Origin of the sequence: Enterococcus phoeniculicola ATCC BAA-412, assembly GCF_000407505.1 — a bacterium.
Classification (GTDB): domain Bacteria; phylum Bacillota; class Bacilli; order Lactobacillales; family Enterococcaceae; genus Enterococcus_K; species Enterococcus_K phoeniculicola.
This window is the reverse complement of the sequence record NZ_ASWE01000002.1, coordinates 288,358-403,700: the sequence shown is the minus strand read 5'-3', so window position 1 is coordinate 403,700 and position 115,343 is coordinate 288,358. Positions and strand designations below refer to the sequence as shown.

Sequence of the window (115,343 nt, the reverse complement as noted above, 5' to 3'; positions counted from 1 at the left end):
GTATCTATACTCCCTTTTTTCAAAATAAATTCAACGAGCTGTCTGACTGAAATTTTTGTCTGCTTCATCAAGAGCCCCCTTATCAACAAACAAGCGTTCGTGTTTAATAAATTATAATTATAGAACAATTTTCTATTATTGAAAAGAAGGAAGTATCTTTTTCTGTAGAAAAAGATACTTCCTTCTAACCATAAAAAAATTCCCTGCGGATAAACAGGGAAAAGGATAAAGAATTAGGATTTCTTTGGATAACGATACTATAACGTAGTTTTCTTAGAAAATCATGAAAACCTGATAGTCTTCTGTTTAAAATTCACTCTATCTTTTCATAGAATCTGATTATTCAGAAAGTTCTCTGCTTTTTTTGTCGGCTACCTTTTCTTGATGTATACTAAAGGAGTAACTGAGAGAACTGTATTTTTAAGGAGGATTTTTATGAATATTGAACGGATTGCAACAGGACCTATTCAGGAAAATTGCTATCTTGTGTCAAATAATGAAGCATTGCTAATTATTGATCCTGGTGAGGATGCAAAAAAATTAATTTCAGAAATCACCCGTATTGGACAAGCACCAGTAGCTATCTTATTGACACATACGCATTATGACCATATAGGTGCTGTAGAAGAACTGCGTCATTATTACCATGTTCCAGTTTATGTAAGCCCTCTAGAACAAGCTTGGCTCGGAGATCCGATACGTAACCTCTCTGGATTGGGGCGTCATGATGACATCAATAATATTATCGTTCAGCCCGCAGAATATGAATTTGAAATGAAAGATTATGTACTTGGTGATATGCGTTTTTCTGTTGTACCAACACCGGGTCACTCTATTGGAAGTGTCAGCTTCATTTTTGATGACTTTGTTGTCTGCGGTGATGCTTTGTTTAGAGGCAGTATTGGACGTACCGACCTTTATACAGGAAATCTTGAACAGCTATTAAATAGTATTCAAACGCAGCTCTTCTCTCTTGCTGGTGAGCTTCCTGTCTATCCTGGGCATGGGGAAGCAACTACCATTGAACGAGAACGAACAACAAATCCATTTTTTAACTAACAATAGCCAAATGGAATCATTCAATTATTGATAAGGAGTGGAAAAATGACAGAAACAAATTTGTACGTAGTCAGACATGGAAAAACAATGTTTAACACCATCGAACGTGTTCAGGGATGGTGTGACACCCCTCTTACAAAAGAAGGACAAGAAGGAATTCATTATTTGGGGCTAGGTCTTAGAGATGTTCCTTTTACTGAAGCATTTTCTAGCGATAGCGGTCGTGCGATTGAAACAAGTCGGATCATTCTTGGGGAACATACACATGGGCGAAAAATCCCATATTCCGTAGATAACCGAATTCGTGAATGGTGCTTTGGGTCACTTGAAGGAGGATACGATAAAGAAATGTGGGGTGTCGTCCCTCGCGTACTTAACTTTAAAAATTATGATGATATGATTGAAACAGATGTTACCTTCCAACAAATTGCTGAAGCTATTTTAGCAGCAGACACTGCAAACTGGGCTGAGCCATATGAAGTGCTACGAGACCGGGTATGGTCTGGATTCGAGGATATCGCTCATCGAAGAGAAAAAAATGGTGGTGGAAATGTTCTTGTTGTCTCTCACGGCTTAACAATTGCTTTTTTACTCAATCTTATTGATTCTAGCCAGCCGATACGTGCAGGTCTTCAAAATGGAAGCGTCACTCGCTTAACCTATAAAAATGGAAAGTTCTCCATTCAAGAAATAAATAATGTCAGCTATATTGAAAATGGAAAACAGTTATCAAAAACGCTTTTAAATTAGCTTGTTCTAAACTTGTTTAAATTGAGTAAGCCAAGGAGAACCCTTCTTTGGAAAGCCTTTTTAAACAAGTTTTTTTGTGAAAATTTGAAAGCTGGTACTTATTGAAATAGTTTTCAAGGTTTTCGTAAAGAATTAGCAGTATTTTAGAAAACATTTGGTTTTCCTCATAATAACAGGTATACTAAACTTGTATTTTTTTGTCTGAAAGGAATGAAATTATGTTTTTAGCAAATATTTGGAAAGCAATTGTATTGGGAATTGTTGAAGGTATCACTGAATGGTTACCAATAAGCAGTACCGGTCACTTAATTTTAGTTGATGAGTTTATCAAAATGGATGTAAGTGCCGACTTCACAACTATGTTTAATGTGGTCGTACAGCTAGGTGCTATTATGGCTGTTGTTGTTTTATACTTTGATAAGTTGAATCCTTTTTCAACTAAAAAAACAGCGATTGAAAAAAATGATACATGGACCTTATGGTATAAAGTTGTCGTTGCCTGTGTTCCAGCAGGAATCCTAGGAATACTTCTTGATGATTTTTTAGACGCACATTTTCATAAGTTTCTCCCCGTTTCAATCATGTTAATTGTATATGGTGTTGCGTTTATTATCGTTGAAAAAAGAAATAAAAATAAAACACCAAAGTGCACCACACTAAACGATTTCACCTATAAAGCAGCTTTAGTCGTTGGATTTTTCCAAGTGCTTTCCCTTGTCCCTGGAACTTCACGTTCAGGAGCAACTATTTTAGGTGCAATCCTTATTGGGGCTTCTCGATTTGTTGCTACTGAATTCTCCTTCTTTTTAGGGATTCCAGTAATGTTTGGTGCAAGTGCAATTAAAATATTCAAATTTATTAAAGCTGGAAACTCGTTTGACTTTCAGCAAACTTTCTTGTTACTACTTGGTATGATTGTCGCTTTTGCCGTTTCTATCATTGCAATTAAGTTCTTATTAAATTATTTGAAACGAAACGACTTTACCGTATTTGGCTGGTACCGAATTATTCTAGGAGTGATTCTTATCGGCTACTGGTTAATTACTTTATAATTTGTTTCACTTATAGTTATCCCATTGGAGACAAGATCATTACTCAAAAAGTGATGGTGTTGTCTCTTTCTTATTCTTATTATCGATATTTATTATCATTTAAATCACTAGAAAGCTCTTTATTTTCTAATTGATAACTACTATCGTTCTCAATTAGCGATTTCTATTATCATTTAGATAAATTCTGTGATATGCTTGTTTTGTAAGGAGTGATTATCTATGAGTAAAACTGAAAAACAAGCATTTTTATCGACATTACTTTGTCTTGGCTTTATGATTCTCGCATTTATTTTTGAAAAAATGGGACTACTTCTCTATCCTCTTATCTACAGCTTAGCTATTCTCTCAGGCGGCTGGAAACAAACCTATGAAGGAATATCGGAACTTTTTTCTGAGCGGACGCTAAATGTTGATTTACTTATGGCTCTTGCCGCAATTGGTGCGTGTATTATAGGTAACTGGTTTGAAGGTGCTATGTTGACCTTTATCTTCTGTTTAAGCGGTGCTCTGGAAGAATACACAACAAATAAAAGTAGAAAAGAGATTACCTCTTTAATGCAAATGAAGCCTACCGTTGCGCAAAAGATTTTACCTGATGGGCGGACGATAGAAGTTGAGGTTTCTGAATTAGCAATTGCTGACACTGTTCTCGTTCCAAAAGGCGCAACAATCCCTATTGACGGAGTGATTATAAATGGCCACAGCAGCATTGACGAAGCCGCAATCAGCGGTGAATCAATTCCTGTTGAAAAAACGATCAACGACGAGGTTTTTGGGGGAACACTAAATACTGGAAATGCACTAACGGTTGAAGTATCAAAAGACAGCGAGGACACTCTTTTTGCAAAAATTATTCAGTTAGTTGAAGAAGCACAATCAGTTCCAACAAAAACAGCCTCTTTTATTGAAAAAATTGAAAATATTTATGTGAAAATCGTTTTAATTATGGTCCCATTAATGATACTTATTCCCTTTTATTTTCTAAACTGGACTTGGGAAGAAAGCTTCTATCGAGGAATGGTCTTGCTTGTTGTCGCCTCCCCTTGTGCCCTTGTTGCCTCGGCAACGCCAGCAACTCTAGCAGCTATTTCAAATGGCGCAAGAAATGGCGTTCTATTTAAAGGGGGTGTCTTTTTAGAAAATCTCGCGCAACTAAAAGCAATTGCTTTTGACAAAACTGGTACATTGACGAGAGGAAAACCAGTCGTTACTGACAGTGTTTTCCTTCAAAAAGACGAAGACATTATTCCTATGCTGGTCGCTATGGAAACTAAAAGTACGCACCCTTTAGCTGAAGCATTCATTCAGCACTATCCAATTGACTTACCTAAAGAGCTGACCTCTTTAACGATTGAAGAAATCACAGGTTTTGGGTTACAGGCAAGTTATCAAAATCATGTATGGAAAATCGGAAAGCACGCGTATACTCCCGGTACCACTTCAGTTACTGATGAAGCAAAAAGAACGATTGAAAAATTAGAACAAGAGGGAAAAACTGTGATTTTCTTAGCCAAAGATGACCAGTTACTCGCGTTCTTTGGCTTACTTGATGTGGCTAAACCAGAAGCAGCCTCTGTTATCTCTTACTTCAACAGCAATGGTGTTCATACTACCATGATGACAGGCGACCATACTGGAACAGCTCAAGCCATTGCAAAAGAAACAGGAATCAAAACGTTTTATGCAGACTGCCTTCCTCAAGATAAAACACAACAAATAGCCAAAGAAAAAGAAACCTATCAGGTTAATGCAATGGTTGGAGATGGCATTAATGATGCCCCAGCACTTGCAACTGCCTCAATCGGAATTGCTATGGGTGGAGGAACAGATATTGCAATGGATGTAGCTGATATTGTTCTCATAAACAATGATTTATCAAAACTGCAAATGAGCCACATGCTTTCGTTGAAATTAAAACGTGTGGTTACTCAAAATATTATTTTTTCTATTAGTGTTATTGTTCTGCTAATCCTTTCAAACTTCTTCCAATTTATTAACTTGCCTATGGGTGTTGTTGGTCACGAGGGAAGCACGATCTTAGTTATTCTAAACGGATTGCGCTTATTAAGGACAATCCCTGTTGATTATGATTCTAAGAAAAAATTACCAAAAGATAATCATCACTCTGATTGTTTCGATTGTCCTCTTTATCAGGTAGCACATAATTAGGAAAAAAAGGGTTGGAGCTATTTTGCCACGAAAACCAAGTAGGTACTGTAAATCAGGAAAGTTTTACTTTCAGTGATGCACAGTACCTACTTGGTTTTTCTTCTATTTCAGGAGTATTTCTGAAACTTCTCTTTCTTAAAGCTTTTCGCTCTTAGAGATTGTTGAGAAACAAACACAGTAGAGACCTTCAACTCTAGCATGTTTCATATGTAGAAGTTGTTGAGAGCGAAACGAAGTGGAGACCTTCAATTCTTAAAGCGTCTCGCTTTTAGAGATTGTTGAGAGCGAAACGAAGTGGAGATGAGTCCCCCCTCCTTCCTTTTTCTTATATTTTTCGGGGGAATTTTGAAGTACTGTTATGAGTTATTTTTCATGGTTTAAACACTCAATTTCAGTAAATTCTTTTGCAAAAAAACCTATTAAAACGAAAACAATCACTTGTTATCCGCATTTAATAGGCGAGAAAGATTCACTAATTAAACTTACGTATTCTTAATGACTAAACCATCTATGAGGTCCACCACTTGCTCACTACGATTCATTGTAAGCTCTAACTGATCATAAACGTTTTTCCATTTAATAATTTCGATTGGATTTGTTTCATTTTTGAATAATGTTCTAAGTAGCTGGCTGTACAATTGGTCTGCATCTGCTTCAACATCATTCACTTCTTGAATCATTTTTTTAAGTGTTTTTGAATTTTTAAATTTTGCAAATTCTTTTGTTGCGGTGAGTACTCCGCTCGTTGCCTCAACAACTAAATGAGCAAACTTATCAGTTTCAGGACGCATTTCAGTAATTGCAAGGTTTCCAAAAAGATAGCACAAGCCATTAATTCCATCTAAGATATCATCGAGCTTATCTGTAATTTCTACAATGTCTTCACGATCAATAGGCGTAATAAATGCATCATATAACTCATTCATGATTTCCCTTACGAGATGGTCCCCCTCTTTTTCAAGCATATGTATTTTTTCTGCTTGTTCAATCGCATGCGCTTCTGTATAGTTTTCTACCAATTGTAATAAATAGGTTCCTGCTTTATGGGCATTTGATGCAATATGTTCCAATGCAACAAAATAATCATATTGTTTCTTTCTTGCCATCGTCTTTTCCTCCTAAAATACTGCAATAAATAGTTTTGCCATAATAAATGCAATCAAACCACATCCAGGGAATGTCATCACCCAGGCAAACAACATTTCTTTAACAATCCGCCAATCAACACTAGACAAGCGCCGTGACGCACCTACACCCATGATTGCTGTAGTTTTTGTGTGAGTAGTAGAGACAGGAATACCAAAAATTGATGATAAGAATAAACAAATTGCAGCACTCACATCCGCAGAAAACCCTTGATATTTTTCTAGCTTTACCATGTCCATCCCTACAGATTTAATGATTTTCATTCCTCCTACAGATGTGCCAAAGCCCATTGTAAGTGAACACAAAACCATTACCCAGATTGGGATAACAAAACCGTTACCTGTTTTTACTGCAAGGTCATTGTAAAATAGCCCAAGCATAAACACGCCCATGAACTTTTGTCCATCCTGTGCACCATGTAAAAAAGCATTAGCACCGGCTGCAACTGCTTGACCTACAGTAAAGAATTTATTCGCTTTTCTTCTAGGTGTCGATTGAAATAGTACAACAATTAATTTTGTAATTAAATAACCTCCACCAAAGCCCATAATCGTTGAAACAACGAGTCCTATCAAGACTTTTGTCCATTCTCCACCATTTACAGCACCGAGACCGCCTAAAGCCATAGCAGACCCTGTAAGACCTGCAATCAATGCATGGGATTCACTCGTTGGAATACCAAAATACCAGGCTGCCACAGACCACACAACAATAGAGAACAATGCAGATGCTAATGCCACTTGGGCAGAGCCTCCTTCAAAGCGTACAATATTTGAGATTGTTTCTGCTACTTGAGCGTTGAAGAATGTCATAACTAAAGCGCCTAAAAAATTCATAACTACTGCCATACCAATTGCCACATTCGGTCGTAAAACCCTTGTTGATACAGCTGTAGCGATTGCATTTGGCGCATCTGTCCAACCATTTACAAAGATTACACCCATGACAAGTGTAATTGTCACTACTAAAGCGATACTCACAAAAAAACTCCCTCCAATCTGTTTTCAAGTTTATCATATCATATTTTCAAATTTTGTGAATGCCTTTTCAATCTCTGATGAAAATAATTTTTTTTCCTTCATGTTTTTCAATTATTTCGTGTTAAGGAAAAAAACTTGTCATCTTTTATTGCAAACATGGCGCGCTTTATGTATAATAATTACTGTTGAATTATGTACTCAAGTGCATAAGAACTTAAGCTATCGGAGGTGAAACAAAATGCCAAACATTGAATCTGCAATCAAGCGTGTTCGTACTAACGAATCAGCAAATGCTAAAAATTCATCTCAAACAAGCTCTATGCGTACTGCAATCAAGAAATTTGAAGAAGCAGTTGCAGCTGGTGCTGACAACGTAGATGCGTTATATAAAGAAGCTTCTAAAGCAATCGATATGGCTGAGTCAAAAGGATTAATCCATAAAAACAAAGCTAATCGCGACAAATCTCGTCTAAGCAAAAAAATCGCTAAATAATAAAAGAGTCGGCTGTCATAGCCGATTTTTTTATACCAAAAAAGCGTAGTCTGTGAAACTTTATAGACTACGCTTTTTCCATTACAAAAATTATTTCTGAATTTTCATATGTTTTTTCGACTTACTCTCGTGCCCTTTTCTAGGTTTCAACACTCTCTGTGTTTCAATTTGTTAAGTATCAACTTCTTAAATTTTTATTTTCGCATTTGGTTAGCTGTTTTTAACACAAACAATTGGAATAAAAACTCTTTATCCATCTGCCCACTTTTTATTTGATAGTCCATTTCAACTAACTCATCCACTAAGTTTACAACTGTTTTTTCATCAAACGCACGCACCTGTTGCATCGCTAACTTTACACGATAAGGATGAATTTTTAATGTATCCGCTATGTTTGCTTGTTGATAGCCAATTCTCATTAAAATTTTCGTTTGAAGTAATAAACGTAATTGACTCAATAAAATCGCATTTATCTTGATTGTTTCTTCTCCTTGCAGATGTAGATCATCATACAAGCGAAGTGCTTGATCCGCATTACCTTTTAGTACATAGTTAGTCATATCAAAAATATTATGTTCTAAGCTTTTGGGGACTAATGAGCTAACTGTTTCTGTTGTAATACTTTTTTCTTCATTAGAAAACAATAACAGCTTTTCAAGTTCTCTCATCATCTTAGAAAGTTCCATATCTGTTAACCGTAAAAACAAATCAAAAGCATCTTTATCCATCCTCACGCCTGCTTGCTCGATCTGTTTTTGAATATATCGTCGAACTTCCTGCTCAGATAACGGTTTTACATCAATAATCTCTGCTGCTTTTTTCAGCTGTTTAGTAACTTTTTTTCGCTCATCCAGCTTTTCATAATTTGCAAAGAAAACAAGTACCGTTGATTCAACAGGATTCTTTAAATACTCCACCAATAGGTCTGTATTTTGTTCAATGCTGCTCGATTTTTTTTCACCAGTAAGAAAATATGGTGTTTCTACAAATATCAAACGGTAATCACCAAAAAAAGGCAGTGTTTCAGCTTCTGCTACAACATCCTCTAAAGCGGTAGTTTCCATGTCAAAACTCATAAAATTTAAGTCATCTTCTTCATCAACTTTAAACTTTTTTAAAAATTCTTCGCGAATCTTTCTTTGCAAATAGTCTTCAGTTCCTAAGACTAAATATATAGGTTTAAATTCCTGTTGTTTGAGGGTTTGTATAGCGGTTTGTACATCCATCGGTCTACCTCACTTTCTTCATAATCCTATCATGTGTCCTTGAGAAAATCTAGTCCTCCTTTATTAAGTAATCAAATTCTTCATTGGAACGCTTCCCCCACCACTGATAATAGATCATGCCTTGTAAATCTGTGCGAAAAATAGTTGATTTTTCGTTAGTTAAGATAGATAGGACCTCTTGATTCGGATGTCCAAACCGGTTTTCTTTGCCAGAAGAAATCACACTAATTTTAGGTTTTATTGCTTGGATGAACGATTCTCCAGATGAGTTTTTGCTTCCATGATGTCCAACCTTCAAAATGTCCGTCTGAAGATTTGGATAGTTTTCCATTAAATTTTGTTCGCCTGTTTTTCCTAAATCGCCCGTAAATAAGAAGCGGTGATTATTCTTATTTAGCCCTAGAACAAGCGAGTCTTCATTTCCTCCATCCGTAATAATTTCAGGAGATAAGACAGAAAATTGAAATTCGCCGGTAATTGTCTGTCCTTTTTTCATCTCTAATACTTTTGTTCCCTTTTCTTGTAATAGACGAATTCCCTTTTCTATTTTAGGTTTTCTTTTCATTCCAATTGGAATAATCAGTTGATCTATTTGAAAATTTTGAGCAACAGTTAGCCATTCCCCCATATGATCTTGATCTCCATGGGTTAAAATCAGCCTATCTATTTTTGTCACACCTTGACTTTTTAGAAAAGGAATGAGCTGATACTCTGAAGCATTCTTTTGTCGTCGTTTTTGCCAAGACTCTTTTTCAAAAGTCAGCTTTCCTCCTGTATCCAGCAAGATAATTTCTTGGTGAAAGGGGGACTGAAAATAAATACTATCTCCTTGTCCCACATCTACAAAAGCAATCATTCCTGTTGGATCTATATATTTAGCTACAGTAGGTATTAAGAATAAGAAAAAACAAACAGAAAATAATCTCCATCTTTTTTGGCAAAGAAATTGCCAGGTAAAAAGTCCAAGAACAAATAGCGGAATGATTTGCCAAAACTGTAACTGACCGCTACGTATGGTGAAACTTCCAGACAATTGAATGATTTTCTCCAATAAGGTTAAACTACTATCAAATAACAGCAACGGCAGATGAAACCAATTTGGTGAGAAGCTGAAAAAAAATACAATAATCACACTTGGCAACAGGAACCATTGAAATATTGGACTAATAAAATAAGTAAATATACCTGAAAATACAGGGATTTCTGAAAACGTACCTAGAATGATCGGAAAACTTAATAAACCAATCCCAATTGAAGTACAAAAATTTCTTAGTCTTTTATTCTTTATTGGTAAATCCTCCATCACTGTCATGATAAAGGTAAGTCCCATCGTCAACTGACCAGCTGTTTGGAAAAAGAGATAGGGTTGGACGAGCAGCATAAATAAACACACCAAACTCCAGCAGTCTAAGCTAGAAATGCGAACTCGTTTTTTTTTGAAGTAGAATTTCACGATGTAACTGCTTACTGCCCTTAGTACGCTCAGACCAAAACCAGATAGAATCAATAGAAATAAACTAAATACGACTAAAATCCAAAAGCTATGGTTTGGTACAAATCCATTTCTTCGAAGGAAAAAATAGAGCATCCCAAAATAGGCTTGTACATGCATACCTGATAAACTAAACAAATGAAGCAAACCACTTACAGAAAAAATTGCTTGTATATCTTGAAACTGCTCATTTTTGTAATTAAAAAGAAGAGCATTGACATAACTAGAAGACTTTTTGGAAAGATTGTTTTCTACTTGCTGGATTCCCTTTGCTCTATAATAACTAAACCAATCTGTTAAAGAGCGTTTAACAGGATGTATCTGATAATGATCCATTTGAAAATTCCCAACAATACCAGTTACTTGTTGATATCTTCTTGCATTAAACCCATTTAGATTTCTTTGTACTTCTCCTTTTGTTAGCTTTCCCGAAACATCTAGTCCTGTATTTTCTATTCCCTTTTCTAACCACGCCTCTTTTTCATTTTTTGATTGGAGAAAATAACTGATATTCATTCGCTGACTTTTATTTTTAACAATGGTTGCCTCAAAGCGAACGAGATCCCCACTAACCTTCAGTGTGTCTGGAATCAATTGAATGAGGTTCTCTTGCTCTCCATAATAAGGCGTTGGCTGCTGTATCACTTTTATACTTGCTACAGTAAACGACAAAAAGCCGCAAAAGAGGCAAGTAAACATCAGTCTTTTCTCTCTTTTACAGCTTACTATAATCAAAGACAACAAACTAAACCATCGAATGAATTCATTTGTTGTCAACACAAAAACACCAGAGAAGCTAGCCACTCCCACAGGAAATATCAAGCGATTTTGTATAGCTAAACAATAGTCTCTCCCTATTTTCAGAAAAGCGGTTCTCCAAGTTGGAGTTTAGAAAAATATTTTTCGTCTAGCGTTACTTGATGCACACTTGCACCAACTTGCTCAATGAGGCTTAGTGCGTACTCATTATTATGGTAGTCGTGAAGATAATGGATTGTTTTTACTCCTGCTTGTAAAATGGCTTTTGTGCAGGCAAGACAAGGAAAATGTGTAACATATATTTCAGAACCTTCTGTAGGAATGCCAAACTTTGCACATTGAAGTAAGGCATTCATCTCAGCATGGATAGTTCGCAGACAATGACCATCTACAATGTAACAATCCTCATCCACACAATGAACATCTCCTGATACAGAGCCATTATAGCCTCCTGCAATAATGCGCTTGTCTCTAACAAGCGTTGCTCCTACTTCTAATCTTGTACAAGTACTACGTAAAGATAACAATACAGCCTGAGCTGCGAAATACTGATCCCAAGGGATTCTTTCCATTTTAATTCTCCTTTTTTTACTTTTACTATATTGTAATCGAGTTTTTCAATTTTTCAACTGTCTTTTCACCAATTCCTGTAACTTTTGTTAAATCATTAATTGTTTTAAAGCGTCCATTTTCTTCACGATAGTTAATAATTTCTTCTGCCTTCTTCTCTCCAATTCCAGAAAGTGTTTGTAGTTGTGTTTTATCAGCTGTATTTAGATTGACTTTTTCAGATGTCTGCTCTGAATTATTTTGTTGTTGTCCTTGACTTTGTTCTGTTAACTTTTCTCCTTTCTTTGGGATATAAATGAGTTGTTGGTCAGCTACTTTTTCAGACAAATTGATTTGCCGATCGTCTGCCTCTTTTGATAACCCTCCTGCTAGTTGAATCGCATCCTGCATACGATCTCCATCTTGAATTTTATAGACGCCGGGGCTATTTACAGCACCTTTTATATCGACAAGAAGTGTGTAACTGCCGTTGGTTGGTTCAATTGTACTTTCTGAAGTACTTTCCTGTAAAAATACGTCTTCTACTCTTTTCTGCTTATTTTGTGCACCCCACCAGTATATCCCTCCTCCTAAAATAATTAGAATTGTCAGACCCATAATAAAGAACCACCGGTACTTCTCAAAAATTTCTTTTTTCATTGTTTTACTCCTCTAAAATAAGCTACGCAAAAAGATTTTTAAATCTTGTCAGGAATTTCTTTTTTTCATCGTATAATTATATGAAAGGCGGTGAGAGGATGTCAGATGAACAAATAATTGATCTCCTTCAGAAAAAAGAGTATGAGGGCTTAGAAATGTTAATTGATATTTACGGCTATTCTATAGTTACGACGATTCGAGCGATTTTAAATCAATCTGTTGAGCAAAACTATCTAAAAGATGTTGAAAATGCAGTTTTTTATAAGATATGGGAAAATGCGTCTTTATTTGATTCAACAAAGAGTTCTTTTAAAACTTGGATACTTACGATTACAAAACATTGCAGTATTGATAAGAAAAGAGAAATTATTCGCTCTTCTCGCATGGAACCTGTCGAGCTACTTCCAGAACAGGGTGAAACCTTTGATCCTTTTGAGAAGGAGCATTTTTTAGACTTGGTTTCTTCATTATCCTCAGAGGATCAACTCATTTTTTTAAAATACTACTATTACAAAGAATATCCTGAAGAAATTGCACAAGAATTTCAACTCACTAAAGAAACAATCTATGCGCGACTTTCTCGTGGAAGGAAAAAAATAAAACAAGCTTTAGAAGGGAGCCTATCATGAACTCAAATTTTAAAGAACTTTTCTATCACCTAGATGAACAATTAGATCAGACAGAGAACGATTTATCTAAAGAGTCAAAAAAAAGATTAACTGCTCAGGTAAAATTCCATATTTTTCTACAAGAGTTCTTAAAAAAAGTAGAACCCCTACTTGATGAAGGCGAAGAAATAAAAGGCTATCTCCCCTTCTCTCCAGGCCCTAACTCATCAATGGCAAACGTTGGTGTCATGGGGATGGCCTACGCCCGTACAAAGGAAGCTAGAGGGTATGTGAATACATTTAATGATGTTCGTGGGAACCGTTTGATGATTTTCACAGAAAAACGAATGATTTTCATGACTATTATAGAGTTTCTAGAAGATGAAATCTATTTCAGTTATCCTTACGAAAGCATCAAATCTATTCGTTTAAAACAACATACAGTTAGTTATTTTGATTGGGAAAAACGATTTTCACCAAAACGAGTAAAGATCCATTGGTATACTTTCGATTTCCAATCTGGTAAAAATATTTTCACAGAAATACTTGATGAAAAAGATGCGCAAGTACTAAGGGAAAAAATGGAATCTATTCCGCCATTAAAAGCGATTTTAATTACTGATAAAGTCAAACGTAGTACAACGTTCGATTTCTTATTTAGTAATGTGAGCCTTCAATTCAAGGTTGTGATTGTCTTATTCCTTCTTTTAGCGGCTATACTGCTAATTTGGGGTTATGTAGTTCCCTTATTAAAATCAGCAGCTCCTAGCTCCTTTGAGATTGGATTTTCACAGCTCTTTCGGCAACTCTTTTTAAACGTTTTGACTTTGTTGGAATAACAAAAGCTGAGCTCAACCATTTAGGGTTGGACTCAGCTTTTTTCACTTCAAAATTTTCTTTACATCCGCTTTTTATTATCATCTCTTCTATTTACCCGCTATTTCCTAATTCTTCACTTACTCTTTTACTAACCATTTTTGAGGTTCATTAAACGCTTCTTGTAGTTCATTAAAGAATTTACTGACATGATAGCCATCTGCAACCGCATGATGAATGGTAAACGAGATTGGTAAGTATCTTTTTCCGTTTTTCTCGCTCATTTTTCCACCTTGAATAACAGGGAAGAAACTACTTAACCCCTCTAATGGCAACGGTGTGTAGTTAGTAAACTCTAACCAAGGAATCATCCCAATCATATAGGTATTAGCTGGAGCAGGCTGTTTTTTTACAACTGCCCCATACTTATCTTGATAGTCCTCTTTATCATTGAGATAGCTTTGATAAAAATCCGAAAAATTTGATTGAAATGTTGTCCACATCATTGAAATAGAATGATCCTCTTCGTGAAACAAAGAATAGGAAGGATGAAGAATCTCATATTCTACAAGCTTGTCTTCCACTTTTCCCACTTTAAATTCTGGATACTCTGTTAATAATCTTGTTACAATAAAAAGATAGCTCGGGAAAAAATGCCAGTTTTGTTTTTTGATAAATGAATACAGCTTCGTAACCTCTATCTGAACTGTTACCGAATAAGCAGTGGGATTCATTTTTGTAAAATAATAAAAATACTCTCTTCGTTTCCATGTGGAGAATTCAATTTCTTTCCATTGACTCATTAATTCGTTTTGCATGGTATTTCCTACTCTCTCATGGGCTTATTGTAGCCTTTCTCTCCGTAAGGCTCTAATTTCAACAGCCACTCTTTTTTTCTTTTTTTCAACTCTTCTTTCATATTATCCACATCATCCGTCTTCTTTTTCCATAAGACTTCATAAGAAAAGCTTTCTTCTTTATATGTGAACCAGTCAGCCTGTAACAGGGAGTTTCGATAAAAATTATTATCTAAATTCAGTTTATAAAAATGCCAACGATTTTTTATATTCGGAACAGCCTCAATAAAAATTTTCCCGTTTTTTTCATTTTTAATTTGGATAATTCCGTAATAAGTAGGCATTGTTTTATATTCTTCTAATAGCTGTTTTTTTCTTTCTTGATTCATAAACATTCTCCTTAATAAATTCGATAATAATCTATTCCATCAGGGGTACGTGTAAAAAATCCATAGTCGATCAGGTATCTTTTTACCAGTAAATAATCAAAATAAATTTTTTTCAACTGCTCGTCCATTTCTTTTCCAGTGTAATGCTGATTTAATGAAAATTCTTCAACAATCCGATTTAAAATCCCAACAATCTTTTTTTGTCCTTTTGGAAAAACAGTTAAGACAATTTCTCCTGTTGAAAAATCAAAATATTTCCGAACAATCTCTGCGTACTCTCTTTCAGTGAGAACAAAGCGGTCATCAACAATCTCTGAGGCCTCTGGAATTGGCACCAATGTATCTTCTATCGGCGGATTTTCAGAAAAAATAGATTCAAACTGAGCTAGGTAAACCTTTGCCTGTTTAGCTTTTTCACGAAAAGTAAACTTTTGATGCCTTATAGTAGACGGACTTACCCCAATATGATTAGCAATCTCTTGATCTTTTTTCATTGTGCTAAAGTCGAGTAACAGCTCTTTTTGTTTATCCGTTAATGTATTGTACTTACTATCAAACATAATAAGCGCTCGCTTTTCGCCGTTATGCTTTTGTGTCAAGTGTTCCTTTAGTTGATTAATCGCAATAGTCTCATGATTTTTTTCAAATGAATAAGCTACCTGACAATAATTACAAAAAACCTTTTTGTTCTTCACTTGGTATCCTTGCTTTAGTTCATTTTGTTTAATCTGTAAAAAATCCATCGTCTCACCTCTTATACATTATAAAACGTTTATCAAAATTGTCAACAAAATAATTAAAAGTTTAGCGAATCGATAAACTAAAAAATCTCTCAAATCATATTGAGAGATTTTTTTGGACTACTTATTCAATTTTTCAAGATAATTTAAGGCATCCTGCACTGTTTTAACAGGAACAATTTTCATAGACGTTCCTAATTTTTCGGCTGCCGCTTTTGCTTCTTCATAGTTAGATAACACATTGGGATCAATTTTTTTCATCTCATCTGTAATCGCATCATCTGGAGCAAAAAATATCTCTGCACCACTTTCACTGGCACTCGCTACTTTTTTATCTATTCCGCCGATTCTTCCAACCGTTCCCTCTGAATTGATGGTACCTGTACCTGCAATAGATTTTCCATGTCGTAGATTTTTTCCAGTCACTTGTTCATATATTTCAAGAGTAAACATCAAGCCTGCTGATGGTCCTCCGATAGAACCAGAATCAATGGCTACTTTTGTCTCAGAGGAGATCTCTGTGTGATCAACTAATCCAATACCGATTCCAGCTTTCTTATCTGATTTTAACTCAATCAGTTTTCCAGTCGCTTTCTTTTCTTTTCCTTCATGTAAGTAAGTAACCGTCATTTCCTGTCCCACTTTTTGACTTTTTACATATTCCATGAACTCTTCACTGCTTTTAAAGCTTTTTCCATCTGCCTCAGTTACTGTATCCCCCACTGAAATCTTTCCATAGAAACTAGAATTTTCTTCTACAGACAGCACATAGACTCCTTTATACACCATTTCGTACGGTTTATCTGCAAGTTTTAAAGCTTGCTCTATTGCGGCATTCTGAGAGGACTGCATATAGTAAAGCTGCATTTGATTGTACTCTTCATCTGTAGAGGTTCCATAAAGCTCTTTTTTGCTCACTAAATCTTGAAATGGCGTTAGTTTAGATTTAAGTGCAGTAAAGACTGTTGCTTGTCGAATACCGACAGAGGTTAAGGAAAATGAGCCTTCTTGTGTATCCGTCTTTCCATCAACTGTAATCAGCTCTTTTAAGTTAATCGTTGAACCCGGAGCTTCAATATAGTAAGGAATCGGTACTACGATAGCAGCAGCAAGTAGAAGCATCACTAAAAATGCGATTAGTGAACGAATCGGTGCTTTTTTATCTTCTTTTATTTGTCTGTTCATCTTGCATCACGCTTTTCAAGGATTGCTTTGGCAATTGCAGGTGGCAAATACTCGGCTACATCACCGTCAAATTGAATCACTTCTTTTAAAATGCTTGAGCTGATATGGCTATATTTAGGTGAAGCAAGTAAAAAAACTGTCTCCAGTTCTGGCGAAAGATGCTGATTCATCTGAGCAATATCTTTTTCATATTCATAGTCTTTAACACTTCGAATTCCTCTTAAAAGAAATTTCGCTCCTAATGTTTTAGCTGATTCAACCGTTAATTCATGTTCCTGTAAAATAACCCGGACATTAGGTAAGTGTGCGACAGAGGTTTCAATTAATCGCACTTTTTCTTCTGGTAAAAAGAAGCTTTTTTTACTAGTATTTACGAACACACCCACAATCACCTCGTCAAAGAGTTCAGCACCGCGAGTAATCGTATCAAGATGCCCTTTCGTCAAAGGATCAAAACTCCCTGGAAATAATGCAATTTTTTTCATGCTTCATCCTCATTTCTATAAATAGTTACCGCAGTAATTCCATATGTTTGGCGACGAATCTGAACCAGCGTACCAATCGTTTCTGGCAAAACCAGTTCCTTATCTGCTTCACAAATAATTTTACAGTTTGGATTTAGTAAATTCATTTGAAGCATCATGATTAGCTGCTTTTCTATTTTTTGCTGTGCATAAGGCGGGTCTAAAAATACATAATCAAATGTATAGTTTTCTGCTTGAAGCCAGCCCAATGCCTTGTCAGCGTCCATTTTTAGAGGAAGAAAACGCTCAGCATCCTTGGTTATTTCAATATTTTCTTTAATTATTTTCATTGCTTGAAAGTTTCTTTCAACACATACAGCCAACTCAACCCCACGAGAAACAGCTTCAATTGCTAATCCGCCACTTCCTGAAAATAAATCTAGCGCTATTCCTCCATCAAAATAAGGACCAATCATATTAAACATTGATTCTTTTACCTTATCTGTTGTTGGCCGGGTATTTTCTCCCTCAAGACTTTTCAATCGTCGTCCACGATAGTCACCGGAAACTACTCGCATAAAAAAACCTTCTTTCCTTTATCGTCAGTTAAGTATACCAAAAAGCACAAAGAAAAAGATGAAAAATGTTTGAAAAAATCAGACATTTTTCATCTTTTTTAGACGTTTTCCGCCAATCGAATATCTGGCGTTAGGTCTTCTTCTTCCTCTTCGTGCACTTGATAAGCTGCTTTTGTACCAATTCTATCAGCAAAATTCATTTCAACATCTGGCCGATAGGAACGCTCTACTTTTCTTACAAAATGAAGTTTTTTGATTTTTTCTTCTGACGTATCAAATGTTTCCTCATTTAAATAAAGAACAACATATTTCATTTTACGAGAAACATAATGAACTAAACCAAAACGTTTCAGATTTTTTAACTGTTTTAGACTGTACACCCAAACAATAATTCCACGTCGCTTCTGCACTGTAAACTCATTTTCTTCAGCTTGCATGACAACTTCCTCCACAACCAGAATGTCCACCTGTTATAAAAAATGGATTTCCAGCATCTACTTTAATTTCTTCTGAGACTGTCTGTGCGACAGTCAAACTAATGCTATCTAATATATCCTGTAACTGCGTTTCCGCCACACGAAAAGCGGCTACATGTGCGTTTACATCTAACTCACGTTTACTTTTCCTCAATGTTCGTTGCGTTTCTCTATAACCAGGTGCATGAATACCATAATCAGAAATTCGCTCAAACGCTTCTTTATTCTTTAAAAAAGTCTGCTGTAGCGTCATGACTTCTGAGCAATTATACATCGATTTTTTTGCTTGAAAATAATTGATACAGGTCTGACTTTTAAGCAGCTGTTCAACTATTTCCTCACATTGATCTTCAAGCACAAATAACTGTTCATTTATAATCATTAGGAGCCACTATCCTTCGTCTCTTTTTCATCTACTCTTTTCATTAAGACTACCACATTTTCTTTTGAAAAGGAAATCCCTAAAACTTCAGGCTCTTCATGCATGAATCTTGTGTGAAGAAACGGATCACTGTACCAATAAAGCAAAGAAAATGTTGCATCAATAACTGGTTCAGATAAGATACCACTCTGAGTTTCATCTGTAGTCCGTTTGGTTAGAGCTGATAGCTCTTCACTACTAAGTAAAAATGAGGTTTCACTGTTGTCTCCCGCTCTCATTTGTTGCCAATACGTATATCTTTGTTTCTCCAGCACTTCATCTGTATGGGTCAAAAAGTCTGTTTGGATGGCTTCTGCTGTTCTCTGCTGCTGAATGGTTGATTCATAAGCAGGTAGCTGATCAATTGCTCGTAAGAAATTGATTGTTTCCGTACTTTGAATCGCCTTAAATCCATTAATTTCTTCCCATTTAACGCCTTGACTTTGTGCCTCAACTTTAGGCGGGGCATGCATATCAATTTGGTAAGGCTGAAGTGTCAACAACTCTTTTTGATTAAGGTAAGCCACACCAAATAATTCTCCATCATTTTGATCAAAAAATAAGACGGCAAATGTTTGATTATCAAAAGCAATTAATGGTCGGTAATTCATATCCTCTTCCATCAACTCAATATTTACCGGCTCTCCCTTGTAGTCAAAATTAAAATTTGGATAAATCATAGTTAGTTCTGATAGATTTCCCATTGTCATTTTAAATGAAAAAGGTGCGATTTTCTCCTTTGTATCCCCAATCGCTTTGATAGCTGAAACTTTTCCGTCTGAAACATTTGCTTCAATAATTGCCGATTGTTTTTCTGTTTTATACCTGCGAACTTCATATTGAAAGCCTGTTGAGTACATACTTACAGGACTGCCTAGCTGTTTTTCCAACTCACCGACACTTTTATTGATATACGAAGAAAAGCCCTTTGCGGGCATTTCTTCGTATTTTAATGTTGTATTGTGAAGTGTGGTTATTGGTTCACTCGCCACCTGTACAGGCTTCTCTGATTTATTAGGAAAAACCACAGGCTCAAAATAGAAAATCAACAAGACAGTTAGGAAGATACTCATAAATAATCCGACTCGTTTCATGTATCATTCTCACCTACATTGAATTCTTATTTTTCTTTCACTTCAATCAATAAATCACCCGATTGAATAGCTTCACCTTCTGTAACATAAACGTGATCAACCATCCCATCAAAACGAGCTTCCACAGAGGTTTCCATCTTCATCGCCTCTGTTACTAATAATGTATCGCCTCGTTTCACGCGATCTCCCTTATTTACCAATACTTGAAGCACTGACCCTGACATCGTTGCTCCAATTTGTTCTTTATTAGTAGGCTCCGCTTTGCGTTTTGTCTGAACAGAGCTAATAATAGAATTATCTTTAATAACGATTTCTCGTCGCTGACCATTCAAATTAAAGAACAACACTCGATTTCCTTCAATATCGGGCTCTCCGATTTCATCCAATCGTAAAATCAAGATTTTTCCACGTTCGATTTGAACATTTATAGACTCGCCTAGACGAATGCCTTGGAAGAAAGTTGGTGTATCCAATAACGTCACATCACCAAATTGATTATATGCTTTTTGATAATCCAAAAATACTTGAGGATACATCAAGTAACTTAATACCTCATCTTTTTGAGGTTCATAACCAATTTGTTCTGCTAACTCTTGTTTCACTTTTTCAAAATCAACAGGCTCAGCTAAGTCTCCTGGTCGATTCGTAAACGCAGGTCTTCCTTTTAAGATGATTCTTTGAAGGTCTTCAGGGAATCCGCCTACTGGTTGCCCTAATTCACCCTGGAAGAAGGTGACAACTGATTCTGGGAAGCTCAACGAATCTCCTTTTTCGTAGATGTCGGCTTCTGATAATTCATTTTGAACCATAAACAGAGCCATATCTCCAACGACCTTGGAAGATGGAGTTACTTTTACAATATCGCCAAACATGAGATTAACTGTGTGGTACATTTTTTTGATTTCATCCCACTTAGTCCCTAGACCAACGGCTTTTGCTTGCTGCTGTAAATTAGAATACTGTCCGCCGGGCATTTCATGCATATAAACTTCTGTTTGAGGAGCATTCAAGCCATTCTCAAACGGTTTATAGTACATACGAACATCTTCCCAGTAATGGTTGATTTTTTGAACATTGTCAATATTTATATCTGGCACACGTGCACCATTCACCAAGGCATAGTACAAGCTACTCATACTTGGCTGACTAGTGTTTCCACTCATTGCACTTGTTGCCACATCAACAATATCCACACCAGCCTTCGTTGCTGCAGAATAAGTGATAATTCCATTTCCACTCGTATCATGTGTATGCAAATGAATCGGTAAATCTGTTGTATCCTTTAATTCACTAATTAGTCGATACGCTGCTTGAGGCTTCAATAACCCTGCCATATCCTTAATCGCAATGATATGTGCACCCAGCTGCTCTAATTCTTTGGCCATCTCTTTATAATATTGAACATTATATTTCGCTCTTGTCGGATCGTTAATATCTCCTGTATAACAAATCGCAGCTTCTGCAATTTTTCCAGTATCCCGAACTGCTTGAATACTTTTTTCCATTTGAGGAATCCAGTTTAAGCTATCGAAAATACGGAACACATCAATTCCTTGTGACGCTGATTCATTAATAAATTCAACAAGTACATTATCTGGATAGTTGGAATAGCCAACTGCATTTGAGCCTCTGAAGAGCATTTGGAACAAGGTATTTGGCATCAAACGACGAAGTTTTCTTAATCGTTGCCAAGGATCTTCATTTAAGAAACGATAAGCTACATCAAATGTTGCGCCTCCCCACATTTCTGTCGAGAATAATTCAGGTAAAGCTTCTCCTGTCAAACGAGCAATTTCTTTGAAATCCTGCGTCCGTACACGAGTAGCAAGTAAGCTTTGATGTGCATCTCTAAAGGTTGTATCTGTTAATAAAAGATCCTCTTGATTTCGAATCCAATCTATAACTGCATTTGCACCTTTTGTATCCAGAATTTCTTTAGCAGTGACAAATCCTTCTCGGCGTTTTATATCCTCAGGTATTCGCGGATCTTCATAAAAGCGTTTTTGTGATTTTTCAATCCCTGGAAATCCATTAACAGTGATTTCCCCAATATATTTCATTGTTTTATTTCCGCGATCTCGAACCCTTGGAAATTCAAATAACTGAGGAGTATTGTCGATAAAAGTCGTTTTTGCTTCTCCAGACTGGAATGCAGGATGACTAATCACATTTTGCAGGAAGGGAATATTCGTTTTTACCCCACGAATTCTAAATTCCGTTAAACAACGCTGCATTTTTTGAATCGCTTTTTCAAAACTAATTCCATGCGTACAAACTTTTACAAGAAGAGAGTCAAAATATGGCGTAACAACTGCTCCTGAATAAGCATTTCCAACATCTAAACGGACACCAAACCCACCTGGCGAACGATAAGTATCAATTTTCCCAGTATCTGGCATGAAATTGTTTAAGGGATCTTCCGTAGTAATCCGGCATTGAATTGCTGCACCCTTAAGCTCTATATCTTTTTGCTGAGGTAAACCGATTTCTTTATGCAAGTCTTTTCCTTGGGCAATCAATAGCTGACTAGTCACAATATCAATATCTGTAATCATTTCTGTAATCGTATGCTCTACTTGAACACGGGGATTCACTTCAATAAAGTAAAAGTTATCGCCTTCAACTAAAAATTCAACCGTTCCTGCATTCACGTACCCAACATGTTTCATTAACTGAACAGCCGCTTGACAGATTTTTTCCCGTTGTTCATCATTCATAGAAACACAAGGTGCTACTTCTACTACTTTTTGATGTCGTCTTTGGACAGAACAATCCCGTTCAAAAAGATGAATAACGTTCCCGTGCGTATCTCCAAGTATTTGAACTTCAATATGTTTAGGATTTCCGATATATTTTTCTACATAAACTTCATCACTGCCAAATGCAGCTTTTGCTTCACTTTTGGCACGCTGATAACCTTCTCGTGCTTCTTTTTCATCATGTGCTACACGCATGCCGCGACCTCCGCCACCTAAAGCAGCTTTAATCATGATGGGATACTCATGTGAGTCTGCAAACGCCAAGACTTCATCAATTGAAGCTACAGGTCCATCTGTTCCAGGAATTGAAGCAATCCCTGCTGCAACAGCTGCTTCTTTTGCCTTAATCTTATCGCCAAAAATATCTAAATGATGCTGTGTAGGGCCAACAAAAATCAAGCCTTCTTCTTCACAACGACGTGCAAACTCAAGATTCTCAGATAAAAAACCATAACCAGGATGGATTGCATCTACTTCTGCTTTTTTCGCAATCTTAATGATTCCTTCAATATCAAGATACGCATCAATTGGTTTTTTCCCTTTTCCAACTAAATAAGCTTCGTCCGCTTTGAATCGATGCACAGAATATTCATCTTCTGCGGCATAAATTGCAACTGTTTTGATGTTTAGCTCTGTACATGCTCGAAATACTCGAATCGCAATTTCTCCGCGATTTGCTACTAACACTTTTTTCACCTAAACCACTCCTACCATTTTCTTCATTATTCGTTCATTTATCCATTATAATATGACATTAATCGTTTACGCTTTTCATTTGCACTAACATTTAAAACTAATCCGATACCAATTGATAGAACAAGTAAGCTTGACCCTCCCTGACTCAAAAACGGAAAGGTAATTCCTGTTAGTGGAATAATCCCGGTAATCCCACCTAAATTGACAAATATTTGAATTAAAAGCATACTTCCTACTCCATAACAGATAAGTGAATTGAACGGATCTCTCGACCGAACACCTACTAAAATGATTCTGGCAATCATAAAGATGAGCAAGCCTAAAATCATCATGGAAACAATTAGACCTAGTTCTTCAACAACAATAGCAAAGATATAATCTGTTTGTGCTTCTTTTAAAAATCCTTTTTTCTCAATGCTGTTTCCTAATCCTCTACCAAACAGTCCCCCATTAAACATCGCATAATAGCCATTAACCATTTGATGGCCTGTATCAAATTCGTCAATAAAGGGATTTTGATATATTGCGAATCGCTTATAAATATACTGCATACTTTTAGGTAAAACGGTCTTTCCAAAAAGATTCATCCCTTGTATTGCTAAAATACTCAAGAGAATTCCACTAGCACCAATTTTAAAGGATAATGTGTAGTCAACTCCGCTTGCCAATAATAAAATAAGTACAAGCAGAGTTAAGACAGCAGCATTTCCAAAATCCGGCATAATTGCTACAGCAACGATTAGGCCCATAACCAACCACAGGGGTCTCTTCATCGTTGGCATAAAATCAGTAGCAATTGTTTCTTGTCTTTTTGATAAGGTTAAAGCTAAATACCAGATTAAAACGATTTTCAGAAGCTCTGCTGGCTGAATAGATAAAAAGCCTAAATCAATCCACCCCTTTGCCCCATTAACAGGCTTGAAGAATAGATAAGCGATAACCAGCAATGAGGCCGTAACAACAATAGCTAGCTGAACGAGCTTCTCATTTTTAAATACATCAATCTTCATTTTGTACATAATCCCTATAACGATTAAGCTCAATATCCAGAAAACGGTTTGGTTAATCACTGACTTTGCAGGATTCAAGCCCTGTGCTAATAATAAATAGGATGTAGAACTATAAACCATAATTAATCCCACTACACATAAAATGAGGTAGGGAATAAAAATACTGTAATCCATCAAATGACGTTTTTTTATATTCTTTGGCAAGTGTTAAACCTCCTTGCCTAATTCGTTTTTTTCTTGTGTTTCTGTATAAACCTCTGTATATAAGCGATTGAGCTCTTTTTCCAAGTCGCTCATCAATTGATGGCCTTCTTCTTTTGTAATCATCCCAAGACGTACAGCAAACGTTACTTGCCTTGAAAATCCATACATTTGTGTATCAACTACCTCTTCAAATGCCTTACATTGTGAAATACATAGACTATTTTTTTGATTGCGAATCAACATTTTGATTCGATCAGCATCTTGATTTAATAAACTTAGTGCAAATTCTGGAGACATAGCTTCCATTTGCGCCTAACCCCCCATCTTAATTCTATTATTATAGCATAATTTATTGGTATATAAATAAGAAAATCACAAGTTTCTCATCGTTTATTAAAAATTTATGAAGTACAAATTTTCGTGATTTTTGACAGTTTGCTTCTCATTTATCCGTTTACTTTTCTGAATACTCTCATCATTCTCACATAATGAGCAACTCATCTTTTTCTAGTTATTCTGTTGTTTTTAAATATGTTTGCAGGCAGGTTAAAAATTGCTCCCCATACTTGTCCAATTTATTTTGACCGACTCCTTTAATTTGAAGAAGTTCTAATCGTGAGGTCGGAATTTGCGTACTCATCTCTTTTAACGTCGCATCAGAAAAAACAACGTATGGCGGTACATTCGTCTCTTCAGCAATGGTCGTTCGAATTCCCCGAAGTTGTTCAAAGAGCGCATTATTTTGTTCCAGCTTGCGCGCTTGACGCTGTTCTTTTCGATACACGGTTTGCGTTCCTTTAAGAACCTCTACTCCTTTATCAGTAATAAAAAGTGTTGGAAATTGCCCTCTCGATGGTGCTAGCAGTCCTTCAGCTGTCAAAAAATCAATTAAACTAGTGACCTCTTTTTGCGAGTAACCTTTCATTAATCCGTAGGTAGACAATTGTTCAAACCCAAACTGATCAATTTTTTGGTCTTTTGAGCCAGTTAAAACTTTTGCCACTAAGCCTTTTCCAAAGCGTTCATCCATTCTCTTTACACAAGAAAGAACCATTTGAGCTTCTTTGGTTATCTCCACTTTTGAACGGTTATCCAAGCAATTGCTGCATCGTCCGCAAGGCTGACTTTCCTGCCCAAAATAGCGTAAAATAAATTGTTGCAAACAACCTTCTGTGTTAGAATATTGACTCATTTCCCGAAGCTTGGCATATTCATTTTGTTTTAGTTCATGAGAACGTTGAGATTGTTCAATAAAATATTGATGGACTTGTAAATCCTGTGGAGCAAAGAGTAAAATCGCATCACTTGGTAGCCCATCTCGCCCAGCTCTTCCCGCTTCTTGATAATAAGCCTCCATCGTTCCTGGAATTTGTGCATGAATGACAAACCGGACATTACTCTTATTTATTCCCATACCAAAAGCATTTGTCGCCACAATAGTTTGCACGCGGTCATAAAGAAAATCCTCTTGAAATTTTGTTCGCTCACACTCTTTTAACCCAGCATGATAATAGCCCACCGACAAGCCTTCCGATTTTAAAAGATGATAAATTCGTTCAACTTCTTTTCTTGTATTCGCATAAATAATTCCAGATTGTTCTTTATTTAATTTTAAATATTCTATTAAGTACATTTCTTTTTTTTGATCGGTAATGACTTGAAAATGAATATTTTCACGTGCAAATCCTGTCGCCACTTGATTGGTTGCTGGGATGCAGAGCAACTGTTTGATATCCTCTGCAACCATCGGCGTTGCTGTGGCAGTTAAAGCAACCACAGTCGGTCGATTCGGCAGACTGTTTAGATAGTTCGCCATTTCGAGATAGCTTGGTCGAAAATCGTGTCCCCAGTGAGAAATACAGTGAGCCTCATCAACTGCTATTAAATCAATTGGCAGATGACTTAACAACTCTTGAAAGTCAGGCATAACAAGTCGCTCAGGCGCGATATAAAGCAGTTTAAAGGCTCCTTGACGTAATCCTTGAATTCTGTCTGACACTCCATAATAATCCAATGTGCTGTTAATGTATGTTGCTGAAATTCCCAGCTGATTCGCCGCATCCACCTGATCCTTCATTAAAGAAATCAATGGAGAAACAACAATCGTTAAACGGGCAAATGAGCTTGCTGGAAGCTGATAACAAATAGATTTGCCACTCCCTGTAGGCATGATTCCTAATACGTCTTGATGTTCTTCTATATAATGAATGACTTCTCTTTGGCCAGCACGAAACTCCGTATAACCAAAAACATTCTTTAAGACTTGATTCACCATTTCCATCTGTTTACCTCCCCCAGTCAACTCTGCTATTCTAGCATTTTTTAGCCTATACCCGCAACTTCTCTTTGTGAAACACAGCAATATTATGAAACTTTTTTTACTCTCTTAAAATTAAACAAAAAAATAGAAAGCTGAACTATCAGGGCTTTTGTTGTTTTTTCCTCAATTGTTTTCCACAATCGCCTTTCCACAGAATGTTCGTTCCCCTATTTTCTTTTTGATTTATTTCTTTTCAAACATTATAACTTCTTTACTTTTGATTCCTCTCTTTTTTAACCGAAAGATACCATCCTTTTATGTAAAAAAGAAAAGACTTAAACAAACCGAGTAAGGTTCTGTTCAAGTCTTCGGAAAATCAGATAGATAGGAGGAAAACCTGTCTTAAACAATACTTTAGCGTTTGTTTAAGACACTGCTCTCCTGCGCATCTCCTGTTTTATTCAGCTATTTTTTTCTTTTTCGATGCTTTTTCACGTTCGCTCTTATTTAAAATTTGTTTACGCAAACGAATACTTTCTGGTGTAACTTCACAATATTCATCATCATTCAAGAATTCTAATGATTCTTCTAATGTTAATTGTTTTGGTTTTTTAATTACTGACGTTTGGTCTTTGTTTGCAGAGCGCACATTCGTCATTTGTTTTGCTTTCGTAATATTTACAGTTAAATCATTATCACGATTATTTTCTCCGATAATCATTCCTTCATAAACATCCGTTGTAGGTTCAACAAAGACCGTTCCACGTTCTTCAATACTCATGATTGAATACGTAGTTGCTTTTCCTGTATCAATCGATACAAGCGCTCCTTGATGACGTCCACCAATTTGTCCTTGAATCATTGGTAAATATTGATCGAAGGTATGGTGCATGATTCCATATCCACGTGTCATAGATAAGAATTCAGTTGTATAACCGATTAGACCACGAGCAGGGGCTAAGAAAATCAAACGAATTTGACCATTCCCTGTATGAATCATATCTTGCATTTCACCTTTACGTAGGCTTAGTGATTCGATAACACTTCCCATGTATTCTTCAGGTGTATCAATTTGAACACGTTCAAACGGTTCACATTTTACTCCTTCAATCACACGTTCAATTACTTTAGGACGTGATACTTGCAATTCAAAGCCCTCACGACGCATATTTTCAATCAAAATTGATAAATGAAGTTCTCCACGACCAGAAACAGTCCAGGCATCTGGTGAATCTGTTGGCTCGATATTAAGAGAAACATCCGTTTGTAATTCAGCCATCAAACGTTCTTCAATCTTACGAGCAGTCACATATTTCCCTTCACGTCCGGCAAATGGTGAGTTGTTTACTAAGAAAGTCATTTGTAACGTTGGTTCGTCAATATGAAGAATTGGTAATGCATCTTGATGGTCCACAGGTGTTACTGTTTCTCCGACGAAGATATCTTCCATCCCAGATACAGCAATTAAGTCTCCTGCTTTTGCTTCTTGAATTTCCAAACGTTTCAATCCGAAGAAACCAAATAATTTTGTTACTCGGAATTTCTTCACAGAACCGTCCAATTTCATTAAAGCAACTTGGTCTCCAACCTTCACAGTTCCTCTGAAAATACGTCCAATACCAATACGCCCTACATAATCGTTATAGTCTAGTAATGATACTTGGAATTGTAATGGTTCATCACTATTATCTACAGGTGCTGGTATATGTTCAAGAATCGTATCAAAGATTGCTGACATACTTGGCTCTTGATCTTCAGGTTTATCAGATTTACTTGACGTTCCATTTAAAGCAGACGCATAAATCACTGGGAAATCCAATTGATCGTCATCTGCACCTAATTCAATAAATAATTCTAATACTTCATCCACAACATGTTCTGGACGAGCAGAAGGCTTGTCAATTTTGTTTACAACAACAATTGGTGTTAAATGTTGTTCTAAGGCTTTTTTCAATACAAAACGTGTTTGCGGCATCGTACCTTCATAAGCATCTACAACTAAAAGTACACCGTCAACCATTTTCATGATACGTTCTACTTCACCACCGAAGTCCGCGTGTCCCGGCGTATCCATGATGTTGACGCGTTTTCCTTTATAATCAACAGCTGTATTTTTGGCTAAAATAGTAATTCCACGTTCTTTTTCAATTGCATTTGAGTCCATTGCACGTTCTTGTAATTGTGTGTGACCGTCTAAAGTATCAGATTGTTTTAATAATTCGTCCACTAATGTTGTTTTTCCGTGATCGACGTGGGCGATAATTGCTACGTTACGGATATCATCTCTATATTTCAATGTAAACTAACTCCTTTTTCTTCCCGAATGTGACAAGGCATTTGACTCGACTGTTTATTATAGCAAAATTCTTTCATGAAATATAGTAAAAAGTTTTCAAAATTACTGAAAAATTAAAAAAAGTCAATAATTCCATGAAAAAACGCCTATTTTTCATTTAAGAAAAGAAAAACTAAGGAAATTGTAAGATTTTGCTGACTTCCTCAACCATCTTCGGTGTTCCAGCAACAAAATGCTCACGTCCATTAAAATGAAGAGGTTTCCCTGTTAATCCGCTGTAAGGAAAGTCAAAAGCATCTAACATCGCGCAACCTGCAGCATAATCCCAAGGACTTAGATTTGAAAGATAGCCTATACGGGTACCTTTCAAGATTGCAATCAGCTCAATTCCAGCACAGCCACTCATTCGAACCCCCATGCTCACTTCACCGATTTTCTGTGCTTCATATTGATTATGAAGATACATATGCGCATTCATCCCAATTAAGCCCTCTGATAAAAGCTTGTTTTCAGGCTTAGTAAGTTTTTTCTCATTACAATAGACGCCAAATTCTCGCCCACCCCAATATAACTCTTCTTGCATGACATTATAGATAAATCCAAGCTTCGACTGTCCTTCTTCATAAACAGCTAGCATAATACAAAAATTTTCCTTTTCCAATACAAAATTCAATGTCCCGTCAATCGGATCAATCACAAAAACAGTTCCTTCCATAGTATCAAGTGTATTATAGCCGCTTTCTTCTGCTAATATCCTTGCCTTTGGATAGGTACTTTGAATGTTTTCTATTAAAAATTTTTGTATGTCACGATCCATATTGGTAACCAAGTCCGTTCGATTACTTTTTTGATCTACTTTTAATTCCTCTCTAAAGCTAGCTTTAATTTTTTCGCCTGCTTCATACAACCAGCCTTTTATTTCTTGAATTTGTTCGCTCATTAAACTCTTCCTTTCATCTTTAATCGACCATTTTCCACTTTTTTAGCTTCTTGGACTGTACGATAAAGAGAGTATCCCGATGCTTTCTCAAATTCTTTTCCTAATCGTTTTTCTTCCCCTATACTCTTTACTACTTTTTTAAACTTTCCATACGTTTCCATAAATTCATTCACAGTAATCCCCTGCTCGTTGGCCCTCTCTAAAGCCTCCCACATATTCATAACGACTACCATTTCTTCCGTAGTCCAGTCTAAATCTAATGGATATTGATATTCTGACATATAAACGCTCCTTTATATAAAGCTTTCTACTCTATTGTATCATATCAAAAGCAGAGAAATCATTTGAATCACTTTCTATTCATATAAGAAGCTAGAAAGTTGACCCTCTATGAAATTAGTCAAAAAAAGACGTACTTTAAGCTCTGTTTTTCAAAAAAAGCAAAACAAAAAGCCGAGCATGGCGGCTCGGCTTTTCTCGTGTGACAAAATAATGCTATTAAATGTGAATTGGCAAACCTAATGCCAATTCAGAAGCATCCATAGTAATTTCTCCAAGAGATGGATGTGGATGGATAGTCAAGGCAATATCTTCAGCGTTCATTCCTGATTCGATAGCTAAAGCTAATTCAGAAACCATATCGCTGGCGCCAACACCACCAATTTGCGCACCAATAATCACATGATCTTCAATCGTTGTAACTAAGCGAATGAAGCCTTCTGTTTTTCCTAATGATAACGCACGACCATTTCCAGCAAACGGGAATTTGAATGCTTTTGCTTCAATTCCAGCTTCTTTTGCTTCTGCGATGGTCATACCAACACTTGCTAATTCAGGATCAGTAAATGCTACTGCAGGCATTGCTTTGTAGTCAACGGCTACTTTCTTTCCAGAAATTGCTTCTGCAGCAATTTTTGCTTCGTAACTAGCTTTATGCGCAAGTGCTGCACCTGGAACGATATCTCCGATAGCAAAGATATTTTTCACGTTTGTGCGTCCTTGGTTGTCTACAGTAATTAAACCGCGTTCGCCAACTTCGACACCCGCTTGTTCTAGTCCTAAATCATCTGTGTTTGGACGACGACCTACTGTCACCATAACATAATCGGCTTCAACAGACTCTTCTTTCCCATTCACTTCATATTTAACAGTCACGCTGTCACCATTATCAACAGCTTCTTTTGCCATTGCAGAGGTAACCACTGTTACATTTTTCTTACTAAAGTCATCTAAAACTAATTTCACCATATCTTTTTCGTACGTAGGTAAAATAGATGGACTTCCTTCTAAAATAGTTACTTCAGCACCTAGGTTTGCATATGCTCCACCTAATTCAGCACCAATTACGCCACCACCGATGATAACGAATTTTTTAGGTACTTCTTTAAGGTTTAATCCGCCAGTTGAATCTAATACACGGCCGCCAAATTTAAATCCAGGAATTTCGATTGGACGAGAACCGGTTGCGATAATCGCATTATTAAATGAGTAAGTTTGTGCTGAGTCAGGATGAATTACACGCAAGGTATGTTCATCAACAAAGAAAGCTTCCCCTTCAATAATTTCAACTTTGTGTTTTTTAAGCAGCATACCAACACCGCTAGTTAATGTATTAACAACTGTGTTGTCTTTCCATTCTTGAGTTTTTGTAAAATCAAGTTCAACATCTTTCGCTGTCACACCAAACATCGTTGAATCTAATGATTCTTGATAGTGATGTCCTGCAGCAATCAATGCTTTTGAAGGAATACAACCAACGTTTAAACATACACCACCGATGTACTCACGTTCGATGATGGCAACTTTTTGTCCCATTTCCGCAGCGCGGATGGCAGCTACATAGCCGCCAGGTCCCGCACCAATTACAACTGTATCTAGTTCAATGGCGAAATCTCCTACTACCATTTGTTAATCATCCTTCCATTAATAATAATTCAGGGTCTGCTAAAAGACGTTTGATATTGTTCATTGCTTTTTGTGCAGTCGCGCCATCTACAATACGATGGTCGAAGCTTAATGAAAGTTTCATCACACGGCCAACAACAATTTCACCTTCTGCATTTACAACAGGTTGTTGTGCAATTGTACCTACACCTAAGATAGCTACTTCAGGGTAGTTAATAACTGGTGTAAACCAGCCGCCACCAACAGAACCAATATTACTGATTGTAATAGTGCCGTCACGCATATCTTGTGCAGACAATTTTCCATCAATAGCTAATGCAGCTTTTTCATTGATTTCGTCAGCAATTGCAAACATACTCTTTGTATTTGCATCTTTTACGTTTGGTACATATAAGCCATGATCCGTATCTGTTGCAATACCAATATTAAAGTAATTTTTGTAAACAATTTCTTGTGCTTTATCATCAATAGATGCATTTAAAATTGGGAACTTTTGTACAGTTGCAGTCAATGCTTTAACTACATATGGTAAGAAAGTTAATTTTGTGCCATTTTCTGCTGCAACATCTTTAAATTTCTTACGGTGATCCCAAAGTTTTGATACTTCAACATCATCATGTAATGTAACATGTGGTGCTGTATGCTTGCTATTTACCATCGCTTTTGCAATTGCTTTACGAGTTGGTGTCAAAGCTTCACGAGTTTCTAATTCACCTAGATTTGATTTGAACGCTTTTGCAGGAGCAGGAGCAGCTTGTGTTTCGCTACTTGCAGAAGCAGTTGCTGTTGCTGTTTCGACTGCTGGTGCGGCTTGATTTCCGCCTGCTAAGAAGCCATCAATATCAGATTTCACTACACGTCCACCATTTCCAGTTGGAACAACTTGTGTGATGTCTACATCTTTTTCACGTGCATATTGACGTACTGAAGGCATTGCTAAAACACGTTTATTAGGATCAGCGGCTGCAACAACTTCTGCATTTCCTGAAGCGGATGCGGCTGGTGCTGGAGTAGCTGCAACTGGTGCGGGTGCGGCTGGTGCATCGTTATGCCCTGGCGCATCAATTTCAACTAATACATCACCGACATTTGCAACTGTTCCTTCTGGTACAACGATTGCTTTTACTGTACCTGTTACAGGAGAAGGAATTTCTTCTACTGATTTATCATTTTGCACTTCTAATAATGTGTCATCTTCGTTAATTGTATCGCCTGCTTTGACGAACCATTTTACGATTTCACCTTCTGCAATTCCTTCACCAATATCTGGTAATTTGAATTGGAAGACGCCTCCTCCAGCTGCTGGAGCTGGTGCTGCGGGTGCTTCAGTTGTTGGCGCTGCGGGTGCTGCGTCATTGCCTTCATGTCCAGGTGCATCGATTTCGACTAATACGTCACCAACATTTGCAACTGTTCCTTCTGGTACAACGATTGCTTTCACTGTACCTGTTACAGGAGAAGGAATTTCTTCTACTGATTTGTCGTTTTGTACTTCTAATAATGTATCATCTTCATTGATTGTATCGCCCGGCTTTACAAACCATTTTACGATTTCGCCTTCTGCGATTCCTTCACCAATGTCTGGTAATTTAAATTGAAATGGCATCGTTTTTCTTCCCTTCTTAATTAATCCTTAGAATGTAGCAATTTCCTTTGCTTTTGCTTCAATATCAGAAGCATTTGGCAACCATGTGTTTTCTGCTTGACCAAATGGGAAGATTGTATCAGGTGCTGATACACGGCCAATTGGTGCTTCTAAAGAAAGAACTGCACGTTCAGAAATTTCAGAAACCACTTGAGCGCCAACTCCAGCTTGTTTTTGTGCTTCTTGAACGACAACTACACGACCGGTTTTTTCAACAGATTGAATAATTGTATCGATATCTAAAGGAGCTACAGTACGCAAGTCAATGATTTCGGCTGAAATATTTTCTTTTGCTAAATTGTCTGCTGCTTTAATCGCTTCACGAACCATTGCTCCATAAGTGATAATTGAAACATCTGTTCCTTCACGAGTAACGGCTGCTTTATCTAAAGGCACTTCATAAGCTTCATCTGGCACTTCCTCACGGAAAGAACGATAAAGTTTCATGTGTTCTAAAAAGACAACTGGGTCATTACTTCTAATAGAAGAAATAAGTAATCCTTTTGCATCATATGGGTTTGATGGAATCACTACACGTAGACCTGGTGATTGTGCCATCAATCCTTCTAAGTTATCTGAGTGAAGTTCTGGTGTATGAACACCGCCACCAAATGGTGAACGAATAGTAATAGGCATATTTCTAGTTCCACCCATACGGTAACGTGTACGAGCCATTTGTCCTACCACTTCATCCATTACTTCAAATACGAATCCAAAGAATTGAATTTCAGGAACTGGACGATAACCTTCAAGAGCTAACCCAAATGCTAGTCCGCCGATTCCAGATTCTGCTAAAGGAGTATCGAATACACGATCTTCTCCAAATTTTTCTTGTAGGCCTTCTGTTGCACGGAATACCCCGCCGTTTTTACCAACGTCTTCACCGAAAATCAGTACGTTTTCGTCGTTCTCTAATTCAAGAGCTAAGGCATCAGTGATAGCCTGAATCATTGTTTTTTGTGCCATGATTATTTCGACTCCTTCGCTTCATAGAATGCAATTTGTTCTTTAATTGCTTGTGGTTGAACTTCAAACATATTTTTTAAGAAATCTGACACTTTTTGTTTTGGTACACGGTCAGCTTCTGCAATTGCTGTTTTAATTTCTTCTTTTGTTTGTTCAATAACTGCTTCTTCTTTTTCTTCAGACCATAGTCCTTTTGCTTCCAAATATTTACGGAAACGAACCAATGGATCTTTTTGTTGCCATTCATTGTCTAATTCTTTTGAACGGTAACGTGTTGGGTCATCCCCTGAAAGAGTATGTGGACCATAACGGTAAGTCAATGTTTCAATTAACACAGGACCATTTCCGTTTGCAGCCCATTCACGCGCTTTTTTAGAGACAGTGTAAACAGCTAATGGATCCATACCGTCTACTTGAATTCCAGGAATTCCCGCTGCGACTGCTTTTTGAGCTAATGTTTTTGCCGCTGTTTGTTTTTCACGAGGAGTTGAAATAGCAAAGCCGTTATTTTGGATAAAGAATACACCATTTGCTTTGTATGCTCCTGCAAAGTTAATTGCTTCATAGAAGTCACCTTGAGAAGAACCGCCGTCACCTGTATAAGTAAAGACAACATTCTTCTTATTGCGTTTCTTCATACCTAAAGCAACACCAGCTGCTTGAATATATTGCGCACCAATAATGATTTGAGGTGGTAACGCTTTTAAATCTTCTGCATAATAGTTTCCTGCAGCATGTCCACGAGACCATAAAAATGCTTCTGTTAATGGTAAGCCGTGTTGTACTAATTGAGGTACATCACGATACCCTGGTAATAAGTAATCTTCTTTGTCCATCGCAAATTGACTTGCTAATTGACTTGCTTCTTGTCCTGCTGTTGGAGCGAAAAATCCAAGACGTCCTTGACGGTTCAACGCTGTTGAACGTTGGTCAAGTACTCGTGACCACACCATACGAGTCATCAATTCAACTAATTCCTCATCTGATAAGTCCGGTACTAAATCAGGATTTACTACATTTCCGTCGATATCAAGTGCTTGATATGTCGGAAACTCTGCGTTGATTTCATCTAATAAAATGTTGAAATCAAGTGGTTTTTGTTTCTCTGCCATTTTGTCACACATTCCTCTCTATTATAGAACTTTTTCCTTTGCGGTTGAAACAGACACTTAAACTGTATCATTATTTAACCGGCTACATTTATAAATTATCATTTATCTAAAATAAACACAAGCAAAAAGTTCGGATTTTACAAATATAAAAAAAGCGAACAAATCCAAGCTACAACAATATTAGTGAATGAAATCACAAGTAGAGGAAGCGATTCAATACTTTCATTTTATTTTAATTATTATTTCATAAGCAAATTGATACAGCTCCCCTGATATGAAGCCATTGTTATACTAAAGAAAAAAATAAAGCGTTTTACTAGACAATGTGAATATTCACTCAAAAAATCACATATCCTATTTATTTTTTTGTAATTTAAAAATAAAAAAAGTAACAGAGAGTCAAATAACGATTCCCTGTTACATAAAATTAATTTACAACTATTTTTTTAAATCCATTCATTCGTCAATCGGATATAAATCCTCTTCACAATTTGAACAGTTACTAAATAGGCAAAGACAATTCCAATCATCCATGGCCAATAACTCACTGGCAATTCAACAAAATCAAAAAATTCGCGCGCAGGAGTTAGTACAATTGCTACCCCTGCTACAATCACAGCCAAGCTAGAAAGTAATACAGGTAAAGAAGCATTACTTTGAATAAACGGAACCTTCCGTGTACGCACAACTTGAACCACTAATGTTTGAGTAATTAATCCAACCATAAACCAGCCAGTTTGGAAAAGCCCTTGTTGTCCTACTGTATTCGCAGAAAAAACGAACCACATCACGAGGAATGTAAGAATATCAAAAATACTACTTACTGGCCCAATAAATATCGTGAATTTCAATAAATTTTTCGTTTCCCATTTAACAGGTTTAATCAGCTCTTCTTCGTCCACCTTGTCCCAAGGCAACGCTAATTGAGCTAAATCATAAATCAAGTTTTGAACAAGCAGTTGAATAGATAACATTGGTAGAAATGGTAGAAATGCGCTTGCCGCTAAAATCGAAAAGACATTTCCGAAGTTGGAGCTAATCGTAATTTTAATATATTTCATCATATTGCTAAAAACTTTTCTTCCTTCAATAACTCCGTCTTCCAATACATTCAAACTTTTTTCAAGAAGAATAATCGAGCTAGCGTCTTTGGTGATATCCGCAGCGGTATCCACTGAAATACCAACGTCAGCTTTTCTTAACGCGGGTGCATCATTAATTCCGTCACCCATAAACCCAACTGTGTGCCCGTTGGATTGCAGTGTGGCAATAATTCTTGATTTTTGCATTGGATTCAATTTAGCAAATAAATTCGTTTTTTCAACTTCTTCTTTGAGTTGGGCTTCAGAAAATCCATCAATTTGTGTACCTAAAACAACATGAGAGACTTCAATCCCTACGTCTCCACAAACTTTTTTTGCAACAACTTCATTATCTCCAGTTAAAACTTTTACATTTACCCCATGTTCATGTAGGGAACGGATCGCACTAATTGCCGATTTTTTAGCTGGATCAAGGAAGCCCATATAACCAATTAAAATCATGTCTGATTCATCTTCCACTGTATAAACGGCTTCGCCATGAACATCCTGTTTGATTGCTACAGCCAATACACGCATCCCTTGCTCATTCATATGAAGATTCACTTCATTCATCTTTTCTTTCAGTTCATCTGTTAATAAAACTACTTCGCCATCAATCTCTGCATATTTACAAACGGTCGCCATTTCTTCAATGGCCCCCTTTGTAATCATCACTTGATGACCATCAGCTTCTACAACTACAGTCAAACGACGACGAGAAAAATCAAAAGGGATTTCATCAATTTTTATGATATTTGAAAATTTTGGTGTTCTCTTTTTTTCTTCATAATAATTAATCACAGCGATATCCATTAAGTTTTTCCACCCGGTTTGGTAATGCGAATTTAAATAGGCCATATCTAATACTTGACTATCTTTTACTCCAAGAGGACTTAAATGTTCTACTAAAACCACTCTATCTTCTGTGATTGTGCCTGTTTTATCTGTACATAACACATCCATGCTGCCTAAGTTTTGCATTGAGGGCAGCTCTTTTACAATAACTTTGTGTTTTGAAAGACTTAGCGCTCCTTTTGCAAGATTACTTGTAACAATCATCGGAAGCATTTCAGGTGTTAGTCCTACTGCTACAGCAATTGCAAAAAAGAATGCACTCGCCCAGTCTCCTTTTGTTACCCCATTGATTAACAAAACCACAGGAAATAAGATTAAGACCATTCGTAACAATAGCTTACTCACTTGTGTAAGCCCCGTATCAAATGCAGTTTTTCCACGTTGGCTTGTTGCATTTTTCGCAATATCGCCAAAAAATGTTTGCTGACCTGTCTTTAAAATAATCGCTTTTCCTTGTCCGCTTAACACATCAGTTCCCATAAATACTAAATCCTGTAAATCAAGAGCAGAGACATCTGTCTGTTTTTCGTCAATCCCTGCATCAACGAATTTTTCCACAGGCATTGCTTCTCCTGTTAATGACGATTGATTAACAAACAAATCTTTTGTCCAAATCAATACCGCATCTGCTGGAATCATATCTCCCGTAGCTAATGTAACTAAATCCCCCGGAACTACTTCATCCATAGGAATTTCTCTACTCTCTCCATTTCTGGTCACTTCACAAGTATTTTCAATCAGTTCTTTTAATGCCAAACTTGCTTTTTGTGAACGATACTCCTGAATAAATGTAATCATTACACTTGCAAAAATCATCGTTCCCATAACAAGAGAAGCCTCAATATCATTTGTTAAAAATGAAATAATCATTAAAAGTGCTAAAACATAGACAAATGGATCTTTAAATCCATTTAGAAAAATAAGAAAAGCAGGTGTTGGTTTTTGCGCACTCACTTCATTGGGACCAAATTCTTCCAAGCGTTCGTTTGCATCTTCTTCTGACAATCCATTTAGAGACGTGCGCAGCTCCATCAATAACTCTCGTTGAGAAAGCATTGCTAATTTTTTTAATTCTTGATCCTTTACAGCTGATTTCATTTCAATATTTTTTTTATTCATCATGTCAAAATCCTCCTAAATCTGCTAGAAGAACTTTGACATAACGGTCCCTCTAGCAGCTATTCATTTAATTTTCTTCTCTGGGGACTGGGGTGATCCATTCTTTACTCATCCTTTCTGTTTTCTCTGGTTTTAAGCTACCCGGACTATTGAGTTAGAGACAACTATGTTCACTCTTCTATAAGTACACCAAAATTTAGCGTTACAGACAGTAATTGATGCCGTTTTTTGATGATTACTTCTACGCATAGATTCCACTAGATGTTCCTGCATAGCGAAATAGGCAAAAAAAGCGCCTACTCAACAAATGAGCACGCGCGTAAATAGTCCAATCATGTCCATCGTTGAGCTTTAGCACTATAGGGCGTAGATAGTATTTACTATCAGCTACATTATGGATAACCTTCACGATTATCCCTGTTCAACCAACTAAAAATCTCTCGATTTTTTCGCGGCAGCAGCTTATGTCCGTATAGGAGCCTCACCTAACAATTATTCTTTTCATTACTAACTATAATTGATAAAAGAAAAAAAGTCAAAGTATACCTAAACTTTTTTTAGCAAACGCCAAAAATAAGATAAGTTATTTAACAATCTCGTTCTCTCTTCCCTATATCTCAGGTACAAAATGGACGTGTTAAAATTAGTTGTTTTTTATTTTTAATTAAACCTAAGAATCAACGGTATCATCATTTTCGAGAAGTTCCTAATTCTTTTAGCTTGTCTCAAATAAATCGTAAAACAGAATCAATTTTATTTAACTTTCAGTAACTGCTCTAAACTATCCATTTTCTTTACGAACTCTTTAAAGTTTTTTTGATGAATTCGGCTAACATTTATTCGCAGACCATTGTCTTTGCTCCCGTAAAGATAAGCCGGTCCAGCGGCTATTCCTAGAGACAGCATTTGTTTTGCAAGACTCTTAGTTAAGGGTTTTCCGTTCCATGTCAGCCAAGAATAATACCCTCCTTCTGGCGCCCGACCATGCCAAAAGGATTGATGATTTAGCCATTGCTGAAATTCATTAGCTTGTGTATGAAGTTGGTTTCCTAATTGATTTAATTTTTTTTCATAACTTTCATCAGATAACGCCCAATAAGCGAGTACCTGAGGAATTATACTCACAGAAAAATCCATTGTCTTTCTAGCTTTTATTAAGGATCTAAGCACATGATTTGGTGCACAAATCCAGCCAATTCTCGTCGTATTTCCTAGAATTTTTGAAAAAGAACCGATATATAGCACATTTTCTGGATCGAGTTTCTTTAACGTTGGAAGTGTTAGTTTATTATAGGACAACTCAGCAAAAACATCATCTTCTACTATTGGAATATGGTAGCTTCGACAAAGGGCAATTAACGCTTTTCTTCTAGCTAAACTCATCACCGTTCCAGTTGGATTTTGAAAGTTAGGGTTCACCATCACCATCTTGATTTTTTTTGCCAGAATCATTTCTTCTAACGCATCTACCTGCATTCCCTCATCATCCATAGGAACACCAAACAGGCGAACACCAGCGGCTTGAAACATTGGCAATTGATAAAAAAAGGAGGGGGCTTCAACTGCTACTGACTCACCCGAAGACAGCAGTGTCTGTAAAATTAAAAAGACTCCCTGTTGCCCACCTGCAGTAATCAATGTTTCTTCTCGCTTTGGAGCATAGTCATACATTGTTTTGATTAACTGATTAATGGCTTCACGTAAAGGAAGATAGCCTAGTTCATCTTGATTGATTTCTTCAGAGACCATTTTATTCCACGAAAACGGCGGAAAGTCAAATGATGGAATAAGGGCTGTCGGTAGTTCGCCTGAAAATACATCTAGTAACTGTTTTTGATTCTTTCTCTCTTGAAATTCACTAAGAAATGAATCTTCTTCAAATAACAAGGATTGGGAAAGATAATTTCGCCAATCAATTCTAGGCTCAGAATATACACCCCATTTTTCTTCATTCACAAAAGTACCGCTGCCTTGTTTACGTATCAATACCCCCATACTTGTTAACTCTTCTAATGAACGAACGACCGTAGTTCGGTTCACACCAAATAATTCAGCGAGTTTTCTTTCAGAAGGCAATCGTTCTCCTCCTTGAAGATTTCCTTTTCTTATCTGTTCAGTTACTTGCTCCATGATTTGGATATAGGCAGCTTTTTCTTTTTTCCTTATTTTCTCCCACATTCTCGTCTCCTCCTTCATACCGATAATTGGATGAGTTAAAAATAATCCAATTGGCTGTTTTTGTCAAACCCGGAGTCACGTATACTATGTTTATTCATACAATATTACGGAGGAACTCATTTATGATAAAAAAAGTAGTAACAATAGCTGGCTCTGATTCTAGTGGTGGCGCTGGAATTCAAGCGGATTTAAAAACATTTCAAGAATACGGAACATTTGGATTTTCTGCATTAACAAGCATTGTGACGATGAATCCCGATGAAGGATGGTCACACACTGTAACACCGATTGATCCAGAAATAGTTGAAAAACAATTAAAAACGATTTTTACAGGTGGAAAATTAGATGCCCTGAAAACTGGAATGCTGGGAACAACAGGCGCTATCGAAGCGACACGTCAAGTAATCGATACCTATCAAATGGAAAATATCGTGATTGATCCTGTCATAGCATGCAAAGGGACCAGCGAGTTGCTGCAACCTGAAAACGTTGAAGCCATGACAAGGCTTCTTCTACCCAAAGCAACCATTACCACGCCAAACTTAGTCGAAGCAGGAATTCTTTCTGAGTTAGGGGACTTAACTTCTATTGAACAGATGAAAAAAGCGGCAAAATTAATTGCTTTACGAGGACCTAAGCATGTAGTAATCAAAGGAGGACATCGCCTTGGCTTAGACAAAGCAGTAGACATTTACTTTGACGGACAGCAGTTTGAAATTTTGGAAAATGAGTTGATTCCAACAGACTACAACCATGGGGCTGGTTGTACATTCGCTGCGGCTATTACTGCTGGCTTAGCAAAAGGGCTTTCAGTTGAAAAATCAGTCAAATTAGCAAAAGATTTTGTTCGTGCGGCGATTCAGCAAGGAATAAAAATTAATCCTTATCTTGGTCATGTCTGGCATGGCGCCTACAATCATGCTGAAAATCGAATGATATAAGGAGTCTATTATGAAAAAACAACCCTCTATTCAAAGTCTTGTACAAATCGCCTTATTTGCTGCACTCACTATGATTGGTACGACCATTCGCATTCCCTTTCCAGGTGCATTTGTTCATTTAGGAAACGCGGTACTCTTACTTGCAGTTTTGTTAATCGGATACAAAGGAGCACTTGCTGCAGGTTTAGGATTTGCTATTTTTGATAGTTTTAGTGGCTATATAACTGAAGCTCCTTACTTTTTGATTGAAAGTCTGATTGTTGGCGGTGTTGCTTATTTGCTCTTTGCAGCTTTTAAAAAGAAACCCACTGCTATTTGGCAGCTGCTGATTATTGGTGCAGGAACTGGTGCAGCAAAAATTGTCATGACTCAACTAAAAAATACAGGAATGAACTTCTTTATGGGTGCCGATTGGTCTGTTGCCTTTACAGGTGCACTGACAAAATTACCCGCGACGCTCATCAATGTTTGTATTACCATGGTAATTGTTTCACTTGCTTACTTCCCTTTAAAAAAAGGAATGGATGCGATTTTCCACACAGTCTAGTTGAGTCGGAAAAAATTTCTACACTAGAGTTAACAAAAAAACAGAGTAGGTTCAACCGTAAGAAAAGCGTTACTTTTCCCTTTCTTACAGGTGGCAAACCTCTCTGTTTTTTAGTTTATTTATTGAAAACTTTCTGGTTTTGGTTGTGTTTCATCAAAGTGATAAGCAATTGCATCTAAAATACGACGACTAGCTTCCCCATCACCATAAGGATTCGCTGCTTTTGACATTGTTTCGTGTGCTACAGGATCAAGCAAGCGTAAGGTTTCCTCGTATACTGTAGTTTCTTCTGTCCCAATCATTTTTAGTGTTCCTGCTTCCACTCCCTCAGGACGCTCCGTTGTATCTCGAAGTACCAGCACTGGAACACCTAGAGAAGGCGCTTCTTCTTGGACTCCCCCAGAATCAGTCAGTATTAAATAGCTTCTCGCAGCAAAATTGTGAAAGTCTACAACATCCAACGGTTCGATTAAATGAACATTGGCAAGTTCACCAAGAATTTCCTGCGCTTCTTTTCTTACTTGAGGATTTTTATGCATTGGGAACACCACTTCTACTTCCGAATGTTCCTGTGCGATTTTTCGAATACTACGAAAAACGGAACGCATTGCTTCCCCTAAATTTTCTCTACGATGCATCGTTACTAAAATCAATTTTTTTCCGTCTAAATCTTTCGGCAACTCAGGATGGTCATAGGTTTTTGAAACAGTATATTTCATCGCATCAATCGCTGTATTTCCTGTAATAAAAATCGCTTTTTTCGGATGATTTTCTTTTAATAAATTTTCTTCACTTGTTTTTGTTGGAGCAAAATATAAGTCACTCAACACATCAATGAGCTGGCGATTCATTTCTTCTGGAAACGGAGACCATTTATTCCACGTTCTCAATCCAGCTTCCACGTGTCCTACTGCTATTTGTTGATAAAAAGCGGCTGTTGCAGAGGCATAAGCCGTAGTCGTATCTCCGTGAACAAGAACAATATCTGGCTTTGCTTCTTCTAATACCGGCTTCAGCTCTGTTAGAACTCGGCTGGTGATATCTGTCAACGTTTGTCCAGCCTTCATAATATTTAAATCATAATCAGGAACAAGATTAAATACCGCCATCACCTGATCAAGCATTTCTCTGTGCTGCGCAGTCACTGCGACTTTTGCCTCAAATCGAGAATCCTTTGCTAGCGCATTTACCAATGGGGCCATTTTAATCGCTTCAGGTCTTGTTCCAAATATAGATAAAACATGTATTTTTTTCAAGAAACTCCCTACTTTCTTATTCTAATCTACTTCATTCTACCATGGATGAAACAAGAAAAAGAGACCTTTGCATTTCTTTTCGCAAAAGTCCCATTATTGATTAATCTCTTACACCAAAAGCTCCACGAATGGCATTAAATACACCACTTGCAATAACAAAAGTCAACCAGCTTGTCGCCCATCCACCTGCAATTCCAGAAAATCCCCACAAAAAGAAAACAACTGTTGCTGCTGGCCAGTAGATACCAGCAATAAAACTAAATGCGGGTGAATGGTTTTTTTGCTTTTTTGCCTGCGGACCTAATTCATCCTCATCTGCAATAAATATTCGTTCCGCTAAAAATTTAGTGAAGCCTCCCTGGATTGTTCCACCATAGATAATTAGCGTCACACCTAGTGCAATCATGAAAAACATTGCTGCTGCCCCTCTGCCTGAGTTCCCGCCATAAGGTGCAAACAGTTCAAACATAATCACTGGACCAAAAGATAAAATACAAAGACCAATCCCTAAGACCAAACTCAATGCAAAGGAACGCTGATACTTAGCTTTTTCCTGCTTCACAAAGTCAACCGTTTCAGACGAAATATAGCGGTCATCAAACTCTTTATTGATTTTAGAAAAAGTCATTCCCCCGGTAATGAATAATCCGACAGCAATTGCGATTGAGAGAAATAAGAGAAATACGCCCATCATCTCAATACCAAGTGTACCCAGTAAAATTAATATAGCGACACCTGAGATAATCAGTCCCACTCCGCTTGCAATCATCAATGATGCTCTTTTTCTAACCTCTAAATACTGCTGGGTTTCGATAACATCAATAGGCTCTCCAAAAAGAAATTCTTCTTCATACTTCGGTTTTGTTTCCACATGCAACTCTGCCAACAGCTCGTCTATAGAGCCAAATTCAGAAATTGTTGTACCCACTGCTTCATTTTCACTTTTGCCTTCTTCGATTAATTCCAAATATCGATCTTCCATATTTGCGAGTAAATCTGTTTTTAGCTGTCTACTTTCTGCGGTTTCTGGAATAGCTAAGAATAATCCATCCATATATGTTTTTATTGTATCCATCTTTTTCTCCTCCTAAATAAATCGGTCGACTACATCTTTGGTTAGTGACCACTCTTCTTTTTTACTTGTTAAATATTCTTTTCCCGCATCAGTAATTCGGTAATATGTTCGTTTTTTCCCGTGTGTCACAGCTCCCGGAAAAGATTTGATATACCCATTTTTTTCTAATCGAGTAAAAGCAGAATATAAAGTCGTTTCTTTGATGACATACATTTCATTTGAGACCTCTCGAATTCTCTTTGAAATTGCATAGCCATAAGAGTCTCCCTCAGATAAGATGGACAAAAGAATGGTGTCATTATATCCGCGAATACCATCACTGGAAATCATTTTGCCCCTCCTTTATTACTACGTCTGTCGTTGTAATCAGTTTAGCACGATTACTACGACAGGTAAAGTAAAATCGTAAAAAAACTCTTTTTCCTGTTTTCATTAGGAAAAAGAGCTAGTTTGTCATCCTATTTTCTTTTCAAGTAATGATTCCGTAAACTGCTTATCTCTAATTGTTAGACGTTTCTCTGCAATCTTTTGCACAAAATAGCGATCATGAGAGACGATCAAAATTGTTCCGTTAAAGGACTGAATGATTTGCTCAATTTCTTCTCGGCTAGTAATATCTAAATGATTGGTGGGTTCATCTAAAATAAGAAAATTAAAGGATTGCTGCATCAATTTTGCAAGCTCCAGTCGTACGCGTTCACCACCTGACAAGTCTTTTAACCGCTTAAACACATCTTCACCAAAAAAACTGTAGTTCGCTAAAATACGGCGCAACACTTCTTCCGTTCCTTCCACTTCTTTAAAGTAATCCAGCACGCGCTGCTCTTCATTTTTATAACTAATTGTTTGGGGTAGATAGCCAATAGAGACTGCAGGACCAATCGAAATAACTCCTGCATCTACAAGCTCACTTCCCAAAAGAAGCTGAATAAACGTGGTTTTTCCAGAACCATTTCTTCCTTCTAAGCTTATGCGATCTTTCCAATGAATTTTACAGTTCGCTTCTTCAAAAATAGCTTGTTCATCATAAGATTTCCAAATATTTTCCACATAAACGACTTCTTTTCCAGAGCGCTTCTCCTCTATAAGCTCCCCACGAATTGTTTTCTTGTCTGTAATCGGTTTTCTGATTCGCTGGATTTTTTCCAGTCGATGTTCCAGTTCTTTTGCTTTTTTATAGAATTTTTCATTATCTGATTCATTTCCCCACTGACGATAACGTCTAATCGCCAGCTGCATTTTTTGAATTTCCTTTTGCTGGAGTGCATAATCCTTTGCAAGTTTTTCTTCCTGCTGTCTTTTTTCTTTTTTATAAAAACTATAATTTCCACGAAATAATTGACTATTTCCATCTTCAATTTCTAAAATCTCTTGAACGACTTCATCCAAGAAATAGCGATCGTGAGAAACAATAACGAACGTCTTTTTACTATTTTTAATAAAACTTTCCAACCAGCCCATTGCTTCTTTGTCTAGATGATTCGTCGGCTCATCTAGCAAATAGACATCTGCTTCTGTTAATAGGATGCGAATCATTTCCACAAGTATTTTTTCTCCGCCACTCAATGTAGACAAATAGGCCTCTTTTTTATGAGAAAAGTTCATTCCTTTTAGCATAGAAATGATTCGGTCTTCTAACGTATATCCGCCGATTTTTTCATATTCTTCTTGAAGCTGTCCATAACGAAGCAACTGCTTTTCCTCAATCGCTTCGCCAGTTGAAAACAACGTTTCAAAGTAAGAGAGCAATTGCTTTACTTCCTGAATTTTTGGAAAACTCTCAATTAAATAGTGAAATACAGATTCACTAGAAGATTTTGGCATTTGTTGAACGTAAGAAATTATCAGGTTCTTTTTCCTACTCACTGTTCCGGAATCAGCCCCCTCTATTCCAACCATTAGTTTCAAGAGCGTTGATTTTCCAGAACCATTTTCTCCGATGAGACCGATTTTATGACCTTTATGAATTTCTAATGAAATATCCTCTAAAACAGGAATTCCCCCATAATTTTTTGTTACTTGATTTAACTGAATAAACATAGTTGTTCTCTCCTTGGACCATTCCAAAGAAAAAAACAAGAAATCACAAAAATACGTGACCTCTTGTTTTTTAAATATTCAATAAGAATAGAACGTTGAAATGGTCATCGATTTATTTTATTTTCGCTAAAAATAGACACACTAATCCCTTGGTTAGCAAAAGTAAAACCGATTGCATGACAAAAAATAATAAAATATTTTTCAAAACATTGCTCGAATGTTCTATTTGACATGCTCGCCATCCTCGTTCCCTCCTTCATTTACCTAATTTTTATTCATTGTATCACAGGTAACGGTTACTTACCAGTAAACTTTCTAAATACTCTGTAGTTCGAATGTAGAGGATACTGGAACAGAAGCAACAATTACTTCTATCCTGCCTTTAAATTCTAGGAATTATATCGTATCTCCATTGAAGATAGAATTTTTCACTACAACATAATCCACTTTACGAATCGCTTCTAAATCACGTCCGCCAGCATATGAAATAGATGACTGTAAGTCTTGCTGCATTTCAACCAACGTATCTTTTAAAGAACCTTTATGTTGAATCCAAATTTTCTTTCCTTCAACATTTTTCTTCTCACCTTTTTGAAACTCAGAGGCACTACCAAAATATTCTTTGTAAACTACGCCGTTTTCCACTTTTGTCTCACCAGGAGATTCTTCATGTCCTGCAAATAAGGAGCCAATCATTACCATCGTTGCACCAAAACGAACAGATTTTGCTATGTCTCCATGCGTACGAATTCCACCATCAGCAATCAAAGGTTTACGTGCCGCTTTTGCACACCAGCGTAAAGCGGCTAGCTGCCAACCACCCGTACCAAATCCTGTTTTGATTTTTGTGATACAAACTTTTCCTGGTCCAATTCCAACTTTTGTTGCATCTGCCCCAGCATTTTCCAATTCACGAACAGCTTCTGGTGTCCCCACATTACCAGCAATGACAAATGTTTCTGGTAAAAATTTTTTTATATGCTGAATCATGGAGATAACTGAATTTGAGTGTCCATGCGCAATATCAATGGTTATATAATCTGGAACTAGCCCTAACTTGGCAAGCTCTTCTACAAACCCGTACTCTGCCTCTTTTACGCCCACACTAATAGAAGAAATAAGCGTGCGCTCTTTCATTTTCTTGATAAAAGGAATCCGAGCAGCTTCATCAAAACGGTGCATAATATAGAAATAACCATTCTCAGCTAAAAATTCTGCAATATTTTCATCAATAATTGTTTGCATATTTGCTGGCACAACAGGCATTTTAAATGAGTGCTTGCCAAGTGTAACTGTGGTATCGCATTCAGAACGACTGTTCACGATACATTTGTTTGGAATCAATTGGATATCTTCATAATCAAAAACTTTCATAAGAGCTTCCTCCTGATGTTCATTTCAGTAAAACACGAACATTAATTATTTTTCAGATGCTTTTCTGAGCATCATCTGTAATTTACAACATATATTCTATAAAATCAAGCTTTTTTTGTTAAGATTTGAAGTTTTATCCGAAATATCATTCGTTTCCTTTAAACAGTCGATAAATAAGAAACCATTCATAAAATAAAAAAATCGCGAAAGAGAAAACCATTTCTGGCCTCTTTTTGCGATTTTTTCTCTAGTTTCATTCTCGTGAATTTTTGCCAATTCTTTCAATTGGTTCTATATCGTTACGGTAAAATATTCCCTGCTGCCATATAGATGTCATACCAATCCTCACGACTTAAAACAATCTCAGAAGCTTTAGCGATTTCTTTGATCCGACCAATATTCATTGTCCCAGCAATTACCTGCATATTCGCAGGATGACGTAAAATCCAAGCTGAAGCAAGACCTGTTGGCGTTGTTTCGTATTTCTCAGCTAGCGTTTCTAATTTTTTATTTAGTTCTGGAAATTTTTCATTTCCAATGAAGACTCCTTCAAAGAAGCCATATTGATACGGAGACCAGGCTTGAATTGTCATATCATGTAAACGAGAATAATCCAAAAGACTTCCATCATGATCAACGCTTCCGCCATCCGTCATATTTACATGAATCCCTTGGTCAATCATTCCTGTATGCATAATACCAAATTGTAATTGATTCGCTACTAATGGTTGTTTTACAGTTTTTTTCAATAACTCAATTTGCATTGGATTTTGGTTACTTACACCAAAATGAGTCACTTTCCCTTGGGCTTCTAATTGATCAAAAGCAGCTGCTACCTCTTCTGGTTCAACTAACGTATCCGGACGGTGTAATAAAAGAGCATCTACATGATCTACGCCTAATCGAGTTAAACTTGCATCAACAGATTCAATAATATGCTCTTTAGAAAAATCGAACATTTTCCCTGGAACAATCCCGCATTTCGTTTGGATAAATAAATCTTCCCGACGCAATGAGCTTTCTTTTAACGCTTTTCCAAAAATTGATTCGCATTCTCCACCCGCATAAATGTCTGCATGATCAAAAAAGTTAATACCATTTTCTGCAGCAGTTTCAATCACTTCAACAGGATTCTCTGCATTATTTATGCGCATACTGCCTAAAATAACCGATGCTACTTCTTGAGTTGTTGAGCCGAATTTAATTTTTTTCATGAGATACCTCCAATTTTCTTTCTACAACGTACAGTTTACCACACCTTTTTTGAAAAGGCTTTATTTTTCCCAAAGAAACCAGTTTAGATAAGTTCGCTATTTTTCTTTCGAGATCCCTTTTTGTCCAATATCCGTTCGATAAAAAGTTCCTGCAGTATCTGTTTTGTTTAACAGTTCATAAACCTTTTTTTGTGCCTCCTGTAGTGTTGCGCCTTGGGCTTCCAGCAGATAAACTCGTCCGCCATTTGTCACAAGATTTCCGTCTTTTTCCTCAACCCCTGCATAATAAAGATGTTCGTCTTCCAAAAGAGCAAAGTTTGGAAGCATTTCTCCTGTTTTATAAGCAGATGGATAGCCATTCGCTGCAACAACTATACCAATACTAAAGCCTTTCTTTTTCCACTGAATATCTGGTTTACGATTATTTAGTAAGTCATCAATAATTAGTGCCAAATCACTTTCTAAGCGCTGTAAAACAACCTGCGTTTCCGGATCACCAAAGCGAGCATTAAATTCAATGACTTTTGCACCTTCTTTCGTTGCAATTAACCCAGCATACAAGATTCCTGTAAATGAACGTCCTTCTTTTACAAGCCCTTTTGCTGTCGGTATCATAATTTCTGCTACTGCTTTTTCCACCATTATCTGAGGAATTTGCGGAACAGGAGCATAGGCACCCATACCACCTGTATTGGGTCCTTTATCGCCATCATAGGCACGCTTATGATCCTGTGCAATAACCATAGGATAGACTTCTTCTCCCTTTACAAAAGCAAGTAAAGAAAATTCTTCTCCATCTAAAAAGTCTTCGACGACGACCTTCGCACCACTTTCGCCAAATTTGTTTTCTTCCAGCATGTCTTTTAACGCATCAATTGCCTCGTCAACAGTTAACGCAACCACCACACCTTTTCCCGCAGCAAGTCCATCTGCTTTAATGACAATTGGTGCCCCTTTTTTTAACACGTATTCCTTGGCTTTTTCAAACTCATGGAACGTTTGATAGCTGGCTGTTGGAATCGAATATTTGCTCATAATTTCTTTTGCAAAATCTTTTGATCCTTCGATGAGTGCCGCTTCCTTGGTAGGACCAAATATTTTAAGTCCAGCATCAGAAAAAGCATTGACTACTCCATTTAAAAGAGGAATCTCAGGACCAACAAATGTCCAATCAACTGCTTGTTGTTTTGCAAAACGTATTAACCCTTCATTATCTAGTTCATTAATTGCTGCAAGCTCAATCCCATCTTGTTTCATCCCCGCATTTCCCGGCGCACAAAATACACGGTCAACCCATGGACTTTCCAAAAACTTTTGTGCAAGAGTATGTTCTCGTCCGCCACTTCCGATAACTAAAATCGTTTTTTTCATAGTGTCCTCCTAATAAAATTCACTTTTTTGAAAAAAGCGACGAATCATCCCCTTCTTTAAGAATAAAACCAGCAATTTTTAACAGTTGCCTATTCTAAGAATGGTTCGAATTCAGCCGCTTCCCTATTAATGTCTAAAATGACGAATCTCTGTAAAGACCATTGCAATACCGTATTTATTGGCCATATCAATTGACTCTTGGTCTTTAATACTCCCTCCAGGCTGAACAATCGCTTTTATTCCATGTTCAGCAGCATATTCCACTGAATCGCCCATTGGGAAATACGCATCACTTGCTAGAACTGCTTCTGAAATCCGTACGCCCGCTTGTTCAACCGCTAGCTTAACAGAGCCAACACGATTCATTTGTCCTGCACCAATCCCAAGGGTCTGATGTTGGTTCGCCACCACAATCGCATTAGATTTTACATGCTTGACAGCTTTCCATGCAAATGCCAGTGCAGCCAGCTCTTCATGACTCGGCTGTCTGGTTGTCACACATTTCCACTCTGTTGGGATTTCTTCAATAACATCTTGTTCTTGAAGAAGTAATCCGCCAATCACCGAAACTGTTTCTGGTTTTGCTTCTTGATTTTTAGAAGAGAAATCCAATGTTAACAGTCTGAGGTTCTTTTTTTCCGAAAGTAAAGCAAACGCTTCTTCACTATAACTAGGTGCAATGATAATTTCTAGGAACAGCTGGTGCATCTTTTGCGCAGTAGCCAAATCGACTTCACGATTTAAAACGATAATTCCTCCAAAAATGGACACAGGATCCGCTTCATAGGCGTAGTTGTATGCATCAAAAATAGTCTCACCTGTTCCTATTCCACATGGATTCATATGTTTTAATGCCACCACTGTAGGTTCTGTAAATTCACGGATAATCCGTAGTGCAGCATCTGCATCTTTAATATTATTGTAAGAGAGTTCTTTACCATGCTGCTGTACTGCGCTTGCAATAGAAAAAGCTGTCGGAATCGCTTCTTTATAAAACGCGGCTTTTTGATGGCTGTTTTCCCCATAGCGTAATGTCTGCTTCAAATCGTAGCTCAAGGTTAGAGTTTCAGGTGTTTCTTCTTCCACAATCTCTGTTAAATAAGTGGCAATAAGCGCATCATAGGCTGCTGTATGACGAAAAACTTTTGCTGCCAGTTTTTTTCGTGTAGTTAAAGAAGTGTCCCCTGTTTGCTCAAGCGTAGCTAAAACCTGCTCATAATCTTGTGGATCAACAACGACTGTCACAGATGCAAAATTTTTAGCTGCTGAACGTAACATACTAGGTCCACCAATATCAATATTTTCAATTGCTTGTTCTTCCGTCACTTCCGGTTTTAAAATGGTTTCTTTGAAAGGATATAAATTTACACAAACAAAATCAATAGGAGAAATTTGGTGTTCCTTCATCTCCGACATATGAGTAGCTAAATCACGTCGTCCCAGCAGTCCGCCATGAATTTTCGGATGTAAGGTCTTCACACGCCCATCCATCATTTCTGGAAATCCAGTCACTTCATCGATAGAAATTGTTGGAACGCCTGCTTCATCAAGCGTTTTTTTCGTTCCGCCTGTAGAAATGATTTCAATTCCTTGTGCGACTAATCCTTGTGCAAATTCAATGACCCCTGTTTTATCTGATACACTAATCAATGCTCGTCTCATAAGTTATTTAACCGCTCCTTTTTGTTTGTTGGCAATTTCTGCTAGAACCTTTGGATAGAGCTGATGCTCCAATTGATGAATTTTTTCTTCCAAACTTTCCAAGGTATCTGTTTGTAGAATATCAAGTGCTTCTTGTACAATAATAGGTCCTGTGTCCACCCCTGCATCAATATAGTGGATGGTTACGCCTGTTTGTTCAGCTTTCGCTTCAAATGCTTCTTTTATCCCATGAAGCCCAGGATACTTCGGCAAGAGCGAGGGGTGAATATTAATAATTCTCTGCGGATATGCCTCTAACAAACACGGACCAATAATCCGCATATAACCAGCCAAAATAATCCATTCTACTTGATATTCTTCCAATAAATGAAGAAGTTCTGCTTCGTAAATTCCTTTAGAAGAAAAATTTTTTGGTGAAAAATGAATTGCTTCAATCCCATGATTTTTAGCTCGTTCAAGAACAAAAGCATCTGGTTTATCAGAAAAAACAAATGCGATGTCCATTTCGATTTCTCGTCTTTTCACGGCAGTGATGATTGCCTCAAAGTTGCTGCCGTTTCCCGATGCCAAAATGGCTGCTCTCATCTTTTAAACTCCTTTTAAAACAACAGACTGCTGCTGCTTTTCTGTTACACGACCAATTACAAAACTTGGTTCATTATTTTCTTTTAAAACCGCCTGAACTTCCTCCACCTTTTGAGGTGACACTGCAAGGACCATTCCGATACCCATATTAAAAATTTCATACATCTCACGGGCAGGAATTTTTCCATAAAGCTGTAAGGCTTTAAAAATCGGTAAAATTGGCCAAGATCCTACTTCTATCTCTACACTCAATTCATCTGAAACCATCCGAGGAATATTTTCAATAAAACCGCCGCCCGTAATATGGGCAATTCCGGCAACGAGTTCTTTTTTCACAAGAGGCAATAGTGCATTCACATAAATCTTTGTAGGAATCAATAGCTCTTCACCTAGTGTCGTGTCAAGCTCTGGCAATTCTGACTCACCAGTAAAAGAATGCTCTTCAAAAAAGATTTTTCTCACCAAGGAATAGCCGTTTGAATGAATACCACTTGAAGGCAGTCCAATCAGAACGTCTCCTGATTGAATCTTTTCCCCTGTAACAAGTTGCCTTTTTTCAGCAATTCCTACAGCAAATCCTGCTAAATCATAGTCATTTTCACCGTACATCCCTGGCATTTCAGCAGTTTCTCCACCAATTAGTGCTGCCCCTGCCTGCACACAGCCTTCTGCTACACCTGCGACAACTTGTTCCAAACGTACAGGAATATTTTTCCCTGTTGCAATATAATCCAGAAAATATAAAGGCTCTGCTCCTTGAGCGACAATATCATTCACGCACATCGCCACACAATCAATCCCGATGGTTGTATGGGTATCCTCTTGGATGGCCACCATTAATTTTGTTCCAACTCCATCTGTTCCCGAAATCAGTACAGGCTCTGAAACGTCCACCGTACTTAAATCAAAACAACCTCCAAATCCACCAATTGCGCCCATAACACCTAGACGTTCTGTACGTTTTACGTGTTTTTTAATCCGTTCAACTACTTCATATCCTGCTTCTACGTCAACACCAGCTTTGGCATACGCATTTTTCATAAAGCTTCGCTCCTATTCATTCCTAAAAAAAGGAAGTCTTCTCTTTCAATGAGGCTTGATACTTTTCTTCATAATCGTAAAGAGGGGTCGGATAATCTCCGTTAAAATACGCCATGCACAATCCAGAATACGGCGCATCAAAGGTTAATCCAATGGCATCAATCAGTCCGTCTTCACTCAAGAAACTCAGAGAATCTGCGCCAATTTCTTCACAAATTTCTTCTATTGAGTGATTGGCGGCGATTAATTCTTTTCTTGTTTGAATATCAATTCCATAAAAACATGGGTATTTTAATGGCGGAGCAGCAATTCGGACATGAACTTCTTTTGCACCCGCTTCTTTTAACAATTGAACAATTCTTCGACTTGTCGTCCCACGAACAATCGAATCATCTACCATAATGACCTTTTTGCCTTCAACGACTCCTCGAACCGCCGATAACTTCATACGAACCCCTTGTTCTCTTAACTCTTGAGTTGGCTGAATAAACGTTCGGGCAATATACTGATTTTTAACTAGGCCCATCTCATAAGGAATTCCACTTGCCTCTGCATAGCCACTTGCAGCAGATAAAGAAGAGTTGGGTACCCCTACCACCATATCCGCTGCCACTGACGCTTCCTGAGCTAAACGTCTACCCATATTTTTTCTTGCGGTATGTACATTCACACCTGCAATATTTGAATCAGGTCTAGCAAAGTAGATATATTCCATCGCACAAATGGCGGGCTGTGTATCCGTTGTGTAGGTGTCGATTGTCACTCCCTGTTCATTGATAATTACAAGTTCTCCCGGCTGAACATCTCGAATGAACGCGGCACCAATCACCTCTAGTGCACAAGTTTCAGAGGCAACGACATAAGAACCATTTTTCATTTGACCAATAGATAGCGGACGAAAACCATTTGGATCAAGGGCAGCAATCATCGCATTCTCTGTCATTAACAGATAGGCAAATCCACCTTTCACTTTATTCAACGCTTCTTTCAACTGACCGATAAATGTGGTTTCTTTACTTCTGCGAATCAAATGCATCAAAATTTCTGTATCTGAATTGGAGTGAAAAATAGCGCCATCCGTTTCCAATTCACGTCTTAGTGTACGAGCATTCGTTAAATTTCCATTATGGGCAAGTCCTATAGAAGTATCGTAAAATTTAAATAGAAATGGCTGAATATTATCAACACTCCCATTTCCTGCAGTTGCATATCGGACATGTCCGATAGCCGCCGTTCCTTTTAGATTATTTAACTGCCGTTCATCTTTAAAAACCTCTGATAATAACCCTAATCCACGGTATCCATCTAAGATTCCTTCTTGATTCACAACAATTCCTGCGCCTTCTTGTCCGCGGTGTTGTAAACTATGAAGTCCAAAATAAGTTACACGAGCAGCATCCGGGTGCCCCCAGACACCGAAAATACCGCACTCTTCATTTAAACTTTTTACTTCATAAGACATGAGATTGCATCCTCCCAAAGCTGTTTGGCTTTCGTCACCTCAATAGAAATAGTTTCTTCCTCTGTCTTTATCACCAACTGATTTGTTGCGGTAACCGTTCCAACTTTTTCTGCCTGTTCACCCATCATTTGTTCAAATGCTTCTTGATTTTCTTTGGCAACAGATAAAATAAAGCGAGATTGTGTTTCTGAGAATAGATTTGCCGTAGCCATATTCAAGCTAACCTCTATCCCAAAGTTATTTTTAAATGCAGATTCGGCAAGCGCTACACCAATTCCACCCTCTGCACAGTCATGTGCGCTTTCCACTAGTCCTTGTTTAATTGCGGCTAACACTGCTTCTTGATTCTTTTTTTCCACAGCTAAATCAAACGCCATTAATTGACCTTCGATACGGCCTAATTGCATTTTTTGTAGCTCAGAACCATTAAAGTCTGGTTTTGTGTCTCCAATGAGATAAATAAGATCACCAGCCTGTTTAAACTCTTGCGTTGTAATATGGGCTAAGTCATCAATTAAGCCGACCATTCCAATGACTGGTGTTGGATAAATTGCTTTTCCATCCGTTTCATTATATAAAGAGACATTTCCAGAAATAACTGGCGTATCTAATACACGACAAGCCTCTGAAATACCATCCGCTGATGTCCATAATTCCCAAAACCCTTCTGGTTTATCTGGAGAACCATAGTTCAAACAATCGGTAATAGCTAATGGACGTCCTCCACTTGCGACAATATTTCTTGCCGCCTCTGCCACAGCAATCTGACCGCCAATCTCTGGATTTAAATATAAGTATCTTGCGTTACAGTCTGTTGTCATGGCTAATGCCTTATTTGTTCCTCTAACACGTAAAACAGCTGCATCACTTCCAGGTCGCACAACTGTGTTGGTTCGTACCTGCGAGTCATAGGTTTCATAAATCATTTTCTTTGAAGCGATGGTTGGTTGCTGCAACAATCCAAGTAACGTTTCTTCTCCGCTGGTGATAGTCGGTTGAAAATCCGCTAGCTTTGAAAACGCTCGAATCCGCGCAGGTTCTTTTCGTTCTTTGTTGTAAACAGGTGCATCCTCAGCCAAAGCATCCACTGGCAGATTTGCAACCTCCACCTCGTGGTGATACAGACGATAAAGTCCATCATCTGTCACTTCTCCAATAGTGACTGCATCTAGCTCATATTTATGAAACAAGTCAACAACCTCTTTTTCATGTCCTTGTTCTACACAAATCAGCATTCTTTCTTGAGATTCTGACAACATCATTTCGTATGGCGTCATATTAGTTTCGCGCTGAGGCACATCATCTAAATAAAGTTTCAAACCAGAACCTGCTTTAGACGCCATTTCAGCGCTTGACGAAACCAGTCCAGCGGCGCCCATATCTTGAATTCCTACCAAGATGTCTGAATGTTCTAAAATCAATTCTAGACAAGCTTCCAATAGTAATTTTTCCATGAAGGGATCGCCTACTTGAACCGCCGAGCGTTGCTGTTCTTCTCCTTCTACAAACTCTTCTGAGGCAAACGTAGCACCGTGAATACCATCGCGTCCTGTTTTTGCGCCTACGTACATAATGGCGTTTCCGACTCCTTTAGCCTGCCCTTTTTGAATATCCTTATGATCAATTAATCCCACACACATGGCATTTACTAGTGGATTTCCTGCGTAGCAAGGATCAAAAGCCACTTCCCCGCCAACCGTCGGAATACCGATACAGTTCCCATAACCACTGATTCCTGCAACAACCTCTTCGAGTAAATATTTTGTGCGTTCATTATCTAATTCCCCAAAACGTAAAGAATCTAAAATTGCGATTGGACGTGCACCCATACTAAAAATATCCCGGATAATTCCTCCTACACCAGTAGCGGCTCCTTCATAAGGCTCTACTGCTGACGGATGGTTATGGCTTTCCGCTTTAAACACAACTGCCTGTCCGTCGCCAATATCAACAATCCCTGCTCCTTCTCCAGGACCTTGCAATACTTGAGGCCCAGTTGTTGGAAACTTTCGCAATACAGGTTTTGAATTTTTATAGGAGCAATGTTCGCTCCACATCACAGAAAATAAACCCGTTTCTGTATAATTTGGCAACCTCCCCAGAATCTCTTCTGAAATCAATCGATACTCCTCTTCCGTCAATCCCCAGTCAGTATAAATTTTTTGCTCTTTTATTTCTTGTGGTGTTGGCTCTGTCACTTTCATCATTTGTTCGCTGTCACCTTTCCAAAGTTTTTCAGTATGGAGGCAAAGAAACGTTTGCCGTCCTCAGAACCAAGTAACGTTTCCATTGCTCGTTCTGGGTGTGGCATCATTCCTAAAACATTTCCCGCTTTGTTTGTAATTCCAGCGATTTGTTCAATGCTGCCATTAATATTTTCACCAGAGTACGTGAAAACAATTTGATTGTTCTCTTTTAATTCCTGCAAGGTTTCTTCGTCACAGTAATAGTTTCCTTCTCCATGAGCCACAGGAATTTGAAGAATTTCTTCCTTTTGATACTCTGTCGTAAATTTTGTCTGATTGTTGACTACTTTCAAAGGAACCGTTTTGCAAATAAAGTGTAAAGACTCATTTCTTTTCAGCGCCCCTGGTAAAAGGCCCGCTTCTGTTAATACTTGAAATCCATTACAAGTGCCAAAAACGGGCTTTCCTTCTTCTGCGAATCGAATCACTTCAGACATTATTTTAGAAAAGCGAGCAATCGCACCGCATCTTAAGTAATCTCCATAAGAAAATCCGCCAGGAAGCAAAACGCCATCGAATCCTTCCAGTGAGTCAGCATCGTGACGCACATATTCTGCCTCAGCACCCATGATTTCTTTTACAGCCCAAAACATGTCCATATCACAGTTTGAACCAGGAAATACAATGACAGCAAATTTCATTTATACTTCCTCCAATGCAGAAATTTCATAACGATAGCTTTCCATATTTACATTTGCCAATAGCTTGTCACAGACTTCCTCAATCATTTCTTCTACCGGTCTATCTGCTGCGGAGACTTTAATTTCAAAATATTTCCCAATGCGAATTTCTTCAATCTCTGTATAGCCCATACGATGAACTGCACCTTTGACTGCTTCTCCTTGAGGGTCTAAAACGGAATCTTTATACGTGACATAAACTTTTACAAAATACATTTGAATGGCTCCTTTTTCTCATTATTTTGAATTTTTATTGACTACTTGCTTCAGTATTTCCAAAACCGTAACTATTCAAATTTCTTCCAGACGTCTTAATACTTCTTTGTACACAGGAACAAGGTCTCCTAAATCTCTGCGATAAACGTCTTTATCTAAATGTTCATTTGTTTTTAAATCCCATAACCGGCAAGTATCAGGAGAAATCTCATCTGCTAAAAGAATCTCACCTTCTGCCGTTTTTCCAAACTCCACTTTAAAATCAATTAACTTAATAGAAAGCTCATTGAACAAATCAATTAATGCGTGATTTATTTTGTGTGTCATGGTCTTGATTTTTTGAATTTCCTCATTCGTTGCAATACCCAATGCTAAAATATGGTCTTCGTTAATCAATGGATCATCTAATCGATCTTCTTTGAAATAAAACTCAATAATTGGAAATGGCAACGGATGTCCTTCTAAAACATCTAAACGTTTAGAAAAACTTCCTGCAGCCACATTCCGCACGACAACTTCTAATGGAATAATATTCACTTCTTTTACCAATTGTTCGGTTTTTGATAATTTCCTAACAAAATGACTAGCAATCCCTCGTTCGTTTAACTTCTCAAAAATTTTACTGGTAATCTGATTATTTAATTCGCCTTTTCCCTGAACTTTGTCTTTTTTCGCACCATTTAAAGCCGTGGCTTGGTTTAAATACTCTACCCAAACCAACCCATCTTCACTTGTTTTGTAGAGTTTTTTCGCTTTTCCTTCGTAAAGTAACGATTCCTTTTCCAACGATTGCTCTCTCCTTTTTCATGAATATTAAAAGTAAAAGAATCAATAATATTCGTATAAATGTTTGTATTTAGTTTAACAAGCATTATTTAACCAGTCAACATAATCCGTTCATTTATAAACAAAATAAACACAAACGTTCGTGTTTGCTCTTATTTGGTATAGATGTTTCCTCATTCAAATACTGAGAAGCGTTTACATTTAGAGAAACAAGTGCTATAGTAAACTCATAGATTGCAAACACACTTTACACTATTTATAAATAGCGATAAGGCTCTAGAGGAGGAAACTTGGATGACGAGTTTACAAACAATGGCGCAGCAGTTTTTAGCAGATCTCAATGACGAAGACCAGATACGGTTATATAATGATTTACTTGCTTTGGAAGAAGTACATCGTTTAAATGAACATGCTAGTTTTTATACATTCCGCAAGTTAAAACGGGCAACACATCGACATTTTGAATGTCGAAAACGGACATTCCGATATATGAATCAAAAAAATAATGAATTAATCATTCATCAGCTTCATGAACAACATGTCTTTAAAAATCATTATCGTATTCAGGTTTTTTACAATCTACATGAATATGATTTTCGATTCATTGAAGAACTTACGAATGCACTCAGAAAAAATAAAGTTTTCCAGTTTCACGAACAAACAGCGACTTATGCATAATAAAAAACCTTGAGAATTTTTTTCTCAAGGTTTTTTTACGTTCTATTCGCCTAAACCTACTCGCTCAAAAATTGTATCAACATTCTTCAAGTGGTAATTGTAATCAAACGCATCATCCAACTCTTCTCTTGTCAGTACGGAAGTGATCTTCTCGTCTGCATCTAAAAGAGGTCTGAACGCCGTTTGATTATCCCACGCATACGCTGTTTTTGGTTGAACCAGATCATATGCTTCTTCACGAGACATACCATGATCAATTAGTTTTAATAAAACACGCTGACTGTAAATTAAGCCAAATGTTGCATCCATGTTCCTCTTCATATTTTCAGGGAATACCGTTAGATTTTTTACAATGTTGCCAAAACGATTTAACATATAATTCAATAGAATAGTTGTGTCTGGTAAAATAATCCGTTCCGCTGATGAATGAGAGATGTCACGTTCATGCCACAAAGAAACATCTTCGTAGGCAGTAATCATATGTCCGCGAATCACCCGAGCTAACCCGGTCATGTTTTCAGAACCAATAGGATTTCGTTTATGAGGCATAGCAGAAGAACCCTTTTGTCCTTTTGCAAAAAACTCCTCTACTTCACGCGTTTCCGATTTTTGTAATCCGCGAATTTCTGTCGCAAATTTTTCAATACTTGTTGCAATCAGCGCCATTGCTGAAAAATACTCAGCATGTAAATCTCTCGGCAACACTTGTGTAGAAATATCTTGTGCGCGAATCCCTAGTTTTTCACAAACATAAGATTCAACAAATGGAGGGATATTGGCAAATGTTCCCACAGCACCAGAAATTTTCCCAGCCTCTACCCCTTTTGCCGCATGCTCGAAGCGTTCAATATTGCGCTTCATTTCCGAATACCATAAAGCAAGCTTCAACCCAAATGTAGTCGGCTCCGCGTGAACGCCATGTGTACGGCCCATCATCACTGTCCGCTTATGTTCTTTTGCTTTTTCGCCGATAATGTTCGTAAAGCGCTGTAAATCTTCACGCAAAATATCATTTGCCTGTTTGATTAAATAGCCATAGGCAGTATCCACCACATCTGTACTTGTCAGTCCATAGTGAACCCATTTTCTTTCCTCACCTAAAGACTCCGATACAGCTCTAGTGAAAGCCACTACATCATGGCGTGTTTGTTCTTCTATTTCTAGAATGCGATTTACATCAAAACTTGCGTGTTCACGAATCTTCTTTGCATCTTCTTTTGGAATTTCGCCCAATTCAGCCCAAGCTTCATCAGCTAAAATTTCTACTTCTAACCACGCTTGATACCGGTTTTGGTCTGTCCAAATACGACCCATTTCTGGTCTAGTGTAACGATCTAACATATTTGTTTGCTCCTATCTTAATCCCAAATAGCTGTCTTTTTTACTTCTTCTAAAGTGTCTTGTATCTCTTGTGTCAAAATGGTGATGTGGCCCATTTTACGTCCAGATTTTGCTTCTGCTTTTCCATAATAATGAAAATTCCAAGCGGGCTTATCTGCAACCAACTCAAAGGTCTTCAATAACTCATCACCTAAAATATTAACCATAACTGCATCACTTAGTAAACGTACCTCTGGTAATGGCCATCCGGCAATCCCTCGAATATGCGCATCAAATTGACTAATAGAGCAAGCCTCAATAGTATAATGACCAGAATTATGCGGTCTCGGCGCCATCTCATTCACATAGATGCTTCCACTTTCTGTCAAAAACATTTCAACAGCAAGCGTCCCTGCCAAACCAATCGCTTCTGCAATCACTTTTGCAATTCTTTGAGCTTCTTCAATCACTTCTAAAGAAACATTTGCAGGCGCAATCGTTTCATGAAGAATATTATCCCTGTGAATATTTTCCACTACAGGAAACACAGTATATGCTCCTTCACCATCTCCAGCAACCAATACTGAAAGCTCTTTTTCATAAGGAATCCATGCTTCAAGTACACACGTTCCTTCGCGTAATAGATTCATTGAAGGGGCTAAATCAGGCATGCCATACAAGACATATTGTCCTTTTCCATCATATCCACCACGCGTGGTTTTTAATACACAAGGATAGCCAATACTTTCAATTGCCTCTTGAATATCTGTCGGACTAATAATTGTTGCATAAGGAGCAATCACAATATTGTTTGATTCTAAAAATGATTTTTCCATCAAGCGATCCTGTGTAATTGCTAGTAAATCTGTTCCTTGAGGAATCGAGGTCAATGGCAAGATAGAGTTTAACGCCTCTACGCTGACATTTTCAAATTCATAGGTAATCACATCTACTCTTTTTGTCATTTCCTCCAATGCAAAACTATCATCATAAGCGGCAACTATTTGCCAGTCTGCTACCTGTGATGCCGGACAATCTTCAGTCGGATCTAAAACACCTACTCGAAAGCCCATTTCTTTTGCACTAAGGGCCATCATACGTCCTAATTGGCCTCCGCCAACAATTCCGATTGCTGAACCAGGCAATAAAGGTTTAACCAAGTTGATCACTACTTTCCATTACAGTTTCCGTCATGACTTTTCTTTTTTCTTCAAGTCGTTCCGCTACCTCTAAATCATACATGGAAAGCATCTGCGCCGCAAGTAAACCCGCATTTATTGCACCAGCTTTTCCAATCGCTGTGGTCGCAACCGGAACTCCTCCTGGCATTTGTACAATAGACAGTAGTGAATCTAACCCATTTAATGTTCGGGATTGGACGGGTACCCCAATCACTGGAAGAGTGGTTTTTGCAGCAACCATCCCTGGAAGATGTGCGGCTCCTCCTGCTCCAGCAATAATCACTTTGATTCCTCTTCCTCTCGCTTCCTCAGCGTAGCGAAACATTAAATCAGGTGTTCTGTGTGCAGATACGACCTTTTTTTCATAGGGAATCGCCAGTTCATCAAGACTGTCACATGCATGTTTCATTGTTTCCCAATCTGATTGGCTTCCCATAATTACAGAAACTAATGCTGTCATCCTTTTGCCTCTCTCTCTTTTATTCGATATCATTTTATCAAGTGAGGTTTCCTCTGTCAAAGAAATTTCGAATATTATAACAAATTAAAGATTTATCGTTCGTGTTATACACAAAAAAGAAGAAAATCATTAGGTGATTTTCTTCTTTTTCAACGATTAAATTTTTATTAATCAGTTTAGCCAATTACTCCTCAGATTTTAATCCATTAAATAATAGATTCAATAAAATTGCTGTGATACTGCTCATCACGATTCCATTGCCTGTGAACATTTGTAAAGTTTCTGGCATTTGACTGAACAATCCTGGTAATACGTTAAACCCTAAGCCAAAACCAATAGATACAGCAATAATTAATAAGTTTTTATCGTTATCATAATTCACTTTTGATAGCATACGCATACCTTGAACAGCTACCATCCCAAACATTACAAGCATTCCTCCACCTAATACAGGCTCGGGAATAATTTGAGCAAGAGCGCCTACCTTAGGAAATAATCCTAAAGCAATTAAAAAGAAGGCAGAAAAATAAATTGGTTTGCGTGTCTTAATTCCTGATAATTGCACAAGACCGACGTTCTGTGAAAATCCTGTATAAGGAAAAGTATTGAAAATTCCACCCAAAACAACAGCTAGACCTTCCGCACGATAGCCGCGCTTTAAGTCATCTTCGCCAATTTTTTTCCCTGTAATATCTCCTAGAGCAAAATAAACGCCTGTCGATTCAACCATACTAACAATAGAAATTATCACCATTAATAAAATAGACCAGACGTCAAATGTCGGCATGCCAAAGTAGAAAGGTTGTGGGACATGAAAAACTGGTGCATGACCAATCGCTGCTAAATCCACTTGACCTAATAAAGCAGCAAGAATAGTCCCTCCCACCAAACCGATTAAAACCGCAATCGAGCGAATAAATCCTTTAGCGAAAATCTGTATGCCAATAATTAAGCCAATCGTTACAAATGCTAATAGTAAGCTTGTTGGTGCACCAAAATCAGGTGAAGTCTTCAATCCCCCGCCCATTTTCTCAACAGCTACCGGAATCAACGTGAGACCAATAACAGTAATTACTGTTCCTGTCACTAAAGGTGGAAATAGTTTTTTTATTTTAGAAAAAAAGCCAGCAATTAACACTACAAAAATTCCAGAAGCAATTACTGAACCATAAATTGCCCCCACTCCGTTATTATTACCAATCAATATTAATGGAGCAACCGCTTGAATCGCACAGCCTAGCACAACAGGCAAACCAATTCCAAAAAATTTATTTACTGTTAGTTGTAATAAAGTTGCAATGCCACACATGAAAATATCAATTGAAATCAGATACGTCATTTGCTGCTCATTAAAATTTAAACCTGTTCCTATTAAAAGTGGTACGGCCACGGCTCCTGCATACATAGCTAATAAATGCTGTAATCCTAAAACGGCTGCTTTACCATTTTGTGTTTCTTTTTCCAAACTATGCGTCCTCCTCAAGAAATTCTACTTGTCCATTTGTCAGTGAAGCAATTCTTGCTAATGAAACAACTCTAAGTCCCATATCTTCAATTAACTGGCGTCCATCTTGGAAAGATTTTTCAATAATAATACCAATCCCCTCTACTTCTGCACCAGCTTGTTGACATAGCTCGATCAATCCTTTAGCAGCTTGACCATTCGCTAAGAAGTCATCAATAATCAAGACTTTGTCCTCACTTGATAAAAATTTTCTGGAAATTGAAATCGTACTCGTCACCTGTTTTGTAAAAGAGTACACCGATGAAGTTAGCAACTCCTCATCCATCGTAAGGCTTTTTGCTTTTCTGGCAAAAATCATTGGAACGTTCAGCTCTTTAGCTGCAAAAACTGCAGGGGCAATTCCCGATGCTTCAATTGTTACTACTTTTGTAATACCTGCCTCTTTGAACACTTCTGCTAGACGGTTCCCCATCTGCTCCATTAATACTGGATCCACTTGATGTGTGACAAAGCTATCTACTTTTAAGACACCTTCACCTAAAACGTGCCCGTCTTTCTTGATGCGTTCCACTAACTCTTTCATTTCATTCTCTCCTATTCATTTAATTATCAGAAAATAAAGCAATCGTAGATACTAATAACCATTGTTGTACCTATTTCCTGCCTCCGCTTAAATAAGCAAAAAAACCTCTTTCGCCTAAGCAAAAAAGGTGCACAAAAACACGTTTTTTACTTATAGTCCAATATTTACGGTATTGGGTAGAGACTGTCGACCTTATTTCGACGATATATAAGTGAAACTTTAAAAAAGATATATCCATTATCTATTTAATTAATGAAAAAAGCAAGGGATGAAAGCCCTTGCTTCATAAGAATATCCTAATAATAAGAAAAAACTTTTAAAAATTATTCGGTTTCTGTTCGCTCTTGTTCTCGATACTTTTCCATTTTTTTACTGAATAACTTGCCATTACTTGGCGGAGTGTAGGTGATGGCATTCGCTCCAGCTTCAATCGTAGCTAGAATTCCTTCTTCTGTCGGTCCACCTGTAGCAATAATTGGCAGCTCAGGATACTTCTTTCTAAAGTAGGCTACGGTTTCAGCTGTTTTTTTGCCTGCACTAATATTAATGATTGAAACTCCGGCTTCAAGCTTTTCATCGATTGGCGTGTAAATAGAGGTAACTGTACTAATCACTGGAATATCAATTACTTCACAAACCTGCTGAACCGTTTCAATCGGCGTAGGTGCATTCAAAACCACACCTATAGATCCCTGTGCCTCAGCAAACATACTCATGTACGCCGATCTTGTACCTTGTGTAAGTCCTCCACCAACACCTGAGAAAACAGGAATATTTGCTGCTTCAATAATTCCTTTTGTAATCGCAGGATGCGGCGTAAACGGATAGACAGCAATCACGGCATTCGCATTATTATTGCATACAATTGCAATATCTGTTGTAAAAATAATGGATCGAATTTTTTTTCCAAAAATACGGATACCGCTAGCTTGGGAAATCACTTCAGGAACTCGAACAATATCTTTTCTTAATTCGGTGGTAATTTCTGGAACAAATTTTTCTGTCATAATGATTCGATTCCTCCACTGATAAATAAAAGAGACGCATTATCGTCCATCGTACTTATCTAAATTATATGTCTCAATCACTTCAATGATTTTTTGAGCGTATGTTGGATCTGTTGCATAGCCCCCATCTTGTAAAGCCTTTGCTGCTTGCTTATAGTTTTTTGCCATCAATACCTTTTCATATTGGCCAGGATTCCACGTCACTCCGTTGACAAAAAGCATTGTATGATCATCCATAGAATCTTCCCATGAATTATAGACCTTGAAATCTCCTTGTATAACAATCCATTCTTCATTGATAAATTCTTTGGTTTCCAAATTTACTTTTTTTTCATCTCCAAAAGACTTCATTCCAAATAAATTATTATATTTACTGGCTAGCGAACTCTGGCCCCAATTGGATTCAAGAATTGCTTGTCCCAAAACTATACTTGGTAAAATTCCGTATCCTTCTTGAAGCTCTTGTGCATGCGGAGCAAGTCTTTTAATAAACTCCTCATGTGACAGCGCCTCAACTGACTGCGGATCATCTGATTCTATTAAAGGGTCTGCAATACTCTTTAAAGAAAAGACAAACGCCATCCCTATAATAATGAGTCCCAACAACAAGGTAGGAATACTCATCGTTTGCTTTTTCTTTTTATATGTTCTTCGTACGCTCATAATACTCCTATTCTTTATAACAAGTTAAGATATTCTTCCAGTGTCAAATTATTCTTCGTTATATATTTTGCACTTTCTTCCCCAACATATCTTAAATGCCACGGTTCATAATCAATCATGGTGATTTTTTCTTTTCCTTTTGGATATCGAACGATAAATCCATAGTTGGGTGCATTTTTAGCTAGCCATTTCGCTCCAGGTTGGCTCCCGAAGCCTTCTTCCAGCACTTCATCTGGATAGTTATTATACCATGATTCGTCAACAACATCGACTGCTAAGCCTGTATGGTGTTCACTATAGCCTGGCTCTGTTACTGTTTTCTTCACCTCAGCTATTGCATCCTCTTCACTGACACCATTTTTTGTCATAACAGCTTGAACATTTCGGTCAAAGACAGTCTGCTGGTATGCAACTGAACGAAAGGCTGAAATGATGACTAATGGAAAATCAGCTTTTTTTGCTGCCTGAGCAAGCTTTTCATAACTATCTGCTATTCGCTCATCTACTTGATAGCCGTTTGAAAGAGAAGCAAGCTTGGTTTCATCAACTTCTGTCTTCAATTTATTTTTTGGTCCAACTAAAACAAGTGACCAATCATCCTTGGAAACAGCAGGCAGATCAATTAATGTAGATTCTGCAGTTGTAGCAGTTTGTTCTTCTTTTTGATTCGTTGTATCAGTAGGAGTGTCCTTTTCACTGGTAAATCCTCCAGTAAGACTTTTAACAGAAACAACTATTAATAAACACACCGAAATGATGCCTACTATTGTTTTTGGTGAGGTTAATGACTGTTTGTTTTTAATTGTTCTCACTCCTATATGCGTGACATATCCTTATTTTTTTAGTAAATCCAGATATTCTTCTAATGTGATTTCATGTTCATGAATGTATTCCGCGTTTTCAGGACCAACATAGCGAATATGCCAAGGTTCATAGGTAATAGCAGTAATCTTTTCCTGATTTTTAGGATAGCGAATAATAAAGCCATATTTTGCGGCATTATCTGCTAACCATTTTGCACCAGCCTCGTTACCAAAGCGTGCATCTAATACACTACCAACATAGTTTGTATTCCATTCTTCATCAACAACATCCAGAGCCAGCCCAGTATGATGTTCACTATAGCCTGGTTCTGTCATTGTCTTTTTCGCTTCTTTAGTTGCTTCCTCTTCAGAAACTCCTAATTTACTCATATTTTGAGAGACTCCTTCACTGAATACTTCTTCTTGGTAGGAAACTGAACGAAAGGCTGAAATCATCACTAGCGGATGCCCTGCTTTTTTCGCAGCTTCTGCTAATGCTTCATAGTCTTTTGCGATTCGTTTATCTACTTCAAATCCGTTTGAAAGTGAGGTTAACTGGTCTTCTTGTATTTCTGTTTTAATTTTATTTTTTGGTCCGACAAGCACTAAATTCCAATCATCTACATTACTTTCAGGCAAGCGTTCTTTTTTCGTTGTCGATTTTTCTTTAGGTGCAGAAGGAGTAGTTTTATCGGTAGTTGATTCCTTTGCTTTCTTTGAAGATGTTGATGTTGTTTCTACTGTTTTTTTTTCTGCTTTTGAAGAGGTTTTCGTCTCTTTTTTTGTCATACTTTCTGTTGTACTTGACGCTTTTGTTTCACTTTTTTCCATTGAACTTTTTACCGTTTCAGCCGATGAATCAATGGTCTTTCCCTGACTGAATGTGTTCGTTACCGAAAAAAAGATAACCAACGAAACAATCAACAATCCAATTGATGCGACTATTTGTTTATTCTCACTCACTTGTTGTATCCCTTCAAGTTATTTTCCCTGGTTATTTTTGATATAGGTCTCTTCCAAATTTTCATTTACCCACTCTAAAAGTCCGACAGGAGACCCTTCAATTTGCTGCTGGATATTTGCAGGTAGTCGGAAACTGACACTATCATCAAATCCCCACTCATCATAGCTGATGCTCACTTTTAAATTGATAAACGCATGCTCTTTTTGCGCCTCTGTCTGAAAAGGAAGCATCTCCACTTCTCCCAGCCTTGAGCGTAGCCATTTTTGCGCTATTTTCGTCTTCAATCGCTTATACTCAGAAACAGCTAAATTTCTTTTTTCAGGAAATAGCGCCGTTTGACGTAAAACTTTTTGCATAAGCATCCACTCGTAATCACTGAATAGATTCTTAACTTTTTGCATCATTTCTGAAGAAAGAGTTCTTTGTCCTTTTTTCCACGCTTCCCAGTAATCCGGTTCAATCTGTAGCTGTTCTTTGTAAAAATAGGTTTCTGATCCATACTGCTCAATAATTGCACTAACAATAATTTCAATATATACTCGATTCATTATCTTTCCCTCCTCATGTATTCTACTTAACTATAGGGCAAAAATCATCTTTTTTCATCTTATTTTCCTTTTTTTTAAAAAAATCTCTTTTTCTGCTATACTTAAGCTGTACTTTTTTACAATACCTTTAAAGGAGCCGATTATTTTGAAGACTTATCATTGGGGAATTGTGGGCTTAGGCGAAATCGCCCACCAGTTTGCACAAACATTTAATGACTCATCTAGTAAACTTTCTGCCGTTGCTTCTAGGACGCAGGAAAAAGCTGAGGAATTTGCCAGCCGTTATCAAATTCCAAAAGCCTATGGAGATTATACTGCTCTTTTATCTGATCCAGAAATTGACATTATTTATATCGCTGTACCAAATCGCCAACACATTGAATACATCTTGCCTGCATTAAAAGCTGGTAAACATGTTCTATGTGAAAAAGCCATCACAATGAATCAGAAAGAATTACTTCAAGCGGTTCAGCTGGCAGAACAAAAGAATTTGGTTTTAGCAGAAGCAATGACCATTTTCAACATGCCTTTGTACGCGCAACTACGCGAGTTAGCAGATTCCGGTAAGCTAGGCAAACTAAAAATGATTCAGGCACCATTTGGCAGCTACAAAGAACCCGATCCAACGAACCGATTCTTCAACCCCGATTTAGCTGGGGGAGCACTTCTTGATATAGGTACCTACGCTGTTTCATTTGCTCGCTATTTTTTAAATGCACAGCCAACAGTTATTGCCTCAAATGTTCTTCCATTTGAAACAGGTGTCGATGAACAATCTGTGACAATTCTTAGAAATAAAAAAAATGAGATGGCCGCTGTAACATTAACATTCCAAGCAAAAATGCCTAAATTAGGGATTGTTGCATTTGAAAATGGCTACATTACCGTTCCTGAGTACCCGCGCGCTGATAAAGCTGAAATCATTTATAATGATGGAACTAAAGAATTTATCGAATCAGGCGACACACAAGAAGCCATGAACTACGAAATTCAAAATATGGTTGCTTTCATTGAAGGGTCTAAGCCGAATACCTCTTTGTTATTAACTATTGATGTTATTCAACTTTTAGATGAAATGCAGCAAGCATGGGCAAAACAATAAATTTTTAACGATGAGGTCGGGACAAACATCCACTTTCCTTATTTTTACAACAAAAAAGTCAAAAACTGCTCACTTAACGGTTTTTGACTTTTTTATTACAAACTACCCAAAAGAAGGTGGGACATAACTAATTAAGTTATTCCACACCTTTGTAAAATCTTAATAAACGGTGGGAACAGAAGCAACTCATCTCCACTGCGTTTGTCTCTCAACAACTTCTACGCATGGAACATGCTAGAGTTGAAGGCTTCGAAAATAAGCTGAACACTTCTGTCCCGACCTCTTACTCCGTAATACGTTGAGAGAATTCTGCCTTAATTTCGATAAAACTTTTAAAAGACTGGAGAAATTGAAATAATTCTGCTCGATTTTCAAATTCTTCACGACTTATGGGCAAGGTCATCTGCCGATACTCCTCATATACATCAAATATTCGAGCTAAAATTTCATTTCCATCATTTTCTTCAGCAAAAGTTTCTGAAGTGTATTCTAACAGAGCGACTATTTTTTCAACTTGAATCTCAACCACTTCAATTCTATCTAAACTTTCAATCATATCATGAAGAACGCTCACTTGTGAACGTCTCATTGCGAAATAAGACGCATAATACACATCTCGCACTACCCACTGATTTTCTTGATATGTTTGTGCACGAAGTTGGCCTTGTCTTATAAACGAAAGAAGTCCGTTACAGTTTTCTAAAAGTTTTTGTTCAGTTATCTCCTGCTTTAAGTATGAAGACATTTCAGTGAGCAACTTTTTAAACATTGTCTCGATAATCTGTTGGTCCTCTTTCAATCGATTTTCAGCATTTGGCATATATAAATTAGCGATTAAAGCGAATCCTACGCCGATGGTCATCAGCAGATATTCATTAAAGATGATTCCCCAGCTCATAGACTCTTCTACTAAATAGTGCGTCACCAAAACTGAACTAACAACGATTCCATCAGATAAGCCAAGAGAAACAGCTATCGGAATAAAAAGGAGTAAAAAAATACCAAAAGCAATTGGTTGATAGCCTAGTAGTGAAAAACAAATGTAAGAGATGAGTGTGGCTAGTGTTAAAGAAAACAGCCGGTAGATTCCTGTTTGTAAAGAGGATTTTTTTGAATTTGTGACGCTCAATACGGCTATGATTCCTGCTGAGGGTGCATATAATAACTGCAAAGCATTTGCTAAAATCATTGCCAAAGCTGCACTAACTCCTGTCTTAACTGTTCGAAGACCGATACGCATAAACTCCCTCCTTCATATTCTTATTTATTATACTAAAATTTGCTGCTGAACACTAGGTTCACTCTGACTATTACCTTTTGATTAGGCAACATAAAAACTCCAGTCAAGCCGATTGCTTAACTGGAGCCAAACGATACTGAATAAACTATTTACAGATTGTTAATAGATGTCTGTTTGCAGTTACTCATCATCCTTAACAGGAGATTCATAAAGATTTACAGAGCTATTTGTTCCTTTTTTTGAAAAGTTTTCAATTAACTCTTTCACGTCTAATCCAGTGGTTTCTTTTAACGTTTCTTGTGTGCTAGCTAATAAATTTGTCGCATAGTTTGAAATACGATTAGCCCCTGAGTTGTCACCGCCAGAACCCGTATCCACAACAGAAATCTTATCAATATTTCCTAGAGGCTGTGCAGCTTCCTTCATTAATTGAGGGAGCATTTCCATTACCATGCTAAGAACTGCTGCTTCACCATATTGTTTGAAGGCGTCCGCAATTTTTTGTTTTGCTTCGGCTTCGGCAGCCCCACGAGCTAAGATAGATTCTGCTTCTGCTTGACCAGCTAAACGAGTTTTACTTGCTTCAGCTTCGGCTAATGATTCCACCCGGAAGCGATCCGCTTCAGCTTCGGCTAATTCTTTCGCTTTTTGTGCCAATGCTTCTTGTTCTTTTGCATAACGATCTGCATCAGCTTTTTTCTTCACTTCAGAATCATATTGTTTCTCACGACGAATAATTTCTTTTTCTTCTAACTCAATTTGTTTTTGACGCTCAATGACTTTAACTTCCATCTCTTGGGCGATAACCTCTTGTTGCGCACGTGCACTTTCTAAATTGTATGCTTGGTCAGCCTTTGCCTTAGCAATGTCTTGTTCTTCTTTGTAGGTCGCTAATTTCAGTTCTTTTTCCTTCACTGATTCAGCAATTTCTGCTTGACGTTGTAATTCTGCTTGTTGTGATTCTTTTTCAGCTTGGGCTTTTTTAATTCTTGTTTCTTTTAATGCCTCAGCTTCAGCAATGTTAGCGTCACGTTTTACTTGAGCAATTCTTGGTTTCCCTAGAGAATCCAAATAACCATTTTTGTCTCGGACTTCTTTAATTGTAAATGAAACAATGATTAATCCCATTTTTGCTAGGTCGACAGAGGCAACTTCTTGCACACTTTGACTAAATTTATCACGATTTTGATAAATTTCTTCTACTGTCATCGATCCCAGAATCGAACGTAAATGTCCTTCTAACACTTCGCGTGCTTCATTTTCGAGCTCTTCACGTGTTTTTCCTAGAAACTGCTCAGCAGCAGTGGCAATTTCTTCAACAGACGAACCAATTTTAATAATAGATGTTCCATCACACATAACTGGTACTCCTTGCTCGGTATAAACCTCCGGAGTAGAAACATCCAATTTACTTGAAAGTAGACTAATTCGATTCGAGCGTTGGAAGACTGGAAGTACAAAAGCCCCTCCACCACGAACGATTTTAATTTTGTTCTTGCTTTCATCCGCATGAACATTCTTAGTGCCTAAATAACTCCCGCTAATAATCAGCGCTTCATCTGGCTTAGCTGTTTGATATTTTGAAATAAATACAATCAATAGCATCAGCAAGATAAAAGCAACGATAGCGATTGGTATAACAATTACAGGTATCTCCATTATCCAAATCTCCTTCACTCTTTTAAATTTTTAGTGCTTCTTCGTAGGGAACAACATAACAGATACGGTCTTTTACTTCAATAACAAGTACATCAGATCCCTGGTGCGCTTCTTCTGTTTGTCCTGTATAAAAGGCTGCAGGTCGATTAATCGAACCGGTTACACTCTTCATCTGAATTTCACCCATCCCCTGAATCGGAATAGTTGTTACAACGGTCGCAATACGCCCTTCCATTTCTTTTTCAGAAGTGGACATCGTTGTTTCCGCATTTTTTAACGGAATCAATACATAGAAATTCAAAAGAAAAACTAAACCAGACGAAAGAATAACACTTACACCTAAAATAAGCAGTTCATTCAGATTTGTTAATTTCTCACCAAGGTAACCAAATAAGCTTGTAAAAGCAAACCAAGGAACCACAAGCATTGGATCTATAGGACCGTCAAAATCAAAGATGTCTCCAAAAATGACTAACACCAATGCGACTACCGCACTTCCAATCAATATATACCAATAAATTGTTTCCAAGGAAATTCCACCAATCATCTTATTCCCTCCTATCCTAGTTCTATTCTACCAATACTTTGACAAAAAACCTAGAAAAATTGGGATAAGTTGATTATTTCCCCTATTTTATCAATAACAAGTTATTCGTTGGATTTTAAGGCTTCAATCATATCGACTTTTTTCAGTTTAAAGTACATGACAACCCCTACAATGAATGTAAACAAGATAGTAATCAAACTTGAATAAACATAACTCAACCAATGAATCTCTGGTGAAAACATAACCATATCTACTTCTACCGTTTGAAGAATATACCCATGCTCCCATTTACCGAAAAATAATCCGGCAAAAATCCCAAGTACTGTTAAGATAATATTCTCCCGATAAACATACATAATTAATTCTTTGTCATAAAAACCTAAAACCTTTATAGTTGAAAGCTCACGAATTCGTTCTGAAATATTTATATTTGTCAGATTATACAAAACAATGAATGCAAGCATTCCGGCAGAGACAATTAGCACCCAAATAACAATATTTAAACTACTTATTGTTTCATCCAAAGCATTTATTGATTGTGTTAAGAAAGTAACATTAATCACTTTAGGATTTTCCATAAGCATTTGTGCCATAGAATTTTCTGATTGCGCGCTTAAATCTTTATCAAACAGTAAAACATCTGTGTTATAACTTGGCGTTTTTCCAAAGACCTTCTGATAATAAGTAGGGGTCATATAAGCAAAATGACCAGTATAGTTTTCTGCAATTGCAGTAATTTTTACTTTAAATTGTTTTTTATCACTATTTGCAAGCTCGATTGTATCACCTGGTTTTAAATCAAATAACTTAGAAAGCTTTTCATTAATGATGACCCCATCATTTGTTAAGGAGTATTTCTCGCCCGTCTTTCGATCATTAAACAAGACAAATTTACTTATATTATCAGGATCTTTTGGTACATAAACACTGACATCCTGCGTCGTTTTCCCTGTTTCTGAAAGAGTTAAGGTCTCAGAGCTCATCGGCAGACTGTCTTGAAAGCTATCCAAAGCCTCGATTGCTTGTTCATATTCCTGCGTTTGTTTACTGGTTGCCTCTTCTTTAAATGTAACAATTGCTTGGTAATGCCACAGCTTATTAAATTGAACATTTACAACATCGGAAATGGAATCTCGAATACCAAATCCAGTAATAATCATAGACATACAACCTGCAATACCTAGGATTGTCATTAGCATCCTTTGTTTATATCGGAATAAATTACGCATGGTCACTTTTTGGATGAAACTTAATCGTTTCCATAGCGGTGTAACTCTTTCCATAAGAATTCGCTGACCTGCTTTGGGCGCTTTTGGACGTAATAAATTGGCTGGTGTACTAAATAAATCAATACGTACAACTAACAATGCCGTTCCCACCGTACAAACCAAAGCAACTGCAATGCCGATGAGCGAATAACTCCAATACCAAGGAGTCTGGAAACCATCTAAATTATACATTTGACCATACGCACTAAAAATAATTGATGGGAATAGATAGAAACCTAGAACTAGCCCTAAAATAGCCCCCGTCATTCCAGCTGAAAAGGAGTACAATAAGAATTTTTGTGCAATTTCGCCATTTTTATATCCCAAAGCTTTGAACGTTCCAATTTCATTTCTCTTTTCCTCAACCATTCTGGTCATTGTTGTCAAACTAACTAACGCAGCAATTAAGAAGAAAATAATTGGAAAAACAGTAGCTAAAGAAGAAATACGGTTTGCATTTTCTTTATACTCTGTATATCCGGGATTATCATTACGATTGGTGAAGATCAGCTCAGCTGGCTTCAGCTCCTCTAATCTTTTTTCAGCATCCTTGACTTTCTTCTTTGCATCATCAAGCTTAGGCTGATTTTCTTTTTTCTCTTTTTCAAAGGTTTTTATCCCTTCATCATAGGCTTTTTGTCCTTCGTCTAACTCCTTCTGTGCTTCATCAATTTGCTTTTGTCCTTCTGTTTTTCCAGCAGTTAATTCTTTTTGAGCCGAAGTTAGTCGATCCTGTCCATTATCAATTTGCAATTGAGCTACCTGAATTTGTAGCTCACCATTAGAAATTTGTTCTTTTCCAGAATTATATTGATCGATTTGCTCATTGATTGTTGCAATTGCTTGCTGAATTTGTTGAAGACCTGCCTCTAGCTCTTTTTGCTGTTGAAGCAATGTATTTTTTGCAGTTTGAACTTCTTGAACCACCTGGTTTAAATCTGCTTCATTCAATGACTGAGAAAGCTGATTCACTGCATCTTTTAATTCCTGCGATGCGTCCACTTGAATGAGAAGCGTGGACAATGTATTGAGCGTTTGTTTTAACGACTCAGTAAATTCTTCATCTGCAACAGTCTTTACTTGCTCTAACAACCCTTCTATTACTTGATAGGTTGATAGTGCACTATCTAATTGTCCTGCTTTTCTTTGTAAGTCAGATTGTTGAATTGTCAAATCCGTCAATGTCTGCTTTGCCGTTGAAATCTGAGATTCTACAGCTGATAGCTCCTGTTTTTTTTGAGCTAAGGTCTCTGATTGCTGATTTAGTTCTGCTTGACTTTCTTGTAATTTCGCTTGGTTTTCATCAATTTCCTTTTGACCTGTTGAAATTTTCTCATTTAATTCTGTTTGAGACTCAGAAAGTTTTTTCTTCCCATCATCTAGCTCTTTTTTTGAGTCTGCTAATTTTTTTTCGCCATCATTTAATGCTTTTTCACCATCGTCAATCTTTTTTTGTGCTTGTTTAATCTCATCTTTTGCTTCAATTTTGACTTCATTTAATCGTTCTTCTGGTCTATTCTTCAAAATTTTCTCTAGGGCTGCTTCGTTTTTGTTAACGAGACGATCATATTCATCGGAATATGCTTGCGCGTCTGTTGTATTTTTATAGCGAATAAGCGCCCGAGTGTACGTGCTTAAATCTAAATCCTCTTCTGGAATGACCACAAAAAAATCAATGGACCCTGTCCCTACATTCGTATTTCCTCTAGAAACATTTTCAATATATTCAGGCGAATTGACAAATCCGACAATTTTATAAGTGTCTTTCTTAAAAACACCATCTTTATCGTCTTTATCCTCTAACTTAAATGTGTCACCGACTTTGTACCTTCCTTTGATTTGAGCCAGACTATCCAGAGCAATTTCACCACTTTTTTCAGGTAGTCGCCCCTCTTGAATAATATATTGATTGATTCCTTGATTTTTTATATTTAATCCGATAAAACGAATCACACTATTTTTTTCTGTAATGTTCACATCTTTAGAATACTGTGGCGTCACTTCTGCTACTTCAGGCATTTCTTTTATTGTCTTAATGTCTTTGTCAACGATTCCCAAGGTCGAAACAATAGTTGTGTCCGCCAATTGGTGTTCTCTAAAGTATCGGTCACCAGTGCGAATCATATCAGGACCCGTTGCACCGATTCCTACAAAAAAGGCAACTCCTAGAAAAATAATCCCTAAAATAGAAAGAAATCGAGCTTTTGATTGCCATATTTCACGGATGCTTGTTTTCCACATGGCTGTTTTTTTCATCATTGTCCTCTTTCTACCATTCTATTTCTGAGACTGGTGTGGGATTTTCATTAATTTCGACACTTCGAACCTTGGCATCATTAATTCGGATTACCCGATCAGCCATTGGTGCAATCTGTGAATTATGGGTAATAATAATGACTGTTGTCCCTGTTTTTCTTGCTGTATCTTCTAAGATTTTTAAAATTTGTTTCCCTGTTTCATAATCAAGAGCACCTGTTGGTTCATCGCAAAGTAACAGCTTGGGTTGCTTTGCCAAGGCTCTGGCAATCGTCACGCGCTGCTGTTCTCCGCCAGAAAGCTGTGCCGGAAAATTATTCATTCGGTTTCCTAGCCCAACCGAATTCAATACTTCATCTGCATTCAACGCATCAGAAACAATTTGAGAGGCAAGCTCTACGTTTTCTTTTGCTGTTAAGTTAGGGACTAAGTTGTAAAATTGGAAAACAAATCCGACATCATTCCGCCGATAAGTCGTCAGTTTTTTTGCATCAAAATTGGCGATATCTATGCCGTCTATGATAACCTGCCCCTCATCACAACTATCCATGCCGCCTAATATATTTAACACGGTTGATTTACCTGCGCCACTTGGCCCCAAAATAACCGCTACTTCGCCTTTTTCTACACCAAAAGTTATTCCGTCATTTGCGGCAATAACTGTATCACCCATGTTGTATCGCTTATATTCATCAATCACATCTATATACGCCATCTATGTGCCCCTCCTTTTTCTCTCTCTGTTAGTTTACCACAAGAAAATCGTGAATTAAAACGACTCCCTTCATTTATATGACTTGAAGTAATTCTTTTTTTGCGTATACTAAGAAAATAGAAAAAAATAGGAGTGTATTATGAATAAACAATCACAGAAAAAAACAATCACTTCCATCATCGCAGTGATTATTGTTTTACTATCAGGGGCATTTGGGTTCAATTTAGATAAATTTACAAATTCATCTTCACCTAGCACCCCGCAAGAGACACAAAAAAAGACTGGTTTACCAACTGAAGCTGATCTTTCCGCTATTGGCAACAATCCCGGACCATCAGAAAATGGTAGAGCAAATTTCAGTGCGGCAGAGCTTAAAGATACCAAAAAAGGATGGATTGACTATTTTCCTCTCGATGACCATAAACGACCAACTGGTGCACAAGCGCTATTAACCAAAGAAATGATTAATACTGGAACAAGTGCAAACCGAGAGATTCGTCCTCCAGGATTTATCTCTGGACCTAAATATGACCATTCCAGAGGGCATCTCATTGCCAAACAATTTGGTGGAAGCGGAGATGAGCCCAAAAATCTAGTAACCTTATATCAAACCCCTGTCAACGATCCTTATATGAATTTCTACGAATTAAAGATTCGTCAGGCACTAAATAATGGAGAGACGGTTCGTTACCGTGTAACACCCATTTACGATGGCTCTGAGGAAATTCCCGCATCTGTCATACTTGAGGCAAAAGGATTAGATAAAAAGACAACGATTGATTTTTCTGTAACTATTCCAAATATAAAGTAGGTGACCTTTCATGTTCTATGAGCAAAAAAATCGTTCACTAGCCGAACTTATTCACTGGTTACGGACTGATGCCCCAAAAAACTGGGAAGAGCTCGTATTTATTCCAGAAATGGATGAACGCCTTAAACAAAGTCTTTTTCTGCACCGCTCCTCACTCGCCTTATCCTTACATGAATATGAAGCATGGCGATCAGCTGGCGGTGTTCTTCTTGCTAGAACAATTGATGGCGACTATATCGGAGAAAAGCAAGGTGAAACTTTTTTTCTTCCCCATTCACTAGTGAGAGAAGACATCAAAGTAAAATCAACAACTTTTTTAGAACTCTTAGTCGCCTATGAAAATAGTCAGGCAGCTATTTCGACCTTTTTTGACTAAATATTTTTATCCTGCGAAGTGTCTTACATCCTTTTTTTATAAAACTCTCTATTCAAGAAAGCCATTTCATTTTGTGTTATACTATACTTATCATTGTTGATAGATGGGGTGTAGACTATGTTTATTTATGTTGGATGTGCTGGTGGCGGTACATCAAGTATGTTTTGTAAAAAGATAGTTGACGAAATTAATCAGGCAGATGAAAACTTGACAGCTGTTTTTGATGATTTTGCTTCTGTAGACAGAAAGCAGAATAGTTATGGAGAAATGTATGATTTAGTGTTTGCCTATGGGAGTATCGATCAAATACGATTTGATACAGCTTTTGAAATGGGCAATTTATTTGATGTGGTCTTTGTTGCCCCTCAGGTTCGCTATCTCACACCGAAAAAACAAGAGATTTTAGAAGACTACCCTACCCTTGTTCGCGATATTGAAATGAAAATTTTTGGTACTATGAATGGGCCTGTCGCCTACGAAAACTTACTGGATCAACTGATTCATCTTGATTTTGAACGTGGCGCCGTCTCAAAAAACGGGCGTACAACAAAAAATAGAGACAAGGACATTGAGTTGTTTATTCTAGGAGGTGACCGAAAGGATGCCTTTTTCAAAAAAATGTTTTCTTATTGGGAATCCTTGGGTATACGAACACGTGTAGAAAGCTATTCTCTGCAAACACTCTATGATTTTTCTACTGAAGAAGAATTTGATTTACGCATTTTATTCGGTAATTCTAGTCATCTTTCAAAAGAGGAATTCCCCAAATTTGCCAAAAGAATTGATGGATTGCTCGTCTCACCACTTGTAAAAACATCCTTAATGCAAAGACAGGAATGGCTGGATGAGTACAAAATTGCTGCTCAAGTCATAAGCAACACGGATTACATGGCAAAATCTGGAGACAAAGCTGGAGAGGAATTACTAACCTTTTTGGAAGAGCTGATGAGTCGCTCAGAATATACAACAGAGCCTTATGTCGCAGCCCTTGAACAACCTGAACCGCTAAAAAAACGGAAAAGTTTATTCGGCCTGATTTCATGGTCATAAAAAATTGAGGCTGCAGTGATAATTCTATACATAAAAGTGATTGGATAGAAGTGTTTGGTTCTGAGAAAAGGTACTGTGAATCAACGGAAGAAAGACTTCGTGGATTTTGCAGCACCAAGTAGGTACTATACATCAGGAGCATAACTTAATTAGTTATGTCCCACCTTCCTTACGAACAAATATTACAATTTCAAAAAAAGAGTCTAGGACAGTTATGTGTCCTAGACTCTTTCTTCTCTATTCTCTTATTCTGCGTGGTAACGTTCCACCCCATCAAGGTAAGTAGCTTGTAGATTCATGTCAGGAGTCAATACGATAAAGTCAGCAGCACGACCTTTTGCAATACTTCCGCATTTATCATCAATTTTACAGCTGACAGCTGGCACAAATGTCGCCATCATAATTGCTTGTTCTGGTGTTGCAATTCCCCAGTCAACAACATTCTTGATTGCTTCTTTCAACTTCAAAATACTTCCAGCTAAATTGCCGCTTTCAAGACGCGCTGTCCCATCTTTAACGACCACGGGAAACTCACCTAAATTATAGTTGCCATCAGGCATTCCGCCTGCCATCATACAGTCGGTAATCAGCGCAATATGATCATGACCTGCTTTTTCCATCAAGATTTCTGCTGCATTTCTGTGTACATGGTGTCCATCACAAATTAGTTCAGAAAATACATGTTGCAAACTCATCAACGCACCTACCATACCTGGTTCGCGGTGATTTAAGCCACTCATACCGTTAAAGGCATGAACAAAGACACTTGCTCCAGCTTCTACTGCTTCTTGTGCTTCATCTAATGTAGCGCTGCTGTGCCCTAAAGAAACAACAACTCCTTCATCTGTCACTTGTTTAACAAATTCCTTAACCCCTTTACGTTCAGGTGCTAAAGCAATCTTTTTAATTAAACCGCCAGATGCCTCTTGCCATTCGTGGAAAGTTGTTAAATCGGGGTCTCCAAAATAGCTTGGATTTTGTGCGCCTTTATGCTCTTCTGTAAAGAAAGGACCTTCAAAATAGATGCCTTGAATTTTTGCGCCCGTCACTTCTTTATATGTTTTTCCAATGGTTTCTGCAACATCTTTCAACCGTTCTTTACTAGATGTTAATGTAGTTGGTAAAAATGAAGTAACCCCACAAGAAAGCAATCCTTCTGACATGACCTTAATTCCTTGTGCATCATTATCCATCACATCATGATTCATATATCCATGAATATGTGTATCAACCAAACCTGGTGCAATCCACTGACCTTTCTGGTCAATTACTGTGACTTCTTCCTCAGGTAATACTGGCAGGTAGTCACCAAATACTCCGTCTGTAATTTCCAAATAGCCCGGACCCTTTACGCCTGATTTTAAAAAGAACTTGTCTGCAAAGATAAATGTTTTCATTTCACTCGCTCCTTCAATTTTTCTACTTTTAAACTACTCTTATTTCTCGAATAAGTCAAGAATGGTGTAGACCATTTTCGCCGAATTTAGCAATTCTTTGTACTTCAGCAGATAGTTGCTGGTAAACTAAAGATTCTTGTTCACGATTGTTTTTTTTGAGTAGCTTACTTTTTAATTGAAACAGGTCTTCTAAATAATAAAAACTATTTTTTTGACGGGCTAATTGAATCCCACTATCAATGTGCTCATTTGCTAACGCATATTGCCTTTTTTTAAATAAGAAACTAGCATAATTGTAAAATATCTTTGTCAGCTCAACGTTTCCACGCCGATTTGGCAAGCGGTAAAACAAATGTATACTCTTTTTTAAGTATTGTTCTGCTTCTTCAAGATTTCCCATATCCCCATATACTTTTCCAATACAGCTGATTAATTGAATTTCTTCTTTAGAAACATGCATTTTATCTAACTTAAACGTATAGGATAAACCTTGCTTTAACAACGATAGCGCATTCTCACAGTTTCCACGTAAGAAAAATTCGCAACTCCCTAAATAATAGAAATAAAGTTGAATATCTGTATCCAAATATAATTGCTCAATAAGACCAGGACGTTTTAAAAGCTCATCTAATACTTTGTACTCTTTTTTTCTAAAGTGATAGGCCATCAATTCCAAAAGCTCATCTGCTTCTTTTACATCAGTGGAATTATAGAGCATTACTTGATCAATTGTCACACCTAATCTTTGGCAAAGCTGTTGCATGACCAGCACATTCGGTAGCTCTTCTCCATTTTCTATTCGGCTTAATACACTTTGAGAGCAAATGTCTTGTGAGAGCATTTTTTGTGTGAGTTTCCGTTCCTTTCGGATAGCTTTTAATACGTTTCCAAAAGAATCTAAATACCCTTCCATATTTACCCCTCATTTCATGAAATATGCGTATTCGCATTATGAATGTATTCTACTTTATCAGATAATAAACTTCAAGAAAGAATCATTACTTTCCGACGTTTTTACACGTTTTCTATTAATTTGAGGTGAATCTAGTGAGCAATCAGGAAACTGTCTTTTTTATATGGGAAGACAAAGAATTTGAAGGGGTTATTGAAAAAGAATATGAATACTCATTTCTTATTTCCGTACATAACCCTACAGAAGATATGGTTACGAAATATACAAATCGTATGATCGTTAGCAAAAAAGTATGTCGTATTGCAAAATAAAAAAACAACAACTAATTTATCTGAATTTTGTACGGTAAATGCTTCATGTACCGGCTTATCAGATTGGGGTTAGTTGTTGTTTTTCTTTTATTTCTGTTTATAGGTAGATAAAAACTCTCGCATTTTTTCTGCCGTCATTTTTAAATCTTCTAATTTAGGAAGATAAACGATTCGGAAGTGATCCGGCTGATTCCAGTTAAAACCTCCGCCATGAACGAGCAGAATTTTATGCTCATGTAGAAAATCCAATACAAATTGTTCATCATCCACGATATTGAACCGTTTTGCATCAATTTTAGGGAAAATATAAAATGCTGCTTTTGGCTTCACTGCTGAAAGACCAGGTATATCATTGATTGCATTGTAAATAAACTCTCGTTGCTCATAGACGCGACCACCAGGCAATAAAAGCTTATCTACACTTTGGTGTCCACCTAGTGCCGTCTGAATAATCTGTTGAGATAAAACATTTGAACAAAGACGCATAGATGAAAGCATGTTTAATCCTTCAATGTATCCTTTTACTTTTGATTTATCTCCGCTTAATACCATCCAGCCTACACGAAATCCTGCAACTCTATGAGATTTTGAAAGTCCGTTTAAAGTGACAACAAATCGATCAGGTGCTAAAGTTGCAATTGGAATGTGTTGCAATCCATCCATCACTAAACGATCATAGATTTCATCGGAATAGATGATCAAATCATGTTGACGTGCGATTTCTACTATCTCTTCCAACAGTTCTTTTGGATACAATGCACCAGTTGGATTATTAGGATTAATAATGACAATCGCTTTCGTTTGGCTTGTCACTTTTCTTTTAATGTCTTCAATATCTGGGTACCACTCTGCTTCTTCATCACAAATATAATGAACAGGTTTACCTCCCGCTAAAGAAACAGAAGCTGTCCAAAGTGGGTAATCAGGCATAGGAACAAGCACTTCATCCCCATTATTTAAGAGGCCTTGCATACACATAGTAATTAGTTCACTTACACCATTTCCAGTATAGATGTCATTTATCGTCACATTAGGAAAATTCTTTAATTGACAGTATTGTTCAATCGCTTTTCTTGCAGAAAAAACACCTTTGGAATCTGAATACCCTTCCGACTCACGGACGTTCATAATTAAGTCGCGAACGATCTCGTTAGGGGCCTCGAAACCAAAAGTCGCTGGATTTCCTGTATTTAATTTTAAGATACTTACGCCTTCTTCTTGCATACGCTCGGCTTCTTCTAATACTGGTCCGCGAACATCATAACTGACACCATCAAGCTTCGTTGATTTTTCAAATTTTTTCATACGTATCCCTCTTCTCATTGATTACAAACTGTGTGTCAATCGTCTTTTTTATCCTATTTTAACAAAAAAGAAAGGCTTCTACACGAAACAGAAACATTTTTTGAAAGTTACTTCTCAAAAAAATGAACATCATCCTCTTTCCTTTTATAAACAAAAAATGGCTACATAAACTGGCGATCAGAGATTCATCTTTTATCTATCGTTAGAAAAATTGAACCAATTTTCTGTCAATTTCTATTTTACATCAAATCAATCGCTTTTAAAGAATTTTTGCATCTATTTAAAAAAAATTCAACTTCTTTTCAAAGCGGACACATTGGCTCTGCTATCCATACAATTTTTACAAATCAATCGTGTACATACGAGTCGCGCCTTCCTGATCCTGAACCATTGTTAAAAATGACCAGCCATAGTTTTCATACAGTCCTTTGTGGTCCGTCACAAGGTAAAGGGATTCAATCCCTAACTTCTTCATATCCTTACAAACAAATGCAAGCAGGTCTTTAGCAATTTTTTTATTCCTATATGCTGGTTCAACATATACAGCACAAAGATTAGGTGCTAAATCAGGTCGATCATGGAAATCATTTTCGATGACACCAGAGCCTGCGACAATCTCCTCATTGTCATTAAGTACAACATACCATTTGGGAATTACTTGGTCTATGTCTAATGAATCTGCCATACTTTCTTTGTAGGCATCTACAGGAACTCCCCACTTTTCACTAAACCACTGAGCCGCCTCATTTATTTTTTCAATACAGGTATCTACTCTTCGGATGGTAAGATTTTTCACTTTCCTATTCCTCCTATAAAAAAAGCAGATATGTCATAAAAACATACCCGCCCTTTTCCTATTCATTCTATATATGCAGATGATGGGATTTGAACCCACACGAGCTTTCGCCCACACGCCCCTCAAGCGTGCGTGTCTGCCATTCCACCACATCTGCTATATCGGACACTTCTAAATGATACCGATGACCCGTACGAATGTCAAGTAGCCTTGCAAAATTTCTGTTATACTACTTTTAGGGGGTGTTCCGTATGAAACCAGACTATCAAGATGGAAAATATACAGGCTTAGGGTTACTTACGGGAATTCTTATTGGTCTTGCATTTTTTAATCTTTTATTTGGAATTGTTTTAGGAATTGTTATCGGTATTGCGATGGACTGGACGGAAAACCTTCTGATTTATTGGCGACATCAAAAAAATTCAAAAAATTAATCTCTTTCTTTTCTGTAAGTAAAAAGCATCCATCACTTGAAACAACCTTCAAAACGTCAGATTTTTAGTCCAATTTTTTAAGTCATTACAACTATGATAATAATGGATGCTTTTTCATCTACTTTGTTGTCGGGAAATCTTTTTGCAGCATAAACTCATTGTCTACTTCGTAAGGATCAATTCGAGAAACGGGTGCTTTGTGTAATAAATGTTTCAACCATTTAATAATCATCTGCTGTTCCTCCATTCTTTAAGTATAACAAGCCTACTATTTTCAGCTTAAATGTACCTTAAAAATGAAATCTTCTATAGAATTAGCTAGAGCCTACTAAAAAAAGATAAGAGTGCTTCCTTTTTTATTGAATGAATCAGCTACTGGATTTTTGCAATATATCTAGATGTCTCGTTCTTAATTTTTATCTATTTCTTCAGAGACTGCCTTTTTTCTATGTACGTCTTTCCTTGAATCTGCTTTATATCTTCGACTAAGTTTCTTAAAATAAAAATACCGACTAGATTATCCCAGTCGGCGGTCATGTCACTATTCACTAAATATCAATTACATAATCATTTTTTCTGATTACTATTTGAAATAGCCATTTTTCTCTAAATCCGTGTTCTCTTCTTCAATTAATCCACTCAAAGAACGATCTAAAATTGAACGATGTTTTTTACTTCCCTCATCCATATTTTTATCCATTTTTTTAAATTCTTTTCGGGTAATTTTGACTTCAGATTTTGGTTTATTGAATTTTTTTACGGATGGCTCTTCATCTGTTCTTTCTTGAAAAGCAGCAGGCTCTGTATCAAACATCAAAAACGATTGCTCTGATTTCTTCATTGAGTCAATCAGCTCGTCCTCTTTTATAGCAGTATCCGGCTCATCTGGAATAATTGAGGCTGGAATATACTTAGGAACGAAATAAGAGCGCCCAGAATAATTTTTTTTCGTTGAGCGCATAGGCTCAGCACTATGGGTAGATGTTCTGGTTTTTGCAAGGTTTGCTGCATGTTTATGCTGTTCACCAAATAAGTTTTGTTTACCAGTTGCAGTTTTTTCTGTTTTTCTTGGTTTATTATAATCAGGTAGGTTCGCTTTATGCTTAGCTAATTCCTCTTTTTGCTGGATGGAATGTCCCTGCTTTTCATTCGTCATTTTTTGTGAGCGACGTACGTTACGCTCATTGACTTCCCCTGATTTAGCTGATGTAATAAAATCTTCTTCACTACCAAATAATACCCGACGATTTTCCGATTCTAATTTTACCCCAGTTTCATCATCATACGCAGGAAATCGAAAATGCTTGCGCTTAATATTTGGATTATTCTCCATAAATGTCATCCTTTTTCTATACACGTTTTCTAATATCTTACCATAAATCCATTCATTCTAATAGCTTGAATACTGATTTTATAAGGAATTTTTGAGAAATCGGAACATACCTCTCTATTTCTTCTCCCTATAAAAAAACTTCAAGAAGAAGTTCTTTTGAATTTCTCCTTGAAGCAAAGTATATTTCTTTAATTAAGGAACCCTATTCACTTAAATCAACAGCATGCGTTCCCGTTTCCCCTTTAGCAGCATAGCCTAGCGCTTCATTAGCTAAAGCAACAAAATCTGAAGAAGAATGTGTTGCACCAGTAACTGCTTCTATATCTGTTGTTTTTTGTTTCGCAACTAGCTCATCGCTTAATTCTTTCATATATTTTTCTGGGTATGTTTTATTTGCAGCATTCATTTTTTCTTTGTAGTCAGCATCTTCTGTTTTCAGCTTGCCATCCTTGTCTACTGCATTAAATGTTGCATCTGCGATTTTCCCATCAGCAATTTTTACAACGACATATTCTTTCCAGCCATTTTCATCAAAGTCTTTGGCTTCCACACGATATTCGCCATCTTTGTAATCAACTGCTTCAGCCGAAGAAACTTCCGTTGAAGAACTATCTGTACTTGCAACACTACTAGATGAAGCGGCTTCTGATGAAGATGAGCTGCTAGATGAAGTATCGCTGCTACATGCTCCTAATAAAAGTAATGCGGCTATACTTGCCACTGCTAAGCCAAGTTGTTTCTTCATTTCTTTTTCCTCCAAATCATTTTTCAGTGAAAAACCACTGAATTTCTTTCACAAACTTAGCTTACCACCTTCTTATTTTTGACTCAAGTAATACCACTTGAAAATGAAAATAGAACGAACATCTATTTAAAATTCAACTACTAGTTCTTATTTAGTTGTCTTCTCTTCATCAACAACATTGAACTGAAGTCTGATGTAAAAATGTCGCTACTTGCTTCTTAAAGTTGAGCATTTCTATTCAGACTTCCCAAAGATTTACAAAAAAAAAGAGCCGAAGCTCTTTTTATAAAGATTGTTCTATTCTATTTTCTAACAAAACTGGTTTATCAAATATACGCAGTTCTAGCGGTTCACCTGTAAGCAATGTAATCACTAATTCTTTTTTCGTTACTTTCACTTCTATCAAACGATCTTGATAGCCAATTGGGAAGGAGTAACCATCCCAATCATTTGGACAAAATGGAGAAAACTGTAATTTTCCATCAAAGGTTCGCATCCCTGCAAATCCTTGAACAATGGCAAGCCAACTACCACTCATCGAAGTGATATGTAGCCCATCATCTGTATCATTATTATAATTATCCAAATCCAAACGAGCGGTTCTTGCATAGAGTTCAACTGCTTTTTCCTCTTTTCCAAGCTCTGCAGCAAGGATTGAATGGATACATGGAGATAAGGAGGATTCGTGAACAGTCATTGGTTCATAAAAATCAAAATTCCGTTCTTTTTCCTCTCTGGTAAACTCGTTGCCAAAATAATAAATTCCCTGTAAAACATCGGCTTGTTTTATAAAGCAGCTTCTCAAGATATGGTCCCATGACCAATTTTGATTAAGTGGTCGCACCTCATTGGGTAATTCATCAGCAGACATCAGCTCTTTATCTAAAAAGGTATCATGCTGGACAAAAATCCCTAGGTCTTCTTCTTTTGGAAGGTACATTTGTTCCACAATTTCTTGCCATTTTTCTTTTTCCTCAGTCGTTACATGCAATTCTTCTTTAGATGTATCAAGTGCCTGATCATAATTTTCCAATGTATAACGTAACACCCAAGAAGCAATATAATTCGTATACCAATTATTGTTCACATTATTTTCATACTCATTTGGCCCAGTAACTCCGTGAATCATATAGGCCTGATTTCGTTTTGAATAATGAACACGATCCGCCCAAAAGCGAGCGATTGCTACCAAAACTTTAATCCCGTCAGAATCAAGATAACTTCTGTCTCCGGTATAATTTGTGTAGTTATAAATGGCATAGGCGATAGAGCCATTTCTATGAATTTCTTCAAAAGTAATTTCCCATTCATTGTGGCACTCTACTCCTGTAAAAGTAACCATTGGATACAAGGCTCCCTTTAATCCTTGTCTTTTCGCGTTGATGAATGCTCCGGGAAGCTGATCATAGCGATATTCCAACAAACGCTTTGTGACAGATGAGTCTGCCACAGAAAGATACATAGGAACAATATATGCTTCTGTATCCCAATAGGTAGCCCCGCCATATTTTTCTCCTGTAAATCCTTTAGGTCCCACATTTAAGCGTTCATCTTCTCCATAATACGTAGAAAATAGCTGAAATAAATTAAAGCGAATCCCTTGTTGTGCTTCCGGATCTCCTTCAATTTTTACATCCGCACGCTCCCAGCGTTTCTCCCAGGCTTTTGTCTGTTCCTCTAAATGTTCTGCAAATGTTTTTGAAGCAGCACTCGCTAATAGTTTTTCTGCACATTTTAATTGTTGGGGTTCATCTACGTCTCTGCTAGTTACTACTGAAACCATTTTTTCTAAAGAATATCGTGCTTCATCAGCTGTCCACTCATAGGATTCCCCTACAAACAACGGTTTCTGTATTTCTTTACCTTTTCCAAGTGTTCCTCGATTTTTCATCGCTGTTGTCACAGTAAACTTAGGAACCTCAAAAGGATTTTCGATTGTTTGAACGGTTAACGCATGAATAGTCTCTGAAATATGACGTTCTTTTTCAACCCAGAACATTTCTTCATAGTTGCTGTCTTCATTTTTAACATTTCCATCTATTGTGGATGTTACAGAAATAGATGGAGCACCTTTCAAAACATCAATTGTTAATCGAAGAAAAGCCATCTCTTTTTGAACAATACTAACAAAGCGTTCAAATGAAAACTTTAATTTCGTCGTAGCTGTTTGATAAGTAAATGATCGACTCAACAGGCCATTTCGCATGTCTAATTCAACATAGAAATCTTCTACAGCTAACTTAGCTAAATCAATTTCTTCACCATCTACACTAATTTTCAACCCAATAAAGTTGGTAGCGTTAATCACTTTTCCAAAATAATCAGGATAGCCATTCTTCCACCAGCCAACTCTGGTTTTATCAGGAAACCAGACTCCTGCAAGATAAGTTCCTTGATGAGTGTCTCCACTATACGTCTCTTCAAACATCCCACGCATGCCCATATACCCATTGCCAATAGAAGTTAAGCTCTCCATTAATCGCTTATTTTCTCGGTCCAGCGTATGTGTAGATACTTTCCAAGAGTCTATATCAAAAAGTCGTTTATACATCTATTTGTCCTCCACTCCCCGTGAATCTTTAAACCTAGTCTTTATATAGCTTGCAAACAGCATGCCAATCATTCCAAATGACTGGATACCTATCATTACAGTAATATCAAAATGGACGAGTCCTACAAATAAAGCAATTATCGATCCAATTCCCATGCTCGCCAGAACCATGCTCACACTTTCTGAATAAGAATGAATCGAAGATAAACGGCTTTTTTTCGTTAACCATAAGAAAAATGCAGCACCTAAAACCAACAAAAGATTCATCATAAATAATAAAAATCCAGTAGTCACGCTCATAGTAAGTAACAGTGAAGAACGATTATTGCGAACAAATTCTTCATTTATACTTGTTCGTGCCTCTTTTTGATTCGTAATTTTTTCAGGGGAAAACTTGTCTGAATAATTCATTTGATAAACATACTGTTTTCCACCAATTGTTTCATGAATTTGCCACTTCTTCTCTGAAAAGTTTAGACTGTATTGTTTCTCACTTAATTGTTTTTCTGATAAATTCGTTCCAATAACTCCCTTCTTGGTCTCTTCAAATATTTGAACAGCGGAGTCATTTAATTGTCCATTTTTAATTGGAAGCTGTTGGATATCCTTTGCAGTTTGTTCAGTCAACAGCTCTTTTACATGAGGCATAAATTGATTTTCATCAATCACCTTCACTCCTGAAAAAGAAAGAGTTGCAGGGATAACTAACAATGCAGTTAAAAAAAGATACAATACAAATAATTGAAACCAATTGAACTTTTTCCGAAATTGGAAAATCTTCCTTGGAGAAAAAATCGCTTGAAAATAATTAATTGGAAATACGTCTGTTTTCAAAGAGAATCAGCCTTTCTAGCCCTTCGTTCCACCAGAAGTTAATCCAGTAACGAAGTGTTTTTGTAGGAAAAAGAACAATACTGAGATTGGTAAGGCAATTAAAATCGCTCCTGCAGCAAATAATGCCACTCGCTGATTTCTTGCATCATTAATAAATGTTTGCAATCCGACTGCAACAGTGAGTCGTTCTGGTGTTCTTAATAAGAAACGAGCAAGCATAAAGTCCCCGAAAGGTCCCATAAATGCCCAAAGTGCTTGAACAGCCACCATTGGACGAACTAACGGCAGAACGATTTGAGCAAAAATTCTAAAGTGTCCTGCACCATCTAGCTTCGCTGATTCATCCAAATCAATTGGTACTGTATCAAAGTAACCCTTCATGAGCCACGTATTCATTGGAATTCCCCCACCAATATAAATAAGTGTTAGAAACCAATATTGATCCAGTCCATTTGTTAGAACTGCCATGACATAAAAAGCAGTCAATGCAGCCATTGTAGGAACCATTTGGATAATCAAGAAAAACATCAAGCTCTTTTTTCGTCCGGCAAAGCGGTAGCGACTGTATGTGTACCCTGCTAAGGTCACAATGATTACTTGAAAGATCATAGTAGAAATTGCCACTAACAAAGTATTTTTATACCAGTCAAAGTAAAGTGTTTCGCTAAAGAGACGCGAAAAGTTCTCCATCGTCCATTTTGTATGAAAATCTAATTTAAAAGCAATCAAGTTTCCCGGTTTAAATGCAGAAGTCGCAGTAATAAGCAATGGATAGATGATTACGATTGATAAGGCGACAAGAAATAAATAGGTGAAAAATTTGTTTAAAAATTTCTTGCGCTTTTCTGAACTATTTTTTTTCATGTCTAATCCTCCATATTAAATGCATTTGTACGTTTAAAGACAACTAATGAAACTGAAATAACGATAAACGAAATAATTAACGTAATCGCAGAAGCCACTGAGTATTGAGGTGAGCCGCCTGTCGTCAACTTATATATCCACGAAATCAAAATATCTGTGGAACCAGCTCCGCCACCTAAGCTTCCCGGTCCGCCATTATTAAACAAGTAAATCATAGAAAAGTTATTAAAGTTTCCAGTGTACTGTGTAACAAATGTTGGTGCAGCTACTAGAAAAATAGCAGGTAATGTAATGTTTCTAAAACGTTGGAGTGCATTCGCGCCATCCATTTTTGCTGCTTCATATAAATCTTCTGAAATAGACTGCAAAATACCGGTAACCATGACATAAATATAGGGGAACCCTAGCCATCCCTGAATCAGAATAATTGCTGTTTTTGTCCAAAATGGATCCGTTTTCCAGGCAATCATTGGGATATCAATAAAAGGAAGATGATTTAATAGTGGAATCACCTGAGTATTGATGGCTCCCGCGGTATCATTAAATATATTTGAAAAACTCATAATTGTAATAAATGCAGGAACTGCCCATGGTAATAAGAAGATTACCCCAAAGAAACGTCTAAATTTCAGGAATTTTTGGTTAGCAACTACTGCTGTAAGAATCCCTAAAGTAATTTGAAGAGTCGTTGCACAAATTGTCCAGATAACTGTCCAGCTAAAGACTTTCACAAAGGTTTCTCTATATGAGCTTAAAGTAAATATGTTCGTAAAGTTTGTGAATCCTATCCAATCAAGAACATTTGCTGGAGGGATATGTTTAAAATCATAGTTCGTGAATGCCATAAATAAAGTAACCAATACTGGAAAAATAATTGCAACAGTCATTACTAGATACGCAGGAATAGTCAATAAATACGGAAATCCATTTTCATAAACATTATTCATCAATTCCTTAGGAGTACTTGGCACTTTATCTCCACGATTCATTGCCTCAGAGACTTTTTTTGCATCTCGTATGGTCAATACCCAGAAAAATAAGAAAATTGCGGTGATAATAATTTGTAGCGTTCCTTCAATAAGCATAAACAATGAATTGTCTTGCATTGGAACCGCCCCTAATGTAAAGAAGCCAACCAAAGCTTGTCCACCGAATAGGATCATTTCCAATACAAACAAGAAAAACACTGCAAGAAATAAGATCCCTTTAACCTTTTGTTTGTTGTACAATTGTCCCAATCCAGGAACAATGGATAATAACATCGCTTTTTGCGGGTTACGTTTTGTGTTATCCATTGAAAATCCCCCTTTTAAAATTGGAGAATCTGGAAATAACTATGATAGCTACTTCCAGATTTCCTAAAATCTTAATAAAGGCTGGGTCAAAAGCACTTCGTTTTGCTCTCAACAACTTCTACGCATAAAACATGCGTTGAGTTGAAGGCTTCTGTCCCGACCTCTTGTTTTACCTGTCATTTTTTACTAATCTAGTCTTTTTTCTATTCAAAAGACGTGTAAATTATGGATTAATATTTTTGTTCAATTGCATCTTGAATGGTCTTCACTGCATTATCTGCTGCTTCTTTTGGTGACATGTTTCCTGAACCAGCATCAAACATCATATTTTCAGCACCTGACCAAACTTCAGCCATTTCTGGAATATTTGGCATTGGTTGAGAAACACCATATTGTTCAATAACAGCTGCGGCAATTGGATCGTCATTTCCTTTTACTTTTTCCTGTGCTTGCGCATTGGCAGGAATATCATTTCTCATATCATATAGTTTTGTTTGATTTTCTTCATTTGATAAATAATCTAAGAATTTTTGTGCTAGGTCTTTATCTTTTGCAAAGTTACTTACTACCCAAGCTTTTCCGCCACCAAACGTTTGATAAGCTTCTCCGTTATTTAGTGTTGGGATTTTCGCAACGCCGTAATTAATTCCTGCATCTTTAAATCCGCTAGCTCCCCAAGGTCCATAAATGATTGCTGCTGTTTTTCCTTGATTAAAGTAATCTAACATCAAGTTTTCGTTTGCTTTTACATCTAGCATTCCTTGTGGCCATACGTCTTTGAACCAATCTGTTGCATAGCTTATTCCTTCAATTGCTCCCTTGTTGTTCAAACCAACATCAGAAGCATCCTTTCCTTCATCACCAAACACATAGCCGCCGTAACCAGCTAACAAGCCATAAGTGTAGTAGAAGTCTGTCCAACGAGCTAAAAATCCAACATTTTTTCCATCTTCTTCATATTTTTTATCTTTTGAAATAGCTTCTAAATCAGCAAATGTTTTTGGTGCTTCAGAAAGCAAATCTTTATTGTAGAATAAAACAACTGCTTCAATCATTGCTGGTGCGCCATAAACTTTTCCATCAATACTTACTTGTTTTTTATCTGTTTCTGTATAGCGACCATCATCAGGTAATTTCACTTCTGCCAAGTTTCCTTGAGATCCTTGTTGTCCTACGCGGTCATATGGTGACATTGTCACGTCTGGGCCTTTTCCAGCAGGTCCATCAAGCTGTAACGCATCCATTTGATCAAACATATCTTTTTCTACTACTTCAACTTTTACATCATTTTCTTTTTCAAATGCGCCTTTAATATCATTTACATATTCAACGTAATCTTTTCCGACAGATACTTGTAACGTTTTTGCATCCGTTGCAGCCGTATCTTTCTTGTCATTAGAGCCACCACAGGCTGCTAAAGTAAAAATCGCTCCTGCTGATACTAACCCTAAACCTAATTTACGCCAATTTGTCTTTCTCATTTCCTTGCCCCCTAAATTATTTTTTCTTTACATCCATATTATGCAATCGCTTCACCTTTGAAGCAAGCGTTTTCCATTTGTTACCGGTAACAGAATATTTTTCTTCTATTTTTTGCTTAAAACTACGATAAACCCATGATTTCCGATAGAATATTTTCCTGATTCCAGATTCACTTCATTTTGTGAAAGAATACACTCCCCTTCTATATCTAACGAAACCGATTGTGCTGATTCGTTAAAAAAAGCAGTAATCAGAGTATCTTCTATTTCTCTTGAAAATAGAATCTGATTTTCTTCATCATTAACAGTACGCCAGTTTAAGTCGCCATACGTAATCACTTCAGAAAATTCTTTACGAAGCTGAATCAACTTCTTAGTGAATGTATGCATCTCTTTATCTTGCTTTTCCTCTTCCCAAACCATACAACGACGACAATCCGGATCATTATCTCCCAACATGCCAATCTCCGTGCCATAGTAAATACATGGTGAACCTTTTTGTAAAAACATGAATGCTAATGTAGCTTTCGCTAAATCCTTATCTCCATTACAAATCGTCAAAATACGTGCAGTATCATGGGAATCCAGAATATTAAAGGTAACCTCGTTTGTTTGATCTCTGTAAAGCAACTGCTGGTGATTCATCCCACTAACCATTTTGCTAGGAGAAATTTTTTTATTAACAAAGAAATCTTTAATATTGTCTGTGAATGCATAATTCATCACCGCATGAAATTCGTCTCCTTGAAGCCAGCTTTGTGAAGAATGCCAAATCTCTCCTAAAATATAGAAATCTTCCTTAATTGCTGTAACTTCTTTACGGAATCTTTTCCAAAAATGATGGTCTACCTCGTTTGCAACATCCAAACGCCATGCATCAATATCAAATTCTCGAATCCAGTACGTTGCAATGTCCAATAAATAGTCTTGAACTTCCGGATTTGCAGTATTTAACTTAGGCATATGAGGTGTAAATGCAAACGTATCAAAGCTTAAATTCCTCGCAGTTTCTGGAATGTCTGTCATGTCGTAATCATCTACAGGGAAGGAATGAATGTGGAACCAGTCTGCATATTTTGACTGTTCCCCATTTTTAATCACGTCTTGCCACTGCGGTGAGTAGTCACCCATGTGATTAAATACAGCATCTAGCATGATTCGAATTCCTCTTTTATGTGCTTCATCCACTAGCTTCTTAAACAGCTTCTTATCACCAAAGTCAGGGTCAATTTCATAGTAATCAATAGTGTCGTATTTATGATTAGAAGTCGCTTTAAAGATGGGACAGAAATAAATACCATTGATACCTAAATCAACTAAATAATCTAAATGATCCAGAACGCCTTGTAGGTCCCCGCCAAAGAAATCCTCTCGATCCGGTAATTTACTTCCCCAAGGAAGCGTTCCTTTTGGATCATTATTTTTATCCCCATTGGCAAATCGCTCGGGAAATATTTGATACCAAACCGTATCTTTGACCCATTCTGGTGAGTGAAACCGGTCAATTTCTTGAAAATAAGGCATTCTAAAATAATAGTTAGCAATTTCCAAGAATTCCTCTTTATAGTCAAATACCCCTTGGTCACCATAAAAAATCTCTGTTCCATCTTTTCCTTCCACGTAGAAGCCGTACTGTAATCGATGAAATTTACTTTGTGTCTCGATTTCCCAGTAGTCATGTAAATCTGTACTCAATGTTTTTTTCATAGGCGTTTTTTCTAGATACCATTTATCAAAGCTAATCAGGTATGGATCTCCTTGAATTAACCCTACCTGTTGAACATCGTCACGCTCTGTTCGCAAACGAATGCGCATAGTGTCTTTGGTATACAAGAAAGCGTATTCACTTTCAGGCCGATGATATAATGCAGAAGTATTCATCTAATCTCTCCTTTTCTCTCTTTCTATTTCATGATAGTCGAAAGCCATTCTGTCATCAATTCAAAATCGGTTGTTAACGGTAACAGAATTTGAATTCAGGTTATGTGAAACTGCTTATCGATTAGTCAACACCTCTTATACTAGAAGTCAGGCAGACAAAAAAAGAAACAGCATAGCAATAAAAAAACAACAACACTTGTTTTTCATAAAAGCTAGCTGAATCTCTTTTCCATTAAAAACGAATGATATATTTTTTAACCTACAAAGGTTGTTCCTTTTTTACCCAGCAGTCGGAATAATAATCGACATAGTTTGGCACTTGTCCGCTATCTTTCAAAATGAATGCTTTTATATCTTCTTCCACTGTATCCATTCCTGCAACAATGACCATACTGCACTCATTGCATAGCTCGGCTAAGTAAATCTTCGCATCATCCCAAAATTTTTCAACCAGCATACGATCTTCAAGTTTATCGATAACCGACTGAATCGTTTCTTCAAGACAAATCACACTTTCGATACTATGTTTTTTTACACGTACTTTGGAAACCTCCATATTTGTACAAAAATAGTTCTTTATTTGTTCTTCAGTCCATTCCATGGGAAAAACACATCTTCTTTCGACAGAGGTAAATGAATGTTTGCTGTCAAAATATACTGAGCAAAAGTTTCTTCTTTTTCGATTTTCAAAAAATTCTTTCATTACAGTTGCCCTCTTTCTTATCTATGATTTATCGTTGAATCATACCTTGCCGCTATCAAATAATCCGCTTCAGCTATTTTCTTGATAATTTTTTTCGTTCACTTTCGATCCTAAATACGCTCCTAGTTCTTTCCATAACGTTTGATTAGCGAATTCATTAAAATAAAAGTATTTCTTCTTCATTTTACTATGACATGTGTCAGAAATTACGATATCTGCTGAATAATAATCTTCAGAAATTTGAATTACATCTTTTGTATACATAACCTCCAGCGCCTTTTCGACAATAAATTTGTATTCTGGTCTTTGAAAAAATTCTAAATAAACGTACTGTGTAATGTCAGGAATTACAGTAATATATCCAGAAATAACCTGTAGTAGATGAATCACTAAAATTTGAAACCCATTTTCTTCGCAAAGCGTGTCTAAAGATTCTTCTATGCAGCTTCTTAGAAAGTTTAAAATGGAATGATTCTCATTTTGTTGATTCTTTGATACCATATACCGATGTAGCCCAAAATAATAAACAACCACTATGCTGCATGAGATACTATAGGCTAATTGATAAAAGATTTTTTCCGGCAAGAAAACTTTTCTTTGAATCAATTTAAGTAGATGATATGTTTGTGTGACAATTTTATTATCCACTAAATCCAAAATTTTTATACCAATTTGCTCTTTTTCTTGTTTAGTTAAAAATTCTTGAATCAGATAGGTCATAAAAAATGATAAGTGAACTCGCTCGTTATAAGAAAAAGAAGTCTGAAGCTCTGAAATTAAATAATGAATCTCTTTTGCACTACCAATCACTTCCCCTAAATTGACAATATCTTTCTCCATAAAATCAAGTTTACAGTGATTACGATTAGCCAGTTCATAAATTGCTAGAATATCGTATATTTTATTTTGGTTTATAGGAGACAGCATCTCAATTTTTTTTGTCTTTAAGTAGCGAAAAGAAGAAAGAATTTCTTTTTTTTCAATACTTTTAAACAACCATTTTTCTCCTCTGGAAATCAGAATCGTGGAAAAGTAATGCAGCATTCGTATGGAAGATTCATTTCCCGAAAGCTCAAACGTTGTTGTTTTCTTTTTAGTCAATTTGACATCTGCCTCGATGGAAATAAGAAACTTTTTGAGTCTCCCTAATAGTTTATAGGAATAAGATTGACTATAAGCTAAGGTATCTGCCATGGTTGACAATCGAAAGGAACGCTTTTCCAATACAAATAGAAGAACTTGATATAATGAAGAGCTTGTTACATATTTTTCTCTCATATTATTTAATAAATAGATAAATTGTTCATCGCAAATAAGCGGAGAAAAATTTATTTTACCTGACTTATTTTGTAAATCAGGTAAATCAGATTTTGACTGACTATATTCGTAAATATCCTCCACCACAGAATCGATTACTTCTCTAGCTTGTCTTTTAGAAAGATGAAAATCGTCCTCTATTTCAGTTAAAAGAACAGGTCCTTGTTTTAGCTGTCTTAAAATTTTAAGTTTTTGCATTTGTTTTTTCGTTAAAAATGAAGCGATGATTTCGTCTGGCAGCATCACAATCACTCCTTTTTACAAGAGTTTTTTTCTTTATGTCAGCTTCATATAGACAAATACGTCTATGGACTTGACGAATCTTTTTCTTTTATCAATTTACAGAAAAAGAAACGACTATTATCTGACTTTTACTCAATGAATGTATAAAAGACCTCATAATACAATCAATCTTTTTTTTGTTTTAAATAACATTGTATGAATAGTAAAGCAAATAATATCATTGCGAAAAATACAGCGACTCCATAAAGGATATTCATTGTCTTAGCTCCTTAATAGTTTTTGAAAAAGACTTGCCAACAAAGTTTGACTCCAACATTAAACTTATAATAGATTGTGTATAAATAAACTTGTCTATCATTTATAGTACCTCTTTTTTTTCTGACGAATTATCTTAAATCCGTTAAAAATGACAGACTTGTGATAATTTATCAAACAACTGAAAAGAAAAATAGCTCAGCACGCTTCACTTCATTTTTCATAGGCTCAAATTTCCTACAAAAAACTAGTCATTACGTATTCCGAGCTATCCTCTAAATTTATTATGTCTCTTTATTTTTGCAATTATCTGCTAGTTTTTTATGTTGATAAAGATGTCATGTGCCAAACAAGTCTTTCTCTAACTATCACTTATTTTCTCTATCCGATTTGTATGGACTTGCTCTATTGACCCAAGCTTCCTAAATTCGTTGGCAGAAATACCATTGAGAGAACTTGCTATAAACATGTAGATTGGATTGTGTTTGTGAATAGTCACTACCATAGAAATTCACTTATTTTTTTGTTTGGACTAAACATGTCCTAAATCCTTTTGGAAAACAAAAGACTTAGCTTTAGGACCATATGTCTTTTCGGCTACTTTTTGAAAACCATTCTTCTCATAAAAATGATGATTTCTTATTGAAAAATCAGGTGTTTCTAAGACCCATACACCTGTCTTATTCTGTTCAAACACATGCCAGACCTCGCTCCCTAACCCTTTATTTGCGTATACTGGCAGAATACAGAAATAATCAATCACTTGCGTGGGCTCTTCCTGATAAACAAGGATGCCACAATCGATCTCATTAACCTGGATAACTAATTTATTCGATTTTCTATCGTTAAGAATTTTTTTAGCCAATTCTCCATTATCATAGCCCGGAGGTCCCTCTTTCTTTCCGCTGCTAAAAGCTCTTTCGCTATCTTCGTTAAATGAGTCAATCAAGACTTTTTCCAGAAAAATCTTGTCTTTATCTATTAATTTTCGAAATATAATAGTCATTTTTTTGCATCTCTTCTCTTTTTAGCCTATTTCATACACTGTTTACTTATAGCATATTCCTAGATTCTATACATACTCAAGTCTTATCTGTTTCAAGAAAGAAATTCAATAATCTCCTTATTTATAACTTCCATCCAACTTTTACGAATTCTTTTGATTCTCTTCTGTTTAATAAACTGCATATTTGTCACCATACTCTTCTAATCCTATTCTTTTATTATACATAATAGATTCATTTTGGTAAAAAAATCAATGGATTTAAAAAAATTCGTTTTTTAACAAAAAGAAGGTAGGTCATAACTGAGTTATACCCACCTCGTAAAATTTTAATAAAGATTGATAAGAGAAGAAACTCATCATCTTTTACGCATGGAACATGCTTGAGTTGAAGATCTCCACGTTTTACTTCTCCTATGGATGCGCACTACCTGGTGTTGCAAATCACGTAGCTTCACTTTCGATGATGCACGGTACCTACTTAGTTCTTGGAGCTGAAGACTTCTGATCCGACCTCATTAGACAAATCCCTCTTTATTGATTTTATAAGTTCCTCATAAAGTTCCTTTTCTGATATATATTCACTCTCCAAAAAAACTAAACTAGAAATAAGAACAGTCACTTTTGCAAAATAAACGGGCACGTTCTTTTTCTCTAAACTATTCTTAATCTCTGGTATTTCACAAAATAGTTGATATAAATATTGGTTGAATGAAACAATCATCTCTTTATTCGTCAAGAAAGAAAAATATATTTCTCTTTTTTCAACTGAAAAGCGATAACATCCCCAAGCATACTGCTGTATCGTGTCACAGTTTTTAAAATAATTTTCTTTTATTTCATAAAATAATTTTTCGGAAAGTGCCTCTTTTAAGGCATCCATCGTTTTAAAAGACAAATATATGGGTTGTGTTGAAATATCTAATTCTTGCGCAAGACCTCTGGCTGTCAATGAATCAAACCCGCTTTTTATAGCCAATTGATAGGCACCCTCTAAAATAAGCGTTTTATCATACTTCTTTTTTCTCATAAAATTCTCCTTTACAGAATAATTAACTTGGTATTCTCCTTTAAAAATAGCAGTGGCTACCACAACGGTACCCAACTGCTATCTATTTTTAAGAAAAATAAACTTACGGATTTTTATCTTCTGCGTTTTCGAGCAAGCATATAACTACCAGCTAGTAGTACAATAATTCCTCCACTCAAAATCAAAAGAAGCGAGGTATGATTCTCTCCTGTTTTTGGCAGATAGGTATGGTTCTTTTTGACAGCTTTTGTCTCATTTTTCTTCTTTTTATTTTCCTGTTCATTTACTTTTGTAACAGTGACTAATTGATGTTGATTTTCTGATACATTAATTTCTATAGGTGTGCTGTCTAACTTGTACCCTGCTGGCGCTTTTGTTTCAATGAATTGATACGCGCCTGGAGCTAAATTTTCTACCAAAATAGTTCCGGCACTATCTGTGGTTTGCTTTGTTACCACTTTTCCTGCTTCATCGCGCAATTCAAAGACTGCCCCTTCAAGTCGTTCGTTAGTCTGTTTGTCTACCTTATTTAATAAGACAGCATCCTTCAATTGTTTGTTAGTCTTTTGAAGGAACAATGCTTCCGTTTGATTCTTCTCAATTGAAAAACGAATCGGCGTAGCATCTAATTCGTACCCTGCTGGTGCATTTGTTTCTATTAATTGATACTCTCCTGGTTCTAATTCGTTAACTGCAAGTCGACCATAGTCATCGGTTGTCATTCCATCGATAACCGTTTCTCCATCTGCAGTTTTTAACTCAAATTCAGCACCAGCTAACGTAGAATGCGTTTGTTCATCAATCTTTTCTAAGAGAACACTTCCTTCTTCTCTTTGGTTCGTCTTTTTCAGATCTATAGAATCAGCTGCACTCTTAACGGTAAACGCCACTGGCTGATTATCCAATACATAGCCTGTTGGTGCTTCTTTTTCAACAAATTGGTAGTCGCCAGGCGCCAGTGTATCAATAGATATTTTCCCAGATTGATCTGTAACTAAATCTTCTAAAACGAGTTTTCCGTCCTTGGTTTTTAAGTCAAATCTAGCACCAGATAAAACTTCATCTGTTTGTGCATCTACTTTTGTCAGAGAAATTTTCCCAAGCAGCTTTTTATTTGTCTTTTCTACAGAAACAGCCTCTTCTTGATTCATTTTCACCGTAAATTTCACAGGCTCATTATTTAACACGTAACCTGCGGGAGCTTTTGTTTCAATAAATGCATACTCTCCTGGTGTCAAATTTTGAACGGCTAACTGTCCAAATCCATCAGTTTCAATTGAAGAGTGAATGACTGTACCTTTGTTATCCACTAATTGGAATACAGCCCCTTTTAATTTTTCTCCAGAAGATTCATCTGTTTTTGTGAGCACGACTGAATTAGTAAAAAGTTTATTTGTCTTTATTACATTTATTGCTTCTGTTTGCCCTTTAGCAATTGTAAAGTCGATTGGTGTAGCATCTAATATATAGTCTTGCGGCGCCTTTGTTTCAATGAATTGATAGTCGCCTGGAGCTAATTCACTCACGTTGATTTTTCCTGAGTCATCCGTTTCCAAATCGGATTTTATCGTGTTATTTTCACTATCTAAAAGCTTAAACTGAGCACCTTTGAGTCCTTTATTCGAGGATTCATCTACTTTAGTAAGAATAACTGAGCCCGTAGTTAAGGTATTCGTCATTTCTAAAGAAATTGCCTGTCCTTGCTTTTCAGTAATTGAAAATTTGACAGGTGTTTTATCAAGCTTATAACTGGCAGGAGCTTTTGTTTCAACAAATTGATAGTCGCCAATTGATAATCCTTCAACTTTTAATATCCCTGCACTATCTGTTTCGTGATTGGTGCTGACTATTGTTCCATCGGATTTTTCTAGTTGGAAAACTGCCCCTTTCAATGGATCACCGGTTTTCTCATCCGTTTTCGTTAACTCTATACTGTTTGGAATGGTCTTTTTATTTTTCACTTTAATTGGATCCATTGATTCTGTCAGCGTGAAGGCTTTTCCATCTTTATAGTCTGGATTAATTTCATAACCATTTGGCGCTTTTGTCTCTTTTAACAAATAATCACCTAATGGCAGTCCACTGAAGGAGGCTTTCCCACTTGCATCGGTATCCGCTTTAAGTCCTGTTTCAGTTCCATCTGATTTCAAAATTTCAAATGTTGCACCTGCTAAATAGATTGTTTCATCCGAGTCATCAACTTTTATGACTGAAACATCCGCAGTTTTCACTACACCTGACCCGCTTCCGCTAGTAAAGCTCAAATTAACTGAAGCTGTTGCTTGTCGATAATAGCTACTCAATGCCCCATAACTCGTCGAATCAACTACAGAGGTATTTTTCACTAGTCCAGGGAATTCACTGATTGTGTTATAAGCCACTTGAATATTTGTTGTCGCTTTATAGTCTTGGAACGTAACTTTAAACGTATTTCCAGTAATTGATAATCGATAATGATCTGTACTAATTTTTTCACCTGTGCCTAAATCTGTGACTACAAATGACGTCGGATCATAAGCTCCGTTTGTTGTTCCTTGATTTAGGGTATCTGTAATCACTGGATTTTCAACAGGTAGTATTGAAGAAATATTTTTTGTTTGTACTTTCCAGTTTGCTACATTTTCTTTTTCAGTATCTTTTAAAACTGATTTTTGTAACGCCACTTCGGAATTTGCTACATAAATAGAAGCTTTATAATCCACTGGTGCTTGTGTTCCATAGGTAATGGTTGCTGTATTATCAAGTCTCTGGTAGATATACCAATCTTTTTTCATTCGCGTTTTGTATTTAACATAGACACGTTTTGATTTTAAATTTCCAAATTCCAAGTTCACTTTGTTATTTGATGTATCTATTTTTGTCGGATAAGCATCTGCTCCTTCTGGAAGCAGATTATAGTCATATCTTAAATAATTTTGAATGTTCGTTAGCATGTCTTCACTTGTTACTTCTTCAAAGCGTAATGACCCAGGAACTAACTCTACTCCACTAGGCAATGTATCTTCCATAGTTGTCATATCGAATTTTGTTCCTTTAGAATTTACCAGTACTAGCCAATCTTGATAAATATACTGATTATCTGATGTACCCGTTCTTACAAGCTTAGTTCCACCAGTATAGTAAGGGTCTGTAAATATTCCTTTTGCTTCGTATTCTATAACACCTGGCGTGTCTCCGTAGTTTAGTGTTGCCTTATTTTTAATTTCTGTTTTTTGATCAGAGGTTTCAAGTTTTGTTTTAATCGTGATAACAAGCGTATCTTCCAGTTGTGCATATTCCCCTAGAAAATCGATTCTTACGCCTCCATTAAAACTGTCAGGTGCACCATTGACGTTAGGTGATGCGCCAACAGGAGAACCTGTTTCATCAAATTGCGTCACTTTATAATCCACATTTTCTACTAATGGCTCTGTTTCAGTGTCAGAAATTTTCTTAACAACAGATAAACTAGTAAAATCTTTTACCGCATCAATAAAATAATCATGGACAACCGGCTGCTTCATTTTATATTTTTCTGCATTAATGGTAATTTTCCATTCCATCGTTCGGTTAAATACATCTATTGTTCCTGACTCTTTTGACAGAAGATTTGGAATAAGGCTTACTTGTGCTTCTTTGCTGATTCGTCCATCGGTTACTTTATTTTTGATAACTCGCTCAGTTGGATCAACAATTTTTGTCGAATATTTGATTAAATACGCTTGGTTAGTATTTCCAGCCGGATGAATTTCAAGGGAGCCAGACGAATCTGCAGTTACCGATAGCTCGGATGAGCCATCACCTTGTTGAACGGTGTCATAGCTGTTTCCATTGAGATAATTAAATCCTATTTTTTCAACAGAAAGTGAGCCCTCAACAAATTCCACCCCTTGATCTGTCAAATCGGTTAAAAGCTTGGATGCTGGTGTTTGAGGCTGTTCGTTAAAGTTGTATTGAATCTCCCAATCAACCATTCCTGTTTCCTTGTTTATTTTTCCTTTAGCAGCTAGAGGAAAAATAGTGGCAAATGTTTTTGAGTTATAAGAAGAGCTTATGCTAGCATTATTTTCATAGGTGTATGAGTAACCATAAAAATAATTGTACTCAAGTCCTGAAACTGCTTCGTCAATATAATTGGTTCCGTTAATACCAGAAACTGTAGATTCTATATAAATTGCTTTCTTTCCAACCGACTTGGTTAATGTAATTTCAGCTGCCGCTGAGGTTGTTTCACTGTTCTTATATACGATTTCATAATCTGTTCCTTCGGTAAGTAGTGTCTTTTTACCGACGAATACACCGTTAAAATCAACATCCGTTGTATAAACATGGACTGAATCATAGATGATTTTGCTAGTCCCGTTATACGCCTCCACTCGAAACATACGATTTTCATTATTCGTACGGTCTAAGTTGAAAGATGACAAAATTTGTGCACTTCTTGGATTCAATGAATTCATCGTAATACTTGTACGACTTAATCCCTTATCAAGACTAGAAGTCATTTCTAAGTGATAAACTGTTTTTGTTGGTGCGGTATTAAATGTAATTGTCTGATATTCTTCAGAAATCGTTGTAACTTTCTCTACAGAAGTTGTGAGTGTTAAATCATATTCTTCAGCAGTTACATTATCCTCTAAAAAAGTAATGGTTAATTCTTTTGTAGCAGCATTAATCGCCCATTTTGCTGAAGTCATTGGAGAAAAATCTCCTGATAAATCCTTTGCAATGGCAATTTGTGCAGGAAGTTGCGTGGTGAATGTATCTCCAGCTTGATAATTTTTATTTGAAAAAGAAAACTTCATGCTTAACTTAATACCAGACATATTTGGTAAGGTATCTGATGGCTGAACTTCGTCCCCATTTATTTTGTAAAGTTTTGCTGAAGTAAACAAATTATCAGCGATTGCAGCACGCGTTTTATTTGAAGGACTTTGTTCATTTATTTCAGGTTTCGTTTTATCACTTGCTTCTGGAGCCGAAGATGTTTGTTGCTCGTCTTTCTTTTCTTCGGATATGGGTTGTTCCTCTTTCTTTTCCTCACTGGAAGCAGGAACTTCTTTTTCCTTTGATTCAGTTGATTCTTGTACACGTATGGAACTATCTGTAGTTTCTTTATCCACAGATGATTGAGTTGTTTCTGTCACTGATTCTACGTCACTTTGTACCGTTTTAAGTTCTTGTGCATAACCAATTAGCGGACTTAGTATTTGTAAAAAAAGTAAGCTGACCAACCAAATTCCTATTAATTTTTTCTTCATATATCTTTTGACTCCTTTTCTAGGTATTCTCAAAAAATTAACGCCATTCATTCCATTTATTTCCTTAGAAGACATAAATGATCAAAAGAATTTTGCATTTTTTTGAAAACATACTTTCAATTCATCCCCAAAAGAGGTTTCATCACAAGAGTTTATAAAAGCTTATCTCCCGTAGCCAACCGTACCGATTTGTAGAAACATATCATTGCGGTTAAAAACTTTGTTTTTTTATCAATCATTCTTATCATTTACGCATTTGATCATCCACTCAAATAAAAAAACAGTTCCTCTCATCACCTCCTAAAAAATGAATGTTTTCTAATCCTATCCTTAGTCCCCAATACCAATGGATAGACCTTCCTATAAAAATGACTTATAATTGTTCTCAGTGAAAAATTCTTTTTTACCTTTGGCCAGGTTTCTTGGAAGAATTAATTCTAAGAAATAGAAATTAATCGCGTAACAACGGGAATAAATCAGTCCTTGACGGCTAATCTGACGGCTTAAAAATCTGAGGAAAATTCCGAGGGATTTGTAGAAAGCGGTTTCATTTCGTTGTTTTTTTTATACTAGCCGACTAACCCATTTTTTTCTTTGGGTCATCATAGAATCTACATAAATATCTAACGTCATTTTGGCTGAGCGATGACCCAATAATGCACTAACGGATACCACATCAGCCCCTATTTCTAACAATCTTGTAGCAAATGTGTGTCTAAGCTGATGGAAGTGTAAATTCGCCAAGTTTGCACGTTTCAGAATTTTTTTAAACTGATATGAAAGCGTTCGTGGCTCAAAATAGCGATTGTTTTCTCCAACAACATACGGACTAGTTGCGGCTTTTTTTTTATTTTTTAATATTTCACATATTTTTTTATTTAATGGAATTTTCCTGTATCCTGAAACACTTTTTGCAAGACCAATCGATATTTCTGTTTTTTTTCCTTTTCTGGAGGATAAAATTCGTTGAAGTGTTCGGCTGACTGATAATTCTTTTTTTTCTAGGTCAATATCTTCCCACTTCAATGCGCTAATTTCACCTATTCGGAGTCCTGTGTGAAGTGCTAGCATAACAGAAACACCATTTTTAGAAGTCATTGCACTTTTTTCGAGCCTAGTCTGTTCATTTTTTGTAAGTGCAGATACTTTTTTTCTTAATTGACGAGGAAATACAATGTCAAATACAGGATTCTTGAGAAGATATTGATAGTTTAGCGCATCGCTTAAGCTATGCTTTAAAATCTGGATAACCGTTCTGATTGTATATGCAGATAACCCTCTGTCAGAGAGTCTGTCCACTAGTTTTTGAATTGTTTCTTGAGTGACTTCAACCAAAGGAACTTCACCAATCTCACTAGAAACATATTGCTGCAGTTTATATTGATAACTTGCATAAGTAGAAGGTTTTACTTTTGAAGCAAGGGCTCCATCTAACCATATATCTATCCATTGCTTCATCGTTCCTTTAAATTTTACTTCTTTTTTCACTTGTGTCTTATATTGGTATTTCTTTTCAAATAATTTTATTTTTACTTCTTTATAGGTACGTGCATAAATGTAACCGTAACGAATACTATTGTCTGGACGTCTACTCTTAATAAAACGCCCTTCCCATCTACCATCTTTTCGTTTATATATGTTTTCTCCACGGCGTGCCATGTTCTCTCAATCCTTTCTATTTTTTGACGGCTGACTTGACGGCTAAAAAAACAAAGATAGCTAACAACATCAAGAAAGTATTATGTGAAAAAATTGGTCAAATTATAATAGAATCTTACTTCTATTGACATTAAGATTACAATAACGTACCATATATTATAGAATGTTTTCTAATCAGTGATTTTTATGTCAAAATTGCTATAAATATTCTATATAATTGATCTTTTTTCTTAGAATTAATTCTTCTAAGAATTTTTTTGTTATTTAAAAATGAATAAATAACGATTCGACAAATTTATTTCCCCACAGATTAACTGCTCAGTTAATCATCTTGCTTTTTAAAATGATCCATTTATGCATTAATACATTTGAAAAAAGCATACTTCCCAAAGAGTACGCTTTCATATAGTCACTTATTGATACGAGGAAAAGATGGGAGAACTCATCTCCATAAGGTCTCCACATCCTTTCGCTCTCATTACTCTCTAAAGGCGGGACGAAGAATTAAGAATCTGCGCATCCCAAAGCTTTGAGGAGTATTGAGTAGGAATCAGTCAACATTGAAAGTTGCCTATCTTCTTCGTGATTTTCTGCCTATGACCACAAATCACGAAATTTCACTGCTGATGATGCAAAGTATCTACCTGGTTCTCAATCCTAAATACTTCTGTCCCACCCTTGTTATTATTTTGCTCAGTTAAACGATTTTTTCAGAAACGAAAGATAGGAAAAGCACGAAAATCAACTAAAGATTTTTATGCATTTCCTATTTTTATTATAGATTATTACATTATATACTGGACGACCTGCTCTCTTTAGAAAGATCGCCTGTTTCTTAGCGTATTTTATTTTGTTGATTCTCTTGTAATTAGTTCTGGAAGAAATCGACGATACCCTTGGCTTGCACCATGTTCTTCAATTTTTTTGACCAGCATTTCCCCGCAAACCTCTCCCATTTTAATTATACTCTGTTTTGCAGTGGTTAATTTAGGTGAACCAATTTGATCCAAAAAGACTCCGTCAAAACCAATAATCCCAAAATCATCAGGAACATTTCCCCCACTATCAATAATACCGCGCTCTATGCCAATTGCTAATCGGTCTGAACTACAAATAAAGCAAGTATTCTTCTTGAACAAAGACCAATTTTCTTCAATAAACTGTTTGGCTTGTGTAGAATGGTTCGCAAAACGATATATCGACGGTTCTTTCTCATGCTCCTTCATCACACCTACATATCCTGCTTCTCGGGAACGAGAGAAAGGCTCATCTTCATCAATTCCAATAAAAATAATATGTTTATAACCCGCTTGTAAGGCATAAGAAGTGGTCATTGCGGTGCCATATTGATTGTCGCTGTCAACGTAATCAATCCCATGTGTATTTTCTCCAAATAAAATGACTGGCTTCTCCAATCGATTGATCCACTCAAAGTCTGACTCACGAAATCCTGTAATAATATAACCATCACAAGCTCCTAAATCAAAGGCATTTTTCGTCACAAGCTGCAATGAATAATGCGCTTCTCCTACCGTTTTTGAAATGCCCATTAACAAATTCATATAATAAGGCTCTGTCGTATCAATTTCTTCTAAAATAAAAAGTTTAACAATTTGTGAGCGGTTAGAAACCAGCGCTTTAGCTGCAATATTGGGTCTATAATCAAGCTCCTTCATCGCATGAAACACAAGTTCTTTTAGCTCATCCGTCACCTGCTCAGGGTGATTAATTACACGAGAAACAGTCATTTTAGACACATTTGCTAATTTTGCTACATCTGATAAAGTTGCCATCTTAACCTCTCCTTTTCCATAGTATAACATGCAGGAAACAGTTCGGTCAGTAAAAAAGAGACAGAATAGACACGAGAAGACTTGAGAATTTCTATATTTTTTGAAAAATGTATTCGTTTCACTTAATCATGAGAAGAGATACCTGTTTTGTAAAATGGCACTTATCTTTCACCATGATTGAATAAGAGCACTTTTTCTTTTGGTTTCAGGTTCTTCAAAGCATAACGCTTAGAGGATGTTTGTGCTGGTCTTACTTTGAGACATCAAAAGCTAAAATAAACGTTATTGATTTTCCTCTTTTCTTTCAAAAGACCTTCACTGATTCTTCCGATTCCCCTTTCTTTTAGATAGACTCGAAGCTCCAGCATACTTAAAACCGATTCTAAAAGGATAGTAAAGGAGCCCATTTTATCATTCGGAATCGAGATCTTTGAGGTCTTGTTCGAGCTTCCTTTCCCCCCCCACCATACGCTATAAACAGAAAATAGTGGGTAAAGTATTCCGTCGAATATCTTCCCCACTACCCTTAGTATGTTTATTGCTAAATTATACTTCTTTACAATTTTCGTCACTAGTAACACTATCGTTAGGCGCCAGATTCGCACTGTTTGTCATTTTTATCCTGCTGTTAGGAAAGAAGCTTTGCTTCAAAAAAAGAACTGATTTTATCCATAGTTGGCACTTTCACTAAATGAGGTTCATTTACAGCCACATGAAATTCAATATTCTTTCCATTTTCCGTCTGCTTATTTTTTCGGACAAACTGTGCCGTATCTTCAAATCGAATTTTTTCATCTGCTGTTCCATGCCAAATGAATAAGGGTCTTCCCTTCAAGGTTTCTTTATTTTCACTTAAATCATAAGCCTCCAACCAACTCAAGAGCGACTCATAGTCATCTGGTAATGAAATGCCCATTTCCGCTGTACGTGTACGGATATTTTCACGATAAAGTAAAGGTGCTGGGGAGCCCATCACACAAGCTGCTGCAGAAATTTCGGGATGATGAGTCAATAAAGCACAGGTAGTCATGCCCCCCATTGAAACTCCTCCAACACCGATTTTTTCTGTTGCAAGTCCCTTTTCCATAAAAAAATCTCTCAGTGATTGGAACTCAAATAAGTTATAGTAGATACTGTTCCAGAAGGTTAAAGATGGAATAGGCGAAACTGGATGCTTTCGTTCTCCATGTCCCATTGCATCTGGCAACACCACTCGAAATCCTTTTTCAGCTAACTTCCTTCCTTGCGTTAATACTAATTCCTTGCTGGTTTGCCAACCGTGGTAATAAATAATTAAAGGTAGCGCCTCTGACTGATTTTCTTTCAGAACGACCTCTAAAACAGGTACTTCTTTTATGGTTCGTTTACGAACGATTGGATTCATTTTCTTCACTCCTCAGGTTCATACTACCATATAGTCCTTATTATTTGTCTGTTTTTGATTTTCCTGCTAGTCCCTCATGAATTTGGTCAAGATTCCATTTCATCATATTGAAGTAGCTATCTCCATTACTCCCAGGTTTTCCGATTGAATCCGTATAGATTTCACTATAAATTTCTTTCCCAGTCTCCTTAGCTACCCGCTCCATACTTCTATGATCCACGCTCGTTTCGACAAAAAGAACAGGAACTTCACTTGATTTTACTTTATCTACAATTTGTTTCATTTGGTCTGGCGTTCCTTGGCTTTCAGTGTTGATTTCCCAAATATAAGCAGCTTCTAAACCGTACGCTTTAGAAAAATATTTAAAGGCTCCTTCACTTGTTACTAAAAGCTTTTTGCTTTGTGGAATATCTGCAAATTCAGAAAGGGCTTCGTTATGAAGCTCTTGTAGTTTTTTTACATAGACTTCTTCATTTTTTTGATACGTTGAAGCATTATCCGGATCTTTTTTTGAAAGCACTTCTGTTATCTCATCAACATACCTAATCCCATTTGTTATATCTAACCATGCATGTGGATCCATAGATGACGCATCTGTTTTTCCCTCTAAATATAAAGGTTCTACTGCCTTACTTACAGAAAAATAATCCGTTCCCTCTTTTTTATTTGTTGTTTCCATCAGTTTAACAAACCAGCCATTTCCTCCAGTCTCTAAATTTAGTCCGTTATAGAAAATAACGTCTGCATCTGATGCCTTTTTTATATCTTCCGGTAAAACTTCATGCTCATGAGGATCTGTACCTATAGGAACAATACTATGAATCGCTACTTCATCCCCTCCAATTTCTTTCACCATGTCCGATAAAATCGAATTTGTCGTAACCACGGATAACTGTTCTTCTTTTTTTGAAGAATCACTTGTTGATTCATTTGTCGAACTATTTCCACAAGCACTTAACATTCCTAAAGCTAATACACCTAAAATAAATTTTCTTTTCATTTAATTTCTTCCTTTCTTTTGTCGTAAAATCCCTTTTGACTTAGCAAACAAGAAAGCCAAAGTAAAAAACACACCAGCTGTTAGCACGATCGCAGCACCTGAAGCTAAATTGTACGTATAACTAAAAAATAATCCGACCACTGCACTGACTACACCAATTGTAGAAGCTAATATAATCATAATTGATAGTCGATCTGTTAAAAAATAGGCGGTAGCTGCTGGAGTAATGAGCATAGCAATCACTAAGATTGTTCCTACTGTTTGCAGTGAAGTTACTGCAACTAACGTTAGTAAAAACATTAATGCATAATGAATCAATGTAGTATTCAAACCATAGACTTTTGCCATTGTTGGGTCAAAGGAGCTAACTAATAGCTCTTTGTAAAAAATGAGAACAAACAAGACAACACATACGCCGACAATAGCGGTCATAAACATATCGGAATCTGTCACTGCTAGTACATTTCCAAACAAAATATGATATAAATCTGTTGAACTTTTTGCAAAAGAAATTAATATAATCCCTAATGCAAAAAATGTACTAAACACAATACCTATCGCCGTATCATTTTTTAATTGGCTTTTTTCTGTAATAAATCCTATTAGTGCAGAAGCTGCTAGCCCAAATAAAGAAGCACCTATAATGTAACTTCCACCAATCATATAAGAAAGGGCTACACCAGGCAAAACCGCATGAGAGATGGCGTCGCCCATTAAAGACATCCCTCTTAAAATGATGAAAGATCCAATCACACCTGAAATCAACCCAACCATCACTGATGTAAGCAATGCATTCTGTAGAAACTGATACTGAAAAACTCCGTCAATAAATGCGCTAATCACTAGTTTTCCTCCTTTCGTCGGATGAATCCGATTGACTCACCATATGCATGCAACAAGTTTTCTTGCGTAAATACTTCTTCAACTGGTCCGATCGCAATCACTTGCTTATTTAAAATAATTACCTCATCAAAATAATCTGTCACTTTGTGTAAATCATGGTGGACAACAATGATTGTCTTTCCGGATTTTGCCAGCTCTTTCAATAACTCAATAATCACTTTCTCACTTGTTACATCAATTCCAACAAACGGTTCATCTAAAAAAATAATCTCTGCTTCTTGGACAATTGCTCTTGCTAAAAATACACGTTGCAGTTGACCGCCAGATAGTTGAGAGATTTGACGTTGCGCAAAATTCTCTAATCTTACTTTCTTCAATGCCTTCTCAACATTCTTCAAATCAGCTTCTTTAGGGCGATGAAATAACCCTAATTTAGGGTATGTTCCAAGGGTAACCACTTCTGTTACAGAAATGGGAAACGTCAAGTCAACTTCGCTTCTCTGTTCGACATAAGCAATCTTTTTTTGAAATTGTTTTAATGATTTCCCTGAGAAATTTACCTCTCCATCCATGGGCACCAATTTCAATAAAGCTTTTAACAATGTTGATTTTCCTGCACCATTCGGCCCCACAATACCTACCAATTTTCCTTTGGTGATTTGCAAATTTTTTATAGTTAAAACGTTCTCGCCAGTATAACTGACGTTAAGGTTTTCTCCTTCAATTATGGTTGTTTTCATAGTTCCTCCTTCAAAATGAATTTATTTTAGGTTAGCCTAACTTTTTTATTAACCATAGCTTATCAAAATAATTTACTCAGTGCAACCTTAAATTTTTTCAATCTTCTTCTCTTATCTTTTCCCCTATAGAATTTTTTTTGCTATGCTTAGTAACAGAGAGGAGAATAAATATGATTGATGTCAAAATGCTTCTGATGATTTTCTTTATAAACTTTGCCTATATCACATTGAATACATTACGTTTTATGTTGACAATGAAGGGCTATCGAGTAATTGCACCGATTGTAAGCATGGCAGAAATAATCATCTATATTCTTGGCCTATCTCTAGTCTTAAATAGATTAGACAACCCGATTAATTTACTTGTTTACGCCCTTGGTTATGCCGTGGGTATTAGTGTTGGGATTCGAATTGAAGATAAGCTTGCACTTGGATATATTATGGTTACTGTTATACTGCCAACCAATACGGAGGAACAAAAAAATTTACCTAAAATTCTACGAGAAAATGGCTATGGTGTAACAGTCACCTATGCACAAGGACTCGAAGGAGAACGACTTGTTCTTGAAATTTTGTCTTCAAGAAAAACAGAACGAACCCTCTATCGCTTAATTAAAGAAATTGAAGAACGTGCGTTTATTATTTCTTATGAGCCAAAATATATTTCTGGCGGTTTTTGGACAAAAAAAGTTCGGAAGCGTCAAAAAAATCAACAATCATAAAAAAATCCACGTACAAAGGAGAGTTCCCCTTGTACGTGGATTTTTAGATTTACTTTTTCAAGTAAACTAGATTTGATATTCCTAAGCTTTTTAAAAGTTTTTTAAAGATGATGTGTGATTTATACGCCTTTTCTTCTATCGTTTCACCTGAAATATTTACAAATGGCGTTTCTAAATTACTACGATTCATCAACACTTCAGACTGAACAACTGGCCAATCCAATTGGAAATACGGCTCTGTTACAACACCCGTATTGATTAAAGACTCTAAAAAGATATTTCTTCTACGTGTGCGTAATCGTCCATTCTCCATTTTTTCTAAAATCATTTCAACTTGATTAAAGAAGTAGATTTCGTTTACGTCCCCTATCATTTCACTTAGTGAGTCAAATGAGCTTGGTAGCATTTGTTGCTGTCTAATCAACGAAAAATAATTAGGAAGCGTAACTGGTGGTTGTTCCCGCAATGCAACACTTACTAACTGGATTGTCTGATTTCCTGCTACTGATTTTGTATAGAATCCCTCTTCATGACTAACGCCGTAGAAGTACGCTTCGTATGGAAATAGCTTATGCCAAATGACCTCTCCTATATAGCCCGCCTGAGTTTCTAATGGGATTTGCTGAACTTCATCGATTAACTGACTGACCGCTTCAGAAATTTCCGATTCATCGACATCTTCAAAAATTGGAAATCCTAAACGATACTGCCTATTTTCTCGAGTCACTAGCTCTAAAGAAATTAATTTATCTAAAAACTTTTCAAAGTCTTTTTCTGAGAATTGCTCATGTAACTGTCTTAAAATAATACGCTCACTGCTATGCTCGTTCAAATAGCTCACAAGATTATCAAATAATGGATGTAGGCTTACTTGCCCATACCTTGTTTTTTCTGACTCCTGATAATAATAATTCATCAATTCTTTCCTTCATTTCTTTTCACTAAAAAAAGTGGAGCCTATTTCTGTAAAACAGTCTCTCCACTTAAAAGTTTTTTTAAATATAGTTACGCAAAGGCTTCTGTTAGTTGTGGAACCACTTGTTTCTTACGAGAAACGACACCTTTTAGTAGGGCGCGATTGTTTACTAGTTTCGTACCAAAAGCTTCTTCCACTTTTTCTTTTGGTTCACCAAAGACTAACAACTCTGA

At 36.8% G+C, this 115,343-nt stretch carries 102 protein-coding genes, 1 tRNA gene and 2 riboswitches (2 of these 105 only partly in view); of the genes, 17 read left to right on the top strand and 86 right to left on the bottom strand.

Annotated elements, in window-relative coordinates; translation table 11 throughout:
- On the bottom strand, nt 1–71 hold the 5' end (the start) of the coding sequence (locus tag I589_RS08650) for a helicase C-terminal domain-containing protein (RefSeq protein ID WP_034684916.1). 2,290 nt of this gene lie to the left of the window's left edge; only the first 71 of its 2,361 coding nucleotides appear in the window; it begins with the start codon at nt 69–71; its stop codon lies beyond the left edge, outside the window.
- A gap of 364 nt (nt 72–435) precedes the next feature.
- Between I589_RS08650 and I589_RS08645 the strand changes: the two genes are divergently transcribed.
- The 4 genes from I589_RS08645 to I589_RS08630 all read left to right on the top strand — a co-directional run bounded on the left by I589_RS08645 (nt 436) and on the right by I589_RS08630 (nt 5,030).
- Nucleotides 436–1,059: an MBL fold metallo-hydrolase gene (locus I589_RS08645; protein WP_010768480.1), complete on the top strand. Its 624-nt coding sequence runs from the start codon at nt 436–438 to the stop codon at nt 1,057–1,059.
- A 45-nt stretch (nt 1,060–1,104) separates the two neighbouring features.
- Complete coding sequence (locus tag I589_RS08640; RefSeq protein WP_010768481.1) at nt 1,105–1,809, top strand: histidine phosphatase family protein; 705 nt, start codon at nt 1,105–1,107, stop codon at nt 1,807–1,809.
- A 218-nt stretch (nt 1,810–2,027) separates the two neighbouring features.
- On the top strand, nt 2,028–2,861 hold the full coding sequence (locus I589_RS08635; RefSeq protein ID WP_010768482.1) for an undecaprenyl-diphosphate phosphatase: 834 nt from the start codon (nt 2,028–2,030) through the stop codon (nt 2,859–2,861).
- 219 nt (nt 2,862–3,080) lie between these two features.
- Nucleotides 3,081–5,030: a heavy metal translocating P-type ATPase gene (locus I589_RS08630; RefSeq protein ID WP_010768483.1), complete on the top strand. Its 1,950-nt coding sequence runs from the start codon at nt 3,081–3,083 to the stop codon at nt 5,028–5,030.
- A gap of 482 nt (nt 5,031–5,512) precedes the next feature.
- Here I589_RS08630 and I589_RS08625 read toward each other — a convergent pair whose 3' ends face one another.
- Together I589_RS08625 and I589_RS08620 are read right to left on the bottom strand one after the other, a co-directional pair.
- Nucleotides 5,513–6,136, bottom strand: coding sequence for a DUF47 domain-containing protein (locus I589_RS08625; RefSeq protein ID WP_010768484.1), 624 nt, complete (start codon nt 6,134–6,136; stop codon nt 5,513–5,515).
- A gap of 12 nt (nt 6,137–6,148) precedes the next feature.
- A complete protein-coding gene (locus I589_RS08620; protein ID WP_139242917.1) occupies nt 6,149–7,120 on the bottom strand; it encodes an inorganic phosphate transporter in 972 nt (323 codons plus the stop codon).
- A gap of 274 nt (nt 7,121–7,394) precedes the next feature.
- On the opposite strand from I589_RS08620, the gene rpsT reads away from it, so the two are divergent.
- Nucleotides 7,395–7,649, top strand: a complete 255-nt coding sequence (gene rpsT / locus I589_RS08615; RefSeq protein WP_010768486.1) for a 30S ribosomal protein S20 — start codon at nt 7,395–7,397, stop codon at nt 7,647–7,649.
- A gap of 194 nt (nt 7,650–7,843) precedes the next feature.
- Here rpsT and holA read toward each other — a convergent pair whose 3' ends face one another.
- The 4 genes from holA to I589_RS08595 form a co-directional block, all read right to left on the bottom strand.
- On the bottom strand, nt 7,844–8,875 hold the full coding sequence (gene holA / locus I589_RS08610; protein WP_010768487.1) for a DNA polymerase III subunit delta: 1,032 nt from the start codon (nt 8,873–8,875) through the stop codon (nt 7,844–7,846).
- 49 nt (nt 8,876–8,924) lie between these two features.
- Nucleotides 8,925–11,066 carry a DNA internalization-related competence protein ComEC/Rec2 gene (locus tag I589_RS08605; protein ID WP_010768488.1) on the bottom strand — a complete coding sequence of 714 codons (2,142 nt, stop codon included), beginning with the start codon at nt 11,064–11,066 and terminating at the stop codon, nt 8,925–8,927.
- Between the two features lie 161 nt (nt 11,067–11,227).
- Complete coding sequence (locus tag I589_RS08600; RefSeq protein WP_010768489.1) at nt 11,228–11,698, bottom strand: ComE operon protein 2; 471 nt, start codon at nt 11,696–11,698, stop codon at nt 11,228–11,230.
- Between the two features lie 25 nt (nt 11,699–11,723).
- Nucleotides 11,724–12,335 carry a helix-hairpin-helix domain-containing protein gene (locus tag I589_RS08595; protein ID WP_010768490.1) on the bottom strand — a complete coding sequence of 204 codons (612 nt, stop codon included), beginning with the start codon at nt 12,333–12,335 and terminating at the stop codon, nt 11,724–11,726.
- Nucleotides 12,336–12,433: 98 nt separating this feature from the next.
- Here I589_RS08595 and I589_RS08590 point away from each other — a divergent pair, with 98 nt between their 5' ends.
- Together I589_RS08590 and I589_RS08585 are read left to right on the top strand one after the other, a co-directional pair.
- On the top strand, nt 12,434–12,964 hold the full coding sequence (locus tag I589_RS08590; protein ID WP_010768491.1) for a sigma-70 family RNA polymerase sigma factor: 531 nt from the start codon (nt 12,434–12,436) through the stop codon (nt 12,962–12,964).
- Nucleotides 12,961–13,782 (top strand): hypothetical protein, encoded by an 822-nt coding sequence (locus tag I589_RS08585; RefSeq protein WP_010768492.1) that lies wholly within the window; start codon nt 12,961–12,963, stop codon nt 13,780–13,782. The genes I589_RS08590 and I589_RS08585 overlap by 4 nt, the downstream gene beginning before the upstream one ends.
- 117 nt (nt 13,783–13,899) lie before the next feature.
- Here I589_RS08585 and I589_RS08580 read toward each other — a convergent pair whose 3' ends face one another.
- The 22 genes from I589_RS08580 to I589_RS08475 form a co-directional block, all read right to left on the bottom strand.
- A complete protein-coding gene (locus tag I589_RS08580; protein ID WP_010768493.1) occupies nt 13,900–14,577 on the bottom strand; it encodes a chloramphenicol acetyltransferase in 678 nt (225 codons plus the stop codon).
- 8 nt (nt 14,578–14,585) lie between these two features.
- Nucleotides 14,586–14,945, bottom strand: a complete 360-nt coding sequence (locus I589_RS08575; RefSeq protein ID WP_010768494.1) for a GIY-YIG nuclease family protein — start codon at nt 14,943–14,945, stop codon at nt 14,586–14,588.
- A gap of 11 nt (nt 14,946–14,956) precedes the next feature.
- Nucleotides 14,957–15,688, bottom strand: coding sequence for a DUF2087 domain-containing protein (locus I589_RS08570; RefSeq protein ID WP_010768495.1), 732 nt, complete (start codon nt 15,686–15,688; stop codon nt 14,957–14,959).
- Between the two features lie 117 nt (nt 15,689–15,805).
- On the bottom strand, nt 15,806–16,870 hold the full coding sequence (locus I589_RS08565; protein WP_010768496.1) for a SepM family pheromone-processing serine protease: 1,065 nt from the start codon (nt 16,868–16,870) through the stop codon (nt 15,806–15,808).
- Nucleotides 16,867–17,355 (bottom strand): pantetheine-phosphate adenylyltransferase, encoded by a 489-nt coding sequence (coaD, locus tag I589_RS08560; RefSeq protein WP_010768497.1) that lies wholly within the window; start codon nt 17,353–17,355, stop codon nt 16,867–16,869. The genes I589_RS08565 and coaD overlap by 4 nt, the downstream gene beginning before the upstream one ends.
- The gene (rsmD, locus tag I589_RS08555) at nt 17,352–17,912 is read right to left on the bottom strand and encodes a 16S rRNA (guanine(966)-N(2))-methyltransferase RsmD (protein WP_010768498.1); all 561 of its coding nucleotides are present in this window, start codon (nt 17,910–17,912) and stop codon (nt 17,352–17,354) included. Before rsmD ends, coaD begins: the two co-directional genes overlap by 4 nt.
- Nucleotides 17,913–18,010: 98 nt before the next feature.
- Entirely contained in the window at nt 18,011–18,349 is a 339-nt protein-coding gene (locus I589_RS08550; RefSeq protein ID WP_010768499.1) for a YlbG family protein, read from the bottom strand.
- Entirely contained in the window at nt 18,339–18,770 is a 432-nt protein-coding gene (locus I589_RS08545; protein WP_010768500.1) for a YlbF family regulator, read from the bottom strand. Before I589_RS08545 ends, I589_RS08550 begins: the two co-directional genes overlap by 11 nt.
- A complete protein-coding gene (locus tag I589_RS08540; protein WP_010768501.1) occupies nt 18,770–19,903 on the bottom strand; it encodes a CAP-associated domain-containing protein in 1,134 nt (377 codons plus the stop codon). The genes I589_RS08545 and I589_RS08540 overlap by 1 nt, the downstream gene beginning before the upstream one ends.
- A 26-nt stretch (nt 19,904–19,929) precedes the next feature.
- The gene (locus I589_RS08535) at nt 19,930–23,358 is read right to left on the bottom strand and encodes a pyruvate carboxylase (protein ID WP_010768502.1); all 3,429 of its coding nucleotides are present in this window, start codon (nt 23,356–23,358) and stop codon (nt 19,930–19,932) included.
- Between the two features lie 38 nt (nt 23,359–23,396).
- Nucleotides 23,397–24,572: an FtsW/RodA/SpoVE family cell cycle protein gene (locus I589_RS08530; RefSeq protein ID WP_010768503.1), complete on the bottom strand. Its 1,176-nt coding sequence runs from the start codon at nt 24,570–24,572 to the stop codon at nt 23,397–23,399.
- Nucleotides 24,573–24,575: 3 nt separating this feature from the next.
- Nucleotides 24,576–24,878 (bottom strand): Fpa/YlaN family protein, encoded by a 303-nt coding sequence (locus tag I589_RS08525; RefSeq protein ID WP_010768504.1) that lies wholly within the window; start codon nt 24,876–24,878, stop codon nt 24,576–24,578.
- Nucleotides 24,879–25,083: 205 nt separating this feature from the next.
- The gene (gene recQ, locus I589_RS08520; protein ID WP_010768505.1) at nt 25,084–26,853 is read right to left on the bottom strand and encodes a DNA helicase RecQ; all 1,770 of its coding nucleotides are present in this window, start codon (nt 26,851–26,853) and stop codon (nt 25,084–25,086) included.
- Nucleotides 26,854–27,289: 436 nt separating this feature from the next.
- A complete protein-coding gene (gene typA, locus I589_RS08515; protein WP_010768506.1) occupies nt 27,290–29,128 on the bottom strand; it encodes a translational GTPase TypA in 1,839 nt (612 codons plus the stop codon).
- 172 nt (nt 29,129–29,300) lie between these two features.
- Nucleotides 29,301–30,068: an inositol monophosphatase family protein gene (locus I589_RS08510; protein WP_010768507.1), complete on the bottom strand. Its 768-nt coding sequence runs from the start codon at nt 30,066–30,068 to the stop codon at nt 29,301–29,303.
- Nucleotides 30,068–30,349 carry a UPF0223 family protein gene (locus I589_RS08505; RefSeq protein WP_010768508.1) on the bottom strand — a complete coding sequence of 94 codons (282 nt, stop codon included), beginning with the start codon at nt 30,347–30,349 and terminating at the stop codon, nt 30,068–30,070. Before I589_RS08505 ends, I589_RS08510 begins: the two co-directional genes overlap by 1 nt.
- Before the next feature lie 217 nt (nt 30,350–30,566).
- Nucleotides 30,567–31,973 carry a dihydrolipoyl dehydrogenase gene (lpdA, locus tag I589_RS08500; RefSeq protein ID WP_010768509.1) on the bottom strand — a complete coding sequence of 469 codons (1,407 nt, stop codon included), beginning with the start codon at nt 31,971–31,973 and terminating at the stop codon, nt 30,567–30,569.
- A 7-nt stretch (nt 31,974–31,980) separates the two neighbouring features.
- Complete coding sequence (locus I589_RS08495) at nt 31,981–33,579, bottom strand: dihydrolipoyllysine-residue acetyltransferase (RefSeq protein ID WP_010768510.1); 1,599 nt, start codon at nt 33,577–33,579, stop codon at nt 31,981–31,983.
- A gap of 27 nt (nt 33,580–33,606) precedes the next feature.
- Complete coding sequence (locus tag I589_RS08490) at nt 33,607–34,584, bottom strand: alpha-ketoacid dehydrogenase subunit beta (RefSeq protein ID WP_010768511.1); 978 nt, start codon at nt 34,582–34,584, stop codon at nt 33,607–33,609.
- Nucleotides 34,585–34,586: 2 nt separating this feature from the next.
- Nucleotides 34,587–35,696, bottom strand: a complete 1,110-nt coding sequence (gene pdhA / locus I589_RS08485) for a pyruvate dehydrogenase (acetyl-transferring) E1 component subunit alpha (protein WP_010768512.1) — start codon at nt 35,694–35,696, stop codon at nt 34,587–34,589.
- Nucleotides 35,697–36,142: 446 nt separating this feature from the next.
- A complete protein-coding gene (mgtA, locus tag I589_RS08480; RefSeq protein WP_010768513.1) occupies nt 36,143–38,755 on the bottom strand; it encodes a magnesium-translocating P-type ATPase in 2,613 nt (870 codons plus the stop codon).
- Nucleotides 38,756–39,082: 327 nt separating this feature from the next.
- Nucleotides 39,083–39,252, bottom strand: a riboswitch (M-box (ykoK) riboswitch).
- Between the two features lie 253 nt (nt 39,253–39,505).
- The gene (locus tag I589_RS08475) at nt 39,506–40,930 is read right to left on the bottom strand and encodes an aminotransferase-like domain-containing protein (RefSeq protein WP_010768514.1); all 1,425 of its coding nucleotides are present in this window, start codon (nt 40,928–40,930) and stop codon (nt 39,506–39,508) included.
- Nucleotides 40,931–41,052: 122 nt separating this feature from the next.
- Here I589_RS08475 and thiD point away from each other — a divergent pair, with 122 nt between their 5' ends.
- Nucleotides 41,053–41,871, top strand: coding sequence for a bifunctional hydroxymethylpyrimidine kinase/phosphomethylpyrimidine kinase (gene thiD / locus I589_RS08470; RefSeq protein WP_010768515.1), 819 nt, complete (start codon nt 41,053–41,055; stop codon nt 41,869–41,871).
- Between the two features lie 10 nt (nt 41,872–41,881).
- Nucleotides 41,882–42,418: an ECF transporter S component gene (locus I589_RS08465; protein WP_010768516.1), complete on the top strand. Its 537-nt coding sequence runs from the start codon at nt 41,882–41,884 to the stop codon at nt 42,416–42,418.
- Between the two features lie 119 nt (nt 42,419–42,537).
- On the opposite strand, the gene wecB is transcribed toward I589_RS08465, so the two are convergent.
- The 16 genes from wecB to purC all read right to left on the bottom strand — a co-directional run bounded on the left by wecB (nt 42,538) and on the right by purC (nt 59,426).
- Entirely contained in the window at nt 42,538–43,674 is a 1,137-nt protein-coding gene (wecB, locus tag I589_RS08460; protein ID WP_010768517.1) for a non-hydrolyzing UDP-N-acetylglucosamine 2-epimerase, read from the bottom strand.
- A gap of 100 nt (nt 43,675–43,774) precedes the next feature.
- On the bottom strand, nt 43,775–44,749 hold the full coding sequence (locus I589_RS08455; RefSeq protein WP_010768518.1) for a permease prefix domain 1-containing protein: 975 nt from the start codon (nt 44,747–44,749) through the stop codon (nt 43,775–43,777).
- Nucleotides 44,750–44,761: 12 nt separating this feature from the next.
- The gene (locus I589_RS08450; RefSeq protein WP_010768519.1) at nt 44,762–45,079 is read right to left on the bottom strand and encodes a PadR family transcriptional regulator; all 318 of its coding nucleotides are present in this window, start codon (nt 45,077–45,079) and stop codon (nt 44,762–44,764) included.
- 123 nt (nt 45,080–45,202) lie between these two features.
- Nucleotides 45,203–46,789, bottom strand: coding sequence for a ribosomal protection-like ABC-F family protein (abc-f, locus tag I589_RS08445; RefSeq protein ID WP_010768520.1), 1,587 nt, complete (start codon nt 46,787–46,789; stop codon nt 45,203–45,205).
- A 104-nt stretch (nt 46,790–46,893) separates the two neighbouring features.
- Complete coding sequence (locus I589_RS18345; protein ID WP_010768521.1) at nt 46,894–47,031, bottom strand: hypothetical protein; 138 nt, start codon at nt 47,029–47,031, stop codon at nt 46,894–46,896.
- A gap of 154 nt (nt 47,032–47,185) precedes the next feature.
- Nucleotides 47,186–48,163, bottom strand: a complete 978-nt coding sequence (gene guaC / locus I589_RS08440) for a GMP reductase (RefSeq protein ID WP_010768522.1) — start codon at nt 48,161–48,163, stop codon at nt 47,186–47,188.
- 299 nt (nt 48,164–48,462) lie between these two features.
- Entirely contained in the window at nt 48,463–49,377 is a 915-nt protein-coding gene (locus tag I589_RS08435) for an aldo/keto reductase (protein WP_010768523.1), read from the bottom strand.
- 96 nt (nt 49,378–49,473) lie between these two features.
- The gene (purD, locus tag I589_RS08430; protein ID WP_010768524.1) at nt 49,474–50,748 is read right to left on the bottom strand and encodes a phosphoribosylamine--glycine ligase; all 1,275 of its coding nucleotides are present in this window, start codon (nt 50,746–50,748) and stop codon (nt 49,474–49,476) included.
- A 126-nt stretch (nt 50,749–50,874) separates the two neighbouring features.
- On the bottom strand, nt 50,875–52,410 hold the full coding sequence (gene purH / locus I589_RS08425; protein ID WP_010768525.1) for a bifunctional phosphoribosylaminoimidazolecarboxamide formyltransferase/IMP cyclohydrolase: 1,536 nt from the start codon (nt 52,408–52,410) through the stop codon (nt 50,875–50,877).
- 3 nt (nt 52,411–52,413) lie between these two features.
- Complete coding sequence (gene purN, locus I589_RS08420; protein ID WP_010768526.1) at nt 52,414–52,995, bottom strand: phosphoribosylglycinamide formyltransferase; 582 nt, start codon at nt 52,993–52,995, stop codon at nt 52,414–52,416.
- Nucleotides 52,996–52,998: 3 nt separating this feature from the next.
- Nucleotides 52,999–54,036 carry a phosphoribosylformylglycinamidine cyclo-ligase gene (gene purM, locus I589_RS08415; RefSeq protein ID WP_010768527.1) on the bottom strand — a complete coding sequence of 346 codons (1,038 nt, stop codon included), beginning with the start codon at nt 54,034–54,036 and terminating at the stop codon, nt 52,999–53,001.
- Nucleotides 54,037–54,058: 22 nt separating this feature from the next.
- A complete protein-coding gene (gene purF, locus I589_RS08410) occupies nt 54,059–55,498 on the bottom strand; it encodes an amidophosphoribosyltransferase (protein ID WP_010768528.1) in 1,440 nt (479 codons plus the stop codon).
- Nucleotides 55,483–57,705 (bottom strand): phosphoribosylformylglycinamidine synthase subunit PurL, encoded by a 2,223-nt coding sequence (purL, locus tag I589_RS08405; RefSeq protein WP_010768529.1) that lies wholly within the window; start codon nt 57,703–57,705, stop codon nt 55,483–55,485. Before purL ends, purF begins: the two co-directional genes overlap by 16 nt.
- Nucleotides 57,702–58,385 (bottom strand): phosphoribosylformylglycinamidine synthase subunit PurQ, encoded by a 684-nt coding sequence (purQ, locus tag I589_RS08400; RefSeq protein ID WP_010768530.1) that lies wholly within the window; start codon nt 58,383–58,385, stop codon nt 57,702–57,704. Before purQ ends, purL begins: the two co-directional genes overlap by 4 nt.
- Entirely contained in the window at nt 58,386–58,640 is a 255-nt protein-coding gene (purS, locus tag I589_RS08395; protein ID WP_010768531.1) for a phosphoribosylformylglycinamidine synthase subunit PurS, read from the bottom strand. It lies immediately after the preceding gene.
- A gap of 75 nt (nt 58,641–58,715) precedes the next feature.
- Entirely contained in the window at nt 58,716–59,426 is a 711-nt protein-coding gene (gene purC / locus I589_RS08390) for a phosphoribosylaminoimidazolesuccinocarboxamide synthase (protein WP_010768532.1), read from the bottom strand.
- A 294-nt stretch (nt 59,427–59,720) separates the two neighbouring features.
- Between purC and I589_RS08385 the strand changes: the two genes are divergently transcribed.
- Nucleotides 59,721–60,104 carry a hypothetical protein gene (locus tag I589_RS08385; protein ID WP_010768533.1) on the top strand — a complete coding sequence of 128 codons (384 nt, stop codon included), beginning with the start codon at nt 59,721–59,723 and terminating at the stop codon, nt 60,102–60,104.
- Nucleotides 60,105–60,146: 42 nt separating this feature from the next.
- On the opposite strand, the gene purB is transcribed toward I589_RS08385, so the two are convergent.
- The 10 genes from purB to I589_RS08335 all read right to left on the bottom strand — a co-directional run bounded on the left by purB (nt 60,147) and on the right by I589_RS08335 (nt 69,098).
- Nucleotides 60,147–61,445 (bottom strand): adenylosuccinate lyase, encoded by a 1,299-nt coding sequence (purB, locus tag I589_RS08380; RefSeq protein ID WP_010768534.1) that lies wholly within the window; start codon nt 61,443–61,445, stop codon nt 60,147–60,149.
- A 17-nt stretch (nt 61,446–61,462) separates the two neighbouring features.
- Nucleotides 61,463–62,584, bottom strand: coding sequence for a 5-(carboxyamino)imidazole ribonucleotide synthase (gene purK, locus I589_RS08375; RefSeq protein ID WP_174298986.1), 1,122 nt, complete (start codon nt 62,582–62,584; stop codon nt 61,463–61,465).
- Nucleotides 62,577–63,065: a 5-(carboxyamino)imidazole ribonucleotide mutase gene (purE, locus tag I589_RS08370; protein ID WP_010768536.1), complete on the bottom strand. Its 489-nt coding sequence runs from the start codon at nt 63,063–63,065 to the stop codon at nt 62,577–62,579. The genes purK and purE overlap by 8 nt, the downstream gene beginning before the upstream one ends.
- A 184-nt stretch (nt 63,066–63,249) precedes the next feature.
- Nucleotides 63,250–64,530, bottom strand: a complete 1,281-nt coding sequence (locus I589_RS08365) for a nucleobase:cation symporter-2 family protein (protein ID WP_010768537.1) — start codon at nt 64,528–64,530, stop codon at nt 63,250–63,252.
- Between the two features lies 1 nt (nt 64,531).
- A complete protein-coding gene (locus I589_RS08360; protein ID WP_010768538.1) occupies nt 64,532–65,113 on the bottom strand; it encodes a xanthine phosphoribosyltransferase in 582 nt (193 codons plus the stop codon).
- Nucleotides 65,114–65,246: 133 nt separating this feature from the next.
- A riboswitch (purine riboswitch) is annotated at nt 65,247–65,344 on the bottom strand.
- A gap of 92 nt (nt 65,345–65,436) precedes the next feature.
- Complete coding sequence (locus I589_RS08355; protein WP_010768539.1) at nt 65,437–66,120, bottom strand: beta/alpha barrel domain-containing protein; 684 nt, start codon at nt 66,118–66,120, stop codon at nt 65,437–65,439.
- Nucleotides 66,121–66,159: 39 nt separating this feature from the next.
- Nucleotides 66,160–66,744 carry a glycoside hydrolase family 73 protein gene (locus tag I589_RS08350; protein ID WP_425387008.1) on the bottom strand — a complete coding sequence of 195 codons (585 nt, stop codon included), beginning with the start codon at nt 66,742–66,744 and terminating at the stop codon, nt 66,160–66,162.
- 53 nt (nt 66,745–66,797) lie between these two features.
- Complete coding sequence (locus tag I589_RS08345; protein ID WP_010768541.1) at nt 66,798–67,532, bottom strand: M15 family metallopeptidase; 735 nt, start codon at nt 67,530–67,532, stop codon at nt 66,798–66,800.
- Nucleotides 67,533–67,616: 84 nt separating this feature from the next.
- Nucleotides 67,617–68,549 (bottom strand): D-alanyl-D-alanine carboxypeptidase family protein, encoded by a 933-nt coding sequence (locus I589_RS08340; protein WP_010768542.1) that lies wholly within the window; start codon nt 68,547–68,549, stop codon nt 67,617–67,619.
- A gap of 18 nt (nt 68,550–68,567) precedes the next feature.
- A complete protein-coding gene (locus I589_RS08335) occupies nt 68,568–69,098 on the bottom strand; it encodes a hypothetical protein (protein ID WP_010768543.1) in 531 nt (176 codons plus the stop codon).
- Between the two features lie 145 nt (nt 69,099–69,243).
- Between I589_RS08335 and I589_RS08330 the strand changes: the two genes are divergently transcribed.
- Nucleotides 69,244–70,200 (top strand): Gfo/Idh/MocA family protein, encoded by a 957-nt coding sequence (locus I589_RS08330; protein WP_010768544.1) that lies wholly within the window; start codon nt 69,244–69,246, stop codon nt 70,198–70,200.
- Nucleotides 70,201–70,483: 283 nt separating this feature from the next.
- Here the strand turns inward: I589_RS08330 and I589_RS08325 are convergent, their stop codons facing one another.
- The 5 genes from I589_RS08325 to I589_RS08305 form a co-directional block, all read right to left on the bottom strand.
- Nucleotides 70,484–71,440: an aromatic acid exporter family protein gene (locus I589_RS08325; RefSeq protein ID WP_010768545.1), complete on the bottom strand. Its 957-nt coding sequence runs from the start codon at nt 71,438–71,440 to the stop codon at nt 70,484–70,486.
- A 180-nt stretch (nt 71,441–71,620) separates the two neighbouring features.
- Nucleotides 71,621–73,099, bottom strand: a complete 1,479-nt coding sequence (floT, locus tag I589_RS08320; protein WP_010768546.1) for a flotillin lipid rafts scaffold protein FloT — start codon at nt 73,097–73,099, stop codon at nt 71,621–71,623.
- A gap of 22 nt (nt 73,100–73,121) precedes the next feature.
- A complete protein-coding gene (locus I589_RS08315; protein WP_010768547.1) occupies nt 73,122–73,646 on the bottom strand; it encodes an NfeD family membrane protein in 525 nt (174 codons plus the stop codon).
- Nucleotides 73,647–73,747: 101 nt separating this feature from the next.
- Entirely contained in the window at nt 73,748–77,170 is a 3,423-nt protein-coding gene (locus I589_RS08310; protein WP_010768548.1) for an FtsX-like permease family protein, read from the bottom strand.
- A 13-nt stretch (nt 77,171–77,183) separates the two neighbouring features.
- Nucleotides 77,184–77,885 (bottom strand): ABC transporter ATP-binding protein, encoded by a 702-nt coding sequence (locus tag I589_RS08305; RefSeq protein WP_010768549.1) that lies wholly within the window; start codon nt 77,883–77,885, stop codon nt 77,184–77,186.
- A gap of 139 nt (nt 77,886–78,024) precedes the next feature.
- On the opposite strand from I589_RS08305, the gene I589_RS08300 reads away from it, so the two are divergent.
- The 3 genes from I589_RS08300 to I589_RS08290 all read left to right on the top strand — a co-directional run bounded on the left by I589_RS08300 (nt 78,025) and on the right by I589_RS08290 (nt 80,122).
- Nucleotides 78,025–78,696 carry a DNA/RNA non-specific endonuclease gene (locus I589_RS08300; RefSeq protein ID WP_010768550.1) on the top strand — a complete coding sequence of 224 codons (672 nt, stop codon included), beginning with the start codon at nt 78,025–78,027 and terminating at the stop codon, nt 78,694–78,696.
- 10 nt (nt 78,697–78,706) lie between these two features.
- The gene (locus tag I589_RS08295; protein WP_010768551.1) at nt 78,707–79,072 is read left to right on the top strand and encodes a hypothetical protein; all 366 of its coding nucleotides are present in this window, start codon (nt 78,707–78,709) and stop codon (nt 79,070–79,072) included.
- A gap of 117 nt (nt 79,073–79,189) precedes the next feature.
- Nucleotides 79,190–80,122 (top strand): PTS sugar transporter subunit IIB, encoded by a 933-nt coding sequence (locus I589_RS08290; RefSeq protein WP_034684914.1) that lies wholly within the window; start codon nt 79,190–79,192, stop codon nt 80,120–80,122.
- Between the two features lie 245 nt (nt 80,123–80,367).
- Here I589_RS08290 and nagA read toward each other — a convergent pair whose 3' ends face one another.
- Both nagA and I589_RS08280 read right to left on the bottom strand, forming a co-directional pair.
- Nucleotides 80,368–81,519: an N-acetylglucosamine-6-phosphate deacetylase gene (gene nagA, locus I589_RS08285; protein WP_010768553.1), complete on the bottom strand. Its 1,152-nt coding sequence runs from the start codon at nt 81,517–81,519 to the stop codon at nt 80,368–80,370.
- 55 nt (nt 81,520–81,574) lie between these two features.
- Complete coding sequence (locus I589_RS08280; RefSeq protein WP_010768554.1) at nt 81,575–82,432, bottom strand: helix-turn-helix domain-containing protein; 858 nt, start codon at nt 82,430–82,432, stop codon at nt 81,575–81,577.
- A gap of 134 nt (nt 82,433–82,566) precedes the next feature.
- Between I589_RS08280 and I589_RS18080 the strand changes: the two genes are divergently transcribed.
- A complete protein-coding gene (locus I589_RS18080) occupies nt 82,567–82,743 on the top strand; it encodes a hypothetical protein (RefSeq protein WP_010768555.1) in 177 nt (58 codons plus the stop codon).
- 87 nt (nt 82,744–82,830) lie between these two features.
- On the opposite strand, the gene I589_RS08275 is transcribed toward I589_RS18080, so the two are convergent.
- From I589_RS08275 to I589_RS08265, 3 genes are all read right to left on the bottom strand, one after another.
- Nucleotides 82,831–84,048, bottom strand: a complete 1,218-nt coding sequence (locus I589_RS08275; protein WP_010768556.1) for a pyridoxal phosphate-dependent aminotransferase — start codon at nt 84,046–84,048, stop codon at nt 82,831–82,833.
- A 340-nt stretch (nt 84,049–84,388) separates the two neighbouring features.
- Nucleotides 84,389–84,844 (bottom strand): GNAT family N-acetyltransferase, encoded by a 456-nt coding sequence (locus tag I589_RS08270; RefSeq protein ID WP_010768557.1) that lies wholly within the window; start codon nt 84,842–84,844, stop codon nt 84,389–84,391.
- A gap of 74 nt (nt 84,845–84,918) precedes the next feature.
- Nucleotides 84,919–85,001 (bottom strand) — tRNA-Leu (locus I589_RS08265).
- A 94-nt stretch (nt 85,002–85,095) separates the two neighbouring features.
- On the opposite strand from I589_RS08265, the gene I589_RS08260 reads away from it, so the two are divergent.
- Complete coding sequence (locus I589_RS08260; protein ID WP_010768558.1) at nt 85,096–85,278, top strand: hypothetical protein; 183 nt, start codon at nt 85,096–85,098, stop codon at nt 85,276–85,278.
- Nucleotides 85,279–85,861: 583 nt separating this feature from the next.
- Here the strand turns inward: I589_RS08260 and I589_RS08255 are convergent.
- The 19 genes from I589_RS08255 to I589_RS08160 all read right to left on the bottom strand — a co-directional run bounded on the left by I589_RS08255 (nt 85,862) and on the right by I589_RS08160 (nt 113,472).
- Nucleotides 85,862–86,611, bottom strand: a complete 750-nt coding sequence (locus I589_RS08255; protein WP_010768560.1) for a hypothetical protein — start codon at nt 86,609–86,611, stop codon at nt 85,862–85,864.
- Nucleotides 86,612–86,813: 202 nt separating this feature from the next.
- Nucleotides 86,814–87,356, bottom strand: a complete 543-nt coding sequence (locus I589_RS08250) for an FMN-binding protein (protein WP_010768561.1) — start codon at nt 87,354–87,356, stop codon at nt 86,814–86,816.
- Nucleotides 87,357–87,639: 283 nt separating this feature from the next.
- Nucleotides 87,640–89,907 carry a glycoside hydrolase family 65 protein gene (locus I589_RS08245; protein ID WP_010768562.1) on the bottom strand — a complete coding sequence of 756 codons (2,268 nt, stop codon included), beginning with the start codon at nt 89,905–89,907 and terminating at the stop codon, nt 87,640–87,642.
- Nucleotides 89,908–90,741, bottom strand: coding sequence for a DUF1189 family protein (locus I589_RS08240; RefSeq protein ID WP_010768563.1), 834 nt, complete (start codon nt 90,739–90,741; stop codon nt 89,908–89,910).
- 15 nt (nt 90,742–90,756) lie between these two features.
- Complete coding sequence (locus I589_RS08235) at nt 90,757–91,605, bottom strand: sugar ABC transporter permease (RefSeq protein ID WP_010768564.1); 849 nt, start codon at nt 91,603–91,605, stop codon at nt 90,757–90,759.
- Between the two features lie 2 nt (nt 91,606–91,607).
- Nucleotides 91,608–92,900: a carbohydrate ABC transporter permease gene (locus I589_RS08230; RefSeq protein WP_010768565.1), complete on the bottom strand. Its 1,293-nt coding sequence runs from the start codon at nt 92,898–92,900 to the stop codon at nt 91,608–91,610.
- A 230-nt stretch (nt 92,901–93,130) separates the two neighbouring features.
- A complete protein-coding gene (locus I589_RS08225; protein ID WP_010768566.1) occupies nt 93,131–94,381 on the bottom strand; it encodes an extracellular solute-binding protein in 1,251 nt (416 codons plus the stop codon).
- Nucleotides 94,382–94,486: 105 nt separating this feature from the next.
- Nucleotides 94,487–96,262 (bottom strand): glycoside hydrolase family 13 protein, encoded by a 1,776-nt coding sequence (locus I589_RS08220; protein WP_010768567.1) that lies wholly within the window; start codon nt 96,260–96,262, stop codon nt 94,487–94,489.
- Nucleotides 96,263–96,521: 259 nt separating this feature from the next.
- On the bottom strand, nt 96,522–96,863 hold the full coding sequence (locus I589_RS08215; RefSeq protein ID WP_139242899.1) for a hypothetical protein: 342 nt from the start codon (nt 96,861–96,863) through the stop codon (nt 96,522–96,524).
- 171 nt (nt 96,864–97,034) lie between these two features.
- A complete protein-coding gene (locus I589_RS08210; protein ID WP_010768569.1) occupies nt 97,035–98,525 on the bottom strand; it encodes a helix-turn-helix domain-containing protein in 1,491 nt (496 codons plus the stop codon).
- A 787-nt stretch (nt 98,526–99,312) separates the two neighbouring features.
- Entirely contained in the window at nt 99,313–99,786 is a 474-nt protein-coding gene (locus I589_RS08205) for a GNAT family N-acetyltransferase (RefSeq protein WP_010768572.1), read from the bottom strand.
- A 478-nt stretch (nt 99,787–100,264) separates the two neighbouring features.
- Nucleotides 100,265–100,813 (bottom strand): TetR/AcrR family transcriptional regulator, encoded by a 549-nt coding sequence (locus I589_RS17825; protein ID WP_010768573.1) that lies wholly within the window; start codon nt 100,811–100,813, stop codon nt 100,265–100,267.
- A 113-nt stretch (nt 100,814–100,926) separates the two neighbouring features.
- Complete coding sequence (locus I589_RS08195) at nt 100,927–106,053, bottom strand: SpaA isopeptide-forming pilin-related protein (protein WP_010768574.1); 5,127 nt, start codon at nt 106,051–106,053, stop codon at nt 100,927–100,929.
- A 564-nt stretch (nt 106,054–106,617) separates the two neighbouring features.
- Nucleotides 106,618–107,712, bottom strand: coding sequence for a tyrosine-type recombinase/integrase (locus tag I589_RS08190; protein ID WP_010768575.1), 1,095 nt, complete (start codon nt 107,710–107,712; stop codon nt 106,618–106,620).
- A gap of 845 nt (nt 107,713–108,557) precedes the next feature.
- Nucleotides 108,558–109,505 (bottom strand): LacI family DNA-binding transcriptional regulator, encoded by a 948-nt coding sequence (locus I589_RS08185; protein WP_010768576.1) that lies wholly within the window; start codon nt 109,503–109,505, stop codon nt 108,558–108,560.
- 628 nt (nt 109,506–110,133) lie between these two features.
- Complete coding sequence (locus I589_RS08175; RefSeq protein ID WP_010768577.1) at nt 110,134–110,889, bottom strand: alpha/beta fold hydrolase; 756 nt, start codon at nt 110,887–110,889, stop codon at nt 110,134–110,136.
- A 40-nt stretch (nt 110,890–110,929) separates the two neighbouring features.
- Nucleotides 110,930–111,889, bottom strand: coding sequence for an Mn/Fe ABC transporter substrate-binding lipoprotein EfaA (gene efaA / locus I589_RS08170; protein WP_010768578.1), 960 nt, complete (start codon nt 111,887–111,889; stop codon nt 110,930–110,932).
- A complete protein-coding gene (locus tag I589_RS08165; protein ID WP_010768579.1) occupies nt 111,890–112,732 on the bottom strand; it encodes a metal ABC transporter permease in 843 nt (280 codons plus the stop codon). It abuts the gene before it with no gap.
- Nucleotides 112,732–113,472, bottom strand: coding sequence for a metal ABC transporter ATP-binding protein (locus I589_RS08160; protein ID WP_010768580.1), 741 nt, complete (start codon nt 113,470–113,472; stop codon nt 112,732–112,734). Before I589_RS08160 ends, I589_RS08165 begins: the two co-directional genes overlap by 1 nt.
- Nucleotides 113,473–113,642: 170 nt before the next feature.
- Between I589_RS08160 and I589_RS08155 the strand changes: the two genes are divergently transcribed.
- A complete protein-coding gene (locus I589_RS08155) occupies nt 113,643–114,194 on the top strand; it encodes a DUF2179 domain-containing protein (RefSeq protein ID WP_010768581.1) in 552 nt (183 codons plus the stop codon).
- Between the two features lie 49 nt (nt 114,195–114,243).
- Here the strand turns inward: I589_RS08155 and I589_RS08150 are convergent, their stop codons facing one another.
- Complete coding sequence (locus I589_RS08150) at nt 114,244–115,110, bottom strand: DUF1803 domain-containing protein (RefSeq protein ID WP_010768582.1); 867 nt, start codon at nt 115,108–115,110, stop codon at nt 114,244–114,246.
- Nucleotides 115,111–115,199: 89 nt separating this feature from the next.
- Nucleotides 115,200–115,343, bottom strand: the final stretch of a protein-coding gene (locus I589_RS08145; protein WP_010768583.1) for a manganese-dependent inorganic pyrophosphatase. It continues 780 nt past the right edge of the window; the window shows 144 of its 924 coding nt (coding positions 781–924); its start codon lies beyond the right edge, outside the window; the stop codon is at nt 115,200–115,202.

Coding starts and splice junctions, on each gene's coding strand:
- I589_RS08645 (WP_010768480.1), top strand. CDS start 436: ATGAATATTGAACGGATTGCAACAGGACCTATTCAGGAAAATTGCTAT.
- I589_RS08640 (WP_010768481.1), top strand. CDS start 1,105: ATGACAGAAACAAATTTGTACGTAGTCAGACATGGAAAAACAATGTTT.
- I589_RS08635 (WP_010768482.1), top strand. CDS start 2,028: ATGTTTTTAGCAAATATTTGGAAAGCAATTGTATTGGGAATTGTTGAA.
- I589_RS08630 (WP_010768483.1), top strand. CDS start 3,081: ATGAGTAAAACTGAAAAACAAGCATTTTTATCGACATTACTTTGTCTT.
- I589_RS08625 (WP_010768484.1), bottom strand. CDS start 6,136: ATGGCAAGAAAGAAACAATATGATTATTTTGTTGCATTGGAACATATT.
- I589_RS08620 (WP_139242917.1), bottom strand. CDS start 7,120: ATGGGTGTAATCTTTGTAAATGGTTGGACAGATGCGCCAAATGCAATC.
- rpsT (WP_010768486.1), top strand. CDS start 7,395: ATGCCAAACATTGAATCTGCAATCAAGCGTGTTCGTACTAACGAATCA.
- holA (WP_010768487.1), bottom strand. CDS start 8,875: ATGGATGTACAAACCGCTATACAAACCCTCAAACAACAGGAATTTAAA.
- I589_RS08605 (WP_010768488.1), bottom strand. CDS start 11,066: ATGTTTACTTGCCTCTTTTGCGGCTTTTTGTCGTTTACTGTAGCAAGT.
- I589_RS08600 (WP_010768489.1), bottom strand. CDS start 11,698: ATGGAAAGAATCCCTTGGGATCAGTATTTCGCAGCTCAGGCTGTATTG.
- I589_RS08595 (WP_010768490.1), bottom strand. CDS start 12,335: ATGAAAAAAGAAATTTTTGAGAAGTACCGGTGGTTCTTTATTATGGGT.
- I589_RS08590 (WP_010768491.1), top strand. CDS start 12,434: ATGTCAGATGAACAAATAATTGATCTCCTTCAGAAAAAAGAGTATGAG.
- I589_RS08585 (WP_010768492.1), top strand. CDS start 12,961: ATGAACTCAAATTTTAAAGAACTTTTCTATCACCTAGATGAACAATTA.
- I589_RS08580 (WP_010768493.1), bottom strand. CDS start 14,577: ATGCAAAACGAATTAATGAGTCAATGGAAAGAAATTGAATTCTCCACA.
- I589_RS08575 (WP_010768494.1), bottom strand. CDS start 14,945: ATGAATCAAGAAAGAAAAAAACAGCTATTAGAAGAATATAAAACAATG.
- I589_RS08570 (WP_010768495.1), bottom strand. CDS start 15,688: ATGGATTTTTTACAGATTAAACAAAATGAACTAAAGCAAGGATACCAA.
- I589_RS08565 (WP_010768496.1), bottom strand. CDS start 16,870: ATGAACAGACAAATAAAAGAAGATAAAAAAGCACCGATTCGTTCACTA.
- coaD (WP_010768497.1), bottom strand. CDS start 17,355: ATGAAAAAAATTGCATTATTTCCAGGGAGTTTTGATCCTTTGACGAAA.
- rsmD (WP_010768498.1), bottom strand. CDS start 17,912: ATGCGAGTAGTTTCCGGTGACTATCGTGGACGACGATTGAAAAGTCTT.
- I589_RS08550 (WP_010768499.1), bottom strand. CDS start 18,349: ATGCAAGCTGAAGAAAATGAGTTTACAGTGCAGAAGCGACGTGGAATT.
- I589_RS08545 (WP_010768500.1), bottom strand. CDS start 18,770: ATGATTATAAATGAACAGTTATTTGTGCTTGAAGATCAATGTGAGGAA.
- I589_RS08540 (WP_010768501.1), bottom strand. CDS start 19,903: ATGAAACGAGTCGGATTATTTATGAGTATCTTCCTAACTGTCTTGTTG.
- I589_RS08525 (WP_010768504.1), bottom strand. CDS start 24,878: ATGGAAGCTATGTCTCCAGAATTTGCACTAAGTTTATTAAATCAAGAT.
- recQ (WP_010768505.1), bottom strand. CDS start 26,853: ATGGAAATGGTGAATCAAGTCTTAAAGAATGTTTTTGGTTATACGGAG.
- I589_RS08510 (WP_010768507.1), bottom strand. CDS start 30,068: ATGAGCGAACAAATTCAAGAAATAAAAGGCTGGTTGTATGAAGCAGGC.
- I589_RS08505 (WP_010768508.1), bottom strand. CDS start 30,349: ATGTCAGAATATCAATATCCATTAGATTTAGACTGGACTACGGAAGAA.
- lpdA (WP_010768509.1), bottom strand. CDS start 31,973: ATGGTAGTAGGAGATTTCGCCATTGAACTAGATACAGTTGTAATTGGT.
- I589_RS08495 (WP_010768510.1), bottom strand. CDS start 33,579: ATGCCATTTCAATTTAAATTACCAGACATTGGTGAAGGAATCGCAGAA.
- I589_RS08490 (WP_010768511.1), bottom strand. CDS start 34,584: ATGGCACAAAAAACAATGATTCAGGCTATCACTGATGCCTTAGCTCTT.
- pdhA (WP_010768512.1), bottom strand. CDS start 35,696: ATGGCAGAGAAACAAAAACCACTTGATTTCAACATTTTATTAGATGAA.
- mgtA (WP_010768513.1), bottom strand. CDS start 38,755: ATGATGAATAAAAAAAATATTGAAATGAAATCAGCTGTAAAGGATCAA.
- I589_RS08475 (WP_010768514.1), bottom strand. CDS start 40,930: ATGTGGGAGAAAATAAGGAAAAAAGAAAAAGCTGCCTATATCCAAATC.
- thiD (WP_010768515.1), top strand. CDS start 41,053: ATGATAAAAAAAGTAGTAACAATAGCTGGCTCTGATTCTAGTGGTGGC.
- I589_RS08465 (WP_010768516.1), top strand. CDS start 41,882: ATGAAAAAACAACCCTCTATTCAAAGTCTTGTACAAATCGCCTTATTT.
- I589_RS08455 (WP_010768518.1), bottom strand. CDS start 44,749: ATGGATACAATAAAAACATATATGGATGGATTATTCTTAGCTATTCCA.
- I589_RS08450 (WP_010768519.1), bottom strand. CDS start 45,079: ATGATTTCCAGTGATGGTATTCGCGGATATAATGACACCATTCTTTTG.
- abc-f (WP_010768520.1), bottom strand. CDS start 46,789: ATGTTTATTCAGTTAAATCAAGTAACAAAAAATTATGGGGGAATTCCT.
- I589_RS18345 (WP_010768521.1), bottom strand. CDS start 47,031: ATGGCGAGCATGTCAAATAGAACATTCGAGCAATGTTTTGAAAAATAT.
- guaC (WP_010768522.1), bottom strand. CDS start 48,163: ATGAAAGTTTTTGATTATGAAGATATCCAATTGATTCCAAACAAATGT.
- I589_RS08435 (WP_010768523.1), bottom strand. CDS start 49,377: ATGAAAAAAATTAAATTCGGCTCAACAACTCAAGAAGTAGCATCGGTT.
- purD (WP_010768524.1), bottom strand. CDS start 50,748: ATGAAAAAAACGATTTTAGTTATCGGAAGTGGCGGACGAGAACATACT.
- purH (WP_010768525.1), bottom strand. CDS start 52,410: ATGAGACGAGCATTGATTAGTGTATCAGATAAAACAGGGGTCATTGAA.
- purN (WP_010768526.1), bottom strand. CDS start 52,995: ATGAGAGCAGCCATTTTGGCATCGGGAAACGGCAGCAACTTTGAGGCA.
- purM (WP_010768527.1), bottom strand. CDS start 54,036: ATGAAAAATGCGTATGCCAAAGCTGGTGTTGACGTAGAAGCAGGATAT.
- purF (WP_010768528.1), bottom strand. CDS start 55,498: ATGTCTTATGAAGTAAAAAGTTTAAATGAAGAGTGCGGTATTTTCGGT.
- purL (WP_010768529.1), bottom strand. CDS start 57,705: ATGATGAAAGTGACAGAGCCAACACCACAAGAAATAAAAGAGCAAAAA.
- purQ (WP_010768530.1), bottom strand. CDS start 58,385: ATGAAATTTGCTGTCATTGTATTTCCTGGTTCAAACTGTGATATGGAC.
- purS (WP_010768531.1), bottom strand. CDS start 58,640: ATGTATTTTGTAAAAGTTTATGTCACGTATAAAGATTCCGTTTTAGAC.
- I589_RS08385 (WP_010768533.1), top strand. CDS start 59,721: ATGACGAGTTTACAAACAATGGCGCAGCAGTTTTTAGCAGATCTCAAT.
- purB (WP_010768534.1), bottom strand. CDS start 61,445: ATGTTAGATCGTTACACTAGACCAGAAATGGGTCGTATTTGGACAGAC.
- purE (WP_010768536.1), bottom strand. CDS start 63,065: ATGACAGCATTAGTTTCTGTAATTATGGGAAGCCAATCAGATTGGGAA.
- I589_RS08360 (WP_010768538.1), bottom strand. CDS start 65,113: ATGAAAGAGTTAGTGGAACGCATCAAGAAAGACGGGCACGTTTTAGGT.
- I589_RS08355 (WP_010768539.1), bottom strand. CDS start 66,120: ATGACAGAAAAATTTGTTCCAGAAATTACCACCGAATTAAGAAAAGAT.
- I589_RS08350 (WP_425387008.1), bottom strand. CDS start 66,744: ATGAGTATTCCTACCTTGTTGTTGGGACTCATTATTATAGGGATGGCG.
- I589_RS08335 (WP_010768543.1), bottom strand. CDS start 69,098: ATGAATCGAGTATATATTGAAATTATTGTTAGTGCAATTATTGAGCAG.
- I589_RS08325 (WP_010768545.1), bottom strand. CDS start 71,440: ATGCGTATCGGTCTTCGAACAGTTAAGACAGGAGTTAGTGCAGCTTTG.
- floT (WP_010768546.1), bottom strand. CDS start 73,099: ATGGAGATACCTGTAATTGTTATACCAATCGCTATCGTTGCTTTTATC.
- I589_RS08315 (WP_010768547.1), bottom strand. CDS start 73,646: ATGATTGGTGGAATTTCCTTGGAAACAATTTATTGGTATATATTGATT.
- I589_RS08310 (WP_010768548.1), bottom strand. CDS start 77,170: ATGAAAAAAACAGCCATGTGGAAAACAAGCATCCGTGAAATATGGCAA.
- I589_RS08305 (WP_010768549.1), bottom strand. CDS start 77,885: ATGGCGTATATAGATGTGATTGATGAATATAAGCGATACAACATGGGT.
- I589_RS08300 (WP_010768550.1), top strand. CDS start 78,025: ATGAATAAACAATCACAGAAAAAAACAATCACTTCCATCATCGCAGTG.
- I589_RS08295 (WP_010768551.1), top strand. CDS start 78,707: ATGTTCTATGAGCAAAAAAATCGTTCACTAGCCGAACTTATTCACTGG.
- I589_RS08290 (WP_034684914.1), top strand. CDS start 79,190: ATGTTTATTTATGTTGGATGTGCTGGTGGCGGTACATCAAGTATGTTT.
- nagA (WP_010768553.1), bottom strand. CDS start 81,519: ATGAAAACATTTATCTTTGCAGACAAGTTCTTTTTAAAATCAGGCGTA.
- I589_RS08280 (WP_010768554.1), bottom strand. CDS start 82,432: ATGGAAGGGTATTTAGATTCTTTTGGAAACGTATTAAAAGCTATCCGA.
- I589_RS08275 (WP_010768556.1), bottom strand. CDS start 84,048: ATGAAAAAATTTGAAAAATCAACGAAGCTTGATGGTGTCAGTTATGAT.
- I589_RS08260 (WP_010768558.1), top strand. CDS start 85,096: ATGAAACCAGACTATCAAGATGGAAAATATACAGGCTTAGGGTTACTT.
- I589_RS08255 (WP_010768560.1), bottom strand. CDS start 86,611: ATGGAGAATAATCCAAATATTAAGCGCAAGCATTTTCGATTTCCTGCG.
- I589_RS08250 (WP_010768561.1), bottom strand. CDS start 87,356: ATGAAGAAACAACTTGGCTTAGCAGTGGCAAGTATAGCCGCATTACTT.
- I589_RS08245 (WP_010768562.1), bottom strand. CDS start 89,907: ATGTATAAACGACTTTTTGATATAGACTCTTGGAAAGTATCTACACAT.
- I589_RS08235 (WP_010768564.1), bottom strand. CDS start 91,605: ATGAAAAAAAATAGTTCAGAAAAGCGCAAGAAATTTTTAAACAAATTT.
- I589_RS08230 (WP_010768565.1), bottom strand. CDS start 92,900: ATGGATAACACAAAACGTAACCCGCAAAAAGCGATGTTATTATCCATT.
- I589_RS08225 (WP_010768566.1), bottom strand. CDS start 94,381: ATGAGAAAGACAAATTGGCGTAAATTAGGTTTAGGGTTAGTATCAGCA.
- I589_RS08220 (WP_010768567.1), bottom strand. CDS start 96,262: ATGAATACTTCTGCATTATATCATCGGCCTGAAAGTGAATACGCTTTC.
- I589_RS08215 (WP_139242899.1), bottom strand. CDS start 96,863: ATGGAATGGACTGAAGAACAAATAAAGAACTATTTTTGTACAAATATG.
- I589_RS08210 (WP_010768569.1), bottom strand. CDS start 98,525: ATGCTGCCAGACGAAATCATCGCTTCATTTTTAACGAAAAAACAAATG.
- I589_RS08205 (WP_010768572.1), bottom strand. CDS start 99,786: ATGACTATTATATTTCGAAAATTAATAGATAAAGACAAGATTTTTCTG.
- I589_RS17825 (WP_010768573.1), bottom strand. CDS start 100,813: ATGAGAAAAAAGAAGTATGATAAAACGCTTATTTTAGAGGGTGCCTAT.
- I589_RS08195 (WP_010768574.1), bottom strand. CDS start 106,053: ATGAAGAAAAAATTAATAGGAATTTGGTTGGTCAGCTTACTTTTTTTA.
- I589_RS08190 (WP_010768575.1), bottom strand. CDS start 107,712: ATGGCACGCCGTGGAGAAAACATATATAAACGAAAAGATGGTAGATGG.
- I589_RS08185 (WP_010768576.1), bottom strand. CDS start 109,505: ATGGCAACTTTATCAGATGTAGCAAAATTAGCAAATGTGTCTAAAATG.
- I589_RS08175 (WP_010768577.1), bottom strand. CDS start 110,889: ATGAATCCAATCGTTCGTAAACGAACCATAAAAGAAGTACCTGTTTTA.
- efaA (WP_010768578.1), bottom strand. CDS start 111,889: ATGAAAAGAAAATTTATTTTAGGTGTATTAGCTTTAGGAATGTTAAGT.
- I589_RS08160 (WP_010768580.1), bottom strand. CDS start 113,472: ATGAAAACAACCATAATTGAAGGAGAAAACCTTAACGTCAGTTATACT.
- I589_RS08155 (WP_010768581.1), top strand. CDS start 113,643: ATGATTGATGTCAAAATGCTTCTGATGATTTTCTTTATAAACTTTGCC.
- I589_RS08150 (WP_010768582.1), bottom strand. CDS start 115,110: ATGAATTATTATTATCAGGAGTCAGAAAAAACAAGGTATGGGCAAGTA.